Annotated in this window: 70 protein-coding genes and 4 pseudogenes (1 of these 74 running past the window's edge); 47 read left to right on the forward strand and 27 right to left on the reverse strand. The window is 40.9% G+C overall.

Annotated elements, in window-relative coordinates:
* Positions 1-164: 164 nt before the first annotated feature.
* The 4 genes from RMY64_RS13620 to RMY64_RS13635 form a co-directional block, all read right to left on the reverse strand.
* Positions 165-3,455 (reverse strand): filamentous hemagglutinin N-terminal domain-containing protein, encoded by a 3,291-nt coding sequence (locus RMY64_RS13620; RefSeq protein WP_322700289.1) that lies wholly within the window; start codon positions 3,453-3,455, stop codon positions 165-167.
* Positions 3,456-3,900: 445 nt separating this feature from the next.
* Positions 3,901-4,557: a DUF928 domain-containing protein gene (locus RMY64_RS13625; RefSeq protein WP_322700290.1), complete on the reverse strand. Its 657-nt coding sequence runs from the start codon at positions 4,555-4,557 to the stop codon at positions 3,901-3,903.
* Between the two features lie 302 nt (positions 4,558-4,859).
* Positions 4,860-6,740, reverse strand: a complete 1,881-nt coding sequence (locus tag RMY64_RS13630) for a CHASE2 domain-containing protein (protein ID WP_322700291.1) — start codon at positions 6,738-6,740, stop codon at positions 4,860-4,862.
* 27 nt (positions 6,741-6,767) lie between these two features.
* On the reverse strand, positions 6,768-7,496 hold the full coding sequence (locus RMY64_RS13635; protein ID WP_322672392.1) for a response regulator transcription factor: 729 nt from the start codon (positions 7,494-7,496) through the stop codon (positions 6,768-6,770).
* A 404-nt stretch (positions 7,497-7,900) separates the two neighbouring features.
* Here RMY64_RS13635 and RMY64_RS13640 point away from each other — a divergent pair.
* From RMY64_RS13640 to RMY64_RS13660, 5 genes and pseudogenes are all read left to right on the forward strand, one after another.
* Positions 7,901-8,101 (forward strand): annotated as a pseudogene (locus tag RMY64_RS13640) (IS4 family transposase); the annotation flags it as partial.
* A gap of 194 nt (positions 8,102-8,295) precedes the next feature.
* Positions 8,296-9,717: a Rieske 2Fe-2S domain-containing protein gene (locus RMY64_RS13645; protein WP_322672391.1), complete on the forward strand. Its 1,422-nt coding sequence runs from the start codon at positions 8,296-8,298 to the stop codon at positions 9,715-9,717.
* Between the two features lies 1 nt (position 9,718).
* Entirely contained in the window at positions 9,719-10,399 is a 681-nt protein-coding gene (locus RMY64_RS13650) for an SDR family oxidoreductase (RefSeq protein WP_322672390.1), read from the forward strand.
* Between the two features lie 390 nt (positions 10,400-10,789).
* Positions 10,790-11,113 (forward strand): helix-turn-helix transcriptional regulator, encoded by a 324-nt coding sequence (locus RMY64_RS13655; protein WP_322672389.1) that lies wholly within the window; start codon positions 10,790-10,792, stop codon positions 11,111-11,113.
* Positions 11,114-11,223: 110 nt separating this feature from the next.
* A complete protein-coding gene (locus RMY64_RS13660) occupies positions 11,224-11,388 on the forward strand; it encodes a hypothetical protein (protein WP_322672388.1) in 165 nt (54 codons plus the stop codon).
* A gap of 225 nt (positions 11,389-11,613) precedes the next feature.
* Here the strand turns inward: RMY64_RS13660 and RMY64_RS13665 are convergent, their stop codons facing one another.
* The 5 genes from RMY64_RS13665 to RMY64_RS13685 all read right to left on the reverse strand — a co-directional run bounded on the left by RMY64_RS13665 (position 11,614) and on the right by RMY64_RS13685 (position 26,646).
* On the reverse strand, positions 11,614-12,279 hold the full coding sequence (locus tag RMY64_RS13665) for a glutathione S-transferase family protein (RefSeq protein WP_322700292.1): 666 nt from the start codon (positions 12,277-12,279) through the stop codon (positions 11,614-11,616).
* 638 nt (positions 12,280-12,917) lie between these two features.
* Positions 12,918-13,580, reverse strand: coding sequence for a CatB-related O-acetyltransferase (locus tag RMY64_RS13670; RefSeq protein ID WP_322672386.1), 663 nt, complete (start codon positions 13,578-13,580; stop codon positions 12,918-12,920).
* Positions 13,581-13,684: 104 nt separating this feature from the next.
* The gene (locus RMY64_RS13675) at positions 13,685-14,728 is read right to left on the reverse strand and encodes an inosamine-phosphate amidinotransferase 1 (protein ID WP_322685937.1); all 1,044 of its coding nucleotides are present in this window, start codon (positions 14,726-14,728) and stop codon (positions 13,685-13,687) included.
* Positions 14,729-14,905: 177 nt separating this feature from the next.
* Complete coding sequence (locus RMY64_RS13680) at positions 14,906-18,742, reverse strand: amino acid adenylation domain-containing protein (RefSeq protein WP_322700293.1); 3,837 nt, start codon at positions 18,740-18,742, stop codon at positions 14,906-14,908.
* Positions 18,739-26,646 carry a non-ribosomal peptide synthetase gene (locus tag RMY64_RS13685; RefSeq protein ID WP_322700294.1) on the reverse strand — a complete coding sequence of 2,636 codons (7,908 nt, stop codon included), beginning with the start codon at positions 26,644-26,646 and terminating at the stop codon, positions 18,739-18,741. Before RMY64_RS13685 ends, RMY64_RS13680 begins: the two co-directional genes overlap by 4 nt.
* Before the next feature lie 1,319 nt (positions 26,647-27,965).
* On the opposite strand from RMY64_RS13685, the gene RMY64_RS13690 reads away from it, so the two are divergent.
* The 9 genes and pseudogenes from RMY64_RS13690 (at position 27,966) to RMY64_RS13730 (ending at position 68,874) form a co-directional block, all read left to right on the forward strand.
* Complete coding sequence (locus tag RMY64_RS13690; protein ID WP_322700295.1) at positions 27,966-35,900, forward strand: type I polyketide synthase; 7,935 nt, start codon at positions 27,966-27,968, stop codon at positions 35,898-35,900.
* 23 nt (positions 35,901-35,923) lie between these two features.
* Positions 35,924-47,596, forward strand: a complete 11,673-nt coding sequence (locus tag RMY64_RS13695) for an SDR family NAD(P)-dependent oxidoreductase (protein WP_322700296.1) — start codon at positions 35,924-35,926, stop codon at positions 47,594-47,596.
* 70 nt (positions 47,597-47,666) lie between these two features.
* On the forward strand, positions 47,667-58,115 hold the full coding sequence (locus tag RMY64_RS13700) for a non-ribosomal peptide synthetase/type I polyketide synthase (protein ID WP_322700297.1): 10,449 nt from the start codon (positions 47,667-47,669) through the stop codon (positions 58,113-58,115).
* A gap of 47 nt (positions 58,116-58,162) precedes the next feature.
* Complete coding sequence (locus RMY64_RS13705; protein WP_322700298.1) at positions 58,163-58,948, forward strand: aspartate/glutamate racemase family protein; 786 nt, start codon at positions 58,163-58,165, stop codon at positions 58,946-58,948.
* A gap of 25 nt (positions 58,949-58,973) precedes the next feature.
* Positions 58,974-59,996, forward strand: coding sequence for a hydroxyacid dehydrogenase (locus tag RMY64_RS13710; RefSeq protein WP_322700299.1), 1,023 nt, complete (start codon positions 58,974-58,976; stop codon positions 59,994-59,996).
* 268 nt (positions 59,997-60,264) lie between these two features.
* On the forward strand, positions 60,265-62,097 hold the full coding sequence (locus RMY64_RS13715; RefSeq protein ID WP_322672377.1) for an ABC transporter ATP-binding protein/permease: 1,833 nt from the start codon (positions 60,265-60,267) through the stop codon (positions 62,095-62,097).
* A 476-nt stretch (positions 62,098-62,573) separates the two neighbouring features.
* On the forward strand, positions 62,574-63,917 hold the full coding sequence (locus tag RMY64_RS13720) for a glutamate-cysteine ligase family protein (RefSeq protein ID WP_322700300.1): 1,344 nt from the start codon (positions 62,574-62,576) through the stop codon (positions 63,915-63,917).
* Between the two features lie 5 nt (positions 63,918-63,922).
* Positions 63,923-64,309: pseudogene (locus RMY64_RS13725) on the forward strand (transposase); the annotation flags it as partial.
* A gap of 314 nt (positions 64,310-64,623) precedes the next feature.
* Positions 64,624-68,874 carry a CheR family methyltransferase gene (locus RMY64_RS13730; RefSeq protein WP_322700301.1) on the forward strand — a complete coding sequence of 1,417 codons (4,251 nt, stop codon included), beginning with the start codon at positions 64,624-64,626 and terminating at the stop codon, positions 68,872-68,874.
* Here the strand turns inward: RMY64_RS13730 and RMY64_RS36815 are convergent.
* Positions 68,813-69,088: a hypothetical protein gene (locus tag RMY64_RS36815; RefSeq protein ID WP_416212145.1), complete on the reverse strand. Its 276-nt coding sequence runs from the start codon at positions 69,086-69,088 to the stop codon at positions 68,813-68,815. The genes RMY64_RS13730 and RMY64_RS36815 overlap by 62 nt on opposite strands.
* Positions 69,089-69,313: 225 nt before the next feature.
* Here RMY64_RS36815 and RMY64_RS36820 point away from each other — a divergent pair.
* Positions 69,314-69,435: pseudogene (locus tag RMY64_RS36820) on the forward strand (IS630 family transposase); the annotation flags it as partial.
* 204 nt (positions 69,436-69,639) lie between these two features.
* Here the strand turns inward: RMY64_RS36820 and RMY64_RS13735 are convergent.
* The gene (locus RMY64_RS13735; RefSeq protein WP_322700302.1) at positions 69,640-70,824 is read right to left on the reverse strand and encodes an ARPP-2 domain-containing protein; all 1,185 of its coding nucleotides are present in this window, start codon (positions 70,822-70,824) and stop codon (positions 69,640-69,642) included.
* 104 nt (positions 70,825-70,928) lie between these two features.
* On the opposite strand from RMY64_RS13735, the gene RMY64_RS13740 reads away from it, so the two are divergent.
* A complete protein-coding gene (locus tag RMY64_RS13740; protein ID WP_322672371.1) occupies positions 70,929-71,300 on the forward strand; it encodes a four helix bundle protein in 372 nt (123 codons plus the stop codon).
* A 129-nt stretch (positions 71,301-71,429) separates the two neighbouring features.
* Here RMY64_RS13740 and RMY64_RS13745 read toward each other — a convergent pair whose 3' ends face one another.
* The 3 genes from RMY64_RS13745 to RMY64_RS13755 all read right to left on the reverse strand — a co-directional run bounded on the left by RMY64_RS13745 (position 71,430) and on the right by RMY64_RS13755 (position 74,319).
* Positions 71,430-72,854, reverse strand: coding sequence for a hypothetical protein (locus tag RMY64_RS13745; protein ID WP_322700303.1), 1,425 nt, complete (start codon positions 72,852-72,854; stop codon positions 71,430-71,432).
* Positions 72,855-73,443: 589 nt separating this feature from the next.
* The gene (locus RMY64_RS13750; protein ID WP_322700304.1) at positions 73,444-73,638 is read right to left on the reverse strand and encodes a hypothetical protein; all 195 of its coding nucleotides are present in this window, start codon (positions 73,636-73,638) and stop codon (positions 73,444-73,446) included.
* Between the two features lie 177 nt (positions 73,639-73,815).
* Positions 73,816-74,319, reverse strand: a complete 504-nt coding sequence (locus RMY64_RS13755) for an ATP-binding cassette domain-containing protein (RefSeq protein ID WP_322700305.1) — start codon at positions 74,317-74,319, stop codon at positions 73,816-73,818.
* A 116-nt stretch (positions 74,320-74,435) separates the two neighbouring features.
* Between RMY64_RS13755 and RMY64_RS13760 the strand changes: the two genes are divergently transcribed.
* From RMY64_RS13760 to RMY64_RS13800, 10 genes are all read left to right on the forward strand, one after another.
* A complete protein-coding gene (locus tag RMY64_RS13760) occupies positions 74,436-74,735 on the forward strand; it encodes a metalloregulator ArsR/SmtB family transcription factor (RefSeq protein ID WP_322672366.1) in 300 nt (99 codons plus the stop codon).
* A gap of 25 nt (positions 74,736-74,760) precedes the next feature.
* Positions 74,761-75,612, forward strand: a complete 852-nt coding sequence (locus tag RMY64_RS13765; protein ID WP_322700306.1) for a phosphate ABC transporter substrate-binding protein — start codon at positions 74,761-74,763, stop codon at positions 75,610-75,612.
* Positions 75,569-76,441: a phosphate ABC transporter permease subunit PstC gene (pstC, locus tag RMY64_RS13770; protein WP_322700307.1), complete on the forward strand. Its 873-nt coding sequence runs from the start codon at positions 75,569-75,571 to the stop codon at positions 76,439-76,441. The genes RMY64_RS13765 and pstC overlap by 44 nt, the downstream gene beginning before the upstream one ends.
* Positions 76,435-77,307 (forward strand): phosphate ABC transporter permease PstA, encoded by an 873-nt coding sequence (gene pstA, locus RMY64_RS13775; protein ID WP_322700308.1) that lies wholly within the window; start codon positions 76,435-76,437, stop codon positions 77,305-77,307. The genes pstC and pstA overlap by 7 nt, the downstream gene beginning before the upstream one ends.
* Before the next feature lie 27 nt (positions 77,308-77,334).
* Positions 77,335-78,111, forward strand: coding sequence for a phosphate ABC transporter ATP-binding protein (locus RMY64_RS13780; protein ID WP_322700309.1), 777 nt, complete (start codon positions 77,335-77,337; stop codon positions 78,109-78,111).
* Between the two features lie 41 nt (positions 78,112-78,152).
* Positions 78,153-78,230, forward strand: coding sequence for a hypothetical protein (locus RMY64_RS36825; protein ID WP_416212146.1), 78 nt, complete (start codon positions 78,153-78,155; stop codon positions 78,228-78,230).
* Between the two features lie 654 nt (positions 78,231-78,884).
* Positions 78,885-79,964: a sulfonate ABC transporter substrate-binding protein gene (locus RMY64_RS13785; RefSeq protein ID WP_322700310.1), complete on the forward strand. Its 1,080-nt coding sequence runs from the start codon at positions 78,885-78,887 to the stop codon at positions 79,962-79,964.
* A 98-nt stretch (positions 79,965-80,062) separates the two neighbouring features.
* Entirely contained in the window at positions 80,063-81,217 is a 1,155-nt protein-coding gene (ssuD, locus tag RMY64_RS13790) for an FMNH2-dependent alkanesulfonate monooxygenase (protein WP_322700311.1), read from the forward strand.
* A complete protein-coding gene (ssuC, locus tag RMY64_RS13795) occupies positions 81,214-81,999 on the forward strand; it encodes an aliphatic sulfonate ABC transporter permease SsuC (protein ID WP_322700312.1) in 786 nt (261 codons plus the stop codon). Before ssuD ends, ssuC begins: the two co-directional genes overlap by 4 nt.
* 54 nt (positions 82,000-82,053) lie before the next feature.
* Positions 82,054-82,842, forward strand: coding sequence for an ATP-binding cassette domain-containing protein (locus RMY64_RS13800; protein WP_322672358.1), 789 nt, complete (start codon positions 82,054-82,056; stop codon positions 82,840-82,842).
* 318 nt (positions 82,843-83,160) lie between these two features.
* Here RMY64_RS13800 and RMY64_RS13805 read toward each other — a convergent pair whose 3' ends face one another.
* Together RMY64_RS13805 and RMY64_RS13810 are read right to left on the reverse strand one after the other, a co-directional pair.
* On the reverse strand, positions 83,161-83,325 hold the full coding sequence (locus RMY64_RS13805) for a hypothetical protein (RefSeq protein WP_322672357.1): 165 nt from the start codon (positions 83,323-83,325) through the stop codon (positions 83,161-83,163).
* Positions 83,326-83,561: 236 nt separating this feature from the next.
* Positions 83,562-84,524: a TauD/TfdA dioxygenase family protein gene (locus RMY64_RS13810; RefSeq protein WP_322700313.1), complete on the reverse strand. Its 963-nt coding sequence runs from the start codon at positions 84,522-84,524 to the stop codon at positions 83,562-83,564.
* A gap of 334 nt (positions 84,525-84,858) precedes the next feature.
* Here RMY64_RS13810 and RMY64_RS13815 point away from each other — a divergent pair, with 334 nt between their 5' ends.
* Positions 84,859-86,130 (forward strand): MFS transporter, encoded by a 1,272-nt coding sequence (locus RMY64_RS13815; RefSeq protein WP_322672355.1) that lies wholly within the window; start codon positions 84,859-84,861, stop codon positions 86,128-86,130.
* 119 nt (positions 86,131-86,249) lie between these two features.
* Here the strand turns inward: RMY64_RS13815 and nifE are convergent, their stop codons facing one another.
* The gene (nifE, locus tag RMY64_RS13820) at positions 86,250-87,662 is read right to left on the reverse strand and encodes a nitrogenase iron-molybdenum cofactor biosynthesis protein NifE (protein WP_322700314.1); all 1,413 of its coding nucleotides are present in this window, start codon (positions 87,660-87,662) and stop codon (positions 86,250-86,252) included.
* 670 nt (positions 87,663-88,332) lie between these two features.
* On the opposite strand from nifE, the gene RMY64_RS13825 reads away from it, so the two are divergent.
* The 3 genes from RMY64_RS13825 (at position 88,333) to RMY64_RS13835 (ending at position 90,384) form a co-directional block, all read left to right on the forward strand.
* Complete coding sequence (locus tag RMY64_RS13825; RefSeq protein WP_322700315.1) at positions 88,333-88,509, forward strand: hypothetical protein; 177 nt, start codon at positions 88,333-88,335, stop codon at positions 88,507-88,509.
* A gap of 128 nt (positions 88,510-88,637) precedes the next feature.
* Positions 88,638-89,642 carry an aldo/keto reductase gene (locus RMY64_RS13830; RefSeq protein ID WP_322672352.1) on the forward strand — a complete coding sequence of 335 codons (1,005 nt, stop codon included), beginning with the start codon at positions 88,638-88,640 and terminating at the stop codon, positions 89,640-89,642.
* A 7-nt stretch (positions 89,643-89,649) separates the two neighbouring features.
* Complete coding sequence (locus RMY64_RS13835) at positions 89,650-90,384, forward strand: CatB-related O-acetyltransferase (RefSeq protein ID WP_322672351.1); 735 nt, start codon at positions 89,650-89,652, stop codon at positions 90,382-90,384.
* Positions 90,385-90,455: 71 nt separating this feature from the next.
* Here the strand turns inward: RMY64_RS13835 and RMY64_RS13840 are convergent, their stop codons facing one another.
* Positions 90,456-90,830 carry a ferredoxin family protein gene (locus RMY64_RS13840; RefSeq protein ID WP_322672350.1) on the reverse strand — a complete coding sequence of 125 codons (375 nt, stop codon included), beginning with the start codon at positions 90,828-90,830 and terminating at the stop codon, positions 90,456-90,458.
* Positions 90,831-90,873: 43 nt separating this feature from the next.
* Positions 90,874-91,140 (reverse strand): annotated as a pseudogene (locus RMY64_RS13845) (hypothetical protein); the annotation flags it as partial.
* 357 nt (positions 91,141-91,497) lie between these two features.
* Here RMY64_RS13845 and RMY64_RS13850 point away from each other — a divergent pair.
* The 4 genes from RMY64_RS13850 (at position 91,498) to RMY64_RS13865 (ending at position 94,407) form a co-directional block, all read left to right on the forward strand.
* The gene (locus RMY64_RS13850; RefSeq protein ID WP_322672349.1) at positions 91,498-91,779 is read left to right on the forward strand and encodes a hypothetical protein; all 282 of its coding nucleotides are present in this window, start codon (positions 91,498-91,500) and stop codon (positions 91,777-91,779) included.
* A 182-nt stretch (positions 91,780-91,961) separates the two neighbouring features.
* Positions 91,962-92,261, forward strand: a complete 300-nt coding sequence (locus RMY64_RS13855; RefSeq protein ID WP_322672348.1) for a hypothetical protein — start codon at positions 91,962-91,964, stop codon at positions 92,259-92,261.
* A 114-nt stretch (positions 92,262-92,375) separates the two neighbouring features.
* The gene (locus RMY64_RS13860) at positions 92,376-93,950 is read left to right on the forward strand and encodes a group II intron reverse transcriptase/maturase (protein ID WP_322672347.1); all 1,575 of its coding nucleotides are present in this window, start codon (positions 92,376-92,378) and stop codon (positions 93,948-93,950) included.
* A 67-nt stretch (positions 93,951-94,017) separates the two neighbouring features.
* Entirely contained in the window at positions 94,018-94,407 is a 390-nt protein-coding gene (locus RMY64_RS13865) for a PadR family transcriptional regulator (protein ID WP_322700344.1), read from the forward strand.
* A 556-nt stretch (positions 94,408-94,963) separates the two neighbouring features.
* Here the strand turns inward: RMY64_RS13865 and RMY64_RS13870 are convergent.
* Entirely contained in the window at positions 94,964-95,695 is a 732-nt protein-coding gene (locus tag RMY64_RS13870) for an SDR family oxidoreductase (RefSeq protein WP_322672346.1), read from the reverse strand.
* 207 nt (positions 95,696-95,902) lie between these two features.
* Between RMY64_RS13870 and RMY64_RS13875 the strand changes: the two genes are divergently transcribed.
* Positions 95,903-96,832 (forward strand): AraC family transcriptional regulator, encoded by a 930-nt coding sequence (locus tag RMY64_RS13875; protein ID WP_322700316.1) that lies wholly within the window; start codon positions 95,903-95,905, stop codon positions 96,830-96,832.
* A 57-nt stretch (positions 96,833-96,889) separates the two neighbouring features.
* On the opposite strand, the gene RMY64_RS13880 is transcribed toward RMY64_RS13875, so the two are convergent.
* On the reverse strand, positions 96,890-97,576 hold the full coding sequence (locus RMY64_RS13880) for an HAD-IA family hydrolase (protein ID WP_322672344.1): 687 nt from the start codon (positions 97,574-97,576) through the stop codon (positions 96,890-96,892).
* A gap of 236 nt (positions 97,577-97,812) precedes the next feature.
* Between RMY64_RS13880 and RMY64_RS13885 the strand changes: the two genes are divergently transcribed.
* Together RMY64_RS13885 and RMY64_RS13890 are read left to right on the forward strand one after the other, a co-directional pair.
* Positions 97,813-98,586 (forward strand): glucosamine-6-phosphate deaminase, encoded by a 774-nt coding sequence (locus tag RMY64_RS13885; protein WP_322700317.1) that lies wholly within the window; start codon positions 97,813-97,815, stop codon positions 98,584-98,586.
* 70 nt (positions 98,587-98,656) lie between these two features.
* Complete coding sequence (locus tag RMY64_RS13890; protein WP_322672342.1) at positions 98,657-98,899, forward strand: hypothetical protein; 243 nt, start codon at positions 98,657-98,659, stop codon at positions 98,897-98,899.
* Between the two features lie 33 nt (positions 98,900-98,932).
* Here RMY64_RS13890 and RMY64_RS13895 read toward each other — a convergent pair whose 3' ends face one another.
* On the reverse strand, positions 98,933-99,247 hold the full coding sequence (locus RMY64_RS13895; RefSeq protein ID WP_104907687.1) for a hypothetical protein: 315 nt from the start codon (positions 99,245-99,247) through the stop codon (positions 98,933-98,935).
* A gap of 365 nt (positions 99,248-99,612) precedes the next feature.
* Between RMY64_RS13895 and RMY64_RS13900 the strand changes: the two genes are divergently transcribed.
* Positions 99,613-100,695 (forward strand): class I fructose-bisphosphate aldolase, encoded by a 1,083-nt coding sequence (locus tag RMY64_RS13900; RefSeq protein ID WP_322700318.1) that lies wholly within the window; start codon positions 99,613-99,615, stop codon positions 100,693-100,695.
* A gap of 119 nt (positions 100,696-100,814) precedes the next feature.
* On the opposite strand, the gene RMY64_RS13905 is transcribed toward RMY64_RS13900, so the two are convergent.
* Positions 100,815-101,483: a ribonuclease T2 family protein gene (locus tag RMY64_RS13905; protein WP_322700319.1), complete on the reverse strand. Its 669-nt coding sequence runs from the start codon at positions 101,481-101,483 to the stop codon at positions 100,815-100,817.
* Positions 101,484-101,782: 299 nt separating this feature from the next.
* Here RMY64_RS13905 and RMY64_RS13910 point away from each other — a divergent pair, with 299 nt between their 5' ends.
* The gene (locus RMY64_RS13910; RefSeq protein ID WP_322700320.1) at positions 101,783-102,949 is read left to right on the forward strand and encodes a pyridoxal phosphate-dependent aminotransferase; all 1,167 of its coding nucleotides are present in this window, start codon (positions 101,783-101,785) and stop codon (positions 102,947-102,949) included.
* Between the two features lie 255 nt (positions 102,950-103,204).
* Here the strand turns inward: RMY64_RS13910 and RMY64_RS13915 are convergent, their stop codons facing one another.
* From RMY64_RS13915 to RMY64_RS13925, 3 genes are all read right to left on the reverse strand, one after another.
* A complete protein-coding gene (locus RMY64_RS13915) occupies positions 103,205-103,462 on the reverse strand; it encodes a transcriptional regulator (RefSeq protein ID WP_322672338.1) in 258 nt (85 codons plus the stop codon).
* A 337-nt stretch (positions 103,463-103,799) separates the two neighbouring features.
* On the reverse strand, positions 103,800-104,366 hold the full coding sequence (locus RMY64_RS13920) for a Uma2 family endonuclease (protein ID WP_322700345.1): 567 nt from the start codon (positions 104,364-104,366) through the stop codon (positions 103,800-103,802).
* 428 nt (positions 104,367-104,794) lie between these two features.
* Positions 104,795-105,964, reverse strand: a complete 1,170-nt coding sequence (locus RMY64_RS13925; RefSeq protein WP_322700321.1) for a tetratricopeptide repeat protein — start codon at positions 105,962-105,964, stop codon at positions 104,795-104,797.
* A gap of 420 nt (positions 105,965-106,384) precedes the next feature.
* Between RMY64_RS13925 and RMY64_RS13930 the strand changes: the two genes are divergently transcribed.
* From RMY64_RS13930 to cbiE, 8 genes are all read left to right on the forward strand, one after another.
* Positions 106,385-107,647, forward strand: a complete 1,263-nt coding sequence (locus tag RMY64_RS13930) for a proton extrusion protein PcxA (RefSeq protein ID WP_322700322.1) — start codon at positions 106,385-106,387, stop codon at positions 107,645-107,647.
* Positions 107,648-107,856: 209 nt separating this feature from the next.
* Positions 107,857-108,333: a hypothetical protein gene (locus RMY64_RS13935; protein WP_322684132.1), complete on the forward strand. Its 477-nt coding sequence runs from the start codon at positions 107,857-107,859 to the stop codon at positions 108,331-108,333.
* 378 nt (positions 108,334-108,711) lie between these two features.
* Complete coding sequence (locus RMY64_RS13940) at positions 108,712-109,581, forward strand: polyphosphate kinase 2 family protein (RefSeq protein ID WP_322672334.1); 870 nt, start codon at positions 108,712-108,714, stop codon at positions 109,579-109,581.
* Positions 109,582-109,727: 146 nt separating this feature from the next.
* The gene (locus tag RMY64_RS13945; protein ID WP_322700323.1) at positions 109,728-110,354 is read left to right on the forward strand and encodes a chemotaxis protein CheB; all 627 of its coding nucleotides are present in this window, start codon (positions 109,728-109,730) and stop codon (positions 110,352-110,354) included.
* Positions 110,355-110,691: 337 nt separating this feature from the next.
* Positions 110,692-112,587: a CheR family methyltransferase gene (locus RMY64_RS13950; protein ID WP_322700324.1), complete on the forward strand. Its 1,896-nt coding sequence runs from the start codon at positions 110,692-110,694 to the stop codon at positions 112,585-112,587.
* A 184-nt stretch (positions 112,588-112,771) separates the two neighbouring features.
* Positions 112,772-113,368 (forward strand): tRNA-(ms[2]io[6]A)-hydroxylase, encoded by a 597-nt coding sequence (locus RMY64_RS13955; protein ID WP_322668290.1) that lies wholly within the window; start codon positions 112,772-112,774, stop codon positions 113,366-113,368.
* Between the two features lie 18 nt (positions 113,369-113,386).
* Complete coding sequence (locus RMY64_RS13960; RefSeq protein WP_322672331.1) at positions 113,387-113,791, forward strand: VOC family protein; 405 nt, start codon at positions 113,387-113,389, stop codon at positions 113,789-113,791.
* Positions 113,792-113,836: 45 nt separating this feature from the next.
* Positions 113,837-115,063, forward strand: coding sequence for a precorrin-6y C5,15-methyltransferase (decarboxylating) subunit CbiE (cbiE, locus tag RMY64_RS13965; protein ID WP_322700325.1), 1,227 nt, complete (start codon positions 113,837-113,839; stop codon positions 115,061-115,063).
* On the opposite strand, the gene RMY64_RS13970 is transcribed toward cbiE, so the two are convergent.
* On the reverse strand, positions 115,053-115,343 hold the end of the coding sequence (locus tag RMY64_RS13970) for an NAD(P)/FAD-dependent oxidoreductase (RefSeq protein WP_322700326.1). The gene runs 1,290 nt beyond the window's last position; only the last 291 of its 1,581 coding nucleotides appear in the window; its start codon lies off the right edge, out of view — the gene reads right to left on this strand; it ends in the stop codon at positions 115,053-115,055. The two genes, cbiE and RMY64_RS13970, sit on opposite strands and share 11 nt — an antisense overlap.

Below are 115,343 nucleotides of genomic sequence, written 5' to 3' on the forward strand. Positions count from 1 at the left end.
AACAAATGAGTACTCCGAAATAACAAATGAGTACTCCGAAATAACAAATGAGTACTCCGAAATAACAAATGAGTACTCCGAAATAACAAATGAGTACTCAGAAATAACAAATGAGTACTGTTCTTGTTAGGTCTGTATTGAACTCAACCCAGAAGCGCTATACTTTAATGGCATTCTCGACTGAGTACCAACTGTCCATCAGCAAGTCGATAAACTCCTTGTGCTTCAATAATCGGGTCGCCTTTTTTCCAAAGGCGGGATGTTGGTTCAACATTACGCACCTCACCAGTGGAATATACCGAAATTAATTGATCCCCTGGAGTATTACGTAAAGCGCCAGAACCAGTAATGAAGAATGTACCCCCTTGCTTGGAACTGCGTGAAATGCAACTATTGGCGATGAGTGCATTAGTGTCGATGACGTTTGGAGATGCTTCAGTAAAGCTGTTTTGAATGGAACTGGTATCGGGTGCGTTAATATTTGTTATACCTGAAATGCCTAATTGCGAACTTGCAGTAATATCACTTTTCTCAGTTGGTTTTGGACGCGACTCGATACCGAAGATACCTTGCGAATTGATTTGGACTCTTCCACCGGAACCAGTGTATGCATCGGCGCTGATGTCGCTGTTTTCTTCAGGGCTGGCGACGATGAATTTTGAGTCTATATTGATGTTACCGCCATCGCCACCTGATTTGGCTAACCCCGCAGTTGTAGTGATATTGCTGTTACGACGCAATAGTAATAAATCTGTAGCGGTTAAGTTAATATTTCCACCATCACTAGAGTTAGTCACAGCAGTAATAGCGGCTTTATTATCTAGTCTTACAGCACTTGAATTAATATTAATATTCCCGGCAATTCCATTTCCCAGACTACTAGCAGATAAAGCTGCACCATTAAGAGATAAATCACGGGCTGTAACGTTAATATTACCGCCTTTACCTTTACCTTTACCTGTGAATCCTGCATCTACTCCGACTATACTAAAGATGCCAGTGTCAAAGTTAGAACCATCAAGAGTTGTCCCCTGAAGAGAGAATTTACCCCCAGCATTAACGGTGACGTTACCTGCATTTCCTTGCCCAAATGTCGCAGCATAGATGCTAGCACCATTTGTTAAAGAAATGTTGCCAGTGGCATTAACTAGCACATTTCCAGCATCGCCTTTGCCAACAGTAGTAGAATTTAAAACAGCACCGTCGGTTAAAGAAAAATTACGCCCCTGAATTTCAATATCTCCACCCTTACCTACTGCATTTCGGTAAAGAAAAGAGGACAAATCGCTTTTTCCCGAAATTAAGACATCACCACCTGCTCGAATTGCAATTTTACCAGCATTTCCCTCTGTGGTAAGAAATGTTGCTATAGTACTACTATCTTTAATTGTTGTGTCACTTAATGTAGTTATCAAGACATTACCCGCGTTGCCTTTACCATTAGACAATGTAGACAAATCAGCATCATCAGATAGCTCAAAACTACGGGCTACAATCTCAATATCACCACTGTTACCTACACCAGTTTTCAACACGCCGCTAAATATTCCGCTACCAAGTCTTTCACTACGTCCAGAAAATTTCACAGCACCATCTGCTTGAATTTTGATATTCCCGCCATTACCTTCACCTAATGTACTAGCACTCAAAAAAGAACCACCTGTGAAAGAAACATTCTTTTTTGTATTGATTGAGATATCGCCAGCATTCCCTTTCCCACCAATATTGCTGTTGAAAACAGAAGATTCTCCACTTGCAGAAAAAGACTTTGCAAGAATACGAATATTCCCGGCATTACCTACACCTGTGTTAGAAACGACACTGAAAATACTACTTTTGTTTGCAATCGAAATAGTGTCTGCTGCTTGAATAATAATATTGCCACCATTCCCTTGTCCATTGGTGCTAGCAGTGAAATAAGAGTTATTATCTAAAAAGAGTTTTCCTGTTTGGATATTAATATCTCCACCATTACCTACCGTTTCCGGTACCGTAAAATTGGATAATCGACTGCCGTTAGTTAGAGATAAAGTATCTTGAACTTTAATAGAGATACTACCAGCATTTCCCTGCCCACTCTTGACAGAGCTAATAGTTCCTTGGTTACTTAAGTTAATTGTTTGAGCATTAACTGTAATATCTCCAGCATTTCCTTCTCCAGGGCTACTGGCAAAAAGTAGCGCACCTCCACTAATAGCCAAACTTCTAGCTTCGACACTCAAATTTCCAGCATTTCCACTACTGCTAGTACTTGTTCCTGTATAAAAGCCACTTAAAAATATACCCCTGCCAAACAATTCTACAGAGTCAGAAGCTTTGACATTCAAATTTCCTCCATTACCGGAAGATACAATATAAGTTGAAATATAAGCTCCATCTGTAGCGATTAATTTTCCTGTATTAACGTTTAACTCTCCAGAGGAACCAGCACCTTGAGACTCTGTATATAAGCTGCTGGCATAATTTTTGTCTGCTGATTCTCCAATTAGTTCTATTGACTCGGTAGCGTTGACATTAAACTCTCCCCCAGGTTTTGAACCAGTGGTGATAGACAAAAGCGATGCACCATCACGCACTGATAGTTTCTCTGCTTGTACTTGAATAGAACCTCCACCCTCTCCACTGACATCAACTGAGGCTTTTTGAGATAGCTGGATATTTCCAAAAGCATTTACACCTGAATATTCTAAAAATAAACCTGAATCATTTTGCGTCAAGCTAACTAAACTCGGTGATACGATGCTTCCTAATTCAATTCGTCCAGACTCAGCCCTCAGATTTCCACCTTCCAAATTTATATCACCGCCAACAAGTGCAAGGGTTTTCCCTGGTTGTACTTGCAATCCAGGAACATCAGTTCTAATGGTTCCAGCAGTGGATGGATTGTACGTTAAATTATGACCTGATCCTTGTACTGTGATTTTTCCAGGATTCACCCCGAATTGTAAGCCCACAGGAACGCTAATAGTTAGCAAAGGTGTATTTTGAGGGGTAGTTGCACTAAACTCTCTACCATCAGCGAATTTTACACTACTTGCCGTTGTCCCCACAAATGATCCCTGCATATCTAACTGGGCATTTTTCCCAAACACAATTCCATTGGGATTTAGGAAAAACAAATTTGCATTACCTAATACTCCCAATTTCCCGAAAATATTTGATGAGTTACCACCAGTAACGCGAGAAAAGATATTTGTTATCCCTTCTGGATTGGCAAAATAAACGCCTCGACCCTCACCCACGTTAAAATCTTGAAAACTGTGAAATAGGTTAGCACCACGAGCCGCACCGCCCTCGATGCGGTCATTGTTTGTATTAAGAGGAATGACTTGCGATCGCTCTTTTCCCAGGCTGTTATCGGGAGTTAACTGAGCAAAAGTAGGATTAATAGAAACTGCAATACCTATCACGCATCCCAGCCATCCTGTGACAGCAATCGGCCAAATTTTTACCATTTCTATTCTGCCTACTATTTTTATAGTGGTTCTTAGTTGTTTAATAAAGACCTCACCCTAACCCTCTCCTCTTAAGAGCTACCGTGTACACACAAGTTATCGAATTACTACCAGTTCTCGAATTACCCCACCCTAACCCTCCCCTTGTAAAGGGGAGGGAACCGGATTTTTCTTGTTTCCCCCCTTGTAAAGGGGGGACTAAGGGGGGTAATTCGACTTGTGTGTACACCGTAGCCTTTCTAAGGGGAGGGTTAGGGTGGGGTAAAACTGACATGAAAAACCAAGTGAGTAAACTATTTCAGACTTGTGTGTACACCGTAGCCTCTTAGGAGAGGGGATCGGAAAAACTTTTATTGCTGGAAGCGGAGTAAGATTCAAAGCCTCTCTCCTAAAAGGAGAGAGGTTTGGAGTGAGGTCAGAGTGTGTTGCATCAAAATGAAAACTGCTATATTTTTTCGCTGCCAATTTTCTGGAGGTATTCAATTCGTTGCTGAATATTTTTTTTATCTACGTCATTACCGATAAGCATTTCTGACTGTGCAAGTTCTTTAACTAAAGTTGCCCCAGTTTGACCCAGTTTAGCATTACCAGTTGCTTTTAATGCTTCTTCTAATGCTTCGTACCACAGTTCATTTTCAGTATAATAATTTATACTTTCTGGAATGCTAGTAAATCGATTTTTAGCAAGTGATTGAGGATTGATAACGGTAAATTCTGCACGTCTAATAATCGTGTCGTTTTCGCAGTCAATTGCAATTTGCCATAAATATGTTTTACCGACTGTGAGTTCGGGGTAATCAACGGGAAGTTTTAGTTTGTTAATCCCAACTGTTGTGGGTATTTCTTTAACTTGCCCAATTTTTTTAACTGTCTTGGGTGAATCAAATTCATACAGTTGGAATCGCGCATTTTGAGAACTTGACATATACCAAGCTAAGGTTGGACGTGTGGAAGCAGTTTTACCGATAAATGTCTGAGGTGCAAGCTGCGTCAGTGGTATGCTGCTAGCTGAACATCCACGCGAACCACCTGCACGGGTATTGTCGCTGGCTGGTTTGCGATCGCGTGGTTTAAACTCGGCAAATGCTGGGACTGCGGTCATAAGAAAAACTACTCCTACAACCAAGCTTGTAAATCTGCCCTTATTTTCCCAAAATACGAAATGTTGATGACTCATGGTAAATGCTGTTGATTGTGTGGTTATCTAAAACTTTTTAAGAATTAAGAATTCTGGCGACTAATATCATGTCCGTATAATTAGTTATGATTTCCACAGTCATTGCACCCCACCCCCAGCCTCTCCCTGCAAGCCGGAGAGGGGAGACAAAGCATAGCTTTGGCGGGGTGGGGTTCTTCAGGTTTAATAAGTAATCTAGCAGACATGATATAACGCCTTATTCCTTCTTAAAATTCCTTTGTAGGTTTCCAACGAAGTTCACATATAGTCCCACGTGGAGAAAGCGATTCACGGCGAAACTCTCCTCCTAATTGTTTAGCAAGCATTTTAAAATGTTTTGTGCCTTTATTCTCTAGTTTTGATTTAATACCTGAACCGTTATCTCTTACAGATAAATTGTATTTATTTGCACTATAAACACCCGATGCTTGAACTCGCTTGACTCCTTGGGCGTGTTTACCAATATTACATAAAGCTTCTTCTAAAAACAGACATATTCCCCGTTTTTGTTCTATAGTTAAATATTTATCATCAATCGGTTCAAAATTCCGAATTTTAACTTTTAATGTTTTAAAATGTTCAAAATCTTTACGTTCTAATGTACTTGAGTAAACCTCATATAATAAATCATGCAAAGGTCGTTTCAATTCAAGTATTAATCCGCTACCTAAACGTAAGCTCTCTTCTGTGGTTAATGCTTCGAGTTTGAGAAAATCGCCAAGTTCACGAATTTCGCGATCGAGTTTTTCAAATTGCTCAACCAGTTGTTCGTAAGGAATATCTTTAGCACGCAGATGCTTTAATCCATAAGCAAGAATTTGCAAAGGGCCATTATGAATTACAGTAAATGTGTGTTGAATTGTGTTTTGACGTTCCTTAATTTGCGATCGCAAAAATTTATCATGCTGGTAAAAAGCACCTAAACCTAACCCATTCACGGCTAATATCAGAAAACTAGGTGCTACAGGAATCCATACACCCCACACCCACAGCATCATATACCCGCAGCTAAACAAACAAAATGCTGCTACAGTTACAGTCAGTAAATTTGCTTGAGCAGATTCGGTAAACCGTCCGATAACGATCGACAAAATCCCCCAAACAAATATCCATGTGTACTCTCCAAACTCTCCCCAACTATGCAACATTGTCCGGCTATCTATTACGCTACTAAGAATTTGACTGATAACATGAGCGTGATAGTCAATGCCATAAATTTGACCGCTTAAATTTAAATTAGATAAAGCTGAAGTATAAAAAATATCACCCGCGCTCATATTGCGATTGCCAACTAAGACAATGCGATCGCGCAGCAATTCTGCATCAACTCGATCGTTGAGAATATCGCGCAGCGAAACAATATTAAAAGGTCGATCGCTGTTGCGAAAGTTCATCAAAATTGACAACCCCCCATCATCAGCCCTGACATATCCGCCAAAATTATGGGTAATTCGGGGTAATTCAATCCCACGGAATCTTATTGTATTCGGGTCATTTTTTCCAGTTTGCGGCTCAATTCCTTTCGCATTTAAATACTTAGTAACTAACCGCAGTGCTAAAGAATATTTATCTTCATTGATATTCTTAGGATTTGGCGTATACAACAAATAGCGTCGATTTTTGCTATCTTCATCATTAGGTAAATCGACAAACCCAACTCGTTCGGATGGCAAGCTCTGGGGTGGTGAAGTTTCTCCAGGCGGTAAAATTTTTTCAATACCAATAATATTAGAATTTGCTCGTAATATCTGCGCTAGTTGTTCGCCACCAGGTTCTACAGGAACATTTTTGAAGATATCCAACCCAATGGCTAGCGGTTTATAAGTTTCCAGCTTGGTGAGTAACTCTGCAATCTTCTGATCTGGGATTGGATATTGTTTAACCCATTCAATATCTTTTTCGTCGATACCCACAATTACTACACGTTCATCAGGGTTTTCTATCGGACGCAGACGTAGCATCGTATCAAGCAGCATCCATTCCCAAGATTGTATTCCTCCAGTTATTCGGATTAACATTACCAACAACAGCACTACGATCCCTGGACGTATAGCCAGCGACCATAACCTGAATTCTTTCCAAATGCGATTCCTGATTCTCCTTTTCATCTAGCTTCCAGCTTAATTTTTTGCGTATTAATCAATTAAGCCTTCTTCACGGGAACGAACTTCGGTTTGGATTCGCATATTCTTACCGCTTTGCTTGCAGTCTTCAGGATATACACCCAAAACATCCTGAATCTTTGTCCAGTAAGTCCGCACTGCTCGTTCTGATTTATACATTCGATCGGCGATCGCTTTATCTGTTAAACTCTCTTCAAAAGCTAACCGCAACACATCCAACCATTCTGGTTTGAGTTCGATTCCCGTTTTGATGTCTTTGGTGTGAGTTGCACCCTGAAGTGCCAAATTAACCCGCATCAGCATTTCATTTTCGGGTAATCCTTTGTCTGCGATCGCAAACCCACCTTGATGATTATCAATCTCGTGTTTGATCCGGATCAAGGCTTTCACATAACTAGTTTGCACGATAAAATTTTGATGGGGATATTCTTTGAGCAAATTTTGCAACAGCTTAATTCCGGTATCAATTTCTGCTATCTTCCCTTGCCGATCGGGAATTGATAAATCCATCACAATCAAGTCAAACTGATGAAGTTGAAGTTGATAAAGTGTCTCTTCTCTAGTCTGAGCTTTAACAATAGCAGCTTCGGGATACTCTCGATTTAATACATCAAGAGTACCAGTTAAAATTAATTGATGGTCATCGACAACAAGAATACCCAGTTTTTTCTCCACTGGTAAATGTCCATAAGTGCGATCTTTTTTCAAACTTACTTCTACCGGATTTTTACTTATGTTCATTTAAACTAAAAGTTTCCTTAAGCTTTACAAAAAATCTTTTACTCTACAGTGTTTATTTTGCTTACTTTTCACGGTAAGTCCTCAATCCTCGAAAAAGCTTGGCTTTTTTTACAGCTTAATTATCAATAGCTTTAAGTTAATGAAAATAGCTAACGGAAAATCAGGGTTAGGAAACCGCTAAAATGAGCTTTTCCACATGGCCTGAATTGTCAGGTTTATCTTGAGATTCATATTTTGTAATTTTTATCCCTAACTCTACTCGTTAAAGTATGCACCTATTTTAATTGGAGATCAATTTTCAAGCTATGCACAAAAGTGCAAACCTAGACAGCAAGTCTAAATTCAAACGGCAATGAGAGCAACACGATTTTATAACATTAGTGCGATTACTTCGCCAGAAAGCTCATCTTCTAGCTAATTTCCGTCACAGTAACCCCGAATGCGGCATTGTTGACCTCAAGCCTCACTGTCACGACTTTCAATATGTCCGTGAAACCATAAAAATGCTTCCTCAAAAACCTGAGCCTATTTTATTGACTCAGATTTTCCGCAAGCTCACAGGTTTGGGTCGTATTCTCCCTGTTCCAGTCAGTGTTCAAGCCTGATAATGGGGTAAGAGTTCTCGGCGTAGGGAAGGATTGAGAAACTTGTCTTGTCAGTGTTTACTAATAGCATATTATCTGCCATTTTAGTGGCTATTCATAAAATCAAAAATGGAAATGCGATCGCCATACAGCCAATGTTCATACTAGTTAAAATAAATCTTAGAGTAGGCAATAAAAGTTAATAAACATCAAAAATGCTTGAGAAAGAAGTTAACGTCAGAGATAGTTTGCACTCAAAACAGCCTGGGGGCGGCAGCGATCCGAATAGTTTTGATTGTAAAGAAACATGGTATCCCATCCATTACCTAGAGGACTTAGACAAATCAAAACCAACGCCTTTTACAGTGCTGGGAAGAGATATTGTAATTTGGTGGGATAGACTTGCCCAATCTTGGAGAAGCTTTGAAGACCAGTGTCCTCATCGTTTAGCACCGTTGTCTGAAGGCAGAATTAGTGACGATGGGCTTTTGGAATGTCCCTATCACGGTTGGGGTTTTTCTGGAGATGGAAATTGTCAAAGGATTCCTCAACAAGTCGAAGGTGGAACAGCAGAGACATCAAAACGAGCTTGTGTGGCATCATTACCAACTATCGAGAAGCAAGGACTACTGTTTGTATACGTTGGTGAATATGAAAATGCTGCCAAAACCGAAGTCCCAATAATTGAACCATTAGAAGAATCTCCAGAAGGATGGGTTGTAATTAATACATTTAGAGATGTACCTTATGATGCATTAACCCTATTAGAAAATATACTAGACCCTAGCCACATATCGTTTACACACCATAAAACGGTAGGAAATAGGGCAAATGCAGCACCTCTAGAACTTGAAGTGATTGAATCTGGGAAACATGGATTCAAAGGGATTTGGAAACAAGGTTTGAAACCAGGGCAATCAGGAGAGTTATCTACAACCTTCGTCGCTCCAAGTTTAATGTGGCACGACATCAACTCCCAGCGCGGCAGAATTCTAACCGTTGTTTATGCTACACCTATACGTAAAGGAGAATGTCGTGTATTTGCACGTTTTCCTTTTAAGTTTCCTGATAAACTTCCAGGTTGGTTTATTAAGCTCAGACCGCGTTGGTATTACCACATTGGACAAAATGGCGTTTTAGAAGACGATCAAATTTTTCTCCACTATCAGGAAAGGTATCTTGAAGCTAAAGGAGGTAGCCCGAACTTTACTAAAGCCTTTTACCTTCCAACCAAAGCAGATAGTTTTGTATTTGAACTGCGTCAGTGGGTAAACCAATATAACGCTGAACCATTTGGCAAAGAGACTTTTTCTCCCCCATTGGCAAAGTCCGTGCTGCTGGAGAGGTATCATTCTCATACGGAAAAATGTGCTAGTTGTAGCTCGGCACTTTCTATTATTGAGCGATTGAGATTTGGGAGTGGAGTTGCAGCAGTACTTACTTTGGCTTGGACTCCAATGCTTTTATTTTTTCAGACAACATCAGTTGTAGTAGTTGTGATTGAAACTCTAGCTCCCTTAATCTTTGCACTAGCATGGATCGGACTAAGTAAGTTAGTTATTCAGTTTTATGATGGACGAACCTTACCCCCACGAAACCGACCGGAAAAAAACCGAAATCTAATAATAACAGAATAATATGACTAAGCTGATCTTAATTACGGGCATAAGCAAAGGTTTAGGTTATGCGATGACCGAGGGTTTTATTCAACAGGGACATACTGTTATTGGTTGCGCTCGTTCATCAGATGCTATCGATAAAATACGCCAAAAGTTTAGTGCTAACAACGATTTCACATCTGTAGATGTGGCAAATGAACAACTTGTAAAAAAATGGGCCCAAGACGTACTTCAAAAATATTCACCGCCAGATATAGTGATAAATAATGCAGCAATTACTAATTACCTAGCACCTTTGTGGGAAATACCATCTGAAGAATTTTCTGAGCTTATAGATATCAATATCAAAGGAGTAGCGAATATAATTCGCCATTTCGTACCAGCAATGGTGAAAAACAAACGGGGTATTATTGTTAACTTTAGTTCTGGCTGGGGACGTTCGACTTCAGCCCAAGTAGCACCATACTGTGCTTCTAAGTGGGCAATAGAAGGATTAACTCGTTCTTTGGCACAAGAATTGCCAACTGGTATGGCAGCTATACCCCTCAATCCAGGTATCATTCATACAGATATGCTTTCTATTAGCTTTGGAGAAGAAGCTGCTAATTATACACCCGTGTCCGATTGGGTATTGAAAGCTGTTCCGTTTATTCTCAATTTAAAACCCAAAGATAACGGGATTCCCTTGACTATACATTAAAGAGTGAATCTCAATTGCGTAGGCGTAGCCCGTCGTAGACATCGTTGCAATTAGGAGCCGACAGTTGAATTATCGAAGAATTACGTGAATACTGATATCAATTTACATTGAAGCTGCACAGAAAAGAGCTTCAAGAATAAAGTCATAGGAAGTTAAAGAAATAACACGCTCTGTTGTCAGATTACTGGTAACCTCGTGGAGGCGATCGCCTTCAATAGTACAGAAGTATTACTTTGATCCAGTTCTGAAAGCTTTGTATTCGGAATAGAAATGGTATTAGTGAAGTACTACAGGACTTACGCAACTGGCACAGTGCGATCGCAATGACTAAATTTATGCTACAAATAGTTGCAACAAATTATTTTGATTGTAAACTAGAAGTTGCATAATATGGCAAGTAGAGAAGATATGGAAGAGGTCGTGATGTTACCACTGACAGAAGTAGGTTCTATAAAATGGACAGCTGCGCGTGGGCAAAAAATGCGTGAGTTGCGTGGCGATATACCGTTGTTGAATTTATCCAAAAGGCTTACTGAATTTGAAGTAGATATTTCTCGCCAGTACTTGAACAGGATGGAGACAAATACAGATGTCAAAAACGCTTCTCCAGAAGTCCTTACTGCTTTGTGTAAAATATTTGGCTGTACATTAGCTGAGTTACTGTGCTTGAAATCAACCAAAATTGTGCAATTAGGGGTTGATATTTACAACTAAAAGTTGCATAAAAAGCATCAAGGAGAGCAACCTACTTTCCTCAAACACGAAATCCGAGAGCAACTAAATTAAAACTTCAGTGCGGCAAAAGTAGCCAAAGCTAACCCGGAGTGGCCGGAAGTAAACTTCTAACGATCGCTAATAGTGTACTGGGTAAGTTCGACCCATCGCTGTTGCAGAATGATAGCTACATTCTCCGGTTAGAAGTTGCTGATAATGGTGGCCACATCAGTTATGTAGAGAATGGCACGCTTGTAAAGCTGAAATGCTTATAGTTAAACAGTTTGCAATTGTTTGCGTAATTCATGCCGGGGTTTGGTCATCAAGGGATAAATTTTTGGGCAAACCTACATCATCTTCCTATCTGCGATCGCCGCTTCTGATACCATTAATGCTCAATGGGCATTACATGTAATACCGTTTCACTTTAAAGTTGATACAAATAGGAGGCAGGGGGCAGGGGGCAGGAGCAATAGTGTCAAATCTCTCTTTTGCGCTAGTCAGCCAGTCGGTTGCTGAAGAGTGAAAACCGCTAATTGAGCGGCGAAAGCACGCTTGAAGGCGGGCCGCGCTTCACCACGGGCGACATAGGTAGAGAGATTTGGATAGTCGTCCAGCATACCCGAGTCTTTCAACCTGAGCAGCACTTCCACCATCATCAGGTCGCCTGCGCTGAATGCACCATCGAGCCAGTCGGCATCTCCAAGGTGACTGGAAAGTTCTAAGAGCCGGTTACGGATGCGGCCTTCGACGACACGCAGGCGCTGCTCGTACCAGGCCTCATCACGCTCTAAGTACGTGGCCATTTCCCGATCAACGATTGGCGGCTCCATCGTGTTAAGTGCGGCAAACATCCATGCGATCGCTCGCGTTCGACTATTGGCATCGTCTGGCAACAGCCCTGTATGGCGCTCCGCGATATGGAACACGATCGCCCCCGACTCGAACAGGGCGAGATCGCCATCCTCATAGGTTGGAATTTGCCCGAAAGGATGAAGCGCACGGTGCGCGGGTTGCTTCATCTCACTGAACGAAACAAGACGAACGTTGTAAGGTTGGCCCACTTCTTCGAGCGCCCAGCGAACGCGCATGTCACGCGCCAGTCCCTTGCCGCCATCAGGCGACCGTTCAAAGGCAGTAATAGTGGGTGTCATTGTCAGGGTCATGGTGATTTCTCTTTTCGGTTCAATTTTCTGCTTTGGGTGTGTGTGAATGGCACGCTTGTAAAGCTGAAAGCTCGTCTGGGTAGGGTGTTGGGTGTAGGGTGTAGGGTGTAGGGTGTAGGGTGTAGGGTGTAGGGTGTAGGGTGTAGGTTTAAAGCCTCGCCCCACGCGCGCGAAAAATCCTTATTTCGCAAGGCAGGTAAAAGCCCCACCCGGAGTGTCTGTCTTAATTTCCCTACACCCCACACCCAATACAACCTGCACCCTGTTCACTTTTCTTGATTTTTCCCTACACCCAACACCCTACCCCCAACACCCTACACCCCACACCCCACACCCTGTTTCTAGTAAATATGAGTGGGGATACAAATAAATTTCTGACTGACTACACCCACTCAGCCACACCCCACACCCAAAAGCCTTATATATAATGGGTTTGCCGTTAACAAGCGTGCCATTCGGGTGTGTGTTTTGTCCGACAACAACAGCAACTCTAGATATCAGCGTCAAAGCTGGTATTAAAAGCACCGACGGAACTATCGCAAAAAAACAGATGTAACACTATTATTAATAGTGTTACATTTTGCGCGGCTTGCATTGCGTCCTCATTTCAAATCTCACGTCTTAAAATGTGGATTCCCTTACCCTTTGCTGATGTTTTTAATGTCTTCCTCTAGAAGTTCAGGTGCAGGAAAATCTGGCAGACCTTCTGTAGATTCATTAAACTGGATATCTTCTGGCCAATCGTCAGGATTTTGGTAAAGCCATTCTAGGTTTGCAATAACTTTCTTAGTATCCCAGTCCCACCAACGCAGTTTCAGCAGACGTTCAACTGTTTCAGGTCTGAATCGAGAGCGGATAACCTTAGCTGGGTTGCCTACAGCAACCGTATAATCAGGGATATCACTGGCAACAACTGCCTGAGAGCCGATGACTGCTCCGTTGCCAATCTTAACTCCTGACAAAATGGTTGCACCGTAGCCAATCCATACATCATTTCCAATTGAAGTAGTACCTTTGTGGCGTACTTCGTCACGCCGTTCTGCAAACTGGGTTTGAGAGAGAGGGAAGAACAGGCGAAATGGATAAGTAGTCGCCCTAGTAATGTGATGCTCTCCGCCACCGAAGATAGTAATATCTTTTGCTAGAGAGCAATATTTACCAATCTCAATTCTCTCATCAGGAAACCACAACGCAAAGGTAATGGAGTTGTCACAGGCGGTATATTCTCCAACACTCACTCGGCTGTCTTTGACTATCGATGCTAACCATAGAAGCGGAGATTTGTAGGTGTGATAAGCCATAGCTAAACTCCTTTATTTAGACTTACGCATTCTATAGATATATCTATTGTTTAAGGTATGTTTTTTACTAACAATTGCATTAGATCGGGTTCATAATGCAATTTTTAAGCATTACAATAGCTTTCCAATGAGCCTTTTCGTCGCACATCCAACGTTACACAATGAAACCCTCCTCCCAAGGTTCTTGCGTGTCTGAGTTGGAGCTGTACAACATCAACACCGCGTTTCTCAAGCTGTTCGATCAGTGGAGTTTGTGATTTATCAACGATCGCCAGATTTGGATTTACCATCAGGAGGTTGATACCAATCCATTTAGAAGCATAGGATGTTGTTGTATAACCAATATCAACGACTTCTGTCAGGTAGATTACATCCCAACTCTTGAACAGTTCGGGCAGATTTTGTTCGCCAACTCGTTCAGCATTCACTACAACTAAACCAGGCCGAATTACAGCGATGGTGGTGTCTACATGACTGCCACTATAAACGTTGTCATAAGTATGCACCCTATACTCTTCGCCTAATATAGTTTGCAGCCAGAATGCTCCAGAACGGTTCCCCGTATCTGAAATTAGATAGAAAATATCTTTCCCTAACCGTAATATGTTTGCTGCATCGAATAGAGGCTCATGGTCTTTGATTGCTGAACAGTTAGGATCGTGAATATTATAAATTTCATCAGCGAGTCTGGGCTTTGGGGCTGATATCCATCTAGCTCCGCTCTGCAAATAATCCATCAAGATAGATTTAAATGAAAGAGTTTCAAAAAATCTTGCTCGTAGCGTCATTGGCGCTTCGATAATCCATGTTCCTACTGTAACAAATAGGTCTCTGGGACAGTAATTGTATTGACCGTCTGATTCCCAATCGGGGGTACGAAATTTAATAGAATGATCTACTACATCAGGACGCTGAACAACTACATTGAGGGTTTGAAGTGTACGCACGAGTTCGTCAAGGTCTTCTTCAGTTTCTTCGATGATGCGATCGCTATACTGACCAGAGGGAATGTTTTCAATGCTGCCATAATCTCTATATTCGACTGCAAACAAACCTCGATCTCGACAGGCAATACGTGCATTGGTGGCACGCCCAACGATAATTTCTTCGAGAGCGTCCCATTCGTTATTAACTCTTACTTTACTCATCTGTTGTTTTAGTCCTAAATTTTATAGTTGGAAAAACTCTTTCAATAAACTGCATATATGCAGTGAGGTGATTGAAATAGGTGCAAAGTCTGATTAAAACCTAATTCAGGCGTTAAGGTTTTTGCTTAAAACACCACTCCAGAATCACTGAATCTTGTAAATTCCAAATTCTCAATTCTAAGTGAGAATCGCATTAATAATAGTGGCGTTTTGATTGAGATAAGGAGGATCGATCATCTCTCGATGAACCCCATAGGCATAATGATTGATTCGTTCTCCTCTTGTAGCTTGTATCCAATCATCTTCGTAATCGTAGTTTCCCTCAGCACGTATAAGATGAATATTTCCGTCAATTTGCAAATTTTTTAGGTCTGAATGCCAGAGAAAATTAAAGTATTCCCAAACTTGATTGTAGGTGCGATCGCGTAACTTTTGGTTATCCATAAAGTAACGTCTTAATTCCTGACGTTTGGGATTTAATAAGAAACCATCAACACCTTCTATGATTTCTGACATTTGGGCTTGTTTAGCTTCACGACCGTCTCTGTAAGTATCTAATAAAATCACATCAGAAACTATACGATCGCGACTTTCTAACTTTTGAGCCATCAACATTGCCAAAAAACCACCTGCTGAATGTCCCATCAATTTTATATCTTGATTTGGTGCTAGGCTATCTATTAATTCTGCATATTTTTCTAAAGTTGCTTCATCGGCAATATATCTGAAAGTATAGATAGCATAATTTGTTAAATAATCAGCTAAATTCGCGTAAGCTGCTGCAAAACCAAGGGCTGGGGGAAATATAAAAATCGCTTTTTCTCGTGCTTTATTGAAAACTACATAAGGACGTTCTTTAGGTTGGATATTCATCTCTTTGAGGTAGATGATATACTCGCTCAATTCTGCTACCGTAGGTTTTTCATAAATTATTGACAAAGGAATGTCAATTTCCAGTTCTTGATAAATTAGTGCCATCAGATTCATGGCTTGTAATGAATGACCACCTATATCAAAGAAGTTATCATTTACTCCTACCTTTGATACTTGCAGAACTTGTTGCCAAATGTTTGCTAAAATGCTTTCTGAGCGATTGCGTGGAGCTAAATATGGTGATTCTACTATCGATGTTTCATCGGGTTTTGGTAATTTTTTACGGTCTATCTTGCCATTCGGGTTTAATGGCATAGCTGACAACATTACAAAAGCTGAAGGTATCATGTAAGCTGGCAATTTATGCTGTAAGAAACGACGCAGATCGCTAGGGGTTAATGACTGGTCTTTTCTAACTACATAAGCTACTAACCATTGGTTTTCATGCAGAATGACGACTGTTTGTTCTACTTGGGAATTAGTTTCTAAAACCGATTCTATTTCTCCTAATTCAATACGTAAGCCGCGCAGCTTGACCTGGTTATCGATCCGACCAAGATATTCAATATTTCCATCTGGTAAATAACGAGCTAAATCTCCAGTTTTATACAATTTGCCATTACCAAAGGGATTAGAAATAAATTTTTGGGTAGTTAATTCTGGTCGGTTGAGATAGCCTCTAGCTAAAGAAGCGCCTCCAATATGCAATTCTCCAGGAATGCCAACAGGAATTAGTTGGAGATGAGAATCGAGGATATAAATTTGGGTATTGGCAATGGGGCGACCAATAGGAAGTATTTGATAATTAGACTGTGGCGTACACTGCCAGAAAGTGGCATCAACTGCTGTTTCTGTTGGCCCGTAAAAATTGTACAATTCACAATCAAACTGCTCAAAAAAGCGTTGAGTTAGTTCATAAGATAGTGCTTCTCCGCCACAAAATACTCGCTTTAAACAACGGCAATTTTCTAAATTTGATTCTTGAATAAAAACCCGCAGCATTGAGGGAACAAAATTGATTTGACTAACTTGTTCTTGGGCAATTAAGTTAATCAAATAAGTAGTATCTTTATGACCTTCAGGTTTAGCTACTACTAAAGTAGCCCCAGCTATTAAAGACCAGAAGATTTCCCAGACTGAAACATCAAAACTAAAGGGAGTTATTTGTAAGATGCGATCGCTTGTTGTGAGTGGATAAGCATTAATCGTCCGCAATAAATTATTACAAATGCCTTGATGGATATTCATTACTCCCTTTGGCTTACCTGTCGAGCCAGAGGTATAAATGACATAAACTAAATTTTCCCATGTCACTTGACTGATGGGATTCTGCTGACTATAGTTAGCAATTACCTGCCAATCACTATCTAAACACAGCACCTCGGCTTGATTTTCTGGTAAAGAATCTATTAAGGACTGCTGGGTAAGCAATATAGAAACTGCCGAATCTGAGAGCATATAAGCTAAACGTTCGGCTGGATAGCTAGGATCTAGAGGTACATAAGCTCCTCCTGCTTTTAAAATCCCTAATATTCCTATTACCATCTCCAGGGAACGCTCAACAAAAATTCCAACCAATACTTCTGGTTCTACGCCTTTTTCTCGCAAATAATGAGCTAATTTATTTGCTCGCTCATTCAACTGTTGGTAGGTTAATTTTTGACCTTCAAATATTACCGCAACTGCATCAGGGTTAAGTTTTACTTGTTCTTCAAATAGCTGATGGATACATTTATCTTGAGGATATGCAACTTCTGTGTTATTCCATTGAGTTAGTAATTCATAGCGTTCTTCAGGAGTTAGTAAATTAATATGTGACAATTGGCAATCAGGATTCTCAACGACTGCCTGAATTATTTGTAAAAAGTGACCGCTCATTCTGGCGATCGTCTCTTCTCGAAACAGATCGGCTTCGTATTCTATGACCAATCTTAAATCGTTGGCATCTTCAAACAGACTCCAACTCAAATCGAATTGAGCCGTTCGTGGTTTTAGGGGGTATGCTTGATGTTCAATTCCCGGAATTTTCATCACTGCTTTACTATCTTTACTAAGCAGTGAAAACATCACATCGAATAAAGGATTTCGTGATAAATCTCGTTCTAAATCCAGGGCAGATACTAATTTATTAAAAGGATAATCACTATATTCATAAGCATCGAGGCAAGTATTTGTTACTTCTGCCAATGCTTGTTTAAAAGTTCCCGCTTCTGGGAGTGAAGTTCTTAAAGCTAGGGTGTTAACATAAAATCCGATTTGGTTTTCTAGGTCTGGATGATTGCGTCCAGAAATAGGTATACCAATGACTAAATCATGCTGCCCTGTGTAACGGTAGAGTAATATTTTAAATAAAGTTAAGAGAGTTATAAATAGAGTTGTATTATTCCCAGCAGCAAAAGAGCGTAATTTATCGCCGATATTTTGACTGAAATTATAAGTATATACACCAGCTTGAGAAGATTTAAATTGCGGTCTAGGAAAGTCGGGAGATAAGTTAAGTATAGGTGGTTGTTCGGCAAAGCGATCGCACCAATAACTATGTTGTTCTTTTACCTCCTCACTTTCTAACCACTGATTTTGCCATGCAGCATAATCCTTATATTGCAATGGTAATGGAGGTAAGACGGGAGTTTTTTGCTGCGTGTAAGCAGAGTATAAAGTAACAAACTCTTGGAAAAGGATATCGAGCGATCGCGCATCCCCAATAATATGATGTATGGTCAAACCAAACAAAAATTCCTCTGACTCGATCTGCACTAATAAAACTCGCATCAGAGGTAACTTCTCTAAATCAAAGCGCGAGTTAGCTGATTCTTGAATTAAGGTATCAGCTACGGCTTCAACATCTTTTTGCCCTCTTAAATCTTGAAAATTTATTAATTTTTCTGTAGGCAATTTTTCATGCAAAATTTGCTGAATGTCACCTGCGACACTTGTAAAACTAGTTCGCAAAATTTCGTGACGACTCACAAGTTGTTGAAAAGCTTCTGTAAATGCCGAAATATCTAAGCTGCCATTGATTCTCATTGCCAGCCTAATATTGTAAGCGCTGGAATATTCATCTATATGGTGCAGAATCCACATCCGCCTTTGAGCGTGGGATACTTCGTAATATTGTTGATTCGGTAGTGACTTTATCATTTTTTTTGTCGTGATTGAATCAAATCAGCTTGAGCTTTTAAAGTATTTTGAGTAAATATTTCTCGTAATCGCAGTGCAACTCCAAAGCGATTGCGGATATGCGACACTAAGCGCATTGCTTTTAAACTATTTCCTCCTAATTCAAAAAATGACTGATTCGCGTCACTCACCTCTACCTCTAATAATTCACTCCAAATTGAAGCTAATAAAGCCTCTTGTTGATTAAGGTTAGTAATTTGATTGTTTGTTTGAAGAATATTTACTTCTGTTTTTAGTAGTGCTAGGCGATTGATTTTGCCATTTGGCAATAATGGAAAGTCAGCCAACTGCATCAAATAAGTTGGCTGCATATAAATCGGTAACACTTGTTTCAATTGGCTGCCGATCTGTTGATGATTTACAGCGTTTTTTGCTTGATAAAATGCAATGACTGTCACCGATTCTTCTTTTTTCTCTGCAATTACCAGTGCTTTTTCTACACCATCAATAGCAGCCAGTGCATCTTCAATTTCTCCCAACTCAATCCGTACTCCATTCAACTTCACTTGGTTATCGCTGCGTCCTATCACCTCCACCGTCAAATCGGGTAGCAGTCGTCCCAAGTCTCCTGTGCGGTAAACTACATCAACGCCGTTATTCAAAGGATTGGGTACAAAAACAGAATTGGTTAAACTTTCATCTTGGTAATAGCCTTTTGTTAAATAAGGCGACTTGACAAAGATTTCTCCTACTTCTCCGACAGCACAGGGACGAGTTCCATCAATGATTGAAAACGCCGCCTCTGGCAATGTTTTCCCTCCAGGAACTCTGGCATAAGTGATTTTATTCGGGTCGGGAATTCGATAAAAATGTTTGACAAAAGTGGTTTCACTTGCCCCATAAATATTTACAAATTCTGTCTGAGAACCAAAAACTTGATGCCATTCGCACAATTCTTTGACAAATAAAGGTTCTCCTCCCAACACCAAAACTCGTAAATTCTTAAGCAATTGGTTAGCATTAGCTAAATTGCGACCAATATTTAAAAATAGGCGCATTACTGAAGGTACAGTATGTAGTAAGTTAATTTGCCATTCTCCCAATCTCAGTAATAAACGCTCCGAATCTTCGCGGTCTATGCTATCTGGAATATAGAGAGTACCTCCAGAACATAAAGTGACAAGAGTTTCTCTAAGGTAAGCATCAAAGTTAATTTTTGCAATTTGCAGACAGCGCCAATTTTGATTAATTCCAAATTCTAGTTTTTCCCAGTTTATGAAATGGCGTAAACTGCCATGACTACCAAGTATAGCTTTGGGTTCACCGGTTGACCCGGAAGTGAACATAATATAGTTAGAATCATCAGCATCAGGTATAACTAAAGCTTTTCGATCGTTACTTGCAACTACAGGCAAGCATTGATAAATTGTGCCATTCCACTGATAGTATTGCTGAATTTCATGGGCAGTTGCGACTAATATATGAGGGGGTTTTGGTAATACTGCTAGTCGAAGTTTGATAGTCTCTAAATTTTCGCGATCGACCACTATCATGGTGGGGGATGTTTTAACCATCATACGTGAATAACGTTCTTCTGGTTCATCCAAACGCAGAGGTAAATAAATTCCCCCAGCTTTAAATACTGCTAGCATTGCTAATACTTGACGGTAATCTCCTTCAAGCATTACGCCACAAATAATATCCTTTTGAATGCCTAAATCTTTAAAGATGTTAGCCCAAGAGTTAGTAAGTATATCTAATTCTAGATAACTAAATTCTCCACCCGGATAAATAATTGATGTTTTATCTGGCAAGGCTTTTACTTGGTCGATAAAATCATGGATAACTGTGCGTGTTTCTAAACGAGTAATTGGTTTGATAAAGTTTTCGATAAAAGATGTTTCTGCAGCTGACAAAAGAGGAATTTTACAAACTGTTTGGCTGGGATTCACTACCATTTCTAGAAGTAGTTTATCCAAATGTCTTAGGGCTTGTTGTATTCTCTCAGCTTGGAATATATCTGTGTTGTAAATTAGAGCTAAACTGAGTTCGTTGTTCTGTTCAAGAAAAACAAAAGAGAGGTCAAATTTGCTTGGAGAATTTAACGAATCCAGGGATTGTATCTCTACTTCTTCTACAGGTTGATTAATGTTTTGCAGAAGTACCAACACATCGAACAATGGTGTGCGGTTAATTTCACTGGAATTTGCCAGTTTTTTTACCAAAATATCAAACGGATAAGCAGAATGTTCAAATGCCTCGGTAACAGTTTGACGAACTTTAATTAGCAGATTTTGATATCCTCGATCTGGTTCGATTTCGTCACGGATAACAACTGTATTCAAAAATTGGCTGGGAGATGCAAGTTGATAATTATTGCGAGTGGTAATTTCTGTACCAATAGCAATATCGTGCTGACCACTGTAGCGATAAAGTAATATTTTTACTGCTGCCACAAGTCCCATAAATAAAGTAGTTTCTGTTTGATTGCAAATCATTCGTAAACCAGAGACAATTTCTGGTTGGAATGTCCAGTTTAAACGAGAAACATTCAATGTTTTTATAGAAGGACGGCGGAAATCTGTAGGTAAGTGAACGCGGGGTAGTTGTCCATCGTTAAGTTGCTGTCGCCAGTAATCTAGATGTTTTTTATGCTCTTGACTTGCTAAAATATTGCTTTGCAAAGCTGCATTAGTATTCAACTCAATTTGTTGTAGTGGAATCTGGCTTGGTTGAGCATGAAATATTGCAGTTTTGTCTTGTTCTAGAAGATGTAAAGTGAAAGATTCATAGGGTTGTGAAGGGTCACTAGCTATTGCCGCCAGGGTGCTAGTGTAATAATTGCCAATGGCGATCGCCTGTTCTTGGCACAACTCGCTGGCATTGTATTTTAGGGTTAAATGTATCTGGGACGAGACGAGATCCAAAGTAAAGTGGACTCCCAGAGTGAAGTTTGTTTTTCCGAGAAATTTGCTATCTAATACCTGTAGACCTGGCAGCCCTAAGATACTTTGGTAAACGTGAAAATGGGTAAAGTTAAACGATGTTTCAAATAAAGGCTGACCGCCCAAATTCCACTGCAAATCAGCTAAGGGATATCGTCGGAAAGGTAGGGATTCTCGTTCAGCCTTGAATGTCTCTTGCATCAAGTCTATCCAAGTGCCTCCCAAGAGTTGTAAACGCAATGGCAAAGTATTCAGAAAAAGTCCCAATACTCGCTCTCCATCAGCTTCCTCTGGTCTACCATTAGATACCATACCTGTTAAGACATCAGACCGATCGAAAAGCACACTTAACACTTTCAGATGTGCGGCTAAAAGTACGCTTTTGAGGGTAACTTTTGCTTTATTTGCTACCTGTTTTAAAGCTTGAGAATCTGTTAGAGATAAGGTTACTTCTTGAGTACCCAATGTACCTAATTCAGGTTCATGTGAGTGGTAAGATTGAGGCCAACGAGGTAACTGTGTAATAGTAATACCGTTAAGTTTTTCCAACCAATGTTGTCGGCACTCTGGGGAATTGAGAGCTTTTTGCTCCAAAGCAATAAAGTCTCGGAATGCGATCGCTCTTGGTGGATTGAGAGGTAAAATTTCTTCACCTAATAAGGATAAATATCTTTGCAGTAACTCAGTGAATAGTAAGCCTACACTCCATCCGTCGAGAATGGCGTGGTGTTCGATCAAAGTTAGCTGAAATGTCTCATCGCTGCGGCGATGAATATGAAAGCGTAATAGAGGAGGACTATCTAAACGAAAATTTTGTTTTCTTTCGGCTGCAAACCAAGCATTCAAAATACTTTCTTGGTCAGGGGCAGATAAATGGCGCAGATCCTCTACTACCAAAGGAACACGAACTATGCGCCTAACTAACTGCAACGGTTCACTGAAGTTGCTGACATCGAAGAAAGTCCGCAGTACAGAATGATTAGCAACAAGTTCTTGTACAGCTATCCGCCATTTTGATTCGTCGAAAACAACTCGCAGATGAAAACTGTTGACGTTGTGATAGACAGCAGAACCAGGACTGTACTCGCTGTGAAACAACATCCCCATCTGAAGTCTAGCAAGCGGATAAGCATCTTCAATATTGTCGGGTAACTTGAGGCGGTCTTGTTCAGAGACCAGAGCCAACGGCTGGACTTTTTCTGTGATTCTATTACTAGTCTTTGCTGTGGCGAGGTTTTGCGTCAGTTCGTAAATCGTCTGATGTAAAAACATCTGTTGAACTGAGAAGTGCAAACCTCTTTCTTTTGCTAGGGCTAAAACTTGAATACTGCGGATGGAATCGCCGCCTAAGACAAAGAAGTTGTCGTGGATACCAACTCGTTCCAGACCGAGAATCTCAGCCCAAATGTCGGCTAGTACCTGCTCTTCTAGAGTTCGAGGTGCGACAAAAGCTTTTTCCAAGTCGGCTCTAGTTGTTTGGGGTGCTGGTAGAGCGCGGCGGTCAACTTTGCCGTTGGATGTTAGGGGTAGTGCCTCCAACGTTACAAAGGCGGAGGGAATCATGTAGTCGGGAAGAGACTGTTTGAGGAAACTGCGTAGCCGTGGGACTAGCTGGCGAGTTAATTTACCCTGCAAAGGATTATTAGCATAGTGATTCCAGGGTTTGAGTTGGGGCGTTTCCTTAAGTAGAGGTAGTATTCCATGAGATATTAGCCCTAGCGATCGCCTGCTAAACACAACATCATAACAATCATTTGTCCCCGTATCCGACCAGCTAATGTCGATGCTGTAAGGTAACTCCTCACTCAAGCTCCAAAAGTCTTCAGGTTCTATCCCTTCTTGCTGGGTGAGAGCTTCTAAGTTTTGGAGTAGACCGCCGACTGTGGCTGGTTTCTCATCCCTTGCCAGTAGTTCTAAGAGCTTGACTTGTTGCCAAAGACGTGCATTGGGAACATTTTTGACGATCGCAATCTCTGGTGTCTCTAGTAAAAGTTGGCGAACCGAGGATAATGTCAACTCATCTTGCTGCCAGTCCCAACACTGAGGCTCGATTGAGGGAGAAACCCTGTCTCCTACATGGAGAATAACATCATAGCGGAACCGTGTTAGCTCATTGCGATCGCGACCTCGTTTGAGCTGAATTTGGACTTGGCTGATTTGCGGCAGATGTTGCACCAGAACATTAAAGAAGACCGGGTCAATTACCAGTTCTTGGTCTTCTTGGAGATTTTTTTGTACGCGCTGCCACCAATCTTCTGTAGGTAGCTCTTGGGATGTCTGGTACAGGATGACATCGGCATGGAAAGCTGACAGTAAGGGTAGACTACGCACATCCCCCACAAAGATAAAGCCCCCTGGCGCTACCATTTTCACTGCACCTTCTAAGACACTTACCAGATAATCAATGCTGGGAAAATACTGAACAACTGAGTTGAGGATAACTGCATCAAATGTTTTGGCTTCAAAACCCTCAAAGTCGTGGGCTGGTTTGTTGATTAGCTGCACCTGCGACCAAGGGCTGCCAGTTTTCTGCATTTCCATCTGCACATAACGGATAGCATTGTCGGAAATGTCAGTGCCACAGTAGCGCGAACATTGGGGAGCAATCCTAAACAGCAGCATCCCCGTACCGCTACCAATTTCCAGCACCCGCTTGGGCTGCAAAGCCAGAATCCGCTCAACAGTAGAGTCCAACCATTGACCCATTTGTTCTTGAGGAATGGGTAGACCTGTGTAGCTGTCGTTCCAGCCGATAATATTGAACGTTGAGTCTTGACTGGGAGCATTTTGGCGATAAGTATCGTTAAATACTTGTTGCCATTGTGATATTTGTTCGCTATGGGATTGGTTCTCAAATGCTTGATTTGAGGGTTTGGCAACTATATAAGCTACTAGGCGCTTGTCTCCTGGTTGGTCAGTTCGGGCGATCGCCACTGCCTCCCGCACCTCTGGATGTTTTAGCAGTGCAGCTTCAATTTCTCCCAATTCGATGCGGAAACCGCGAATTTTAACTTGATTATCGATGCGATCGAGATATTCAATGTCTCCATTTTCTAAATAGCGGGCTAGGTCGCCGGTTTTGTATAACCTTGCCTCTGGTTCGTCGCTAAACGGATTAGTAATGAACCGCTCTGCTGTCAGTTCTGGACGATTTAGATAGCCGCGAGCCAACCCACCACCACCAACATACATCTCACCTGCGATCCCGATAGGTACAGGTTTTAGCTGTTCATCTAGAATGTACAATTGCAAATCGGGAATCGGGGAACCAATCAGGCTCTTGCTATTGTTAACATCTGCTATTGTCAGTGGTCGATAGGTAACATGGACGGTTGTTTCGGTGATCCCGTACATATTTACTAATTGGGGAGAGCGATCGCCATATCGCTCAAACCAGGGCTTTAAGCTTTGCGGCTCCAGAGCTTCGCCACCGAAGATCGCTAGGCGTAAACTGAGTTTCGATTCTTGATTTTCTGCCAGTTCTTCCACCCGGATCAGTTGGCGAAAAGCAGATGGCGTTTGGTTGAGAACCGTGACTTGCTCTTGGCGCAGCAAGTTGTGAAAAGCTGAGGAATCGCGGCTTACCCAGTAGGGGACGATCGCCAAACGTCCACCATACAGCAAAGCACTCCAGAGCTCCCAAACCGAAAAGTCGAAGGCAATTGAATGGAATAGTGTAAACACATCACTTGCACAAAAGTGATACCAAGACTGAGTAGCGGCAAATAAACGAGTCACATTTTGGTGATTAACTAATACACCCTTAGGTTTTCCTGTAGACCCAGAAGTGTAAATTACATAAGCCAAGTTATTTGGCTGGACACCACTAACTAGATTCTCCCGACTGCAAGAATTAATTACTTCCCAATCTGTGTCTAAACACACCACAATTGCCTGATTTTTTGGTATCGCCGTTAACAGCGACTTCTGAGCGAGCAACACTGGCACTGCTGCATCTTGAAGCGTGTAAGCCAGACGTTCTGCTGGATAGCTAGGGTCTAATGGCACATATGCTCCCCCAGCTTTTAAAATCCCCAACAGTCCTACTACCATTTCTAGGGAACGCTCTATGCAAATACCTACCAGTACCTCTGGTTTTACGCCTAGTGTTTGCAAGTAGCGTGCTAACTGATTAGCTTGCTCATTTAACTGCCGATAGGTCAATTGCTGATTTTCAAATACTAGCGCTACTGCATCGGGATTTTGCTCTACTTGCTCTTCAAATAGCTGATGGATACATTTATCTTGAGGATATTGAATTTCTGTATGATTCCATGTCAGTAATTGACTGCGTTCTTGTGTTGTTAGTATGTCAATTTCTGATAATTTCCGATCGGGATTTGCCGTAACAACTGTTAGAATTTGGAGAAAATGTCCCAGCATTCTCTGCACAAAATCTCCACCGAAAGCATCTTTTGGAAAAGTTACAGAAATAGAAGTATCTTGAGCATCAATTTCAAAAACTAATTGAAAGTTGTTTAACAAAGAACTGCGGCTACACAATCCCTCTTGAATCAGAGCAATATCAAAAATCGCTGCTGGATTTCCGCCTCTGGCAATAAATGTTTCGACAAGAGCGTTTACATCATAGTTTTGATGATGGTATCCTTCTTGTAGATTACTACGAGTTATTTTGAGTAAATCCTTAAATGAAATAAATTGTTGTCTGGAAAATCGGGAGAATATCAAGCTATCAGACTTGTCTAGGTTCAAAGCCCCCGTTGCCACAACAAACTCTTCTTGAGCAGTATATTTAAATATTAAAATTTTAATAGCTGATAGATATAAAGCCAGCTTGTTAACCGGAGAATTAGTAGTTAAATTGTAGATTTTATCGCGTAAATCTCTATATATAAAAGCAGTTTTCTTGTCTCTAGATTCTATTGTATTATGAATTACCCCATTAACTAAAGGTGTTACTGGCTGGATTTCTCGCAGTTGTCTAATTTGGTAATCTATTGAAACAAGATGTGATTCCATCACTTCCATAAACTTCTCCGTACATTTGTGTTGCGCATTTAGAGCATATTTATAAAGGAAATATTGTCGGTATTACTTCATTATTGTTTATATCTAGTTTATATGGGTGGTTAAGAATATTAACTTCTAGTTTGAATACAGAAGGTGTCATTGTTTTACTGGAATTAATAAAAGGAAAAATCATTATTTTTTTTCGATTATTATTAATTTTATTAATATCAAAAAAATATTTATACGTTAAACAATCTGTAATAATATTTCGATCCTAAACTGGCTTTAAGTCTTAATAACGCAAAAATTACTCAACTTATTCTTTGGTCGAGTAGAATTTACCTATTAATTAAATTCTTAATTAACTATTGTGTTTGAAGAACTAGCTAGTAAATACTAGAACCATAGAGATTAAATTTACACCATAAGCGTTTGGGAAACAATAAGTAATTTAGAAAAATTTCATCTATTTTTGACACTAGGATTCAGCTGAGAGCCAAAATGCTTGTATGAATAGAATTGTATACAGTTCGCTTAGTTGTAAACTTTTTTTGAGTAGCGAGCGATCGCAAATTTATGCATACTCTATCTACTAAAGCTTACATAGCCACTAACACCAGGTTAATTAAATTGCTGGCGATCGCTCTAGGATATATAGTTATGTTGTTTTTCCTTTTGAGTCTAACTATGCTTCTACTCAAGCTAAGTTTAACACAACAGTTATTTTAACTACGATAATTGCGATCGATATTTCTGTATCGATTGCCTGCGAACTATTTAAGACAGTTAAGACAGTTAAGACATTTAAGACAGTTAAGACAGTTAAGACAGTTAAGGAAAAATAATTGATTGGTATTGCATATTTATCTTGGTAATGAGATTATATTTAAACTTAAATAGCAAAAAAATCCCAAATCATATATAGTATTTATGTACTGCTAAGTTACATAAGTTGTAAAATGAGAAGTTAGCCTGTGTAGATAAATCTCTAAAAAATTTAATGATAAAAGTTATAAAGTTTTTTTGTATCAAACGGCTAATTCTGTAAGTTAATTCATAGATTTTATGTTGTTCGGATGAATGCGCCTTTGTTTTGGTTAATAAGTAATTTTGCCATAAACAATTTTTTGTAACATAACTTAAATAACTATGATGATTTCCATAACTGCCTACAAATTATTTATAAACCTATAAAAACAAACTTCTATAGATAAAATCAGATAAAATCTAGTTTCAAGTAATGAGAATGCAAGCTTTACAAAAATATAAAGTAGTAAGACACAAATATTGAGTCAAGTAATTACCTACCACTTGCCAAAATAAAGTATATGCATATCCCTCAAACCAAGAAACTCATCGAAACTCATTTGCATGAAAAATCGCCTCAGAAACCTGAGCAAGAAGGAATATTGAAAAATTCAATCAGTTTTGGTGGGCAATTAGAAGATAGCTGGCGGACTCTTTCAGAAGTATTGAATGATGCTGCCAAGTGTGAAAATCAAGGAATCACATATATTAGAAATGACGAAACCGAATATTTTCAGAGTTATAAAGATTTATATAACGATGCCCTCACTATTTTAGATGGACTTTATCAGCACGGACTGACATTAGGGGATAAAGTTATATTGCAAATTGGTAGAAGTCAAGATTTTATTCCCGCACTCTGGGCTTGTTTTTTAGGTGGAATTATTCCTGCACCTCTGAGCATTGCTCCCAATTACGATATAAAAAATGCCGCAGTTAAAAAACTTGAGAATGTCTGGCAGATTTTAGATCGGCCTATTATATTATCCGATTGTGAATTAATTAGCGAAATAGAAAAACTAACTACTCAATCTAATTTAGAAGGATTGCAAGTAGTATCGATAGATGATTTACGAAGTCATCAATCTCCATCAAACCAACATTCGGCTGATGAATTACCTCATCTTGCACCACTAGATCCGGCATTATTACTATTTACTTCTGGTAGTACAGGTCTACCCAAGGGTGTGATGTTGCACCATCGTAACCTTTTATCCATGTCCGCTGGTACAGTGCGGATGAATAATTTTACACAACAAGAAGTTACGTTAAATTGGATGCCCTTAGACCATGTGGGGGCGATAGTATTCTTAGGAATTATGGCTGTGGATTTGGCTTGTCATCAAATCCATGTGCCAATTGAATTGATTCTGCGTCAACCACTCAAATGGTTAGACTTGATTCAAAAGCATCAAGTCAGTATCTCTTGGGCCCCTAACTTTGCATTCTCCTTAATTAATCAGTACGCCCAAGAACTTAACCAGTCTTGCTATGACCTCTCCTCAATCAAATTTTTAGTGAATGCAGGAGAGCAAGTTTCGGTCAAAACTATTCGCTTGTTTTTAGAACTTCTAGAAAAACATCAATTGCGAGATAGAGTAATTAAACCAGCATTTGGGATGACTGAATCTTGTTCTGGAATTACTTGGTCAGCAGGTTTAAGCAAAGATGAACTGATAGAAGAGAACAGTTTTGTATCTTTAGGACAGCCGATTCCTGGAGCTATTATTCGGATTATTGACCAAGAGAAGAATGTTTTGCCAGAAGGTGAAATTGGACGACTTCAGATTAAAGGCCCTTCTGTGACTGAAGGATATTATAATAACCCCGAATTAAATCAAGAAGTTTTTCAAGATAGAGGTTGGTTTACTACGGGTGATTTAGGTTATCTGCACAATGGTGAGTTAGTTATTACTGGTAGAGAAAAACAAGAAATTATTATTAACGGCATTAACTATTTTGCCCATGAAATTGAAACAACGATAGAAGAATTAGATGGTGTAGCTATTTCATATACGGCTGCTTTTGCAGTTTTCGACCAAAATAGAGAAACAGATTTATTAGTTATTACTTTTAGTCCAGAATCAAATAATCTTGAGCATTCAGTAAAATTAGTCAGACAAATTCGCAGCCATTTAACCCAGAAAGTAGGAATTGCGCCTGCTTATGTCATACCCTTGGAGGCTGAGTTAGTTCCAAAAACATCTATTGGTAAAGTTCAAAAAGCTAAATTAAAAAAAGATTTTGAACAGGGATTATTTGCCGATCGCATCCAAGCAATCAATGAATCTTTAGCTAGCGATCGCCAAAACAACCCCAGTTTACCACAGTCTGAAAATGAATGCCAAATTGCAGCTGTTTGGTGTGAAGTTTTGCAACTTTTTTCAGTCGGGTTACACGATAACTTCTTTGAATTGGGAGGTCATTCTCTACACCTAATTCGCGTCCAAAATCAATTAGAAAAACTTTTTGGTCGCCAGCTACCTCTAGCTGAAATGTTTAAAAATTCTACAGTTGCCACATTAGCTCATTTCTTAACTGAAGAATCTAATTCCACAACAGCTATAGAAGAAACAAGTCGCAAACGTGCCGAAAACCGTTCGCGTCATCATGACACTCATGATATTGCCATTATTGGCATGGCTGGTCGATTTCCTGGAGCTAACAACATTGATAGTTTCTGGGAAAATCTCAAAAACGGTGTCGAAACAATATCTTTCTTTTCAGAAGAAGAATTACTAGAGTCGGGAGTTTCTCCTGAACTTTTTCAGCAGCCTAATTATGTCAAAGCCAGACCAATTGTTGATAAAGCAGAGTGTTTTGATAGCGACTTCTTTGGATACACAGACAGAGAAGCAGAATTGCTCGACCCACAGCAACGTTTACTGCTCCAATCTAGCTGGGAGTGTTTAGAAAACGCCGGTTACAATCCTATCTCATATCAGGGAGCGATCGGAATGTTTGCTGGAGCAAGCATGAACACTTATTTTATCAATAACTGTTATCCAAATCGCGGTCAATTAGATAGCAATGACAAATTACAACCCTTCACATTAGATTCGATGGGAGGGTTCCAAACAATGGTGGCTAACGATAAAGACTATGTGACGACGCGGATTTCTTATAAATTAAATCTGCGTGGCCCTAGCGTCAACGTCCAAACAGCCTGTTCCACCGGACTAGTAGTTGTGCATCTGGCTTGTCAAAGTTTGCTCAATGGTGAAAGTGACATGGCTTTAGCTGGAGCTGCTTCTGTCAACTCTCCCCAAAAGATCGGTTATTTGTATCAAGAAGGTTTGATTGTTTCTCCAGATGGGCATTGTCGCGCCTTTGATGCCCAAGCCAATGGTACTATTTTTGGCAGTGGCGTTGGGGTAGTTTTACTCAAGAGATTAACAGATGCTCTAGCAGATAGCGATCGCATCTACGCTGTGATTAAAGGATCTGCTATCAATAACGATGGTGGCACAAAACTGGGATTTGCAGCTCCAGGAGGAGAAGGTCAGACTTCAGTCGCAGCCGAAGCACTAGCCTTTGCCGGAGTCGAGGCTGATACTATTGGCTTTGTAGAAGCTCATGGCACAGGTACAAAACTCGGAGACCCCATTGAAATCGATGCCTTGGCTAGAGCATACAGCGCCGCACATCAGGGTGAGTGTGCTTTGGGGTCTGTGAAGACAAATATCGGACACATGCAAATTGCTTCTGGTATTGTTGGTCTTATCAAAGCTGCTCTAGCTCTCAAACATCAAATTATTCCCCCGACTCTACACTTCAATACTCCCAACCCCCAAATTGATTTTTCCAAGACTCCTTTTTATGTCAATACCGCAGCCATCCCCTGGACTGCAAAGCAACAAGATGGTAAAGAATTGCCTCGACGCGCTGGGGTTAACTCTTTAGGAATTGGTGGCGTAAATGCTCATATCGTGTTGGAAGAAGCTCCCGCCATTAATCTCCAGCCCAATGACATCAAACGTCCCCAGCATTTACTCACACTCTCTGCCAGAACCGAACAAGCTTTGGGAGATTTAGCAAAAAGCTATGCAGAATTTCTCGAAAATCATCCCGAAAGCGATATCTGTGATGTCGCATTCACAGCCAATACTAGCCGAGTTAAATTCAGGAATCGTTTGGCGGTAACTGGTTCTGAAATTGATGATTTTGTCACTAAATTGCATCAGTTTGGACAACAAGATATAGAGTCGGTAATTCACGCTCAAGTTGATGAAAAGCAGCCTCCCAAAATTGCCTTCTTGTTTACAGGACAAGGTTCTCAATATCCGGGAATGGCTCATCAACTCTATCAAACTCAACCAACTTTCCGGCGAACTTTAGACCAATGTGAAACGATATATCAAGAACTCACTGGTAAATCTTTACTGCAAGTTATATTTGCTAATTCCGATGCAGCTTTAAATCGTACATCTTATACCCAACCAGCTTTATTTGTTGTTGAAGTAGCACTGGCTCAATTATGGCGTTCTTGGGGCATTCAGCCGACTGCTGTTTTAGGACACAGTTTGGGTGAATATGCTGCTGCTTGTTTTGCAGGAGTTTTTGATATTGAAAGTGGTTTAAAACTAATCGTACATCGAGCAAATTTAATTGGGGAATTACCCGCAGAGCAAGGAGCAATGGCAGCCATTTTTCTTGATGAAAAATCTGTGCGCCAATTGTGCAGAAATCAGGGAATAAAAATTGCGATCGCAGCCATCAACGCCGAACAACATACAGTGATTTCCGGCGAACAAAAAATTATTCAACACCTTTGCGAACACTTTAGCAACGAAGGAATTAAAGTTCGCCAAATCAAAGTTTCTCATGCTTTTCACTCACCACTAATCGCACCCGTATGCGAAGAATTTAAAAATACTCTGCAAGAAATTGACTTTGCCAAACCTCAAATTACCATCATCTCTAACTTGACAGGAGAAATTGCAGATGACAGCATTGTTACTCCTGAGTATTGGATTCAGCATTTGTTGCATACTGTGCAATTTCATCAAGGAGTTTTGTCTCTGCAATCTTTAGGTTGTGATACTTTTATTGAAATTGGCCCGCAACCTATTTTATTAGGAATTATCCAGTCATCAATATCTTTATCTGACCCCCTAATATTACCGAGTTTACGCTCAGTATTTTCTAATTGGGAAGTTCTACTAGAAAGCCTTGGCAAACTTTATGTACGTGGTGCAGATATCGATTGGTTTGGTATTGATAAAGATTACCAACCTCGAAGATGCGCTTTACCAACTTATCCTTTCCAGCAACGCCGACATTGGATTCCTTTAAAGACTCAAGTGTCAATTTCAGAAGAATCTGCTGTTGTCAAGATGCTGTCTCAAAAAGATACAAAAAGCTTGATGCAGACTTTACTAGAAACTGGCAATTATTCTGAAGGTGAAAAACAAACTTTATCAACAATTGTTCAACAATTAATTCAGCTACATCATCAAGACACTGGTAATTCTAATTTTGAAAACTTACTTTACCAGTTGGAATGGTTGCCTTATGCTTTATCAGCTAGCAAATTACAAAATCTAGAAACAATTCAAACTGCTTTAGATTCTTATTTGGGAGAACAAATAAAATTCGCACAATTTACAGGAGTTTCTCTAGCTTTTTCAGAGATGGAAAAACTCAGTGCAGACTTTATTGTGCAAGCTTTAAAAGATTTGCAACTATTTCAAATCAATACTATCTTCTCTTCAGAAAACAGTTTCCGTCAAGCTGGTATTAAAGAGGAGCATAGATTGCTGTGGCAACATTGCCTGAATATATTGGCAGAAACAGGCATTTTAGAAAAACAGGGTTCTAACTGGAAAATCATCAGTGAACCGCGACAATCCGCTCCCGCTCTAACAGTAGAAGATTTGATTGTTCAGTACCCAAATGCTCGTGTAGAATTAACACTGTTTAGGCGAGTTGCTGGCAATCTTGCAGCCATACTTACAGGTAAAATTTCTCCTTTATCCATTTTATTTTCTCAAGATGGGCAAATTGGAGCCGCAGAGTTTTATAAAGATACATCTTGGGCAGAAGTTATCAACCTTGGTATCTCTAAAACTGTTGAACTTTTATTAGCCAAGTATTCTCAACTTGAACCAATCAGAATTCTAGAAATTGGTGCGGGAACTGGAGCCACTACCCATCAAATCCTCCCAGCTTGCGCTTCTGGTAAAATCACTTACACATTTACTGATATCTCGCCATTCTTTTTAGAAACTGCTAGAGATACTTTTGCTCAATTTTCCTTCATCGAATACAAAGTTTTGGATATAGAAAAAGACCCCGAACTTCAAGGTTTTTCATCCAATTCTTACGATTTGATTATTGCGGCAAATGTATTGCATTCTACGCAGGATTTACAAAGAGAAACCTTACCCCACATTCGAGGTTTGCTGCGTCCTGGAGGACATTTATTACTCCTAGAACTTACCAATCAGTCGCGGTGGATTGATTTGATATTTGGTGTGGCTCAAGGTTGGTGGCGGTTTAGCGATGCCTACGGCGGCAAGCTACGCAATTTACGCCCAGACCATCCCATCATTACAGCATCTACTTGGCAATCTATCCTCTTAGAATCTGGCTTTGCTCAAGCTAAATTTATTTCTCCTGACGAAAAAATTGGCAGTCCTTTATTTCAGCAAAGTATTATTGTTGCCCAAAATACCGATCGAACTAGCGATATTTCGGGTAATTGGCTAATTTTTACCGATGAAAGCGATAATCTAGCTGTAGCAATTCAACAGCAACTAATAAAAGATTGTGGTGATTGTGCGATCGCTAATTCTAAAAATAGCTCTGAGCTAGAAACATGGTTAGCTTCATCTCCATCTTTGCGTGGGATTATTTATCTTGTAAATGCTGATGAAAGCCAGCAATATGAGTCTACTTTATTTCATCGCTGTAGCAATTTCTTAAATCTTCTCCAGGCGATTAAAAAAATACCATTACCGCCTAAATTATTCCTCGTCACCCAAGGCGGTCAACCTTTTAAATTAGATCGGCCATCTTTTGTTACTCAATCTCCCCTTTGGGCTTTGGGGCGCGTGATGGCGCTAGAAGAACCAGAATTATGGGGGGGAATGATAGACCTCGACCCCCACGCCGATATTGCTCAAAATCTTGCCGCTTTACTCTCAGGATTGACAAATGTCACGGAAGATCATCTTCTCTTCCGCAACAGTCAAGCTTACGTTGCGCGTCTTTCTCCCCAAGAATCTCTACCGACAAAACCAGTCACTATCCAAGCTCAAGCAACCTATTTGATTACAGGAGGTATTGGTCATCTAGGGTTGCAACTTGCCCAGCATCTAGTTGATTTGGGTGCGAAAAATTTGATTTTGACTACGCGCCGCCAATTTCCATCACGATCTGAGTGGGAGTCACAAACCGAATTTGCAGAAATTATTCAAAATCTCAGAACTTTAGAACAAAGAGGAGCATCTGTAGAAGTTTGTCAGGCAGATGTTGGAGATTTTGAGCAAATGTCCCGCATCTTTGCTAATATCCAAAAAACATCTCATCCACTACGAGGTATTTTCCATCTCGCCGGAGTATCAGGACGCAAAGTTAGATTAAGCGAATGTACATTAGACGATCTCGCAGAGGTTTTTCAGGCTAAAGTTCGCGGTTCTTGGAATTTACACGAGTTATCTTTAGCAACGCAATTAGACTACTTTGTATTTTTCTCTTCCGCAGGTGCAATTTGGGGAGCCAAAGAGCAAGGTTTATACGATGCTGCTAATCATCTAATGGATGCATTAGCTCATTTACGTCATCTTCAAGGATTACCTGCTACTAGTTTGAATTGGGCATTATTAGCTGGAAATGGCATAGTTTCTCAAGAATATGAAGATTGGCTCAAACAAATTGGTATGAAAGAAATTCCTCTGAATAAAGCTTTGGCAGCGATGACCGCGATAATGGGGTCTGGAAAAACGCAAATTTTACTAGCTGATGTAGATTGGGTACAGTTCAAAAACATTTACCAATTTCATGGTAATAAACCTCTTTTAAATAAATTAGGACAAACCCAACTTGATGTTAAATCAATTAAAGAATCAAGTAGTTCGCGCCGTTTGATAGAAGAGATTCCCCCAGGAGAACGTCGAGAACATTTATTTACATACGTTGGGAAACAAGTAGCTACTATTTTAGGGATAAAGGAGATACCTAATCCAGATCGAGGATTCTTAGAAATGGGAATTGATTCTTTACTTTCTATAGAATTAAAGAATCGTTTAGAAAAAGGATTGGAGGTTTCTTTACCTACTTCTCTAATATTTGATTTTCCCAATATTACAAAATTGGTTGATTATTTAATGGAACAGGTTTTTGGTTGGCAGGTTAATGTATCTGCAAATGTTGCTCCTATTCAGCAGGAGGTTGATGAGGATTTAATTTTACAAGAGCTTGCAGATTTAGAGGCTTTTTTGGGTAATTCGTAATTATTCGTAATTAATTCAGGTTTATGGATATATCAGATAACGACAAGTCTATCCAAGCGAGAGTGTTTAAGGCACTGAATGAAGCGAAGGAGAAATTAAAGGCTGTTGAAGCTCAACAAAGCGAACCGATCGCAGTTGTTGGTTTGGGTTGTCGTTTTGGTAAAAATATTTCTACTCCTGAAGGATTTTGGTCTTTTCTGAAAGCTGGTGGTAATACACTCAGAGATATCCCTGGCGATCGCTGGAATATATCTGATTTTTATGACTCAGACCGTGGTAAACCTGGCAGAATTTATGTATCTCAAGGCGGTTTTCTCGATGATGTCTCGATGTTCGATCCGCACTTTTTCGGGATTGCACCGCGAGAAGCTTTGCATATCGATCCTCAGCAAAGATTACTCTTAGAAGTTGCCTATGAGGCGTTAGAAGATGCTGCTATGGCTGCGCCTAACGCCAGAATCGGCAAAACTGGCGTTTTTATTGGCATCACAAACAACGATTATGCTCGTCTGATTGCACCAGGAGGAGATTATAACACAGTTGGTGCTTATCATATCTCTGGCAACCATCTAAATGCTGCTGCCGGACGCATTTCTTATCTTTTGAATCTCAATGGCCCCAGTCTGGCGATCGATACGGCGTGTTCTTCTTCGTTGGTAGCAGTTCATTTGGCGTGCCGTTCTTTACGGGCGCAGGAATGCCGGCAAGCGTTGGTGGGGGGAGTGAACTTAATTCTCACGCCGGAAGTGCCGATCGCATTGTGCAAAAATCAGATGTTAGCTGCTGACGGTAGGTGTAAAACCTTTGACGAAAGCGCTGATGGGTTTGGGATTGGTGAGGGTTGCGGAGTTGTCGTTTTAAAAAGATTGAGTGAAGCTTTAGCAGATGGCGATCGCATTTGGGCGTTAATTCGGGGAACAGCCGTAAATAACGATGGTGCGAGTGGCGGCTTTACAGTTCCTAACGGCCCGATGCAGACAGATTTAATTCGTGAGGCTCTCGCTGACGCTCGTTTAAGCGCCGATGCTATTGATTATGTCGAGGCTCACGGTACTGGTACATCTTTGGGAGATCCCATTGAAATTAAAGCGATGGCTGATGCTTTGTGCATCAATCGCTCTCCATCTCAACCTTTGTTAGTCGGTTCGCTCAAAACAAATCTCGGTCATCTGGCGGCGGCGGCAGGAATTTCTGGTTTGATCAAGACTGTATTATCTATCTACCATGCTGAAATTCCGGCTCATCTCAATTTGCAAAAACCAAATCCTCATATTAATTGGGATAGCTTACCGTTAGATGTGGTGACACAAACTCGTCCTTGGACTGTTAACAATGGCAAGATGAAAGCAGCCGGAGTCAGTTCATTTGGAGCATCGGGAACTAATGCTCATGTTATCTTGAGCGAACCTCCACAAGTACAATCTGCGACTACAAATACATTTCCTGTACTGGTTACTCTGTCTGCTAAAGATGATGAACGTTTGCGTTTGTTGGCTACTAACTTCGTTAATTATATTGACCAAAAAGGTGATGTCAACTTAACTGATATCGCTTTTTCTCTAAATACAGGTCGTTTTCACCATCAACAAAGATTATCTTTATTAGTTTCCAACACTGCCAATTTTCGAGAACAGCTTCAGGCTTTTGCTAGCAATAATAGTCGAGAAACTAATATTATTCACAACGAGGTACAAGCAAATCCCAAAATCGCTTTTGTTTGCAATGATGTCAAGATATTCTCTGGGATTGGGAAAGAAGTTTTTGTCAATGAACCTGTATTTCGTGATGCTTTGATTCGATGCGATCGCCTATTCCAAAATTATTTAAATTTCTCTCTAGAAGACTTACTCGATAAAAATCAAGATATAGACGATTCTTTATATGTTCAACCAGCAGTATTCACTCTGCAATATGCTCTTTGTGAACTCTGGAAATCTTGGGGAATTCGCCCTTCGGCAATTTTCGGTTATGGTTGGGGCGAGTATATTGCTGCTCAACAAGCTGGAGTTTTTTCGCTGGAGGATGCAGTTAAGTTAGTTGCAACTCGCGCTCAATTATCTGGAGAAAGCAAATTTTTAGCTTTTAAAAAAGTAGCTGAAGAAGTTTTTTATAGCAATCCGCAACTCACTTTAATTTCCAGTTTGAATGGTGAAGTTGTGAGTAATTATATTAAAACTGCGGCTTACTGGGTGCAACAGCTACGTCAATCAGGCAATATTGATAAAGGAATTGCCACTCTGCATCAGATGGGTTATAAAATATTTCTAGAAATTGGAAATCAGCCTACTTTAGCTAATATAGAGCGTAGTAATTTACCTACGAATGAAATTCTTTGCTTATGTAGTTTAGCGAAAGATTGCAGTAATTATCAGCAAATACAAACAGTCTTAGCCGAACTGTATGTACGAGGTGTAAATATTAATTGGAAAGAATTTTATCGTTCTCGCTCAGGGCAGAAAATTAGTTTACCCAATTCTCCTTTTCTTCGCAAACGCTACTGGATAGACTCTGCTACTAAATCTCATCGCCCTCATTCTGGACATCCTTTACTAGGCGATCGCTTCTCCTCTCCTCTATCTTCTATTCAATATCGAGCTAGTATTAGTCAAAATAGCCCTGCATTTTTAGCAGAACATCAAGTTTTTGAGAAACCGATATTTCCCGGTGCAGCATTTATCGAAATGGCGTTAGCGGCGACAGAAAGTCAAGCAGTAATTTTAGAAAATACTGAATTTAAAAAAGCATTATTACTGCAACAACAAGAAGATACACTACAACTAATTATTGACCGAAATAACTTTCAGATATATCATCAAAGTAATAATAGCTGGGATGAACTTGTTAGCGGAAAAATTGAGGATTTAAAGTCACTAAATGTAAATCGCCAAAATTTAGCACAATTAGCTGCTAATTATCCAGAACAGCTTGATATTAATTCATTTTATGAAACCTACCAAAAATCGGGAGTCAATTACGGTAGAAGCTTTCAAATAATCAATCAGCTTAAATCTGGTAAAAATAGTGCATTTGCTGAAATAAAACTAACAAATACTCAGAGTTTAGAAGCGAAAAATTATCGTTTTTATCCGGCGATGTTGGATGCTTGTTTTCAGGCGATCGCTGCGATTTTATTTCAGCAAGAATCATCTGTAACTTATGTACCAGTCCGCATTGCTAAATTTCAATTCTTCAACTCTCCAAGCGATCGTGTTATCAGTGCAGCTAGACTAACTAAAAGTTCTGATAATTTTATTATCTCTGATATTGATATATATTCAGAACAAGGCGATTTACTAGTAGCAATTACAGGATTTGAACTCAAATCTGTTCAGCGCCAAGAACTTATCCACCATCAAAACGAACCACAATCTTACCTAGAAGAGTGGATTAGTTTAGCACCATTATTACCTGATGGTAGAGAATCTCTAATAACTCCTGATGTCATTAAAACTCAAGTCCAACCACAGGAATTAGAACAGCAATTGGCAAATAAATTGTCCCAATACGAACGCTTGCTTGAAGAGATGGAAGGTTTAAGCGTAAGTTATATATGGGAAGGTTTAAAAGAGCTTAATTGGCAACCAGAATTAGGTCAAATTTATCAAGAAGAACAAATTGCTGTTCGAGGTGGAGTAGTTGATTTTTATCGCCCTTTATTATCGCGGTGTTTAGATATTCTAGCGGAGGAGGGTATTCTTAATCTGCAAAAAAATGACTGGTTATTCACCAAAGAACCAGAGATACTTGCATCTCAATTGCAAGTCCAAAACCTCCGCAGCGAATTTTCTGATTATCTGGCAGAAATTAATTTAATAGAACGTTGTGGTTCGGCTTTAGCTACGGTAATGCGTCGCCAAATTGAGCCGTTAGAATTATTATTTCCTCAAGGCGATTTGAATGCGATCGCATCTGTATATTCTGATGCGGCTGGTGCTAAGTTGATGAATGAACTAGTTGCAGCCACAATTAAATGTGCAGTAGCAAATTTACCAATAAGTCGTCAGCTACGAATCCTCGAAATTGGAGGCGGAACGGGTTCTGCTACCGCAGCAATTTTACCACATTTACCTCCACAAATTGAATATATATTTACCGATATTTCTTCTAGTTTTTTAACCAGAGCCAAAGAAAGTTTTAGTGATTATCCCTTTATTCAATATCAAACTTTAGATATTGAAAAAAATCCCCTGACTCAAGGTTTTCTCCCAGGAAGTTTTGATATTATTATCGCTGCTAACGTTCTTCATGCCACAACAGATATTAACAAAACACTTGAAAATGTCCGTTCTCTAATAGCTCCTGATGCTCTACTAATACTATTAGAAAGTACTGGGGCACGTCGTTGGGTAGATTTAACCTTTGGTTTAACAGAGGGATGGTGGTTATGTAGTCAAGATCCCCTCCGAAATGGTTATCCTTTAGTAGATACAGAAAATTGGCAAAATTTACTCGCTAATCATGGATTTGTAGAAGTTAACGTCATCGAACCAACCAAACCAGAGACACGCAATCTATTACGACAAAGCGTCATCATTGCTAAAGAAAATGGCGATCCTAAGTCTGTTTCTCATGAATTAATCTTTGCCGATAATAAAGAAATTGGTCGCAGTTTAATCACCCCATTCCAACAAAGGGGAGTTGCTTGTTCTCTCATTTTGCCTGAAGAAATCGATCCCGATCACGCCGACGATTATTTATCACTATTACAAAACCTTTTAACGCCAGAAACTCGTGAAATAATCTACCTCTGGCCCTTACAAGAAATAGAAGGCAAAATTTATCAAGCAGTAGAGATTCATTGTAGACGTTTCCTATTTTTACTTCAGGCATTATTACAACAAGAAAATCCACCTGCACTTATTCTTATCACTCAAGGTTCTGTCCCAGCCAAAGAAATCACCACCTTAACTTCTCCAGCCCAATCTTCGTTATTGGGAATCGCTTTGAGCTTAGTTCTAGAACATCCCAAACTAAATTTTAGAGCAATTGATTTAGATCCTCACGCCCAAGATTTAGGAGAAAAATTATTTAGAGAAATTTACAGCAACACCCAAGAAAACCGCATCGCTTTGCGGGGCGAACAACGCTTTTCTCCGCGTTTGGTAGAGCGCAAACTAGCAGATGGTAACATCAATTTCCGTCAAGATGGCTTTTATCTAATTTCTGGTGGTACAGGCGGGTTGGGTTTAGCCACAACCCGATGGATGATAGAACGTGGCGCTCGTCATTTAGTATTATGCAGTCGCAGTGGTGCAAAAGCTCTCACTCCTGAAATTCTGGAAAGCCTGCAATCAACTAACACAGATATCCAAATTAAAGATGTTGATGTCACAGATGCAAAGAAACTGCACGCCCTACTAGAAGAATGCCGATCGCAATATCCAGTGCGGGGAATTTTCCACATTGCAGGCACTTTAGACGATACAACATTACTGCGACTGACACCAGAACGTTTTAACCATGTTCTCGCACCCAAGGTGAAAGGAACTTGGCTATTGCATCAACTGACTCTGAACGATCCTTTAGATTTCTTTGTTTGTTATACCTCTGCGGTGTCGCTAATTGGCTCGGCGGGACAAGCTAATGCTGCGGCTGCCAATGCTTTTGAGGATGCCTTTACCTATTATCGTCATGCACGCAATCTGCCTGCAACAGTCGTCAATTGGGGGCCGTGGAGCGAAATTGGTGCAGCAGTCGATCGCAATGTTCTAGAAAGATTAGCAGCCAAAGGTTATGATGCGATCGCACCCGATTTAGCACTCAATACTTTAGAAAAAATCTTGTTAAACAAGATTGTGCGTGCTGGTGTTATTTCTATTGACTGGAAGCGTTTTCCATACATTAATCAAAGCTTTTATCAAAACTTCTTACCCCAAGGAAAAGCTAAATCTCAAACTGCATCAAATATTTTAGAGCAATGGCAAACCGTACCTGTAAAACAGCGCCGCGATTTACTTATCCGCCAGATTAGTTTGCGAGTTTCCACTGTATTAGGATTGTCAACTAAGGAAATATCTCCCCAACAAGGCTTTTTTGATATGGGGATGGACTCACTCACCTCTACAGAACTTCGCAATCTTCTACAAATAGATTTCAACTGCTCTTTACCCACAACAATTACTTTTCGGTTTCCCAATGTGGAAACTTTAGCAGATTATCTCCTGCGAGAAGTTTTAAATATTTCGGAAATACAAACTCCTGTACAAAAACTCAATCCTAATCAACCTAACCCCCCTTTCCTTGTAGAGAATGGCAGTTTCAAAGCCTCTCTCCCAGTGGGGGAGAGGTTTGGAGAGGGGTTATACGGTAAACTTGATGATTTTTCAAACATCCTCTCAGAAAAACCACAGCAAGCAGAAGATCCAATTGTGATTGTGGGGATGGCTTGCCGATTTCCTGGGGGTGCAGATGATTTGGAATCATTCTGGCAACTTTTAGAACAAGGGAAAGATGCAGTCAGAAAAGTTCCAGGCGATCGCTGGGACATTCAAGAGTGGTATCATCCAGAACCAGATACACCAGGAAAAATATATTCTCCTTACGGAGCATTTCTAGAACAAATAGATCGATTTGATGCGGAATTTTTTGGTATTATCCCCCGCGAGGCTGTCGCTATAGATCCTCAGCAACGCTTGCTATTAGAAACTACTTGGCAAGCTTTAGAATCAGCCGGACAAAATCCGCAGCAGTTACGCAACAGTCAAACTGGTGTTTTTGTGGGGGCGATGACTCAAGACTATGCCCAGTTGAGTTATGCACCAGAAGCAATCAACGCCTATACCGGTTCTGGAACTTCTGTAAGTGTAGCCGCCGGTCGTCTTTCTTATGTACTGGGCTTGCAAGGGCCATCAATGACGGTTGATACTGCTTGTTCTTCTTCTTTAGTAGCAGTACATTTAGCTTGCAATGCGTTGCGTAATGGTGAGTGCGATATTGCCTTAGCGGGTGGTGTCAACATCATGTTAACCCCGGTAATTTCCTTAATTGAAAGTCGCGCCCAGATGCTTGCACCCGATGGACGTTGCAAGACTTTTGATGCGAGTGCCAATGGTATGGTGCGCGGCGAAGGTTGCGGGATGATTGTTTTGAAGCGGTTAAGTCAAGCAATTAAAAATGGCGATCGCATTTTAGCTAGAGTTCATGCTACAGCCGTGAATCATGATGGGCCGAGTAGTGGGCTGACTGTGCCTAATGGCGATGCTCAAGAAAAATTATTACAGCAAGCACTGAAGACAGCGAAACTCAAACCAGAGCAAATAGATTTTATCGAAGCTCATGGTACTGGGACTGCGATCGGCGATCCGATAGAATTAGAAAGTATGGCTGCGGTATTTGGCGATCGTCCTCAAAATCGACCTTTAATTATTGGTTCTGTCAAAACTAATTTAGGACATTTAGAAGGAGCAGCCGGAATTGCTGGGTTAATTAAAACTGTTTTAGCCTTACAACACCATAAAATTCCTCCCCATCTTCACTTTCAACAACCCAACCCCCGTTTTGATTGGAGTTCTCATATTTTTGAAGTTCCAGTACATGGAAAAGACTGGCATTTTAGCGAACGAGAACGCATCGCGGGAGTAAGTTCTTTTGGATTTAGTGGTACTAATGCTCATATTATTGTTGGAGAAATTGCATCTAACTCTCCGCAAAAATCCGAGAATAAATTTTACCTACTGCCGCTTTCGGCTCGTTCTGAAAAATCTCTCAAAGAGTTAGCCAAAAATTATCAGTACGCTTTGAATGAGTCTGTTAATTTAGCAGATGCTTGTTTTACTGCCAGTACAGGGCGGGCTGTTTTCCAACATCGATTGTGTGTTTTAGCCGACTCAATTACTACAGCACAAACAGCACTTGCTGATTTCCAAACCGGTGAAGATTCTCATAATGTAATTACGCCAATTTCATCAGAAACTCAACCAAATGTAGCTTTTCTATTTTCAGGACAAGGTTCTCAATATTCAGGGATGGGACAAACTCTTTACAACCAAGAACCTGTCTTTAGAAATACTTTGGATCTTTGTAACAAAATCTTAGAACCTATTTTAGGAAAATCGCTGTTAGATTTAATCTTTCAATTGCCAAATAGCGAGTTGCTCGAACAGACTCAAATCACACAGCCAGCACTTTTTGCAGTTGAATATGCACTTGCTAAATTATGGCAATCTTGGGGAATACAACCTTCTGCACTTTTAGGACACAGCATTGGTGAATATGTCGCCGCTTGTTTAGCAGGAGTCTTTTCTTTAGAAGATGCCTTGCAATTAGTCGTCCAACGCGGTCGCTTGATGGGAGAATTACCGCACAATGGGGCAATGGCAGCAATTTATGCTGATTATCAAACAGTAGCAAATTATCTTACTCCATACAAAAATCAAGTAAATATTGCCGCAGATAATGGTGCAATTAATGTCATTTCTGGCTTGAGTGAAATTGTTGATCGACTAGAGAAAACTTTTATAGAACAGGGTTATAAAACTAAACGCTTGGCAGTATCTCATGCTTTTCATTCTCTGTTAATGGAGCCAATTCTTGATGAATTCGCTAAGGTTTTAGATAAAATTTCTTTCCATGAACCAAGCTTGACTATTATTAGCAATATCACAGGTAAACCAATTGGTCAAGAAATTACTACTCCTGATTATTGGCTGCGCCATCTTCGCAACACTGTGCATTTTGGTCAAGGATTTAAATTCTTAATTGACAGTGGTTATCGCCATTTTTTAGAGTTAGGCCCGAAGCCTGTGTTACTGGGTATAGCACGACTAACTTATCAAATCCAAGAAATATCATGGCTACCCAGTATCGTACCTGGACAAGATGAACAAACTCAGATGTACAGAAGTTTAGCGACACTTTTTGTTAATGGTTATTCTGTAGAATGGACAGAGGTATTTAAGCAAGGAAAGCGGATTCCTTTACCTACTTATCCATTTCAGCGAGAACGTTACTGGCTAAAAAATTCACAATTTTCTGTAGCCGATATCAAAACTAAGTTGCATCCTTTTATTAGCGATGTGAAAAAACTAGCTACGGGAGAATTTATTTTTGAAGGAGAGATAAGTGCTGATAATCCAGAATATCTGGAAGAACACAAGGTATTTGGAAAAATATTATTTCCGGCTACGGGTTTTATTGAAGCAATTTTAGTAGCTAGCCAGAAAATATTTACTGATAATTTGGCGATTATTCAAAATGTGTCTATTCATCAGGGATTACTTTTATCTCAATCTCCAACCAGATTACAAATGATTTTTAAGCCTAATAAGCCATTTGGCTATGGTTTTGAAATATTTAGTAGTGATTCGGCAAAAGATAACTGGATTCTCCATGTAACTGGTGAAATTAAACCCAACAATCAAAAAATACCCACATCTGTTAGTAATTGGTCTGATAAAAAAGGAGAATCTGTTGAGATTTCCAAATTTTATCAGCTTTATCAGCAGATGGGAATTAGCTATGGTAAGCGTTTTCAAGCTATTCAAGAACTAAATTATTTAAGCAATGGTTCTCAAGCTAAGATTAGTATCGATCGCAGTTTGACAGATCGGCGATATTGTCTGCATCCCGTGCTTTTAGATGCTTGCTTGCAAAGTGTTGGTGCGGCTTTCCCAGAAATTCACGGCCAAGAATTACATTTACCTTATGGTTTCTCTTCATTAGAATTATTTGGCAATCCTGGTACTCAAGCTTGGACGCACATTGATGTTAAATCTAATCCTAACGGTGAAATATGCGTAAACGTAGATGTTTACGATGAGCAAGAACAGCTTTGCGCTCGGTTTACAGACTTAACAGCACGGCGTACTAATCCGGCGATTTTACAACGTTTATGGCAGGAAACTGAAAATAATTGGTTTTATCAGGTTCAATGGCAAAAGCTTGATACACTTCCAATTCTTACAGGAAACTCTCAAAATTCTTGGTTAGTGTTTGTCCATCCTGGAACAGCATTGAATCAGTCGAGCAATTTATTGAAAAAAGCTGGAGAACGAGTCATCACTGTAGAATTTGGTGATGAATATAAATGCCATTCTCAAAATGAATTTATCATCAATCCATCTCAAAAATCTGATTTTCAACGCTTATATCAAGAAGCATATCCATCGGGAGAATTTCCTACGGGTGTGATTTATGCTTGGGAAAATGTACCTGATGAAGAATGTGCAGATACAGTTTACAAGAGTTGTCATGCTGCATTGCACTTAATTCAAACTCTTACTACTAGTTGGAAAAAACTACCTGATTTATGGTTAATAACTCGCGGTGCAAATCGAGTGCTAGCTGAGACTGATTTGCAACCTCAACAATCTTACCTTTGGGGATTAGGCGCAGTAATTAATAATGAATACCCGCAAATTCGTTGTGTATGTTTAGATTTATCGCCCACGGTAGAACTGAATGAAGCTGAATTTTTATTCAACGAATTCCACGCTTCTAGCAGCGAGTCACGCCTAGCTTTACGCCAAGGAAACCGCTATGGAGCAAGGTTAGTATCTGCAACAATTCCTACAGCCCAAAAACAGCAGCTAGTTACCAAAGAAGGAACTTATTTAATTACTGGTGGTTTAGGTAAACTGGGCTTGCTAATGGCTGAGTGGTTATCAGAAATAGGAGCTAAACATTTAGTTTTGTGTAGCCGCAATGTTAAATCTCAACCAGAAGCGATCGCCTCGTTAACTAAAAATGGTACACAGATTACAATTATCAGCGCTGATATTACCTCAGCAGCAGATATGGAACAACTTTTCTCCCGTTTTGGCACAGATTTACCTTCTTTACGTGGAGTAATTCACGCGGCGGCTGTCTTAGATGATGGGCTTTTGAGCAATCAAAATTGGCAAAGATATCAAAATGTCATGCGTCCCAAAGTAGAAGGTACTTTATTATTAGACCGCTACACCCGCAATCTATCTTTAGACTTTTTTGTTGCCTTTTCTTCTGCTGCTGTAATTCTCGGTTCGCCCGGTCAAAGTAGTTACGCTGCTGCGAATGCTTTTATGGATGCTTTAATGCAGCAACGACAAAGTTTAGGATTACCAAGTATCAGTATCAATTGGGGAGCATGGGATACAGGAAATGAAATTGACAAACAACGTTTTGCTAATTGGGGTATTCAAAGTATGTCTTCTGATACCGCCCTCAAATATCTCAGCCAGTTGATTCTGGCTAACGTTTCTCAAGGAGCTATTATTGATATTGATTGGTCTACTTTTTATCAAGCTTTTCAGATTAATCAACCATTCTTTGCTGAAGCGATCGCAATCAAAGAAAATAGCAAAGAAGCAAAATTGTTAAAACAATTAAAATCTGTAGCTGTAGATGAGCGAACAACAACTTTAGCTCAAGGAATTGAGCAAGTTTTACGCGAAGTTACCGGATTAGCCCCAAGTACTGTTATTCCTCAAAAAACCTCATTTTTAGAGTTAGGTTTAAATTCGTTAATGGTACTAGAATTTAAAAATCGGCTAGAAATTAACTTAGCTTGCACTTTACCATCATCTGTAATATTTGATTACCCTAATATCACAAGTATTAGTAATTATCTGAAAGAAGAAGTCTTAGCTGATAGTATCGAATTTGAGGTAGAAATAAACTCACAAACATCTGCTCCAAATCCTTATGACAGCCTTGATGAAGACGAACTAGCAACACTACTTAATCAAAAGCTAGCAGAACTCGAACAATATGATGAATAAAGCACCTTTAACTAACACTTTGCGAACCTTAGCGTAAACCTCCGCGTCACTCTGCATTAAAAAAAATTATATGGCTCAAACTACAGATTATAAAAAACTCATAGCATCAACCTTAACAAAAATGGAGGCAATGCAAGCTCGCATTACCGAATTAGAAACCAGACAAAGCGAGTCAATTGCTGTTATTGGGATGGGTTGTCGTTTCCCTGGAGGCATAAATTCCCCTGAAGGTTATTGGAATTCCTGTAAAGCCGGACTTGACGCAATTGTAGAAGTTCCTAAAAACCGTTGGGATATCTCAAAATTTTATGCTCCAGAACCTACTCCCGGCAAAATGAACACTCGTTATGGAGGATTTTTACAACAGGATATTACAGAATTTGATGCCCGTTTCTTCTCCATATCTTCCCGCGAAGCAACCTCAATGGACCCTCAACAAAGGTTACTCCTGGAAGTGACATGGGAAGCTTTAGAAAACGCCAATTTACCACCAACCAATTTAGTAAGCGATCGCGTGGGTGTGTTTGTCGGTATAACTAGTGTTGACCACGCGATGACAGTCTACAAAAGCAACTATGATGAAATCGATTCTTTTTTTGGTACAGGAAACGCCCTGAGTGCCGCAGCAGGACGGCTATCTTATTTTTTAAACCTCCGCGGCCCTTGTATGTCTATTGATGCAGCCTGTGCTTCTTCACTGGTTGCCATTCACCAAGCTATTCGCAGCTTAAGAAATCATGAATGCGAACTAGCTTTAGTAGCTGGAGTAAATCTGATCTTAAATCCGGCAATTACGATTAACCTTTCCCAGTCGGGGATGATGTCTCCCGATGGTCGCTGCAAGACTTTTGATGCAGCTGCAAACGGTTATGTACGGGGAGAAGGGTGTGGGGTTTTAGTCTTGAAACGCTTGTCTGTCGCCCAGAAAAATGGCGATCGCATTCTCGCCCTCCTCCGAGGATCTGCGGTCAATCATAACGGTGCAGCCGCCGGGTTGACAGTTCCTAGCGGCCCCGCCCAACAAGATTTACTCCGCCAAGCCTTAGCTGATGCCAGAGTCAAACCCCAGGAGGTAGGGTATATAGAAGCACATGGCACGGGAACTTCTTTAGGCGATCCTATTGAGATGAACGCCATCGCTGCTGTTTATGGAGAGCGATCGCAACCTCTTTACGTCGGTTCAGTTAAGACTAATATCGGACATCTCGAAGCCGCCGCAGGGATAGCAGGCACGATCAAGACAATTCTCGCCCTCCAGCATGGTGAAATTCCGCCTCATCTTCACTTTCAAGAACCTAATCCCCTGATTAATTGGCAAGGGTATCCAATTAAAATTCCCGGTCAAACAATACCCTGGTCTAACAATGGTGAAGTCCGCATTGCCGGGGTGAGTTCCTTCGGTTTTTCTGGAACAAATGCTCATGTAATTGTCGAACAAGCGCCTGTTGGCAACACACCAGAAATTAAGCTGCAACGTCCTAGTCATCTGTTGACGATTTCCGCTCATAACGAAACAGCTTTAAAAGAACTAGCGCGACGTTTTTACACCCACTTAGAATCTCATCTAGAAATCGGAGATATCTGCCATAGTGCGGCAATGGGTAGATCGCCTCTAGCTGAACGATTGGCGATCGTTGCAGATACATTACCAAAATTGCAACAAAAATTAGCGAATTTTGCTGACGAAAAAACTATTGATAATTTTACTTTTTATCAACGTTTCGCAGGAGAAAAACAGCCGAAAATTGTCTTTCTCTTCACTGGTCAAGGAGCTTGTTATGCAGGTATGGGTCATCAACTTTACCAAACCCAACCTACATTCCGTAAATATATTGACAAATGTGCAGATATTTTAGCGAATTATTTAGAGTATCCACTACAAGATATATTATTTGGCGATCGCACAGATTTACTCAATCAAACTGCATACGCTCAACCAGCTATATTTGCTCTAGAATATTCAGTTGCCATGCTGTGGCAATCTTGGGGAATCACACCAAGTTTACTAATTGGTCATAGCGTTGGTGAATATGTCGCAGCTTGTATTGCAAAAGTATTTAGTTTAGAAGCAGGTTTAGAATTAATTGTTAAACGTGGGCAATTAATGCAAACTGCGCCTACAGGAAAAATGGCTTCAATTTTTGCAGATGAAGCTACGGTACTTTATCTAATTCAAAACTATAGTAATACAGTTTCAATTGCGGCTATTAACCATCCTCAACAAATTGTAATTTCTGGAGAAAGTAATAGCGTTGATGAAATTGTAGCCAACTGCAAAAACCAAAAAATAGCTGTTCAATTACTATCAGTTGACGGTGCTTTTCACTCTCCATTAATAGAGTCAATTTTAGATGATTTTGAAACTGCTGCTCGTAGTATTTCTTACGATCAGCCCCAAATTCCAATACTTTCAGGAATTAACGGACAAACTATAGCAAATACGCCCGATGCAAGTTACTGGAGACAACAATGCCGTCAAACCGTGCAATTTTTGCAAAGTCTGATTACGGCGTTAAACAAAGGATATAACCTGTTTTTAGAAGTCGGCCCAAGACCAATACTTGCAGAACAAGGTCGCCGTTATAACGATGAAGTTATCTGGCTGAGTTCTCTCAATAGAGGTTTGGATAACTGGCAGACTATGTTATCAACACTAGCCCAACTCTACATTCATGGAGTAAATTTTAACGCCGAAAAATTCAATGAAGATTACGGTTACAGAAATATTCAATTACCAAACTATCCTTTTCAACGAAAAAGGTTTCAATTTAAATCTGCTATTTCAGTCGAATCAAGTTCAATTAAAGAAGTGTCTGTAGAAAACGAGCTAATGGAGACCAAGATGACTGTAGCAAAAGTTTCAAATATCCAAAAACATCAGCAAGAAATCGGCAATCAGTTAAAGTCTATCTTGGCTCTGCTTCTAAAAGAAGATGAAAATGACATTAGAGATGATGAAACTTTATTAAATCTAGGAGCAGATTCAATTATTTTGACTGACTTTGCTCGTAAAATTGAAGAGAATTTTGGCGTTAAAGTTAAGATAGATCGATTATTTACCGATTTGCAAACAATTGCTGATATAGCTAATTATCTTTCTGATTATATTGAACAAAAACCATTAGAAATATCTTCAGTAGCTACTATATTAAATGAAACGTCTAATAAAGTATCTAATTCTGAGTCAGAATTAAATAATTATCTCTGGGTAATTTCACAATTACAACCGATTAGTATTGCCTATATCTTGAAAGCTTTAAAAGTATTAGGTAAAAAACTAAAGATAGCAGAAAGTTGGACAACAGAAAACTTATTACAAACTTTGCCTATTGCCCCAAAATATCATGTTTTAATTACTCGTTATTTAAAAACTTTAGAGCAAGCTGGAATTATTCAAAATCAAGGTAACATCTGGATAGTACAAAACCTACCTACGCCTTTTTCTTTACCAGAAGCTATAGAAAATCTGCAAACTACTTGTCCAGCAGCAAAACCTGAGTTAGAAATGCTGCAACGCTGTGGAGAAAATCTAGCAGAAGTATTGAAAGGAAATATAGATCCTCTAGAGTTAATTTTCCCAGCAGGTTCAGTGATTCATGCGGAAAGCATATATGGTAATTCTCCAGTATCTCGTTTAATGAATCAACGAGTAGCTCAAGAAATTAACTTCATTTTAAAGAGTTTTTCTAGTAGCGATCGCCCTTACCAAATTATTGAAGTAGGAGGTGGTACAGGTGCGACTTCAGAAGCAATTCTTAATGATTTAAATCTCAATTATACAACTTATTCTTTTACCGAACTTTCTCCTGTTCTCCTGAATAAAGCGCGACAAAAGTTTAAACACAGAGATAATCTCAACTTCCATCAATTAGATATTGAAAAATCACCAGTTTCTCAAGGACTAATAGCACATTCTTATCACATAGCTGTCGCTGCTAATGTGCTTCATAGTACCCGAAATATTACAGAAACACTAAATAATATTCGAGAATTACTACTACCTGGTGGTTATTTAGTACTACTAGAAACAGTAGAAAATAATTCCTGGCTTGATTTAACCTTTGGACTTACGCCCGGATGGTGGCGCTTTCAAGACAAAGAGTTACGTATAGATACTCCATTATTAAGTGGAGAAAGTTGGTGTGCTGTTTTAAAACGTTGCGGTTTTGCCACTGCGGATAGTTTTTCTCAACAGAATAATACCAGCATCTACAATGGACAAGAGTTAATTATTGCTTCTACCTCTGCTGAAAGCGCTATTGTTAGCCAAGTTAAAACAGTACCATTATCAACACAAACCTCTGGCAAAGAAGCTTTGATGATGGCTCAACTACAATCTTTAAAAGACCTCAAAGATGTATATGAAAAAACCATTCTCAAGCAATTAGAAATACTCCAATCGGGATCTGTCGCACCAAGCAATACATCAGAAGTTTTAATTAACCAAACAGTTTCTAAAACAAGCAAAATAGAAACTACACCTTTGCCTCAACAAATTAAAACTGGTTCGCCTCAAAAAACTAGTTCTCCTAGTTTAAACCCATTAGCCTTAAAGCTGACTGAGAAGAAATCTTTAACAGAACAACAGCAAGCTTTTATCCAAAAACTAGAGATTATTTATAATCAAAAAACAGCAAAATCTAAGGCATATTCGCAAAACAGCCGAAAGACAATGGTTGATGTTAAACCTACCATTGATTTCCGCATGGCTTTAAAAGAATTTCAGTATCCCATTGTCTCAGAATCAGCCCAAGGTGCATATTTTCGTGATATCGATGGCAATGATTACATCGACTTAGCAATGGGGTTTGGTGTTAACTTTTTTGGGCACAGTCCTGATTTCGTTATAGAAGCAGTTCAGCAGCAAATGCAACACGGAATCGGATTAGGAATGCAGTCTAATATTGCAGCAGAAACGGCTGCTTTAATTTGTGAAATGACAGGTGTGGAGCGAGTCGCTTTTAGTAATACTGGTACAGAAGCAATTATGGCAGCAGTTCGTATTGCTCGTTCGCGGACAAAACGCCAAAAAATTGCTTTATTTTCTGGTTCTTATCACGGTACTTTTGATGGCATTTTAGCAAGAGTTGGAGAGGAGCTAGGAACCGCTCAACCATTAAGTCTCGGTACACCATCAGGAATGGTTGAAGACGTAATAGTTCTTACTTACGGAGCCGAAGAAAGTCTAGAAATAATTGCTGCTCAAGCTGATAATTTAGCAGCAGTTTTAGTAGAACCTGTTCAAAGCCGTAAACCCGATTTGCAACCTAAAGAGTTTCTACAAAAATTACGAAAATTGACTCATGAAAAAGATATTGCGCTAATTTTTGATGAAATTATTACTGGATTTAGGATAGCTCTAGGAGGAGCGCAAGAATGGTTTGATATTGACGCAGATATCGTAGTTTACGGTAAGGCTATTGGTGGTGGTTTGCCTATCAGCACGATCTGTGGCAAAGCAGATTTTTTAGATACAATTGATGGCGGTTTCTGGAGTTATGGAGATAATTCCCATCCGCAAACAGAATTAACCGCTTATGGTGGAACTTTCTGTCGTCATCCTTTAGCTTTGGCAGCTTGTCGTGCAGTAATGCTACATTTACGCGAACAAGGTGCAACGCTTCAAGAAAGGGTAAACCAATTAACTAATCGATTAGCTACTGAAGTTAATCAGTTCTTTCAAGAAATAGGAATTCCTATCCGCATTGTTAATTTCGGCTCTTTATTTCGCTTTGAACCTTTTGGAGCTTATAGTCTTTTCTTACAACCTATTGAATTACCACTCTTTTACTACTTACTGAATGTCAAAGGTATTTATACATGGGAAAAACGAGTTTGTTTTCTATCGATTTACCATACCAATAAAGATATAGATAAAGTAGTAACTGCTGTCAAAGAAGCAATTATAGAACTGCGACAAGCGGGTTTTTTTGAAAATGCTAAACCACCACAAGCAAAGAAAAGAGAAGAAAGCGATCGCTCTGACGATGAAGATGGTAGGAATAATTTAAACCAGAAATTTTCTACCAATGAAGCGCAACGTCAGCTTTGGTTATTGGCAGAATTAGACACAACCGCTTCAGCATCATATAACGTTACTACTTCTTTAGAATTGCGTGGTTCTTTAAATATTTCATCTTTGCAGCAAGCGATTAATGAAGTAGTCAACCGCCACGAGGCATTGCGAACCCAAATCTTAGAACAAGGCGAACTCCAAGAAGTTATCAATAGTGTCAAAATTGACCTACCGTTAATTAATTTAATAGATGAAGATAACCCTGAAGCAAGTGCTTTAGAATTAAGAACTCAGTTGTCTCAAAAACCTTTTGATTTGAGTATCGCTCCTTTATTTGCAGCTGTACTGATGCGTTTAGCACCCGAACATTATCTGCTATCTTTAAAAACTCATCATATCGTTGCAGATGGTTGGTCATTAGGGCTAATTTTGAATGAAATTGGCAAACTTTATTCAGCAAAAATTGGTGTTGTTACAGACTCTTTAGCGCCACCAATGCAGTTTCGCCAATATTTAGCTTTGCGACAGCAAGAAGCACAAAGTTCACAAATGCAAGAGCATCGTGATTTTTGGTTAAAAACTTATGAGGGAGAAATCCCTGTATTTGAGCTGACTACTGACTTTCCTCGTCCTGCTGTCAAAACTTATACAGGGGGTAGAGAAAGTAAAATTATTGCTCCTCAACTGTGGCAAAATTTGCAAATTGTAGGACGCAAAAATCAAGCGACATTATTTATGACAATGTTCGCTGCTTACACAGCTTTTCTGCGTCGAATTTCCGGTCATGATGATTTAGTAATTGGTATTCCCATTTCTGGACGACAATTTGAAGGCAGCGAAACATTAGTTGGCTTTTGTTCGCAATTTTTACCAGTTCGTATTCAGACAGATATTACTACTTCTTTTGTTGCACATCTTCGTCATACAAAAGAAACACTCATAGCCGCTTTTAAACACCAAAGTCACGCTTTAGAAGAGTTATTAGCAGCCTTGCAATTACAACGGGATTTTTCTCGTTCTCCTCTGATTTCAGTCTCTTTCAATATGGATCCTAGTTTAACTCTACCTGAGTTTGAGGGATTAAAAGTATCGCTCCCACCAGAGCCAATTGGCTACACTCCTTTTGATTTAGGCTTTAATTTCATTGAAGTCAATGATGCACTCATTATCTACTGCAACTATAATACAGAACTTTTTAAACCGGAAACTATCAAACAGTTTCTAGAAAGTTTTGAAATTTTAATGGAGGGGATAATTAAAAATGCCAATGGTTTGCTTTCTGAGTTGCCTTTATTAACACAAGTGCAACAGAAACAATTATTGGCAGAATTAATCGGCCCAACAATAGAATTACCTGAAAATTATACCATCGTTGATGACTTCATTGCTCAAGTCAAATTTACGCCAAATGCACCAGCATTAATCGTTGGACAAACGACTCTTACATATCGAGAATTGAATGATAAAATAAATCGTTTGTCTAATTATTTACATGAGATATATCACATTACTTCTGGGAAGGCGATCGCACTAGCACTCGGACGCAATCAAAACTTAATTATCGGCATTCTGGCTACTTTTAAAACTGGGGCAACTTATGTGCCGATAGACCCCCAATATCCTAGTAGTCGCATCGATTTTATTTTAAAAGATAGCGGCTGTGATATTTGTCTCACGGAGAGTAATTTTGTCTCTCAATTACCTCAAGAAATCGAAGCAATTTGTTTGGATCGAATCGATAATATTTTGGCAGATTTTGATAAAACTGAGCCGAAACTCAAACCAGACACTAGCCAAATTGCTTATATTTTATACACTTCTGGCTCAACAGGAAATCCTAAAGGAGTTATGGGTCGTCACATCTCTATTTTGAATGTAATTCGGAGTTTACGACTCACATTTGACTTAGATAAACATCCTGAATGGCGCTATATCTTCACTGCACCTGTCACCCACGATCCATCTTTTCGTAATATCTTTTTACCTTTGACAATAGGTGCTGCTTTATATATGTACGAAGTACAGCATATAGGGCATTTAGTTTCCTTTTTACAAGAAAACCAAATTAATGCACTGCACACAACGCCATCTATCTATCGAGAAATCTTAAATGTACTCGAACCTGAAGAAACTATCCCTAGCTTAAAATATATCTCTTCAGGGGGAGAGAAATTAGATAAAGCAACTGCGATCGCTTTACGAAAACGCTTCCCAGCGAAAATTATCAGCAATGTCTACGGTTCCACAGAAACTTGTGTTGGCGTATCTCAATATACAATCGATGAAAATTTAAATACAGACGTACCTCTTGGTCAGGTTTTCCATAACAATCGATTATTTGTCCTGGATGAATTCAATAACACCGTACCTCTGCATATAGTAGGTGAAATTTGCGTAGAAGGTGCAGCATTAGCCGCTGGTTATCGCAATCTTCTCCAAATCACCAAGGAAAAATTTCAATCCAGCTTTCTTAGTTCAGAAAAAATTATCTTTAGAACAGGAGATTTAGGTAAACAAATTGCCCCAGGTGTGATTGAATTTATGGGGCGAAAAGATAATCAAGTTAAGGTAAATGGCTATCGTATAGATCCAGGTGAAATTGAATACCAACTTAGCCGTTATGCCCAGATTGAGAGAGCAATTGTGTTACCGACATTAAATAATCAAACTCAGTTATCTGCCTATTGTCAAACTGATAAACAGATAGAAATTTCAGAAATCAGAGAATTCCTCTCGAATTTTCTGCCAGTTTACATGATTCCTACTTCCTTTGTCTTTTTAAAGCAATTTCCTTTAACTAGACATGGCAAAATTGACTTGCGATCGCTTCTCGAAATCAAGGAAGCAGGTAAATTAACCCAAATAGCTTACGCCGCACCGCGTAATACTTTAGAGTCAAAGCTAGTCAATATCTGGGAAAAGATTCTTACTAAATATCCCATCGGTATTTTTGATAACTTCTTTGAAATTGGTGGACACTCTCTGTTACTTTCGAGAGTAGTAAATCACGTTCATAAAGAATTAAATGTGTTAATCAAATTGGCTGACTTCTTTAAAGTTCCCACAATCGTCGGATTAGCAGATTTAATCTCTAAAACCCAATACAATTATCAAAAACCCATACCAGCAATAACTCAGCAAACATCTTATCCTATGTCTTATGGGCAACGCCGCCTTTGGGCTTTAGAATTTATCGATCGCAACCATAATGCCTACGGAATGCCTAGTGCTTATCAATTCAAAGGAAATTTAAATATTGCTGCTTTTGAAAATGCTTTTCAACATTTGATTCAACGCTATGAAATTTTGCGTACTATGTTTACCTTAATAAATAATGAACCGCGTCAAGTAGTACATGAGCAAATGGATTTTGCAATTAAACAGATAGACTTAATGGAATATGAAAAACCAGAAAATATCATTGTTGAAGCTATTTGCAACAACGCCAAAACTACTTTTAATTTGGAAACAGGGCCTTTACTTAAGGTTAACTTACTAAAACTCAGTGAAGAGAGTTATATAGTTCTGTTTAATATGCACCACATCATTTCAGATGGGTGGTCAGCAGGCGTTTTAATTAAAGATTTCCTCGCACATTATCATGCCTACGGACAACAAAATGTAGAATTACCGCCACCTTTGAGGATTCATTATAAAGACTATAGCTACTGGCAAGACCAGCAGTTGCAAACGTCAAAACTACAAGCACAACGCGATTACTGGTTAGCTAAATTAACTCCTACTCCGGCGCGTCTTGACTTACCTTTAGATCGTATTCGGCCAGCAGTGCAAAGTTTCTCAGGAACTGCGACGATTTGGAAGCCAAAGCCAGAATTAATCAAGGATTTTGAGTTATTAATCAAAACTCAAGAAGCCAGTTTATTTATGGGCTTACTGACTTTAGTCAAAAGTTTTCTCTTTCGCTATACCGAACAAAATGAGATTACAATCGGCTCTCCCATCGCTGGACGAAATCATCCCGATTTAGAAGAACAAATAGGCTTTTATGTTAATACTTTAGTTTTACGCGACCAAATAGCAGCAGACGAGAGTTTTGCTACTTTACTTGCAAAAGTGAAAATAACAACAATAGAGGCGTATGATAACCAAGAATATCCCTTTGACAAACTAGTATCAGATTTAAATTTCAAACGCGATCCTAGCCGTAATCCCCTATTTGATATTGCAGTTGTACTGCAAAACAATCAAAATGTAGATTTAGCTTTAGATGGAATTACTGTTAACTCTATTACTCAAGAAATTGTCACTGCTAAATTTGATTTAGAATTCACTTTTGTAGACGAAGGAGAACTATATCTGAAATTAATTTACAACACAGATATATTTGCCAGCGAACGTATTTCCTTGATTCTCAAGTTGTTAGAAGGTCTTCTAGAAGAAGTAGTAAAATTTCCTGACACACCATTATTAAAGCTATGCGATCGCACAGAGAACCCCGAACGTGAAGATAACAACCTTTTCGCTACCAATTTTAATTTTTAGTCATCTACACAGTTCAACCATAGTAATCACAAATTTTGAGGATATTTATGAATAAACTACCAGTTCTTGGAGTTTTAGGCGGAATGGGGCCTGTAATTACTGTTGAATTTCTTAAAACCATTTATGAATACAACCAGTATATCGACAACGAACAAGAAGCACCCAACGTTATTGTTTTCTCACTTCCCTCTGCACCAGATCGCACGACTTCAGTTCATAGCGGAAATGAAAGAGAATTCATTGATTTTGTGCAAATACATTTAGAAAAACTTAATCAATTAGTCGATCGCATAGTGATTGGTTGTTGTACTGCTCATTATGCTTTGGCTCATCTTCCAGAGCATCAGACTAATAAAGTAATCTCCTTAATTAAAATTGCAGACCAACAACTGCAAGAACATGATGAGCCTGCCCTTTTACTTGCAGGTACAGGTACTTACAAAAAAAAATTGTTTGAACGAGGTTGTACTGCTGCGAATAAAATTATTTCTCCAGATGAAAAAGATTATCGCTTGATTCATGAGATGATTTTTAAAGTATTAAAACGAGGACAAAACCCACTAGCAATTCTTGAAGACGTTCAAAACTTGTTAAATAAATATAAGACTCGTTCCTTTATTTCTGGTTGTACAGAATTTCATATTCTAGCCAAATATCTCAAGTTAAATGGCATTGATTCTATTCAAGCGATCGACCCTTTAATTACCATTGCTCAAAACTTGTCTCAGCTATTAGAGCCAACCGTATCTAATTCTAATAATTCTAATTTAATTCTAGAAAGTATGAAACTACCTCAACAATTATATCCATCGCCCATAAACTCTTTTGTGTGAAATAATTTAATCTAGGAGAAATTGTATGACAGCTATTTTCCCCCAAATTTCAGCAACGAATACTAAAACTCACAAAGTTCTTTTAATCGGGAGAATGTATGACGAAACAGGCGAAAAACTCCTTGAGGAACACACTAATATCGAAATTATCAAAGAACCGACTAAGAATAAAATCAATGATGCTATTCAAGACGCATCTGGCGTATTTGTCCGTTATCCTACTAAATTAGATGCCCAATCAATTCAATTGGCAAAAAAATTAAAAGTCATCAGTACATCTGGATTTGGAACTGATGCCATCGATATTGCTGCTGCAACAGAACAGGGAATTGTCGTAGTCAATAACCCAGGGTTGTCAACAACTGCTGTTACAGAACACACGATTTGCATGATTTTATCTCTTGCAAAAAATTTGAGTTTCCTCAATCAGTGTGTGAAAACAGGAAACTATTTAATTCGTAATCAGATACAACCAATTCAAGTAGAAGGAAAAACACTTGGTATTGTTGGTTTGGGAAGAATTGGTAGTGCTGTTGCTAAAATTTGTAGTACAGCATTTCAAATGCGAGTTTTAGCCTACGATCCTTATGTTCCATCCAATAAAGCCGAAACAGTAGGTGCAACTCTAGTCAAAGATTTAGATTATCTTCTGGCTGAATCTGATTTTGTATCTTTACATCCTGAGCTAACCGATGAAACTCATGAAATGTTTGCTCTGGAAGCTTTTAAGAAGATGAAATCTACTGCTTTTTTGATCAATACCTCTCGTGGGAAGATAGTTCGTGAAAAAGATTTGGTTGTAGCTCTACGCGAAAAATGGATAGCTGGAGCTGCACTAGATGTGTTTGAGCCTGAACCCCCATCTATAGATAATCCTTTATATAACTTTGACAATGTAATTTACTCACCTCATCTAGCTGGAGTTACACCTGAAGCTGGTATGGCTGCTGCGCTTTCCGCAGCTAATCAAATACTTCAAGTGCTTCAAGGTGAAAAGCCGCTTCACATCGTCAATCCTGAAGTTTGGAACAAGTTTCAAAACTTGTAATGGTATTACTTGCAAACTGCCGTAATCTAAATGGAAAAATAGTTCCAAGTGCTGAGTCATGAGTGATAAACTTCACTTATTACTCAGCACTAAAAATTACTAAGTTTAACAAGGAAGGCAGAAGGAATACTGTCCTTGTATAGCTTGCCACGATCGCTTGCAAGCAAGGATTTAAGCCCCATCTGCAATCAATGTAAGTTTAGAGCCTACACTGATTGCAGCCTCCTGCCTTATTCACTCAAACAAGATTTCCGTTTATTGATAAAACATGTCAACCCAAGTTATTCAAAATCAATCATTAACAAATACTTCTTCCGGTTTTACTCGATTTTGGGAAAATGTCAAAGCGATCGCCGGGCCTTACTGGTATCCCACAAATCTCAACGGAAGAGCATTTTCAGATGTGATTCAGGCATGGGGAATGCTCGTTCTCCTAATCTTATTAATAATTGGACTTGTGGGCGTAACTGCCTTTAATAGCTTCGTCGATCGCTATTTAATCGATGTCATTATTCAAGATAAAGATACTTCTAAGTTTTTTAGTACGTTATCACTTTACGGTCTTGGGCTGCTCTTAATCACGTTCTTGACAGGATTGACTAAATTTGTCAGAAAAAAAATTGCCCTTGATTGGTATCAATGGCTGAATCAGCAGATTTTAGAAAAATATTTTAGCGATCGCGCTTATTATAAAATCAATTTTAGCTCCGATATCGATAACCCAGATCAACGTCTATCCCAAGAAATCGAACCTATTGCCAGGACTGCTCTAAATTTTTCAGCTACTTTGTTTGAAAAAATCCTGGAAATGACGACTTTTTTAATAATTCTTTGGTCAATTTCCCAATTTGCTGTAGCATTTCTGCTTACTTATACGATTATAGGCAATTTGATTGCTGTTTATTTGAGTCAAGAATTAGATAAGATTACTCAAGAAGAACTTGAATCTAAAGCTGATTATACATATAGCTTAACTCATGTTCGTAACCATGCTGAATCGATAGCTTTTTTCCGGGGAGAAAACCAAGAATTAAATATCATTCAGCGGAGATTTAATCATCTTTTTAAAAATTCTGAAAGTAAGATTGATTGGGAAAGAAATAAAGACATTTTTAACAGAGGATATCGGTCTATTATCCAAATATTTCCTTATTTAATATTTGCACCTGTATATATTCGAGGTGAAATTGATTTCGGACAAGTTAGCCAAGCAGTTGTAGCTTGCAGTATGTTTGCTAATGGGCTGGCAACATTAATAGATGAATTTGGAACTTCTGGACGATTTTCCAGTTATGTTGAGCGTTTAGCTGATTTTTCAGATGCTTTAGAAACAGTAACTAAACAACCAGAAAATGTCAGTACCATCAAAACAATCGAAGAAAATCATCTCGCTTTTGATGATGTCACTTTACAAACACCGGATTACGAACAGGTGATTGTCGAAGATTTGTCGCTGACTGTTCAAGCAGGAGAAGGTTTATTAATTGTTGGCCCTAGTGGTCGAGGTAAAAGTTCTCTGTTAAGAGCGATCGCTGGTTTGTGGAACGCAGGAACCGGTCGTCTGGTGCGACCTCCCCTAAAAGAATTGTTGTTTTTGCCTCAACGTCCTTACATCATCTTGGGAACTTTGCGCGAACAGTTACTCTATCCGAATACAAACCACCAGATGACCGACGCAGAACTCAAAGAAGTATTGCAACAAGTTAACTTGCAAAACTTGCTTAGTCGAGTGGACAACTTTGATACAGAAGTTCCTTGGGAAAATATCTTATCGCTGGGAGAACAACAACGCCTAGCTTTTGCAAGACTATTAGTTACCCGTCCTAGCTTTACTATATTAGACGAAGCAACCAGCGCTTTAGATTTGAAAAACGAAGGAAACTTGTATCAACAGTTACAAGAGACAAAAACAACGTTTATCAGTGTTGGGCATAGAGAAAGTCTATATGATTATCATCAATGGGTTTTGGAACTTTCACAAGATTCTAGTTGGCAACTTCTAACCGTGCAAGATTATCGAAATCAAAAAGCAAGCATTACTAAACCCGCCACAAATACTCAAATCAAAATAAATGAGTCTTCTAAGGATAAACCCCAATAGCAGTAAGCGGTCAGAAGGTATAAGCTTTACGGTCAATTGTGCCAATTAGTGAAAAATTAAAAGCGATCGCTGGGAAAAAAGCGATCGCTTGACTATCTCAACCGAACAGAATGGTTAGTTGCTTGTTATTAGCATACTATCTTTTGCTTACACAACTCAAAAAACTTGCACAGAAACATCGTTCCAATGTTTCTAGAATATAGAGGGAATATGGCTACAATTAGTTCATAAAACCAGCATTTAACTGAATGGCAAGGCAGTGGCGTTGACGAAGAAATCTTTCACCTCAATGTGCGATCGCCGCTTTTGTTCAGTATCCTTTGCGATCGCGTAATCGCCATCGCTGCGCCTGCTAGTGACAGTACTGCTTAATCCTCTTGTGTTTCAGCTTTACAAACGTACTATTCGTCACTTTATCCTTTAAGCTACATATAAAGTATTGGGGCTGTGGCGGGATTACTCTTACGGAGGTCTAAATGGATCTAGTAAAGCGTCGTATTGGTCTTGAGCAAGAATTTTTTCTGGTAGATGAAGCTGGTCATTTGAGCGATCGCGCCGATGAGTTTTTAACAAGTTGCCAGTTAATGGCTCAAGCACAAGGTTTAAACCCAAAATACTTTGTGGCAGAGTTCGTCAAAAGTATGGTAGAAATTAACACGCCGCCTGCGGACACTGCCAAAGAATTAGGAAGAGTTTATCTTACAAATCTCAAATTAGCACTCTGTGCAGCGCAACAGATTGGTTTACGCCTTTATCCTTTGTCTAGCTATCCTTTGCATACTATGCCAGTTATGCGGGATCAGCCTAATTACCATATCCAAGCGCGGACTGTAGGCTATGAACAATTTTTACACGCCGGAAAATGTACAGGTACGCATCTGCATTTAGAAGTTCCGCCTGGGGTAATTGACCCTCGTGTTGCAATATCCTACAACTCAACATTGGCAGAGCGAGAAGAACTATTAAATATCTTTAATTTAGCTACAGCTTGTGACTCTGCACTGATTTCCCTGACGCGGGCGTGTCCCTTTTATGAGGGACAAGCGATTGGTCTAGCCGCGCACACAATTCGTTATCGGGGTAGCGAAATCTTTGGTTGGGAAGGAGTTTACACTCATTTACAGCCTGTTGGCTCCCTTATGTCTTATGCCGAAAGTGTCGAAGGTTTAGTTGAACAGCAATTTGCTCGTTACTATGCTTGGTTACAAGCAATGCAAAAAGCCTCAATTGAACCGAATCTGTTCAAAGAAGCCGGAGGGGACTTACTCAAGTCAGCTTGGAATCCAGTTAGACTCAACAAACTCGGCACGGTAGAAATAAGATGTATAGATAGTAACTATCCATCAATAATATTAGCAGTGATTACATTGCTTGAAAAAGCGGCTCATCGAGTCAGGTGCGAAAAGTTAACAGTCAGACCAGCTCAAGGGATGCAGATATTTGAACTAGTTGGCGATCGCCTGTATGTACCAGATTTTGAATATCTTAATGGGGAATTGCTCTATACATCAGCTACCGAGGGAATTAAAAACCCCAAAGTTAGAGCTTACGTCGATTCCATTTTGCAGTTTGCTATCAAAGATGGTGGTGAAGGAGCAAATTTTCTCCTAAAACTCAGCAGGCACCTCGATCGGTATCAGACGATAGAAGCCAGCATCTTGCAAGAGTTTACCCCAACAAATACTCAACTTTCGTTAGATGTCGGTTTGCGTTTAGTACGTTCTTGTTGTGACAAGCTAGAAGAACAGGTTTCATGGATAGATATAGAAAATCCCCTAGCAACCTTGGATACTGATGAACGATTGTTGCTACAGAATTAAGGGACTTGTTATGGGGAGACGTAAACGGTTATGTTTGGGGCAAAACGAGCGAACGAGTATCAGTTGCTGTAGCCAACACTCGTTGTAAACAAACTTATTTCGGGGCATTAGACTATAAAACAAAAGAATTTTTGATTTCCAAAGCAAAAAAAGCTAATTCTCAGACGACAATAGGTTTTTTAGAATATCTTCAGTCACAACGAAGAGGTGCAAAAATTTTAATTATTTGGGACGGTGCTAGTTACCACCGTTCCGGGCAAATTAAAGAGTATTTAGACTCGCTCAATGCAGAATTAGAAACAGAACAATGGTTGATAACTTGTGAGCGTTTTGCCCCGAATGCTCCACAACAGAATCCTGTAGAAGACATTTGGTTACAAGCAAAAAGATTAGACTTCTTGCATAAGTCGGGATAAGGGGCGGGGGGAAGGGGAAAAAGTTCTGTATCGTCCCCTTCCCCTTTACCCTTTTCCCTCTCTTGCAAAAAGCACTTTTGCAAGAGTCCTAAGGAATAGTCTCACTGGACTAGAATTGCAGTGCTATTGTGTGTTATTTGTATTTTCGACAATTGAAAAATCAGGTAATTAAACGTGCAATTGGCTCTTGATTGCCTACTTTGGGGGGAAGATTATGACTGACCCAGTGCGATAGGATGAGGCTGACTTAGCACATTGCCCTGAGTTTGCGCCAATTATTTTGGCAAAAAATGCTCAAAACCCCGTTAATAAAAGGATCTCTGCTTTCTATCCATGAATTTCCCCCCCCCAGAGAAAATTCATTTGCACTGCCTCCAGGTGAACCGATCGATCCAGAGCAATTCCCTAAAACCGATGCTCCCTTTCCGATTGTTGGCATCGCTGCTTCTGCTGGGGGATTAGAGGCATTTACAGAACTCATTGCTCACTTGCCCACGGATACGGGCATGGCGTTTGTGCTAATTCAGCACTTATCTCCTGACCACAAAAGCTTGCTGTCTGAAATTCTAGGCAAAGTCACTACCATGCCAGTGCAGCAGGTGCAAGACCGAATGATGGTCGAGCCAAACGAAGTGTATGTGATTCCACCTAATACTGAGATGACGATTGTCGATGGTATGCTGCACTTGGCTTCGCGTCAGAAGATTGACGGCAAATATCTGCCGGGGGATGCGTTTTTTAAATCATTGGCAGCCAATTGCGGCAGCAAAGCGATCGCCATCGTGCTATCGGGTATGGATGGAGACGGTTCTCAGGGGTTGAAAGCGATCAAAGTAGCTGGTGGGGTGACGTTTGCTCAGTGTGAAGACACGGCAAGATTTGACAGTATGCCGAGTACTGCTGTGGCAACTGGGAACGTTGATTTTGTGCTGCCGCCAAAAGCGATCGCTAAACAAATAGCTGCCCTCAGTCGCAGCCTCTTTTTGTTATACTCAGAGCCACTGCAAGTTATAGAGAAGTTGTCCGAACCAGGCAATGCGCTGACCCGAATTTTTGCCCTGCTGCGAACAACGACGGGCGTTGACTTCACCGCTTATAAGCCCAGTACGATCGATCGTCGAATGCAGCGACGGATGCTGCTCTATAAGCTAGAAACCTTAGAAGACTACGCTTGGTATCTACAAGCACATCCGGCTGAAGTGCAAGCACTGTATGAAGAAATTCTGATTCACGTCACTAGTTTCTTTCGTGACCCGGAAACGTTTGAGCAGTTAAAAGCGCAGGTTTTTCCGGCGATTAGCCAAAACAAAACCGCAGCAAGACCGATTCGGGTTTGGGTGGCAGGCTGCTCAACCGGAGAAGAAGTTTACTCCCTCGGCATCTGCCTGTTAGAGTTTTTTAGCGATCGCGCCACCGTGCCGCCGATTCAGATTTTTGCTACCGATATTAGCAAAGCCGCCATCAACAAAGCTAGAGCCGGCTTCTACTTAGACAGCCAAATGGAGGGCGTTTCCCTAGAGCGCCGCGATCGCTTCTTTGTACCCCTGGAAAGCGGGGGCTATCAAATCAGCAGCGCGATTCGCGAACTGTGTGTGTTTGCTCGTCACAACTTAGGCGGCGACCCGCCTTTCTCGAATCTCGATCTGATTAGCTGCCGGAACGTGCTGATCTATCTATCCGATCCCTTGCAAGAGCGAATCATGTCGCTGTTTCACTACAGCCTCAACCCAACGGGCTTTCTGGTCTTGGGTACTTCAGAGAGCGTCAAAACTTCCTCAGAATTGTTTACTTCTGTAGATGAAGCGGCGAAGATTTATGGAAAGAAGCTGACTTCGACGCGATCGCTGTTTTCGTTTACGACTCCTCCTTTGCCGTTTGTCAGCGTCGCTCATCAGGATCGCGTCACTGAAACCATCGCCAGTACGTTGGATCTGGCACGAGAAATCGATCGGCTGATTTCAAATCGCTATGCGCCTGTCTCTGTTGTTGTTAACGACCAAATGCAGATTTTGTCTATGCGTGGAGACACCGATCGCTACCTGAAACTGACCCCTGGCAGTATCGACTTAAACTTGCTGCTGATGGCGCGAGAAGGATTGGCGATCGCGCTGCGGACGGCAATTTATCAAGCTCAAACGCAAAACGTTTCGGTTCGACAAGAACGAATTGAGATTAAATCAGGTGAGCAATCCACGTTTCTCAATCTGGAAGTGATGCCGTTTCAGCCGACAACGGCAAACGCGGCTTATTTTCTAGTGATTTTTGAAGCGGTTTTACCTTTGGCTACTCCCCTCACTTCCACCCTCACTGAGGGGCGAGAGCTAGAAGACTTAGAGCGTGAAGTGATGCAGCTTAGGCAGTCGCTAGCCGCCGCAACGCAACGCGAACTTTCGGCGCAAGCCCATCTGCAAGCGGTCATTCAAGAACAGAACTATCTCAACCAAAGCCTGCGCGTAGCGAACGAAGAAATCCTGTCGAGCAACGAGGAGTTGCAAAGCACGAACGAAGAACTTCAAACGGCGAAAGAAGAAATTCAAGCCACTAACGAAGAACTTTCCACAACAAACGACGAACTTCGTAGCCGCAATCTGCAACAAAACCGAGACAATAGCGACCTGAACAACTTCATTGAGAGCATCAACGTCCCCATTTTAATGCTGACCAATGATTTGAGAATTCGCCGCTTTACACCTGCCGCACAGCGTTTGTTCAATTTCATTGTTGCCGATGTCGGCCGACCGTTTCACGACCTCCGCACTGATTTTGACGTTTCTCATTTAGAAGCGATGACCTTAGAGGTACTGGAGACGCTCAACACCAAAGAACAGGATATCCAAACTCAAGCAGGCTACTGGTATGCACTCCGCATTCGCCCTTATCGCACGACGGAAAATCAAATTGACGGGGTAACTATGGTTTTCCTCGACATCAACGCGCTCAAATGCCATGCCGAAGTGTTAGAAATTGCTCGTAACTATGCAGAAGCGATCGTCGAAACCGTGCAGATCCCGCTACTCGTGTTACACTCCGATCTGCGGGTGAACACGGCCAATCAAGCGTTCTACAAAATGTTTCAGGTTACTCAAGCTGAAACCGAGCGAGCCTTCTTGTTTGAGCTAGGCAATCAGCAGTGGAATATTCCCGAACTGCGATCGATTCTAGAAGACGTGTTAATCAACGATCATCAAGTTCAAAATTTTGAGATAGAGCATTATTTTGAACGGATTGGGCAAAAAACCATGCTGCTCAATGCCTGCAAGCTGCAACGAGACGACCAGACGGACATGATTTTGCTGGCGATCTCAGACATCACCAATCGCAAGCAGTTTGAACTGGAGCGAGCGCAGCTATTACAAGAGCAAGTCGCCCGTCAGCAGGCAGAAGCCGCCAACCGAGCCAAAGATGAATTTGTCTCGAACCTCTCCCATGAACTCCGAAACCCGCTCAACACCATGCTGGGTTGGGCAAAAATGCTTCGCACGCGCAGCCTGAATGCAGCGATGGTCACTCATGCCCTAGAAGTCATCGAGCGCAGTGCAAAATTGCAATCTCAACTGATTGAAGATATTCTCGACATTTCCCGCATCACCAGCGGTAAGCTGCTTCTCAACAGCCGTCTGATTGATTTAGGCGTGGTGATTCGATCGTCGCTCGAATCTATTCAACTCTCAGCCGAAGCCAAGAACATTCAACTTGTTTCACACTTGAATCCTGCAATGGTCATTGGGGATATCGATCGTTTACAGCAAGTCTTGTATAATCTGCTCTCCAACGCCATCAAGTTCACGCCGTCAGGTGGACGAGTCGAAATTGTGCTTGAGTCGATCGGGACTCAGGCTCAAATTCAAGTCAGTGACACCGGACAAGGAATTAAGGCGGACTTGTTGCCGCACATTTTCGAGCGGTTTCGTCAAGGAGACTCCAGCACCACCAAGGCAAAAGCTGGGCTGGGATTGGGGCTAGCGATCGTGCGTCATCTGATCGAACTGCACGGCGGCACGGTGCAGGCGGAAAGTCTAGGTGAGGGGCAAGGCGCGACATTCACCGTTCGGCTGCCGCTACGGAATCTGACCTCAGAGGTGACATCAGCGAGTGATGTAGAGCCGATGACATTGATAGAAGCGGTCAATACTTCGGCTGCACCTGTGCCTGTTTTAACAGGATTGTGCGTTTTAGCCGTAGACGATGAAGTTGATACCTGCGATCTGTTCAGATTTGTGCTGGAAAGCTATGGGGCCCAAGTGCTAACCGCCGCATCGGCTAGAGCAGCCTTATCCGCTCTTTGCGAAAACCCCAATCGATTCAATGTGCTGATTAGCGATATTGGGATGCCCGAAGACGACGGTTACTGGCTGATTCGGCAAGTGCGATCGCTCAGTGCCGAAGCAGGCGGGCAAATTCCAGCCGTTGCCCTTACTGCCTACGCAAGTGAGGCACAACGACACAAAGCGATCGAAGCTGGCTTTCAAGTACACGTTGCTAAACCCGTTGAACCTGTTCAATTGGCATGGATCGTGGCAAACTTGGCGAGACGAGCTTAGGGACTTTTGAAGGGGGCAGGTGGTCACTGAGCGTAGCCGAAGTGAGGCAGGGGGCAGGAGGCAGGTGGTCACTGAGCGTAGCCGAAGTGAGGCAGGGGGCAGGGGGCAGTAGTTCTGACTTTTCACGGTATCTGGAAAACCTCTCTCTAAATCTCTCTCCTTTTAGGCTTATATAAAAGTAGGTACGGTACTCTCTCCAGTATTCCAATGTCATCAACAATTGGTCTTCTAAGCTTAATTTACCCGACCGCCCTGTTTTCTGTTTTGGCTGGCTGTGCGATCGCACTACCTCTACCATCTCGTTAAAAGTATCTGGACGTACACCACACAAGCGTTTAAAGTCCTCTGACTTCAGGCTCTTTACTTGTTCGTAGGTCATAGATGCTACCCAACTCTAACCTACTTGTCCCACGCATTTAGGACTTTTGCAAGAGGTCTATTGATTCGAGAAGTTTACTTTTTTGCCATTCGTTCTCTGTGGTCAAAGGGTTATTTGAGTTAGCGATTGATTGTCAAATTTTTGACTTTCCAAAGCTGCATGAATATAGTGTTTTCTCATGAATCATTTAGGATTTGTATTCACCCTGTTTGACTCAGTGTTATAAGCTGTCGCATCTGTAATTTTCCAGAGCATTACAGAGTTACCAATGGTGGCAGACCCGAAAAAGTCCAAATTATACGCACAACAGCTTACTTTTTCGGAAATTGACGAATGTATTGAAATTAATTTGTAAAAAAATAATGCTGAATTTTAGCAAGACAATATCACCTTTTACCCTTAACTTTTTTCAATGCCGCTTGTCGTACTTCTGCATTAAGCAAATAACCAAAACCCACCTTCTCTAAACGCAGCACAAGTTCCTCTCGTGTATTGCCCAATTTACTAGCTGTAGCATCCAAATTCCAATTATGGTTCGCTAACTGACTCAGCAAATAAACTCGGCGAGTCTGCATACCTGATAAGCGATAAGTCTTCAAATACTCCAATTCACCATTCTCTCGAATAATCGCTTCCCCAATATGATTTTCTTCGCTGGGGTTGAGGTCAGTAATAAATCGTTGTAACATGAACGAACCAGCAGTATAGACTTTTTGGGAAATTAACTTGCGTCTTAACAGTCCCTCTGCCATGAAACCCTGAAACGATGCCCAATCTGAACGCATATTTTGTACTGCTGCTCTCAAGGCTGTTAAATCATTAATTTTTGACTCATCTAAAGATACACTCATGGGAAAAGTTGTATCGTGCAGCAACGCGTATTGGTACAATAACTCACCATAGAAATCTTCTAACAAGCTATTGTGCAGAAGTCGATAGTCCTCTGGTGTAGGTACTACAAAAGCTGATGCTAATGCTTCGGCAACAAATACCAATACCCCAACCTGTCGAGAGTGAATTTCAAATACCCGCAAAGCATCTTCTAGTCCAGCAATGTAACGTCCACTAAAAGAGCTTTCCATTCGGCTACCCAGCCCATGAGAAAGGGCATACTTAGAATATTCACTCCAGGCAATATCAGGGCCAGAAAAGAACATTGATAAAAAGCCTTCCATTGCCAGGTGCAGTGGCAAAAATCTCAGTTGATTAGTAGATTCCCGCTTCACCATCCGGTGCATTAACCGGACACTGGCGCAACCATAGTTTAGCTGTTTACCATCTGTTTTAAAAAGCTGTCCCCCAAAAGCCCCCACAGGACTGCCGTCATTAGTCCAGGACAACACTAGCCCGTGAGGAACATAGGAAAAATATTTCATTCCTGGTGCTGTCATTTCTCCTGCTAAAGAAACAACTGCTAAATCTTCATCGTAGCTACGACACAGCAAGCGCAAGTCGTTACGTACTTGATGGCGCAATAATGGCACAATCCGCACTGCTCCCCGTATTTGAGAAGGAGCAATTTCTAATCCTTTGAGTGATATGTCTGTTAACAGATTGCTTTTGGATGCCATAGGATAGGGTGTGGGGTGTAGGGTGTGGGGTGTAGGGTGTGGGGTGTAGGGTGTGGGGTGTGGGGTGTAGGGTGTGGGGTGTAGGGTAAGTTAATATATAAGTTATGGGAAATTCCAAAATTCAATCTTACCAAGACTTAAAAGTTTGGCAGGAGGCGGTAAATCTAGCTGAAATTTGCTATCGTCTTACCAAAACTTTTCCCAAAGAAGAACTTTATGGAATGACTTCACAGATTCGTCGAGCTTCTGTGTCTATAGCAGCGAATATTGCTGAAGGGTATGGACGCAAATCCAGGGGAGAATATATCCATTTTTTATATATATCGCAAGGTTCTCTCAAAGAGTTAGAGACTCATTGGTTAATCTCTCAAAGAATTGAACTAGCTTCTTCTGAGACTACCAATAGTATTCTTAATCAATGTGAATTAGTTGGTAAACTCTTACTAGGTTTAATTCATGCTCTTGAAAGTAAATAAATTTTCTTGCTAGCAGGGTGTTGGGGGTAGGGTGTTGGGTGTGGGGGGAATTAAAAATGTGTTGAACTGCTTGACGTACTCGCATTCAATTGTCTTAAACACTACACCCAACACCCAACACCCCACACCCTACACCCTTAACATTTGCTTAACTCGCTCTGCTAAATATGATTCTAGTTCGGCTAAAGATGCAGAACCTTCAGCAAACCGGGCAAAGCCCAACATCGTAGGTAAATCTTCTGCATCTCGTAATCCTACTGTGGGAATTGCGGGACTCAGGGGGTGTAAAGAAAAGTCATCGGCGTTGTAAACAGGGTTGCAATGAATAATGGAAGTTTTTTGTTTTGGGTCTAAATGATGACGATATACACGTAGAATTTCTGATGCTCCACTGGGGGGATCGTTTTCCCAACCATCGGTTACAATTACTACTAGATCTGCGCCCCAGTCCAAAGCATCCAGTAAGGGAGTAGCGAGGTCTGTTTGTCCACGAGGTAGAATCAGCAGTGGATCGTTGGTTGATGCTGTCCAAAAAGCTTGATATTCCTGGGATGCTGCTTTTAGTAAGTAATGAGTAGCTAAGGCTACCCCTAGAGGACGACGATGTTTTTCGGCTGAACCGGAACTGGAGTAGCTGCAATCTAGAACTGCGGCTACTCGTCCTAGTTTTAGAGGTGATTTTCTTAATGTGAAGGCAGCAGATTTCTCTAATGCTTGGTTTAAGATATCCCACTGCTGTTTGCGAGTCTCCAATGGCAAAGATAAGATATACAGCGCCAAACGAGTTAGGGGGAGACGACCTAAATTAATGTCGATTTCTACTTCTGTGCGGTTGGCTGAACTTTGAAATCGCAATTTTTCATTCAAGGTCATTTGTTCTTGAATACGGGATAAAAAGACCTCTCGTTTAATTCCATGTTTTGCTGCTAAACCTTCGGCAACTGTAAAGGGTAGTTGATAAACTGCTTGAGCGCTATAGTGTGCTTGGCGAAATGTCTCGAATAGCTCTGTTTGATAAACTTGCTGTTTCCATTTACCAAAGAGAAAATTACCTAATTCCCCTGGTAAGGTGAGGTGAGCATGGGAGGCGATCGCTCGAAATTTGGAGCGATACTTCACAGCATCAAAGTTGATGTCACGTTTTTGCTGGAGATAATCACGAGCGATCGCTCTGCTACGACGATTATTAATACTTCTTTTCCGTAATTGTTGCAATACTTCCCAACCTCGTTGTGGTGGTAAGGCTGTTAATGCTGCGGCAATTAATGCACCTTCTTCTTGTCGATGTTCAGGGGGTGTGTGTTTTCCTGTTGCTAGTAATTTGAGGATAATCTGCGCTTGGTTGAAGTGGTTAATCCCTGCTGCCAATGTCCGGGTATAGAGTAAGCGGTAATTACCTAAAATATAGTCGTGCAAAAAGTCAATAGATACGCGCTGCCCGTAACCATCACCATAGAACTCACGCTGTCCTGTGCAGGAGAGGCAGGCATTAATAAACATGACTAAATCTTCCCTTGCCACCTGCTGATGTTGGTTAGCCCGATTAATGTCCATTGTTGATCGAAAACAGGGTGTAGGGGGTTGGGTGTAGGGTGTAGGGTGTAGGGTGTAGGGTATGGGGGGTTGGGTGTAGGGTTTAAGACAATTGAATGCAAGTACGTCAAGCAGTTCAACACATTCTTACTTCCCCACACCCTACACCCTTTTATCCAGTAATACCAGGAATTTACGCTTATCAAGCGTGCCATTCGTGAAGAATATTGCATCACTTCTTCCCCTACACCCTACCCCCTATCCCCAACACCCTTTTCTTTGGGGGTACTGTTCGGGGAATGACGACACGACAAGCTAGGATAGCTTCAGATGCTAGGTTCGGAAGTCGCACCAAAGTCCCGCAAACAGTATTAACGACTATTTTAAGTTCTAGATTAGAAAATAGCTAGAGGAATCCAACTTAAATATTACTAAGTATACTGAGGTTTTAATCTCTATTATGCAAGGCTTCGATTTTCTCAGTTTTTCAAAAATTAAATAGGAATTCTATAGTAGTTAAAGTAAGTCTGCAAATTCATGAGATACGTCCTGATTTTCCCCATATACAACTTGCATAGGTAACTTTGACGGCGCTAATAGACAGCAAGTGCTATTTCTCAACATTATTTTGCCATACCTCTTTAAGAAACTTTTTGAACTTTTCTAGAATCAGAGGTAAATCACTATCAATTTCTTGGGTTTGTTGCCCATTTGTACTTGAACGAAAGAGACGACGACCTCGACTATCAAAACCAATTTTATCTGCAACTGCCATAAAGATTGAGTAATCTTCTGGTATTGGCAAATCCCCACCTTTGCGCTGAAAAGGCTGTAAAACTTAGAACAAGCCTGGAATAACACAGATGCTAAAAACCAGATTATTCAAGAGCTTGGCAATGCCGTCTTCCCTACACCCGACACCCTACCCCCCACACCCTTTTTTCTGAGAATGCTCTTGTCAAACATCAAGTGTAGCGGTGGGCTACGCCTCGGTGGAGGCGATGATCTCTGACCGACCGGAGGCGATCGCATCTAACAACACTAATCCCATTAGTATCAGTCCCTCTGTGGATTGTCTGGACTGAAGGTGAAGTGCTTGGATGGCAGCTTCAGTTTCTGGGTCAATACTGGCAGTGGCTTCATCCAAAATCAAGATTTCGGGGTTCAAGGCAATGACACGCATAAACGCTAACAACTGGCGTTGACCTTGCGATAGATTTTGGCCGCGGTCTTCCAGTACCGTATCAAAGCCTAGTGGCAAGCTCTCGATGAAATCTAGGGTCTGTATCAGTTCGGCGGCATGTCGGGCATCTTCTGGCGTGATGGTCGAGTTACCCAATGCAATGTTGTCATAGACGGTACCAGGGAACAGATGAAAGTCTTGAAAGATTAAACCTACACGCTTACGGATCTGTGCAGAACAAGAGTAAAAAGCAAGTATAGAACTGTTGAACCGGAGAGTTACCAAATATGAGACACTAAGCATGAATACAATTTCATATGAACACTCGTTTATTAAAAAGTGCAAATAAATTTTAATTGTCAACTCTGTAATTGTTGCTATTTATACCATGATCGGGAAAACTTATCGTTTTCAGGGCAATGCAAAATAATACAAATTTAAGCATCGATTGTGTAGACAAGCTTAAGGTACTGGCAGATGAAACCCGTTTAGGAGTTTTACAACTATTGATTGACAGTCCGAAGCGAGTCGGAGAGATGAATGCGATTTTGCATTTGGAGCAAAGTCTCCTCTCTCATCATTTGCAGGTTTTGCGTCGAGCCAAATTAGTTGTGCGAGAGCGAGATGGCAAAGCATTTCTCTATCGTCTTGCCCCTCAAGTCGAAGTAGCTACAGGCAAGGCTTTAAACTTTGGTTGTTGTGTTCTCTCGTTCAACTAAAACCTGGAATATCTAAAGGTAGAAGATGAAACATTCCCAAATTTCGGCGATCGCAATAGGATTAGTGACGAGCATTTGGTTGCAAGGTTGTTCTCAACCTCCGCAAGCAGTCACAAACGATCCAAATAAGCTACAAGGAAAATTGGTACTTACTGGTTCAAGTACAGTTGCACCATTAGCAGCAGAAATTGGCAAAAAGTTTGAATCGCAACATTCCGGTGTGCGAGTTGATGTGCAATCAGGGGGTTCTTCTCGCGGTATTGCAGATGCTCGTCAAGGTGTAGCCAATGTTGGCATGGTTTCCCGTGCCTTAAAGCCCGACGAAAAAGATTTAAAAGCCTTTTCCATCGCTCGTGATGGAGTAACTATGATTATCCATCAGGAAAATCCCGTGCCATCCCTAACTGACAAGCAAATTGTAGATATTTACACAGGCAAGGTGAATAACTGGAAACAGGTAGGGGGTAAAGATGGGGCAATTACAGTTGTTAATAAAGCCGAAGGACGTTCTACCCTGGAATTGTTTACCCACTACTTCAAGCTAAAAAATACTGACATCAAAGCACAAGTAGTGATTGGTGATAATGAGCAAGGAATTAAGACTGTAGCCGGAAACCCGAATGCTATTGGCTATGTTTCCATTGGCTCGGCAGAAAATAGCGCCGCCAATAAAGTACCAATCAAATTGCTAGCTGTAAACGGTGTAGCAGCAACAACAGCTAATGTACAAAACGGGAGCTTTCCTATTTCTCGACCGCTTAACTTGGTTACAAAAACCGAACCCCAAGGACTGGCTAAAGAATTTATTGATTTTGCACAATCGCAGCAGGTAAGTGACATTGTTAAAAAGCAGAACTTTGTCTCCATCGCCAAATGATTTTTGGTTAATTTGGATACTACGAGGGTTAGCAACAATCGCCGGAGCAATCGCACTTTTAATTGTTGTTTTTCTACTTTCCGAATCCTTACCAATCTTCAGTCATATAGAGATATCCCGCTTTTTTACCGACTCTTCTTGGAACCCCACAGCAGGTTTATATAATCTCTCACCCATGTTGCTGGGTTCCCTCTTGGCAATGGTCGGTGCAGTGCTAATTGCTACTCCTATAGGCATTTTATCTGCTGTCTTTTGCCAATTCTATGCGCCGCCAATGGTAGCCCAACTCTATCGCCGCCTGATTGAATTATTAGCGGGGATTCCTTCTGTAGTGTATGGCTTTTGGGGATTAGTCGTGCTGGTTCCTTTGATTGGAAAAATTCATCCACCAGGGCCAAGCCTATTAGCAGGAATAGCAATTCTGGCGGTGATGATTCTGCCAACAGTCGCCCTTATAGCCGATGCTAGCCTAGAAAAAGTTCCCACCGCTTACATTCAAGGTGCTGCTGCACTGGGGTTATCACGTTGGACAACAATCTGCACAGTAGTTTTTGCATCAGCCAAATCAGGGTTATTTACAGGCTTAATTTTAGGGACAGGTCGTGCCATTGGTGAAACAATGGCAATTTTGATGGTATGCGGCAATGTGGTACAGACCCCAAAAAGCTTATTTGACCCCATCCGCACACTCACAGCCAATATTGCTTTAGAAATGGCGTATGCCACAGAGGATCACCGTAGTGCGCTCTTTGTCAGTGGTTTGATATTGATGGGAATGATTGTGGTCTTAGTGGCGATCGCTGAAGTTATCAGTCAGGGCAAATGGTAGAGATACAACAAAGCAAAGACAATCGTCTCGCTCCTAGAGAGTGGCTAGCAACAAGCTTAGTTTGGGCAACAGCCGCCCTCGTTACCGCCATCTTTTTATGGATAGTCAGCGATATCCTCTGGCACGGTATGGGATATTTATCTTGGGAATTTCTGATTAGTGAACCAGAAAATGCGGGTAGAGAAGGTGGAATTGCCAGTATTCTCGTTTCCACCGTTTTAATTATTGGTGTATGTATGACGGTTTGCCTACCCGTTGGTGTTGGTACAGCAGTTTTACTAGCAGAATTTACTCCTAGTGATAGTTGGTTTGCTAGATTAGTGCGCCGTAGTTTAGATGTACTTGCTGGTGTACCTTCGATTGTCTTCGGGTTGTTTGGTAACGTCTTGTTTTGCAAAGTTTTAGGATTGGGGTTTTCCATTCTTTCAGGCGGACTCACACTGGCGTGTATGGTGCTACCAATTTTGATTCGTTCTACAGAGGAAGGATTTTTAGCGGTTCCCAATGAATACAGATTAGGAGCCGCCGCCCTTGGCTTTTCACGCACAACGACAATATTTCAAATATTATTACCTGCTGCTGTTCCTGGTTTAATAGTGGGATTTGTGCTTGGTGTTGGTCGGGCTATCGCCGAAACTGCGGCTTTAATTTTCACTAGCGGTTACGTAGACAGAATGCCACAATCACTCCTCGACTCTGGGCGTACCCTTTCGGTTCATATTTTTGATCTATCAATGAACGTTTCAGGAGGAGATAAGAGTGCTTATGCTAGTGCATCGGTTTTGCTATTACTACTGTTGTTGATTAATGGCACAGCAGCTTGGATTGCACGACGTTGGTTACACAGCAGAGTTATTTCGGGATGAGGATTGGTGGATATAGAGGAGAACATCTTGGCAGTTACTGAACCGTTGATTCAAATTGAGAACTTAACTCTGCAATACGCACAAAAAACTGCACTTGCTAATGTCAACTTAGCTGTCAATGCGGGAGAAATTTTGGCTTTGGTTGGGCCTTCTGGTTGTGGAAAAACTAGCTTACTCAGTTGTCTCAACCGCCTCAGCGATATGATTCCCAAGTGTCGAGTTCAGGGAAGAATCCGCATTGGTAGTTTAGAGGTGCTAAATCCCAAAATTAATGTCATCGCCTTACGGCGTCAAGTCGGCATGATTTTTCAAAAACCCAATCCCTTTCCTTTCTCAATATGCCAGAATCTGGAATTGCCTTTGCGAGAGCATGGTATCCGCGATCGCCACCAAATTGATACAATTATCGAAACCAGCCTCGAGGATGTAGGGCTATGGCAAGAAGTAAAAGACCGACTGCAATCTTCAGCTTTGGCTCTTTCTGGTGGACAGCAGCAACGTTTGTGCATAGCTAGAGCTTTGGCTTTGCAGCCAGAAGTCTTACTACTGGATGAACCTTGTAGTGCCCTCGACCCTATTTCCAGTAACGTTGTTGAAGATTTAATTATTAGTTTGCGCCAGCGCTATACTCTGTTAATTGTTACTCACAATCTGGCTCAAGCCAAGAGAATTGCAGATCGAGTCGCTCTATTTTGGGTACAAGACGGCATTGGGCAACTGATTGAATCAGGTACTGTAGAGCAAGTTTTTAATCATCCTCAACATCCTTTAACAGTTGCTTATGTAACTGGTGCCAGGGGTTGAGTAAGATTGCGGTCTTTGGGGATCAAATTAATAACATCAAAATGCTCAAAATTGCTAACCATGCCATTGTAGTTGTTAACGCAGATGTGGAAGTCAAGCGTTATATCATGTCCGGTTAATTAGTTATAATTTCCGTCATCTATGCAGAAACCGGAAAACCCTCTTTCCCCCTGCCCCCTGCGTTCTTAATGATAAGTCTTTCACCGGACATGATATTACGCGTCATTGGTAATTGATTCAAATACAGAGGATAGCTTTGTCAACTAAATTCGTCAGGATTGATCGAACAGACTACTAGACGGCAATCATTTAAAAGTACGTTAAGTTCCTGTACAGCTTTCAAGGGATTTTTAAAAGTAAACATAGTGAGCTGGTTTCGTTATGTATCTATGTGTTGTTTGATACTTAAAACTTTTATTAAGTATAAATACGGTATTTTGCGCAATCTACTGTAGTTTAAAGGTATATAAGGTAGTTGCTGAAATTACATAACCTTTTATTAACCTAAATTTAAACAAGTTGTAGATTATGTACTGAAAGAGGCTTACTGTTACCAAAATGAAAGCCTTATTCGTACTTATTTACGATTTGCGTATTGTCTCCTAGTCTTATTCAAAAATCAAATAAGAGTTTTATATCATTCTTTAGCTAGATACTACATTAACTTGCTAGCTTTACTGTAGTTTAAAATCCTCCAAAGATTTTAATGAAAGTTTGTTAAGCTTTTAATATTTTTTTAGGAGAAAATTTTTATACTTGAAACTGAGGGCGCAATGCTTATAAATCGGGATAATTTTTCTGCATTTATATTAAAATGTCACAAAGCTGTAAAGGTATTCAAAGAATATTCAAGCAAAAAATTTACCTTCTTATTTGCTGTTAGTTTCTGCTTAAGTTTGATAATTTCTGGTTGTTCTCTAAATACTTCGGTAATTTCTGCATCTATGCCGTCGTTTAGTATAGGTCAAGATCCAGAAAAAGTAGTTCATATTGGTCATCAGAAGTTTGGCTCTCTTAGCCTTTTAAGAGCAAAGGGAGATTTGGAGAAAAAGTTTAACTCAATGGGTTTATCAGTGCGATGGAATCAATTTCCAGCTGGGCCGCAACTATTAGAAGCTTTGAATGCTGGTCGCCTAGACTTTGGACATGCAGGAGAAACCCCTCCTATATCTGCTCAAGCAGCTGGCGCACCTCTGCTTTATGTTGCCAGTTCACCTCCTAATCCCAAAGGTGAAGCAATTTTAGTCCCAAAAGATTCTCAAATTCGCAATCTTGCTGACTTAAAAGGCAAAAAAATTGCTTTAAATAAAGGCTCAAATGTCCATCATTTAGTTGTACAAGCATTGGCAAAAGCTAATTTGAAATATACTGATATTCAACCAATATTTATTCCTCCAGCGGATGCTAGAGCAGCATTTGAACAAAAAAAGGTAGATGCCTGGGCAATTTGGGATCCATACTTTGCTGCTGCCGAACAAGCTACAGGGGCGCGAATACTTACAGATGCGACAAATATAGTCGAAAATCGAGAGTTCCTTTTTGCTTCTCAAAGCTTTGCTAAAAAGCATTCTGATCGCCTGAAAATCGTTTTAGAGGAAATCGAAAAAGTAGATGAATGGGCAAAATCTAGACCAAAAGAAGTTGCACAACTCCTTTCACCTTTAATTGGGATTGATGCAGGTGTTTTAGAGCAAGTAGCAAAAAGAAGAGCTTATGGTTTAGAACCAATTACTAAGGAAGTTGTTGCTTATCAACAAAGGCTTGCTGATACTTTTTACCGTCTAAAATTAGTTCCTAAAAAAATTGATGTCAATCAAGTAGCGATGGTGTCCGATCGCAAACAGCTTAATTAAAACTGTTTGTAAGCTACATCAGCGATAGACTATGCCCCACCTTCTGGCGATCGCATTCTTGACAGCTACATCTGAAACACTTAAGGAGTCTATTATCGATGGAACTATTTTGGTTTATTCCCACCTACAGTGACGGACGCTATCTGGGAACAGCAACGGGAGGACGTGCTGCTACCTATCCATACTTGCGTCAAATTGCTCAAGCTGTAGACGATCTAGGCTACAGGGGTGCTTTACTTCCTACAGGACGTTCATGTGAAGACGCTTGGATAATAGCTTCATCCTTAGTTGCAGCAACTCAACAGATGCGTTTTTTAGTAGCAGTTCGTCCAGGGTTGTCATCTCCTGGGATGGCAGCACGGATGGCGGCTACACTTGACCGCATATCCAATGGCCGCTTGCTGATTAACGTCGTCACAGGAGGCGATCCGGTGGAATTGGCTGGAGATGGAGTTCATCTCAACCACACAGCACGGTATGAGTTGACAGATGAGTTCTTGTCGATTTGGCGAGCAACTATGACTGGTGAAGAAGCTAACTTCAGCGGTGAATATTTTCAAGTCAAAGGCAGTAAGCTACTTTTTCCTCCTGTGCAAACACCTTATCCTCCTTTATGGTTTGGTGGTTCATCAGCCATTGCCCAACAAATTGCCGCTAAACACATTGATGTGTATCTGACTTGGGGAGAACCACCACAGCAAGTAGCCGAGAAAATTAATGCAGTTCGGAAGTTAGCTGCTGAAGAAGGTAGAACTTTGCGTTTTGGGATTCGTTTACATGTAATTGTGCGGGAAACCGAGAGCGAAGCTTGGGATGCTGCCAATGACTTAATTAAGTATGTTGATGAAGAAGCGATCGCCAAAGCTCAAAAAGTTTATGCTCGTTTAGATTCCGTTGGGCAACGTCGGATGACGCAACTGCACAGTGGTAATCGTGAAGCACTAGAAGTCAGCCCTAATCTTTGGGCAGGAGTGGGACTGGTGCGGGGTGGCGCAGGTACGGCTTTAGTAGGAGATGCCGATACTGTCACTGCCAGGATGATGGAATACGCCGAATTGGGAATTGAAACTTTCATTCTTTCAGGATATCCCCATTTAGAAGAAGCTTATCGAGTAGCTGAATTACTCTTTCCCCGCTTACCACTTCAGGATTTACCCGCTACAGCACAACAACAGGTATTAAGTCCTTTTGGTGAAATTGTCGCCAACCAAGATTTTCCTAAGCAACGTACAACAGAAGGAGCTTCAAGATGAAAAAAAGCAAATTTCCTCAACTGGGGTTTCGGCAACTGAAACCTTGGATTTTGCCGATTGTTCTAATTATTCTTTGGCAAATATTGGTAAAATCTGGCTGGCTTTCTACAAGGGTATTGCCTGCTCCTTCAGATGTAATTCTGGCAGGAGTTCGTTTATCCCGTTCTGGAGAACTGTGGCGAAATTTGATTATCAGTACGATTCGGGCTGTGATTGGGTTCTTGCTAGGAGGTAGTATTGGTTTTGGGTTGGGATTACTTAATGGATTGGCTCGTCCAGCAGAAGAGTATTTGGACACCTCAGTACAGATGATTCGGAATATTCCTCACTTAGCGTTAATCCCACTTGTAATTTTGTGGTTTGGCATTGGCGAAGAAGCTAAGGTTTTTCTTGTAGCATTAGGAGTGTTCTTTCCCATTTATCTTAATACCTTTCACGGAGTTCGTACTGTCGATCCAGAATTAATTGAAATGGCAAAATCCTACGGCTTGCATGGCTGGTCTTTATTTAAGCGAGTCATCTTTCCAGGCGCATTGGGTTCGATTATCGTTGGTCTGCGTTATGCTTTGGGAATTATGTGGCTAACCTTGATTGTCGCTGAAACAATTACACTTGATTCTGGCATTGGGTATATGGCAATGAACGCTCGTGAGTTTATGCAAACTGATGTTGTTGTCTTGAGCATTTTGCTTTATGCCTTGTTGGGCAAGTTAGCAGATGTCGCTGCCAAAGCTTTAGAACAAAAATGGTTAAGGTGGGATACTAACTACCAACCTGCCTAAAGTTTATCTAGTTATTATTCAAAATTTTGTTGCAATTTAGAGAGGTTTGTGAAGATGGCATCCCTACAAGGCGCAGAGGTAAAAGTTATGGGTCTGACAAAGACCTATGGTAGTAATCAAGTGTTGCAGAATCTCGATTTAGAGATAGCATCAGGAGAATTTATTGCAGTTGTTGGGCGCAGTGGTGGCGGTAAAAGTACACTCCTGCGGATGATAGCTGGGTTTGAACATCCCAGTGACGGCGGAGTTTTAATTGACGGGGAACCACTGCGTGGGCGTAATCGCAGTGCGCGAACAATGTTCCAGAATGCCCGCCTCTTACCGTGGGAGAATGTTTTAGGAAATGTGGGATTAGGATTGAACAAAAAAGACTGGCGGCAAAAGGCAGAGAAGGCGCTTGAGCAAGTAGGTTTAATACAACGAGCAAAAGATTGGCCTTCTGTGCTTTCTGGAGGACAAAAACAACGGGTAGCACTTGCTAGGGCTTTAGTCAGAGAGCCGCGCTTACTAATGTTAGATGAACCGCTTGGTGCTTTGGATGCCATGACTCGTATTGAGATGCAGAGACTAATTGAAAAAATCTGGCACGAACAAAAATTTTCGGCGTTCTTGATTACTCATGATGTAGATGAAGCAGTAACGCTAGCCGATCGCATCATACTAATTGAAGATGGCCGAGTTTCAATGGATCGGCGTATCTCGCTACCACGTCCTCGCAAACGCAAAGATGCAGAATTCCTTACTTTAGCAGAAGAAATCTTAGAGCGCGTTATGGGTGATGAAGCAGGTCTAATTAATGGGGAAGATAAAAAAGTTCAACAGCTAGCAAACACTAAACGTTAAATTTTGAAAAAACGGGCATTTTCTCCTAATCTTTTTCAAAAATAAAATCGGATTTCTTTAGTAATTTTATTGCTAATAAATCAGCATTTTAGGCTACTCAATTTTTTTTGATAGCTTTTTAGGAAAAATGTCAAAATAATTCGTAATTGCTAATTTGTAATTATTACCTGAGATTTAATCGTGGGGCTTGAATAATGAATAAATTTATTTTCTTTAATTAATAAATTAAGGGGCTTGTACTCTCAAATAATTAATTATTAATTCGTAATTAATAAATTTTGAATTACGAATTACGAATTACGAATTATTCGGTCAAGTTTACACCTCTACCTGTTTGATCTCTGTATCTGTTGCTTGGTCTATTTCTATAAACTTTGGCCCAGCAATGAGAACTATCACCATCATTAATAGACTCGTCACAATGATGATGCACAAGAGCCGAATGGCACGCTTGTTAAGGGCAAAGCCATGATCTAGCTGCATGAGAGGGTGTGGGGAATTAAGAAGATGTTGAACTCCTTGAGGCAAGTAAAATTTAATTGTCTTACAGCAGGATGGCTAAAAATCATCGCTCAAATTAGATAGATAATTAATCTCTTGGCTTTGCTGCGATCGGTCATGCAAAAGTTACCTTTGTAGAGCAACAAGGTGTAATGTCTGCGTTCATAAGTACTGAGTAGTTTTTAATTTACTCAGTACTCATAACTTATAATTCAGTTTTACGAAAGGACTGGTTGTGCTTCCTTAGACTCAGCTTTCTGCTTGAAGACGCTTGGTACTTTAGCGCTGAAAGCTTCACCTTGAACCACTTCAGAACGGGAACCATCAACTCCTACTGGAACATCGCCTGTGATAGTAGTGCGATAGAGGAGACGTTCGACATCTAAATGATCCAAATCTTGAGGAGCCAAATGCACGGTGGCACGGTTGTCCCAGAAGGCGATATCACCGTTGTTCCAACGGAAACGGGTGGTATAGGCAGGTTTGGTGACTTGGTTGAAGAACAACTCTAGTAACAGTCTGCTCTCTTCTGGTGACACATCAACAATGCGAGAGACGAAGCCAGGGTTTACGAACAAGGCACGCTCACCAGTCTCAGGATGAACTCTGACGACTGGGTGAATAGAAACTAGGGGATTGACAGCAATGCGCTCGTCAAATTTGTTGTTGCGGGGTTGATAACCGCCCCCATTAAAGCGATGTTCTGCTTTTAATGTATCAGCTAGCGATCGCAGGGGTGCTGAGAGTCCCTCATAAGCTGCCACAAGGTTACTCCACTGGGTATCACCACCGAAACTAGGAACATTAACTGCGCGTAAAATTGACGCTGCTGGTGGGTTGATCGCCGCCGTTACATCTGTGTGCCAAGGGCCGCCAGTGCGAAAACCATACTGCTGCTCATAAAGCTTACGGTCTACGGGTTTGATCTGGGGAAATCCCGGAACTGGTTCCGGCTCTCCTAAGGGATGGGCGAAAGTCACTTCGCCAAAACGAGATGTGAACTCGACCTGGGCAGCATGATCGATGTTCTGGCCACGAAAAAACACAACTTTCCACTTCAATAGCGCTTTGCGAATTTCTTGGACTTGATCCTCGGAAAGAGAGCGGGAAAGGTCTACGCCGCCGATTTCTGCACCGATGAAACCAGCTACCTGTTTAACTTCTATATGTTTGTAGCCCATTAGGATTCTCCAGAGTTTTATCTGTCGGGAGGTGTTCACACTCGCCTATTTCCTTGGGAATTTTGCCGATACCCAATATCTGCTAGCAACATTCCCATGCTGGGAGCATAACTGAAATTATTATACACTATTCCGATAGAATTAAAGTAGTATACAGTTACTAAATAGTAATTTCCTACGTTTTTGTAGACCAATCCCCTTCTATAGCGATCCGATGTCAATGTGCAAAAGCCTTAGCTCAGACAGATTAGCGATGTCTGGGCAGCAAACTACGCGATTATTTAACAGTTCTTAGTTAATCTAATTATTAGTAAACCATAATAAAATTTTACTCATGAAAATTTGGCATAGACAACTAGGGGAAAGCATCAGTAATATCACTTACCACTATTTACCCGCTTTGCGCTGGCGTAATTTTCGCCTGTTTTTCGGGGGACAGTTACTATCAATGTCTGGAACATTTATGACCCAGCAGTTAACTATTCCTTGGCTGGTATACGATTTGACTCAATCGCCTTGGTTGTTGGGAGTTGCAGGGTTTGTACAATTTTTACCTACGTTATTACTGATTCCCTTTTCGGGCATATTGTCCGATCGCTGGAGTCGTCGTGACTTGTTAATGGTGGTGCAGATATTGGGAATTAGCGTATCCTTGGCTTTAACGATTCTCACCTTTACCAATTGGATTACCTTTCCTATCCTCTTGGTACTGAGTGCTTTCAATGGTTTGCTCAAGGGATTAGATATGCCCGTGCGCCATACAATCGTTACCGAAACCGTAGACGATCGCGCCGATTGGAGTAATGCCATCGCCTTGAATTCAGTAATGTTAAGTTCCTCTCTTGTCGTGGGGCCTGCTATGGGCGGGATTTTGATTGCAACACTAGGGGTAAAATATTGTTTTCTTTACGATACCCTCAGCTATATTCCTGCGATATTTACCTTGCTAGCGATGCGGCTGCCAGCCAGACAGATGCAACCCCTTACGGGCATTAGCGATACTTTGGAGAAATTGCGGGAAGGCTTTGAATATGTCTCGAAATTCCAGCCGATTAGAGTAATTTTATTAATGCTAGCGTTACATGGTTTCGTCGGGATGTCTCATGTCGCGCTGATGCCTGTTTTTGCAGCAAAGATTCTCAATGGAAACGCAACAACGATGGCTCACCTCAGCACTTCAGCACCGATTGGCTCGTTGTTTGCTTGTTTGTATCTAAGTGTCAGACGAGGGATTGTAGGCTTAGAGCGTTTGATTGTAGTCGCTCAAGTTTTCATTGGGATGAGTTTGATATTTTTTTCACTCTCGCGTCAAGTTTGGCTATCTATAATCATTCTGGTATTTGTAGGCTGCTTTTCTATCCTCAACATTACCAGTAGTAATATGATTATTCAAACCCTAGTTACCGAGGATAAGCGCGGACGGGTAATGAGTTTTTATGCCCTAGCAATGGTGGGTACAATGCCCTTTGGAAATTTGTTAGCGGGGACTTTGGCAGATAATTTTGGTGCGACTAATGCCTTGATTGTCTGTGGTAGTCTGATTATTTTAGGTGCGCTCTGGTTCTCTGCACAATTGCCAGCAGTAAGCCGTTGGATTGCTCGGTGAACAAGTCGCTTCTCTTTGTACAACAAAGCAAATATTTGGAAAACAAGCATCTTCCGCCACACCTTAAAAGTGTAGTGGAAGACGATCAACTATATCAGCTTGGCAGAAGAAAGTTGCGCCTATAGCTGATAGCTGATTTTTTCATCCCAAGGAGCAGGTTTGCTAATTTGCTTCCATATAGGACTATACAAGGCTTCATGTAGTTCGCGTGCTAGTACCACCAAACCTGCATAACCTGCATAAGCATGGTGACGTTCATGGTTAATGTCTAAAAAAGGAATTCCCGTTTTGAGTGCTGTATATTTATTGCCAGCCCCAGTAATCAACACATCAGCTTTTGTTTGGTGTAATACCTTTAATAATGCCTGGGGAGTTGTGTCAGACAAAAGCATTGCATCTGCACCAAGATATTGTTTAATTTTAGCTTTCTCCTCTTCTGTTGTTTTGCCATCCGTAGCTGCAATAACTTCCATTCCCAAATCTTGGGCTGCTAAAATAAGTGACCAACTTTTCACACCACCAGTAGAAAGAATAATCCGTTTACCTTTTAAATCAGCAAGGTAAGGAGCTAAAGCGATATCTAGAGCAGCATTTTCTTCGACAATTAACTTTTCTGTACGTTCTTGCAGTTCCCAGGCAATAACACTATCTCCCAAGGATATACTTAATTTGGTCGCAACATTCCGCAAGCAATCGTTTAAGTTGGTCGCACCATAGAACGATTCTTCAATATAAGGAATTCCATAGCGTTCCGCCATAGTTTGCGCCATTTGTATAGCTACATTTGAGCAAAGCACTACATTTAATTTGGCGCGATGAGCATAGCAAACTTCTTGATAACGAGCATCACCTGTAATTTTAGAAAGAACGCGAATTCCCATTTTTTGGAATAATGGTAAGATATTCCACGTTTCACCTGCAACATTATAGTCACCAACAATATTAATATCGAATGGTGTGGTAAATTCCGGTTCGGCTGTACCAATGACAGCATTCAATAAAGTTTCGTTACCAATGCGATTACCTAAATTTTTACTACCAAGAAATCCAGGCGCATTTACATAGATAACTGGGATATTAACTTGTTGTGTAGCAAGTTGGCAAACACTATCAATATCATCACCAATCAAAGCAGACAGACAAGTAGCATAAACAAAAATAGCGGCAGGATGATAGCGTTGAGCAACATTCACAATCGCTTTGTACAGTTTCTTTTCTCCACCAAAAACGATATTACCCTCACTAAAGTCAGTAGTAAAAGCAGTTTGGTATAATTGTGAGCCTGATGATAGGCTACCATGAGTTGCCCAAGGATTGTGAGTACAAGAAACAGCACCATGTACTAAATGAACAGCATCAGTAATAGCTCCGACAGAAACCATCGCTCCATCAAAAGGGCAATTTCCTTGGGTTGCACCTGGTTGTGGTGGTTTTGTGCAAGTGAGTTTTTTATTACCAGTCAGTTTTTTCTGGTTAGATTTGCAAGGTGTTTCACTAATGGGTTCGTTAATTGTTACTTGAGTGTTTTTCATGCTTTTCCTCGTGCTAAAAATAAATACAAAACAGCCAAGAATGAGGAGTTAAGAGTATTATTTTCTCTCTATCTCCTATTTTTCTTACTTACCAATTTTGCTGCCTAGTCCCCACTCATCTTTATAGATGCTGGTAGACAAAGTTGATTGAGACTGATTTCTGAGAAATTACAAAAAACAGCAATTGATGCACTAGCATTTCAGATAAAACAAGCAACTCCTCTGATGCATCCTGTATTTTTAGAAAGGCTTGTTATGGTAGCCCTCGCATAAGTTACATCTTCGCCTGTAGCCCCTCACCGCAACGAGATGTAACTCACTCAGACGATAAACACTATAATTCTTTGGCTAGTGTTAGCTTATCTAAATATTAGTATAACTAATAATATCTGAAATCAAGTATTGTTTTGAGATTTTTAGAATATAAATTATTAGATAATAAAATAGGATAATTTATACATATATTTTCTATGTACATTATGTTATTTTTTATTATCTCAGCAATAAATTTATTGTTTACTAATAGTAGTTCAAGTATTTTATTTAACTAAAATAACAATCTATCCAGGTAATTGTAGCCTTAACTATTTTAAAAGGCTCTAAAACTATCGATAAGTATAACTATATTAAAAATTTTCTTGAAATTTTAAAACTATACACTATTTGAACTATGAGCTTTAGCCGCAGCCCTGGTTGGATTCACGGTGGCGATCGCTTTGTAGATCCGAGAGATTTTACCAACAGCCCCCTCTCCACACCATTTCCTGATTTCCTGTTCCATATTTATCATTTATATGCAATTCTTAATATTATAGCTAATAACTCCGGTAAATCGATTGATATATAGTATTTTGTATCCTGGCTTTTGCAAAGCAATGCTCATAGCTCTGCAATACTCTAGGCAAATCACTGTCAAAAGGCTATATAAATATCACAACCTTATTAAGCATCCCAACAAAAAGTAGAGCAAACCGTATGACAAAATATGTAAATCTTGGCAAAACTGGACTCAAAGTATCCCGGATTACACTAGGCACGATGACTTATGGCTCGCGTAAATTGCGCGAATGGGTATTAGAAGAAGAAGAAAGTCGTCCATTTATCAAACTGGCTTTGGAATTGGGGATTAATTTCTTTGATACCGCCGATGTCTATTCCTTGGGTGCTAGTGAAGAAATTGTCGGACGAGCGCTGAAAGACTTTGCTAAACGAGATCAAGTTGTGATTGCTACTAAAGTACATGGCAAAGTCGGCGATGGGCCTAACGATCGAGGACTATCTCGCAAACATATTTTTGACAGCATTGATGCTTCTTTGCGGCGGCTACAAACTGATTATGTAGACTTGTACCAAATTCACCGTTGGGACTATGAAACACCCATTGAAGAAACCCTAGAAGCACTGCATGATATTGTCAAAGCAGGTAAAGTCCGTTACTTAGGAATTTCTAGTGTTTACGCATGGCAGTTTGCTAAAGCTCTTTATACAGCAGATATTCACGGCTGGACTCGTTTTGTATCAATTCAAAATCACTACAACTTAGTTTATCGGGAAGAAGAACGAGAAGTGATACCCTTAGCCCTAGATCAAGGGATTGGTATTATTCCTTGGAGTCCCTTGGCGCGGGGCTTTTTAGCAGGGAATCGCAGTAAGTCAGACCATGGCCAAACATTGCGGGCAAAAACTGACGAATTTGCTCACAATCTCTACTATCAAGATTCAGATTTTAAAGTAGTCGATCGCGTAGTTGAATTAGCCGGAAAACGGGGTGTGAAACCCACACAAATTGCCCTAGCTTGGCTATTGCATCAACCAGGTGTGACATCTCCGATAATTGGCGCTAGTAAGATAGAACATCTTAAAGAGGCTGTGGAGGCAGTGGATTTAGAGCTTTCTGATCAAGAGCGCAAATTCTTAGAAGAACCTTACACACCCCATCCTATACTAGGGCATCAGCATCCATCTGGAAATCGCCCATAGAGTAATCTTGCACCAGGCGACTGAAAGTCACGGCTACACAGGTAAAACCCGCCTACGCGGGTTAAAAACCTTGATTTTACCTTTTATGACTATGCTTGAATACGCGCCTCCTCCGATTTGGCTAAATGCTCACATTCAAGACCCGCGTATCAAGGTTGGAGATTACACCTACTTCGATCGGCACATCAGTTTAGCAATATTTACCCCTGACGACCGGATTGAGATCGGAAAGTTTTGTTCTCTGGCTAAGGATATCATCATTTTTGCTGGAGGAAACCATATTATGACAAGAGTAACGACATTTCCTTTCAAGTGGTTATCCGCAGAAGCTGTGCCAGAAGAACGTTACACCGATGCGGCTTCTAAGGGGGCAACGATTATTGGTCATGATGTTTGGATTGGGTATGGGGCAACGATTTTATCAGGGGTGAAAATTGGCAACGGTGCAGTTGTAGGCGCACAGGCTGTTATTGCTTCCGATGTTCCTGCCTATGCAATTGTGGTGGGTAATCCAGCTAAGATAATTCGGTATCGGTTTAAACCTGAAACGGTAGAACGGTTGCTAGAACTATCTTGGTGGGATTGGGAGTCAGCGAAGATTGCGGCTAATTTAGATTTGCTATATACCAACCCGGATGAGTGGCTACCAGAGATCCAGTGGAAAGAGCCACAAGGAGATGTATTGAAATTTATCGGGATGCCACCAGCAGAACAACACGATGGAGCGGATGTTTCTGTTTAATTACTTGTCGATGGCATCCATTCAAAATCGCTCCGCCTCCGTTAAGATATCTGCGAGCCTATCGGCGAAATTTATTCAGCCAGGGGAGTGTCAATCAATCTTGCATTATCCTGCCTTACCCTATTCAAAATTCTAAGTTGTTGAGTTGGATCTTTGTCAGTCCCTCCCATTTTGCCATGATGCCAACCCATGTTACGGGTGTAACTACCAAGCAAGTTTTGGGTAATTAACTGTTCTGTATCAACCTTATCGTCCAGCTCGGCATAAGGCGACACATAAAGCGCATCAACAGGGCAATACAACTCGCACAAAAAACAAGTCTGACAATCTGATTTACGAGCAATTACGGCTATTCCATCGTCTCCAGAATCAAAGACATCGCGCGGACAAACTTTCACGCAGATATCACAGCCGATACAGCGATCGCTATCAACAATTTCAATCATTACGCTACCTCTTGCAACTGATTTTCTGCGGCGACAACCATAACATCATCGATACCACTTCATGCACTACCTCACAACCTGAACCTATCAAAATGATGACTCGTTCTGCATCAATTGCGCCATGATAATCAAGCAAGTGATAGTGTCTGGTTGTCTGTGCGGCAAACTTATCCATATAAGATTGCATGATATTGGGACAAGCAGCGTAGTAGGGATTTACTGTTTCCCTTGCTTGGAAATAAACGTCGGGATTTTGGGCAGTTTTGCGCAATACTGGGCGATCGGGGGATAGCGCCCTTGCCCGAATGGCACTAAGAAAAGCTGAAACCTCCTTGCTGGCAGGGTGTAGGGTGTAGGGTGTAGTTTTAAGACAATTAAATTTTACTTGCCTCAAGGAGTTCAACATCTTATTAATTCCCCACACCCTCTCATGCAGCTAGATCATGGGTTTGCCCTTAACAAGCCTGCCATTCCGCCCTTGCCCGATGTTCCAGAATGAATTGGCAGTCAGGCCCCATTTTATACGTATTTCGTCATGACCCCAAGTGCAGACTCTTGGCTAGTGGAAGCTGCTTTCGTTACAAATCTTCATCAAAATCCTATTCCGATATATCGCGATATATTCTGATATATCGTATATTAGAGAAAGTTGATTTGAGATTTACTTATGTTTAGACATTTTCGGTCACGTTTTGGCGCACCTGCATGGGCAGGAGTTAACGAAGAGGATTCATTGCTTGTCAGGTCTTGGTTTGGACATGGCAACCATCATGACAAGCATCATGGTAGACATCATGACAAACGCTTTGATAATGAAATGTTTGGTCGTGGTTGGGGAGATGAATACCGGACTCGTCGGGGTGACATCAAGTTCATTCTGCTGGAACTCTTATCCGAGCATCCTAGTCATGGTTACGACCTGATTAAAGAGATGGGTGCGATTCGTTGATTAGTGAATCACGGTAATCAGTCCGCAAATAACTAATCCAGCCCGACAGCAGATTACTGTCACTAAAGGGCTGAACTCTCGGTCAGATGCAAGTGCAAGTCTTGCCATTCAGACTCAGAATTGACTCCTTATCTGCCCACACCGAACAAGCTCGGTTCTTGTAGAGTGAAGCTGGGAACAGGGTGCAATCAGACAGCCGTTACGGGCTGACACTGGCGCTAACAGGGAGTTCCTACGGTGAAACCGGGTCTAGAAAAGCAACCTATTTGAGAGCAGGGCGTAACATAAAAAACCTTGACTTCACTGGAGAATTAATTCCCGCCGCATCTCCATTTTATAGCGGTAAGAGTCCTGGGAATCCAGTGGTTGAATTGACCACACCTAACGGAACAACGCCACATGCTACAACGGGGGGAACCCCCGCAACGCAGTGGCTCATCAATCTCTCCGAGGGAACGAATAAAAACGAGTTGTGGGTCTAGGGGCGGATTCGTTCCCCAAAGTAGACCAGACGAGCGGATTAACCCCCACAATTCGGGTAGGACAGACCGTAATTGGTCTGAGGTGTTCAGAAAATACAAACTCTAGAAGAGAAAATGATTAGACACAGTAAACATACTAGTGAATCTTGGAGAGCTTTACCGTGGAAGAAATTCCGCCGAAATCTTTTCCGCCTTCAAAAGCGCGTATTTAAAGCGGTTCAAGTTGGAGACAAGCGGAAGGCTAGGTCACTCCAAAAGCTTATTCTTAAATCCACCTCGGCTCGATTTCTTGCAATTAGACTTGTATCTCAGCTAAATACTGGCAAAAAGACGGCGGGTATTGATGGTAAGAAATCCCTCTCATTTGAAGAACGCTTCAACCTTGAAGAACTACTGAAAATGAATAGTGGAAATTGGAAGCATCAAGGACTACGGGAAATCCCCATCCCCAAGAAGGACGGGACTACCAGAATGCTAAAGATACCAACCATCGCGGATAGAGCTTGGCAATGCCTAGCAAAATATGCACTCGAACCAGCACATGAAGCCACTTTCCACGCCAGGAGTTACGGGTTTAGAACTGGGCGCTCTGCCCACGATGCACAAAAATACATCTTTAATAACCTCCGTTCTGCTTGCAATGGAATAGAAAAACGAGTTATAGAACTCGATATCGAGAAGTGCTTCGACAGGATTAATCACTCAGCAATAATGGAAGAACTCATTGCTCCAAAAGGCTTAAAACTCGGAATATACCGATGCCTCAAGGCAGGTGTAAATCCAGAATTCCCTGAACTTGGAACACCCCAAGGGGGAGTGGTCAGTCCGTTACTAGCTAATATCGCGCTCAACGGCATTGAAAGTATACACAGATACAACAAGGATCAAGGGTATATAATCACTAATAAAACCCCATCCAGTAGGATCGTCGAACCATCAGTCCGATACGCGGATGATATGGTCATTATACTTCAACCCAAAGATGACGCGACAGAAATACTTGAAAGAATCAGCGAGTTCCTCCGCAAACGCGGAATGAATGTAAGCCAAAAGAAAACCAAAGTTACCGCCGCGACAGATGGGTTTGATTTCCTCGGCTGGCACTTCAAAGTCCAGAAAAACGGAAAGTTTAGATGTATTCCCTCAGTGGATAACTACAAAGCATTTCGTAAGAAAGTAAAACACATCGTCAACAACTCGAATTATGGTGCTACCACAAAGGCTGAGAAATTAGCTCCGGTAGTTAGAGGTTGGAGAAATTACCATAAGTTCTGCAAGATGGACGGGTCGAGAAACTCGCTATACCACATCGAAACAAGAGCTTACAAGGTATTCAACAAGGAAGCCAAGCAAAACCGCTACTCTAGCAAGAAACTACTAGACAAAGCATTCCCAGCAGTTTCCCACTCCGAAAACAAACACGTCTCAGTCAAAGGAACAAAATCCCCCTATGACGGAGACACAGCCTACTGGAGCGAACGTAAAAGCAAGCTCTACGACGGCGAGACCTCTAAAGCCCTTAAGAAGCAAAACCATAGATGTGCTTCCTGTGGTCTGAAATTTATCGATGAGGAACGGGTACACCTGCATCACATCGACGGAAATCACGCTAACTGGAAGAAAAATAATCTCGAAGCAACTCATGAGAGTTGCCACGATTATAAACACATGAGCAAAAGCAAAAGCTGAGAACATCGGAAGCTGGGTGCGGTGAAAGTCGCACGCCCAGATTTAACTGAGAGGTGCGGGGAATAATATCCCCCATCGACTCAACCAAACTCGTTACGGTGGTTTCCGTCGCCTCAGTCCTGGCTCAGTGTATCCAACACTCCAATTGTTGGAAGAAGGAGGTTATCTCAAGAGCGCACAGGAAGGGGGCAAGCGGATTTATACGATTACGGATGAGGGTAAACAATTATTGGCAGAACGTTCCCAACAAGAACCTTCAGACACTCCTTGGGATACCTTCAAAAGTTTTGTTACAGGTAAGCCCCAAGAGTTTATTGAGTTGCGGAATGCCGCCACAGAGTTAGCTGCTGCAGTGGTGCAGGTTGCTCGTAGTGGTAATATGGAGCGGATAAATCGGGTACGGGAGCTTTTAGAGCAAGTTAAACGGGAAATTTACGCGATTCTGGCTGAAAAATAAGTAGAGGCTCGTAGTAAGACCTTAGTCGAATGGCACGCTTGTAAAGCTGAAAGCTCGTCTGGGCTGGGTGTTGGGGGTAGGGTGTCGGGTGTCGGGAAAAATCAAGAAAAGTAAATATGAGTGGGGATACAAATAAATTTCTGACTCACTACACCCAACACCCGACACCCCACACCCAAAAGCCTGATATATAATGGGTTTCCCGTTATCTTAGTGCCATTCGACCTTAGTCCTTATTTTCTAAGCAGCAAATTGCTTACTACAAACCCTCTAGTACTTTGCTCACGCTGTCGATCGCATTAGCGTTCGCTGTCCAACATCTGCATTTAATGTTCAGGGTAACTGAAACTTTTGGGTAGTCATATCATGTCCGGTTAAAGACTTATCATTAAGACGGCAGGGGAACAGTTCTTGCTGGGGGCAGGGGGAAAGAGGGTTTCCTGGTTTTTGCACAGATGCGGGAATTATAACTAATTAGGCGGACATGATATCACATAGCGGTTCTCAGTTGTTTTACTGCTAGCTTAGGTTGAAAATTCTCTGCATCTTTGCGTAACTATACGCTGGCTGTAGGACGCACGATAATCTCATTCACATCAACGTCATCCGGTTGTTCGATTGCAAAGGCGATCGCTCTGGCGATCGCTTCAGCCGGAAGCGCAATCTTGCGGAATTCCTGCATACCTTTGACAGCTTCGGCGTCAGTAATGCTATCGGCAAGTTCTGACTCCGTTACGCCTGGCGAAATAACTGTAACGCGAATGTCAGTATTTTCCTGACGCAGCCCCTCCGAAATTGCCAACACCGCGAACTTAGTGGCTGAGTAAACGGCGCAGGTTGGCCAGACAGCGTGTCCGCCGATGGAGGACAGGTTGACGAACTGGCCAAATCCTTGGCGTTTCATCAACGGTAGCCCAGCAGCAATGCCATTGAGTACGCCACGGATGTTCACGTCAATCATCAAGTCCCATTCATCAACTTTCAGCGCTTCTAGCTTCGAGAGCGGCATAACACCTGCATTGTTGACGATGACATCAATGCGGCCAAATTTGCTCTGAGCAAATTCTACAAAGGCTTGGAAGTCGGCGCGATGAGTAACATCAAGGGTCTGATACTCCGCCGAGCCTCCCTCAGAGCGGATTGTAGCCACGAGGGTTTCTAGGCGCTCCGTGCGTCGTGCGCCCAGGATGACGTGGATGCCCTTACGAGCGAGTAGACGTGCTGTTGCCTCACCGATACCGCTACTTGCGCCCGTAATCAGTACTACTTTCTGTTGGTTGGTAGTCATAAAACTGGATCTCCAAGTTGTTGTATTTTATAGCACACTCTTAATTTAAGAGAGTCAAAGCTTGATGCGGTAATCTGAACCTACGAAATTCTTGCCTAATCCTGCATTTTTTTTCATTGTTTATCATAAAAAAATAAGCTAACATCAGCGGTCAAATAGATTGTGGCTCCCTGAATGTTAGTTTCATAAAGGATTTCAAACGAAATTATGGAACAGACTGTTAGAAAGCAGCAGTCCGAGCTAGCTGCTCTGATTGCACAAAACAGTAATGGAGATGGTGTCCATCCCACAGCGATCGAGCGGTTATTCCTGATCCGTTCCTTACAACCAACTGCACCTCTCCATGCCCTGCATGAGCCTGCTTTGTGCATTGTCGCTCAGGGCAAGAAACAGGTAATGTTGGCAGACAATCTGTATGTTTATGGTCAAGACCAATATTTGGTGGTGTCCATCGATCTGCCTGTTGTCGGTCAAGTGATTGAAGCAACGCCAAGCGTTCCGTATCTGTGTCTTCGGCTCGATTTAGATATGGGAGAACTCAGTACACTGATGATGGAGGCAAAACTAGACGCTCCAGCGAACGAACCACTGGAACCGGGCTTGTCTATTAATCCTGTTAGTCCGCAACTGCTTGATGCTGCAATCCGACTTGTACGATTGTTGGAAACGCCTCAAGATATTGCCATCCTTGCACCTTTGATTGTCCGAGAAATTCTCTATCGTTTGTTATCTGGCGAACACAGTGCTAGATTGCGACAGATTGCTTTAGTCGATAAACAATTCCAAGCAATTAGCAGAGCGATCAACTGGCTGAAATGGAACTACGAAAAACCATTTCGGATCGATACGATCGCTCGTGAAGCGCGCATGAGTCCCTCGTCACTTCATCATCACTTCAAGTCTGTCACCACCATGAGTCCTTTGCAATATCAAAAACAACTTAGGCTTCAACAAGCCCGTCGTCTGATGCTGGGGCAAGGTATGGATGCGGCAACAGCTAGTCATTATGTGGGTTATGAAAGCCCGTCACAGTTCAGCCGTGAATACAGTCGCTTGTTCGGCGCACCACCGTTGCGTGATATGGCTCGGTTAAAAAGTGGAGTTTTTGGGGATGGGGAGAAATCAATTAAAAATTAAAAATTAAAAATTAAAAATTAAAGAATTTCTGCCTTCTGCCTCCTCTGCCCCATGTCCTCAAAAATTAGAAGCGATCGCATTTAAATCTGGCTCGATGAGTGAGTTTAGCAATGTCCACAACTGCAAATCAGTAAAGTCTGGAATTGCCATAAATGCACCGACTGATTGCAAAATTTGCGGATCGTGGGTGGAGGCGATGCCAATGGTGCGAATATCTGCGCCCACTGCGGAACGAATACCAGAGGGAGAGTCTTCTAAAGCGATCGCTTCTTCTGCTGTAATCCCCAATTTATTCAGGGCAACTTGGTAGGGCACAGGATCGGGTTTACCTGCAATACAATCATCCGCTAAAACAACTGTATGGAAAGCTTCTTTTATCCCCAAAACCTCTAGCATAAATTCTGCATTTAATCTAGGAGCATTAGTTACTAATGCTCGTTTTAATTGATGTGTTTCTGTCCATGCTAGTAGTTCAGAAAATCCATTTAGCGGTTTGAGATGTGGGGCGAGTTTGCGGAAGAACGCTTCTTTTTCGTCTGCAAATTGTTGCCCTTCTGCTGCTGATAATTGTGGCAGAATGTCTTTAACAATTTCTGGATTTAGCCTTCCACTAATTCGGGATTTATAAAATGTTTCGTCTATTTCTATGTTGTAATTTAACAGCATTTCCCGCCAAGCTCGGTAGTGTATGGGGTCAGTGTTGACAATAGTGCCGTCTAGGTCAAAAAGAATTGCAGCCAGCATGATTTTTCGGTAAAATGTAAATAATTGTTAACTTAATTTAAATAGTTTACATTGTTTTTTGTCTTTAGTGATTGTTCCTGCGCTAATACGGGGATTGGGGACTGGAGAATAAAATTTCAAGAGTTAGTAATTAATCTGCTAAATCCTAAAATCTATACTGGATAGGGCATATAAGAGCAGACAGGTAAAACCTCTGGGCAAACTGCTGTATAATTGATAACCTTCTTCGTAAGCAAATGGTAGCCGCCACAAACTTTTTTCGTGTTGACGATTTACTAGTACAGATTTACAACTCTGAAGTCGAAATGGCTGAGGATGTTGCCGAAATCGTGCAAAAATATTTACAGCAAGTTCTTAATCTTCAGGATACAGCTGCTGTATTGTTAGCTACAGGTAACTCCCAACTCAAATTTCTTGATGCTTTGATTGCATTGGGTGGTGTAGATTGGTCGCGGATTATTCTGTTCCATCTAGATGAATATTTGGGAATTACTGCCGATCATTCTGCTAGTTTTCGGCGTTATATGCGAGAACGTGTAGAGAATCGGATTAATCCTAAGCAATTTCACTATATAGAAGGTGATACATTACAACCAGTAGCAGAGTGCGATCGCTACACCAAATTATTGCAAGCACAACCGATTGACTTATGCTGTCTTGGTGTTGGCGAAAATGGACATTTAGCTTTTAACGATCCGGCTGTAGCAAATTTTCAAGATCCTTACAGCGTGAAACTGGTAAAATTGGATACTATGAACCGTCAGCAACAAGTAAGTACAGGTCACTTTCCGAATTTAGAAAATGTTCCACAGTATGCTTTTACTGTCACCATCCCAACAATTTGTTCGGCTAAAAAAATTATCTGTCTTGCTCCAGAAAAACGTAAAGCGAATGTGGTAAAAGATATGCTGCAAAGCTATATCGGTACAGACTGTCCAGCTTCTATTCTTCGTCAACAACCACAAGCGACGTTGTTTTTAGATGTTAATTCTGCTAGTAGACTAGAATAAATTTAAACTTATTAACACATCAATCTTCCAAGCTAATTATTGCACTAATGCACGAGCGCATTCAGAAGCTTTGCAAAGTGGCGGATTTTTCTTTGCTGACATTCAAAACAACCAAGTAGATGCTACTGGACAAGCTATTCTACGTTTTATCGCCGCTCAAGGGGAACGGGCTATAGTCAGCTGCCAAACTCTATTGCAACAGTTCCCCGATGCTGATATTACTTTCAACTTGCTGTTGCAACGGGAGTTAATTGAGGAAGTTGACGACGGCTATCGCTTTCAAGTGGAGTTTATTCGTCGCTGGCTTATTTGAATCATGTCTGATAATGTTAACTTCTGACAAATATTACTTGTGCTGGCGTAATTGCTCTACTATATATTCTTCTAGTTCTTGTTTTTCTCTGTTACTAGCATTTCGTTGATAAGTTCTTCCAGTTTCTTGAATAAACCTACGTTTCTCGCTGGGAGAAGATTTGAGTTTACCTCCAGTTCCTTGCAGCTTTTGCTGTAATTCTTCCCAAGTTTTTTCACCCACACTTTCACCTAGTTTGACCAGTGCCTTTGGGAGTAACATTTTTGCTTCTCTTTGAAAATCTTCTTCTGTCTCAAGAGAAGCTAAATCTATATTGCTAAAGTCGATATCGATTTGAAACTTACTCATACAATTGTATTTATTTTGTTCAAAATTATTACCCAAATCCGGGAAAGATGGGTTTTCAATTTTCAGTTACGATCGCAAGATAGTATAATTGTACTGTTTGATGTTGGTAACTGAAGTTGAAAATATCAATTCCGAAAGTTGATTTAATACTTCCGGTAGTATAGCCTTACTTATTCATTCATCACAAGATTCTCGGCTTATTGAAACAAGTGGGAAATCTCAGCCTTTTGGTTTTCATTTATAAAAGAAGATTGCTATATATTCAAAAAGAATACACATAACTAATGACCGTACAAGCAAGTTAGCAATATTGGAAATGCTATCTTAAAAACAAGGTCATTTGCTCAGTTTTTGAGGATAATACTATGACTACAACGCTCAAAGAGCCTAATTTTATTGAATCATTGCTAGGTAAAGAGGCTGAAGACCTGCTTACTTACAAAGCAAAAGTTTCTCGTGATTTAATACATTTACCGGGCCCAGACTTTGTAGATCGCATCTGGCTCAATAGCGATCGCAATCCTCAAGTATTGCGTAATATCCATTTACTTTACTCTACTGGTCGTCTGGCAAACACAGGTTATCTCTCGATTTTACCAGTAGACCAAGGGATTGAACACTCAGCTGGTGCGTCTTTTGCGCCCAATCCGATTTACTTCGACCCAGAAAATATTCTCAAGCTAGCGATCGCCGCAGGTTGCAATGCGGTTGCTACCACTTTGGGAACATTAGGCATTGTATCACGGAAATATGCCCACAAAATCCCCTTTATTGCCAAAATCAATCACAACGAATTGCTGACTTTCCCCAATCAATTTGACCAGGTATTGTTTGCGGATGTAGAACAAGCTTGGAATTTAGGGGCGGCTGCCGTTGGTGCAACAATTTACTTTGGTTCCGAGAATTCTACCAGACAAATTCAGGAAATCAGCAAAGCTTTTAAACGCGCCCATGAACTGGGTTTGGCGACTATTCTCTGGTGCTATCTGCGGAATAACGCTTTTAAACAAGATAAAGATTACCACCTTGCGGCTGACCTCACCGGACAAGCGAATCATTTGGGTGTAACCATTGAAGCTGACATTATCAAACAAAAGTTACCCGAAAATAACAATGGTTACGGTGCAATTGTCAAAGCCACTGGTAAGAGTTACGGCAAAACCGATGAGCGGGTTTACACAGAGTTGACAACCGATCACCCAATTGATTTAGCTCGTTACCAAGTACTGAATTGCTACTCTGGGCGTGTTGGGTTGATTAATTCTGGTGGCGCGACTGGTAAAAATGATTTCGCCGAAGCAATACGCACCGCCGTAATCAACAAACGCGCTGGTGGTTCAGGATTAATTTCTGGGCGAAAAACCTTCCAACGTCCCTTTGAGGATGGTGTAAAACTGTTTCATACGATTCAAGATGTTTATTTGTCGCCAGATGTGACGATCGCTTAGGGAACGGGGAGTGGGGAGCAGGGGAAGACAAGGGGACAAGGAGATAAACAAAACTCTTAACTCTTAACTCAGCACTCCTAACGCCCAATGCCCAATGCCCTATTCCCTATTCCCCATTTTTATCTAACGTTTCTCAATAAGAAATCTGGCTGGCCACAACTTTTTTGCGATCGCTTCAAAATTTCGGCGCTACAAATACCAGGTTCGCCGTTTTTGGAATAACAAAAGAAGACTTCTTGCAAAAATCTTCCCGAACCAGAACAAAAAGGTGCTATACCATCAGCAGTAATTTGATTATTCGCACTCAAAAATGAATTTTTAAAATTTGTAATTGTGGTACGCACGGGTTTATTAGGACGATTATAAGCTGCGGGAATAGCGATCGCATCTTTTAATTTTTTACTCAATCCCAAGTACTCCACAGGAGTTTTACCCGAACAAGTACCATGTTTTTCCCATTCATGATCGGGAAGTTTAGGGCTAGGAAACAAATCGGGAAACCGCCGCTTTACTTCTGACGGTAATTTTTGCGTGGAACAATTAGCAGGATAACCAGTTTGGTACTGCGGCCACAAACCATGTAGTACAAAACCAAGTTTCCTTCCAGAACCACACTGCTGCTTGTCACGGCTACCATTTGCCGCACAATAATCCGGCGACCAAGAGAGTGTTAGTACATAAAAATCAAATTTCCCCGGAGTACCGCGATTTTGAGCAATGGCAGCATTAGGTATAAAAAGACCAGTAATTAGCAGAGAAGATGCAATTAAAAGTTTCTTAATCTGCATATAAACAATTAGTTTTCACTAAAAATCAAGTTATATACAATACATCCTTAAGAGTCAATAATCAAACTGCTTTGCGGAGTCATTTGTCATTGGTCATTTGTCATTTGTCATTGGGCGTTAGGAGTGCTGAGTTAAGAGTTAAGAGTTTTGTTTATCTCCTTGTCCCCTTGTCTCCCCCTGCTCCCTGCTCCCCTGCTCCCTCATCTCGCCAATCCTCAACGAATTTAGAAAAAGCAAATCTTGGTAGGAATTCTGGGATATCCTTAGATAAGTGAAAGATTTGCCAAAAAATAGTAAGAATGAAGCTGGCAGCAAGAGTAAGTCAGGTAACACCTTCATTAACCTTAGCGATCGCAGCCAAGGCTAAGGCACTGAAGGCGGAAGGAATAGATGTTTGTAGTTTTAGCGCTGGAGAACCAGATTTTGATACTCCAGCACATATTAAAGCCGCAGCAGTCAAAGCTTTGGATGAAGGCAAAACCAAATATGGTGCAGCAGCCGGAGAACCAAAGTTAAGGGAAGCGATCGCCCACAAGCTTAAAACCGACAACGGTCTTGATTACAAGTCTGAGAATGTCATCGTCACCAATGGCGGTAAGCATTCTCTGTACAACTTAATGGTGGCATTGATCGATCCAGGTGATGAGGTAATTATCCCTGCACCCTACTGGCTAAGTTATCCCGAAATGGTGACTTTGGTCGGTGGAGTCCCGGTGATTGTGCCTACAGATGCGACGACGGGTTATAAAATTACTCCCGAACAACTCCGTAAAGCAATTACGCCGAAGACGAAGTTATTTATCCTCAACTCTCCATCTAATCCCACTGGGATGGTGTACACGCCAGATGAAATCAAAGCACTGGCGCAGGTAATAGTTGATGCAGATATCTTTGTTGTCTCTGATGAGATTTACGAAAAGATTCTCTACGACGGTGCAGAACACATCAGCATCGGTTCTCTGGGGAAGGAAATTTTTGACCGCACTTTGATTAGTAATGGGTTTGCGAAAGCTTATTCTATGACTGGGTGGCGTCTGGGCTATTTAGCGGGGCCTGTGGAAATCATTAAAGCAGCCAGTACCATCCAAGGGCATAGTACATCTAACGTGTGTACCTTTGCCCAATATGGTGCGATCGCGGCGCTACAAAGTTCTCAAGATTGTGTCGAAGAAATGCGTCAAGCCTTCGCCAAACGGCGACAGGTAATGCTAGACAGACTCAACGCTATTCCCGGATTGAGTACTGCAAAACCAGATGGCGCTTTTTATCTGTTTCCTGATATCAGCAAAACCGGTCTAAAATCTTTAGAATTTTGTGACGCTTTGTTGGAAGAACATCAAGTTGCAGTCATTCCCGGAATTGCTTTTGGCGCTGATGACAACATTCGCCTTTCCTACGCCACAGATATGGCGACGATTGAAAAGGGAATGGATAGATTAGAGAAATTTGTCAAGTCGCGTATTTAGTTGGTTGTCATTTGTCAGTTGTCACTTGTCATTTGTGAGGAGCATTTCTCTACTCTTCGACTTTTTAACTCCACCTTTTCGACTCAGAACTGGTGGAGTTCATTTTGAAATCTCAAGTTTCGTGTTCTGAAGTTCAAGTTTCGTGTTCCGAAGCTCAAGTTTCGTGTTCCGAAGCTCAAGTTTCGTGTTCCGAAGTTCAAGTTTCGTGTTCTGATGCTCAAGTTTCGTGTTCCGAAGCTCAAGTTCCAGGGATTTTTAGTAAAACATCGCTTGTTTCATTGGCTCTATGTCATTTAAAAACAACTCACGGGATTCAAGATAATATAAGATTGCTTCAATAGGATCTCGTGCTTCGATTGGATAATACCTTTGTTCGTATGCTTTCACAAGCGTAGTTAAAACTTCCAAGCGGTCAAACTCTGGTGTATTTAGTTCTGCATCAAACAATCTTTCAATTTCATCAAGTGCAGCACGATAATCAGCTTCGGTGTGGATAAGATAGGTTTCAAGCATAGGTATTACTTCCTCAGATACTTATTGCATCTACGTTGTTGTATTATTTAAAAAATTATGCCCGTGAAGGCAATTATGCTGCCAACATCACCGAATATGAACAAAATATACGAAATAACTTTATTTCTTTATTCATAAAATAATGGAAAGTTTGATACTGCCAAAAGTTTTGATTTTAACTTTTGGGTTGGTATTTTTAGATTAGGTAACAATCGGGGAGAACTAGGGGAGGCAAGTCTTGAGACTATAAGTCAATACAGTTAAGTTAACTGTATTGAAGTATACTTCAGTCTGATGTTTTGTGTTTCCAGCTTCAAGTTTTTGAAGTTCTGGATATTCACACAAACAACCGCGCTACAGTGCAAACAAAATTTGGTAACAGAGGTGAAGAGAGGTCATCTGTTGCGAATAATGTTGCTATTAATTTCAGAACTGCTTTTTCTCGGCGATACACTTCAACCTGTTGTAATTGCCAGTTTAAAATCCAATATTCTTGAACTCCTCTAGAAGCATATAATTTTAGCTTGACTTCGCGGTCGCGTCGCTCGTTTTGGACTCCAGGGGAAAGTACTTCTACAACTAGTTCTGGCGCTCCCGTTAAATGTCCTTCTTGGTCAAGTAAAATGGCAAGGCGTTCTTTACTTACCCAAACCACATCGGGAATAACATTATCTGCATCAGTAAAAATAATTCCTGGTGTTGGGACAGCCTCACCAAGACCTGTTGAGAGTGACCAAGTTCTTAATTCTGCATAAATATTACCAGTAGCTTTTTGATGTCCCCAATGCGCTGCCCTAGTCACAAATAATTCCCCATCGATAATTTCGTAGCGATTACCGTTATCTGGCAATAACTCTAAGTCTGCACTTGTCCAACGTATCCGTTCATCAATGGTTTGGCTCATCGAAACCTCTGAATTTGTCATTTGTCATTTGTCACTTGTACTGAGCGAAGTCGAAGTATTTGTCATTTGTCACTTGTACTGAGCGAAGTCGAAGTATTTGTCATTTGTCACTTGTACTGAGCGAAGTCGAAGTATTTGTTATTTGTTATTCTCCTCCATACCCTATGCCCAATGCCCCATGCCCGAATGTCACTAAGAAAACGTGAAACCTCGTGTTTGGCAGGGTGTTGGGGGTAGGGTGTTGGGTGTAGTGTTTAAGACAATTAACCTTTAGTTGCGTCAAGGAGTTCAACATTTTCTTGATTCCCTACACCCTACACCCTACCCCCCACACCCTCTCATCCGGTTAGATCAGGGGTTTGTGCTTAACAAGCGTGCCATTCGCCCCATGCCCCATGCCCCATGCCCCATGCCCCATGCCCAATGCCCTACATCAACTGCATCTCCTGCAATCCCTGGCGTAGTCTCTTCGCTTCTTCGGGATTATACCTTTCGTGAAGGGCGATCGCTTTTTTAAAAGCTGCTAAACTATCTTGATGATTGCCAACTTTCAGCAACACTACCCCCAAATTTTGATATGCTTCGGCATAGTTGGGATTTAAGGTAATTGCATGTTGATAATATACGATCGCATCTGCAAATAAACCCAAAGCCTTAAATGTCATCGCCAAATTATAATGTCCAAAAACAAAAGTGGGATCGATTTTCAAAGCTGTGATATAAGCAGTTTTCGCACCGTTGAAATCTCCTGCTGCTTTGAGTAAGTTACCCAAGTTGTTGTATGCTCCTAGTTTGAGCATGGGATAAATTGGCAATTTGATGGCAGCTTGATAGTGATAAATCGCCTGTGGGGATTTTTGCAAGCGACTGTAGGCAATGCCTAAATGATAGTGGAGTTCATATAAAATATCGTAGTTGTCTTCAGCAACGGTGATTCCATGTCTTAGCAAATCCATACCTTGAGAAATTTTCCCAGTTTGCACATACAACGCTCCTAATTTACTGCAAACATAAGGATCGTTGGGATGAGTTGCGAGAAACCCTTCCATCGCTATAGCAGCTTTGGCATATTTGTTATTTTGAGCGATCGCACTTTTTTGATATCCTGTGTGTACAAGGGCAACCCCAGGTAAATAACCTATTTGCCAATGGGGTTCTTTGGTTAAAATTTCTGACACACTATCATCTACCAAGGCATGGTAAGGACGGTCAAAACGAATATCTGGATGATTGCGAAATAGCCTGGAAACCAGAGAATAAGGAGATTGTTCTGCACCAACTTCTTGGCGGACGAGGTTGAGGAGCAAATATTCATCTCTTGCGATCGCCTCTCGTAACTGCGGTACAATTGTTGGAGTTAGAGTTTCATCAGCATCTAATACCAAAATCCAATCACCAGTGACATATTTGAGAGCTGCATTCCGGGCAGCACTGAAGTCATTACACCATTTAAAATGATGAACTTTTGCACCGAGTTGTTGGGCAATATTGGGAGTGCGATCGATTGAGCCTGTATCCAAGACTATCATTTCATCCACTACTTTTCTCACACTGCTCAGGCATTTAGGCAGTGTTGCTGCTTCGTTTTTCACAATCATGCATAGACTCAAACTCATAATTTAAAACTTGGGAGTGGCGAGTAGTGAATAGAAGGATAAGGGAGATGAGAAAGCAACATCTTTACTTCCTATTCCCTTTAACAGTGATAGACTCTGCATAGTGAAAAATTTGCTTTGATTGTGAAATGTTACAATCAAGGCTTTTATATAGAGCATAAATACTGACCTCTAGTGTCAATAATGACAGTGTAATGGATAAACTGCCAATATAAATAACCAGTGCCAATCTATGCCGCATCTGATACAGGTAATATAAAATTGCTAGCGTAGACGTAGCCCTTCCTAGACATCGCATCAGGGAGTATTACCTGAATCTGGATGGACTAACTATTTAGCTGTATTACCCATTTTTTATGATTATATAACTATAATACACATTATCTAAAAGTCATATATGTAATGAAAAACTCACTTACCAGAACATTCCAAAAATATTTGCGATCGCTTAAGCGTTGGTTTTCAGATACGCCAGAAAGGGCACTTTTAGAAGCTTACCAAGCAGCTCAGAGAATTAAAAACGTTGAGAACGAACATTTTGATAACAAAAAAATATCTTTACAATCAGTAAATTATACTGAAAATGTCATGTCTTATTGGCAAGTATATCTTAATAAGAACCTAACTATTATTAAGTTCAGGCTTGCAGAATTTCAGCTTAGTCGGGGAATTGTCAATATTTCTAATTCGGTTTTATTAGAGAAATTGAAGATTATTGATGAAGTAGTAGAGAAATATGCTATCAAAGATGAAGTAATTAACAATACTTCTTTAGTGTCAACTTATCAGCCTTTAAACATTAATGATAACGAAATAAAAAAACAGCTAAATTCATCTAATATAAACGATTCTCAAATTAACCCTCCAATTCCAAAACCTAGATTGCCTAAGAATTCTATCGGCAGAAGGATTAATAAAATTCAAGCAGATTTTGCACCGCAGACAGAAGAAGAATTTATCAGGAATTATCGTCTTTCTAAAGGTAGAACAATAATTGCCCTGCGATTTTTGATAGTTCTCATTCTTGTACCGCTTTTAACTCAATATTTTTCTAAAGAATATATTGTAAGTCCAATACTAGAAAGGGTTAGAGGAGATAATGCAACTACAATATTCATCAATTCTGATATGGAAAAAGAAGCTCTCCATGAATTTCATAATTTTCAAGAAGAATTGAGATTTGAATATTTTATTAATCAAGCACCAGCACTTTCTTCAGAGTTAACACAAGAAAAAATTAAGAGTAAAGCACTTGAAATCTCGGAAGAATTTAGCAGAAAAAGTAATAGTAGTATTAGTAATGTTTTTGCAGATTTAATATCACTTTTTTCTTTTGGCATAGTTATCGCCATGAGCAAAAGAGAAATTGCGATCCTTAAGTCTTTTATGGATACCATTGTCTCTGGTCTGAGCGATAGTGCCAAAGCTTTTTTAATTATTCTGTTTACAGATATATTTGTCGGATTTCACTCACCAGATGGGTGGGAAGTCCTGCTTGCAGGATTGGCAGAACATTTAGGTCTACCACCCACTAGAAATGTAATCTTTTTCTTTATTGCTACATTTCCTGTGATTTTAAATACTATCTTTAAATATTGGATATTCCGCTATCTCAGTCGTTTATCTCCATCGGCATTAGCTACATTAAAAGAAATGGACGAGTAATTGGTAATTATCCAACACCTAAATTCACTTACTTTGAGTAAAAAATATGTTTTTCCCTATAAATCAATTAATTACGAATTACATTAGCGTTGCGCTAACGAGTCCACGAACGTTATTACGAATTACGAATTACGAATTACGAATTATTTTCACGCATTTGTCTTTTGATTCGCTAGGCTATGTATATCCTGGTTTTTCCGAAGTATACTATGGATTTTGAAAGCAAAGCTAATGCCTCAACTCCTACAGACAACATAGAGTTTGCTCAACCAACTACTACCCGTAAGCCACTGGAACTGCTGCGAGATACTGAGGCTTTACTTCGTCGCCCAACTGTAGCGAAACTGTCGCCGATTTTGCCATCAAAACTGAGTAATAGATTCCAAGCAGCCTCATCTTTGGCGGATGACTCCTTTAAGGAACTGGCAGAAATTGACCTAAATACTATTAATGATTTTGAACTGCGTTCTGCACGAATTTTTATTGGCTTGAGCCTTGTTGGTTTTGGGGCACTGATGATATTGATGCTGCTGCTATACTTAAATACATTGCATCCAAAAACCAGTACAGTTGTACAAATTCGGCAATATTGGTATCAATATATTTGGTTTGTCTGTTTAGGTATTACGGGGATGTTTATCTTGGGACGTGAAGCAATGCGTCCTATGCCAAAGCGACGGAAGTAAGTAGATGAGAATAAATCGAAGTAAATTAAGTAATGTAAGAAATCTGGTTTTTACCCCACCCTAACCCTCCCCTTTCCAAGGGGAGGGAACTAGATTTTCCAGTTTCCCCCCTTTACAAGGGGGGATTAAGGGGGGTAATTCAACTTATGTGTACACCGTAGCCAATGCATCGGGGGAATTAAGGGGGGTAATTCAACTTGTGTGTACACCGTAGCCTTTATAAGGGGAGGGCTGGGGAGGGGTGATTCAAGGATTTTTGCAAGAGGACTAAAGTCCTCACTACAAACTTTTAATTATTTACGTTGCTTTATTTAACTTTCAGGGATTAACGCTTCAAAATGTGCTTGGGTATTAAATAGCTGTTAGGAGATTTTATAGATGAATCATGATGCTTTCATTGTTCCACCTGGTTCAAAGATTTCTCTGAAAAAAAACTATGACCCAGCTTATAAAACTGATTTTCATCAAAAAGCTGATGCTGCAACCAAATTACAGGTAGATATTGAACGACTAGCTAATTACCAAAATATTCTCTATGCTCAAAACACCTATGCTCTGTTGATTATTTTTCAGGCAATGGATGCTGCTGGCAAAGATAGCACTATTAAACACGTAACTTCTGGTGTTAATCCACAGGGATTTCAGGTGTTTAGTTTTAAGGGACCCAGTGCGGAAGAATTAGACCATGACTACTTGTGGCGCTCAATGAAAGCTCTGCCAGAAAGAGGAAGAATTGGCATATTTAACCGCTCATACTATGAAGAAGCGCTAGTGGTTCGCGTCCATCCAGAAATGCTTCAAAAACAACAACTTCCTTACATTCCTAATGGCAATAAGATATGGAAACAGCGTTTTGAAGAAATCAATAACTTTGAAAAATATTTGGTTGATAATGGTGTAATCATTTTGAAGTTTTTTCTAAATGTCTCTAAGTCAGAGCAGAAAAAACGCTTTTTAGCACGGATTGACTCTCCTAATAAAAATTGGAAGTTTTCAGATAATGATGTCCGAGAACGAGCTTTTTGGGATGATTATATGAATGCTTATGAAGAAGTTTTTAATAATACTAGTACTAAATCGGCACCGTGGTATATTATCCCTGCCGATCGCAAATGGTTTACACGGCTAACCGTTGCCAATATTATCTGCACAAAATTAGAAGAACTAAATCTGCAATACCCAACAGTTAGTGAGGAACATAAGCAGCAACTTTTGGAAGCGAAACGTATTCTAGAGCAGGAAGATTAACCTGTGAATTCGATCGCTAAAGGTAAAAAAATGCTGAAGTAGTTCAAATATCCTGTATAATATTATATGTAAATAATAAAAAATTGTAACTTAATTAATGCTATTTGTAACTAAAAAGTTACGCAAATAGTCATAGGCGCAAAATCATGATTGAAATGGCAGAAAATGCCAAAAATCATCCACCTCACTTTACTAATGCTGCCTTTGATATAGTGGCGATCGCAGCCTCCGCAGGCGGATTGACTGCTATAATTCAGGTGCTATCGACTTTAAAAGCAGAATTTCCCGCCGCGATCGCCATTGTGCAACACTTGGCTCCCGAACATCCGTCGTTTATGGCAGAAATTCTCAGTCGGCGCACAGATATTACTGTCAAACAGGCACAAGAAGGAGATTCCCTTACCCCAGGAACGGCTTACATTGCTCCACCCGATCGTCACTTGTTGGTTAATGGTGACGGTACACTTTCTTTATCAGAGTCGGAATTAGTACATTTTTTACGTCCTTCGGCTGACTTATTATTTGAATCAGTTGCAGCCACTTACAAAGACAGAGCGATCGCCCTTGTGCTAAGTGGAACGGGTAGCGATGGCACAATCGGAATAGAAGCAATTAAAAAAATGGGCGGTACTGTCATTGTCCAAGACGTAAAAACCGCCGAATTTGCGGGGATGCCCTCCGCCGCAATTAATACTGGTAATGTAGATTTTATTCTACCTCTTGATGAAATTTCTACCACCCTGGTAAGTTTAATCATGGGAAAATTTAACTAAACTCAGAGGCATAGGGACAGAGGAGTAGAGGAAATATGTATTAAAGTGCAACTAACTTAGTGTCAACATAGTTTAATGAGGCTTTGAACTCCATTAATGAGTCTTTGAACTCCGTTAATGAAGCTTAGAACTCCATTAATGAAGCTTAGAACTCCATTAATGAGTCTTTGAACTCCATTAATGAGGCTTTGAACTCCATTAATGAGGCTCAGAACTCCATTAATGAGGCTTTGAACTCCGTTAATGAAGCTTTGAACTCCATTAATGAGTCTTTGATACTTGTGGAAGCATAATCAAAACTCCACTCCTTTGTTCCTGCCCCCTGCCCCCTTAAACTATGACTTCCGCAGAAAAAGATCCTAAATTTGAAAATTTACTGGTTTATCTCAGACAAAGCCGGGGATTTGATTTTACAGGCTATAAGCGCTCGACTTTGATACGTCGAGTATTCAAGCGGATGCAGTCATTAAACATAGAAAATTTTGAAGAGTATCAAGACTATCTAGAAGTTTATCCTGAAGAATTTAATCATCTTTTCAATACGATTTTAATTAACGTCACCGCTTTTTTTCGAGATTCATCAGCTTGGGAAGAAATAGCAGAGCAAATACTGCCTAATCTGATTAACAATAAAAAAGCATCCGAGCAAATCCGTATCTGGAGCGCTGGCTGTGCTTCTGGAGAAGAAGCTTATACCCTAGCAATGTTGATGGCCCAAATATTGGGAGCAGAGGAATTTCGTCAACGAGTAAAAATCTACGCCACAGATGTAGATGAAGATGCTCTCAACCAGGCTAGGCAAGCCGTGTATTCAGAAAAAGATGTCCAATCTATACCAGATGAACTGCGGCATAAATACTTTGAATTTGTCGGGAACCGCCATGTTTTCCGCCAAGACTTGCGCCGCTCAGTGATTTTTGGTCGCCACGATTTGCTTCAAGATGCACCCATTTCGCGCTTAGATTTATTAGTCAGCCGCAATACATTAATGTATTTTAATTCTGAGACTCAAGGGCGAATTCTAGCCCGGTTTCATTTTGCACTAAATGAGAATGCCTATTTGTTTTTAGGAAAAGCAGAGATGCTATTGATGCATTCTAACTTGTTTACGCCGCTGGACTTGAAAAACCGAATATTTACTAAAGTATCGACAGTGAATTTACGCGATCGCCTTTTAGTTATGGCAAATCCCGCAGATGACGAATCTAGCAACCGTTTGGCTCGAAATGTCCGATTGCGAGATATGGGTTTTGACACAACTCCAATCGCCCAAATAGTCATTGATACCAATGGCACTCTGGTAATGGTGAACGAGCAAGCGCGAATTTTGTTCGCCCTTTTCCCCAAAGATTTAACTCGTCCCTTCCAGGATCTAGAACTTTCCTATCGGCCTGTTGAATTGCGCTCGCTAATTGAACGGGCTTATACCGAACGCCGCCCTGTGATCCTAACAAATGTAGAACGCTATATATCTAATACAGAAATTCAATATCTAGATGTACAAATTACGCCTTTACAAGAAACAGATAACAGCTTATTAGGAGTCAGTATTTCCTTTCATGATGTCAGCCGTTATATTAAACTTCAAGATGCGTTGAAACGTTCCCAACAAGAATTAGAAACTACCAACGAAGAATTACAATCTACCAATGAAGAATTAGAAACTACCAACGAAGAATTACAATCTACCAATGAAGAGTTAGAAACTACTAACGAAGAACTCCAATCTACCAATGAAGAATTGGAGACAATGAATGAAGAACTCCAATCTACTAATGAAGAATTACAGACAATTAATAGCGAACTGAACCAGCGCACCACAGAACTTAATCACACAAATATTAGTCTAATTTCTATTCTCAGAAGTCTGCAAACGGGAATAGTGGTAATTGACAGCAGCTTTAATATCTCTATTTGGAATTATATGGTAGAAGATTTATGGGGCTTGCGAACTGATGAAGTGATCGGCAAGTCTATTTTCAGCTTAGATATTGGGCTACCCGTCGAGCAGTTGCGATCGCCTATTCGTGAATCCCTATCCGGGAGAAAGCAGTTTCAAGAAACGATCCTCGATGCTACCAATCGTCGAGGTAGGCAAATAAAATGTTACCTGGCAATTACTCCGCTGTTTGGTGCTGAAATGCAAGGAGCAGTTTTGATGATGGTAGATGTAGAGAAAGTCAGCAGTATGATTTCTACTCAAGACATAGAGAAACGGCAGCAGCAGGAATGAGGGAGGCAGGGGGGCAGCACTTCGGCTACGCTCAGTGACCGGGGGGCAGGGGAGCAGGGAAGGTAGGGAGAAAAGAACTTGATTTTCTGACGATAAATCCCGCAAAGTTTCTTTGGTGGACTAATAGTTTAAACTATTGAAAAATCCAAAATCCAAAATCCAAAATCCAAAATTGATTAACTCTGTGCTTACTCAGTTATCCACTATCAACGCCCTGAAACAGCCTACTAGTTCTGCTTGGTTAGAACAAGCGATCGCTAATTTAGATATCATCTTACTCGACCACTCCCACTGCGAACGCAAAGCAGCAGGCGTAGCCTTAAACATGATGTTTCGCTACCCTTCCAATACTAAAATGGTTCGGGAGTTAACTGCGATCGCCCGCGAAGAACTAGAACATTTTGAGCTAGTCAACCAATGGTTAGAACGCCGAAATATTCCCCTAGCTCCCCTACCACCGCCTCCTTATGGCGCTGGTTTAAAAGCTCAAGTACGCCCCAAAGAACCTGAGCGATTTCTGGATTCCTTACTAGTCACTGGTTTAATTGAAGCTCGCTCTCACGAACGCCTGGGACTATTAGCTGCTCACTGTCCAGAGCCAGAGTTAGCAAAATTTTATCGTGGGCTAATGGCATCCGAAGCGCGTCACTACGGTATATATTGGGTTTTAGCTGCTACTTATTTCGACAAAGAAATTGTTATGCAGCGGCTTGATGAATTAGCAATTGTCGAAAGCGAGTTGCTGGCGACTTTGCACCCAGAACCTAGAATTCACAGTTAGTAGACTAACCCAACAGATATGAAGCTTCAGCTAACACACCTGAGACTGCTTGTCTCCAACTACAAAGATTCTTTTCTGTTCTACCGGGATCTGCTGAAATTTGATGTCGATTGGGGCGATGAAAATAGCGGATATGCTGAGTTTAATACCGGATATCTCAAGCTGGGTTTACTCAAACAAGAATTAATGGCTGAAGTAGTCCCAAGAATTGAACAACCTTCATACGTTGTCAATCGAGATAAAATAGTCTTGATTTTGGCAGTGGATAACGTGGATGAGGTCTATGAGCAAGTAAAGGCTCAAAATGCGCTCGTTGTGACTCAACCACAAGATCGCCCAAGCTGGGGAATCCGCACAGCTCATTTGCGCGATCCCGATGGCAATCTGATCGAAATCTACAACAATCTCGGAATTATCAGTTAAAAGTTCCTGCCAATAACGTTATGAAGTAATTAATCATGAATTAGCATGATACAAAAATGGCTTTCTATTGTTGGCATTGGGGAAGATGGATTACAGGGGTTAAGCGCGATCGCTCGTTCTTTAATCGATCGAGCTCAAGTAATTGTGGGAGGCGATCGCCATTTAGCAATGCTTCCTACAGACGCTCGACGTGAGAAACTAGTCTGGACATCTCCCATTAGTGCTTCAGTAGAGGAAATCATTCAGCGCCGGGGTCAGTCAATCTGCGTACTCGCAAGCGGCGATCCGATGTGTTACGGCATTGGTGTCACCTTAGCGCGGCGAATTCCCGTCTCTGAAATGACGATTATCCCCGCACCTTCAGCCTTCAGCCTCGCCTGTGCCAGGGTGGGATGGTCTTTGACTGAGGTAGAAACCTTGAGTTTGAATGGTCGTCCATCCTCCCTACTCCAGTCTTACATTTATCCGGGAGCGCGACTGTTGATTTTGAGTGAGGGTAAAGACACCCCAGCGCTGGTTGCTCAAATTTTGACAAATCGCGGCTATGGTGGCAGTAAGCTCACCGTATTGGAGCGTATGGGCGGCGCTCATGAAAGAATTGTAGAAGGTACGGCTGCATCCTGGAGTGAAACCGAAGTTGCGGCTTTGAATGCGATCGCAGTTAATTGTATTGCTGATACTGGGGTTATTTCATTACCAAGATTACCAGGATTGCCAGATAACGCCTACCACCACGATGGACAGTTAACGAAGCGTGAAGTTAGGGCAATCACCCTAACAGCTTTAGCACCTACACCAGGAGAGTTATTGTGGGATGTAGGCGCGGGTTGCGGCTCAATTTCAATTGAATGGATGCGGAGTAATGCGCAATGTCGAGCGATCGCGATCGAACAAAACTCCTCTAGACTACTGTATATTGCTGACAACGCCGCCACTCTCGGAACTCCAAATCTGCAAATCATTGAAGGCAAAGCGCCCCATGCCCTGAAAGATTTGCCAGCACCAAATGCCATTTTTATTGGTGGTGGGGTGACAGCAACAGGACTTTTTGATGTTTGCTGGGAAGCACTGCGGCCGGGTGGACGCTTAGTGGCCAATGTTGTCACAGTTGAGGGCGAGCAGACTTTATTTCAATGGCATGAACGAGTCGGTGGCAATTTAACTCGTATTGCCATCCAACGGGCGGAACCTATTGGTAAATTTTTAGGTTGGCGATCGATGGCGGCTGTGACGCAATGGGTAGTAGTGAAGTCTGAAAAATTTAATGGTTAATGTATGAGTGCGTAGACGTTTCGTCTTGTCGCAGACATCGCTTTTGTAATTTGGCGATCGCAGAATCATTAAGAGATGGCTGTTGTTTTGCCTGTAATTCCTGTCGGAGATTTTTATAGGCAGATGGGTCTGCTGGCATCATCAACTCTGCAAGCAGGTTTCCTGGTTTGCGGCGGGTGCTAAGACCCATATCCTGAAGCAATTCATCAATGTAATGGAATGTAAAAGGAGTTACACATGCTCCACTGACGAAAGAATAAGGTCTATCTTTCTTCCTCCA

It is taken from the genome of Nostoc sp. DedQUE08, assembly GCF_034530895.1.
Taxonomy (GTDB): Bacteria; Cyanobacteriota; Cyanobacteriia; order Cyanobacteriales; family Nostocaceae; genus Nostoc.

Bases quoted from the DNA above. Each gene is read 5' to 3' on its own strand.
- RMY64_RS13620 (WP_322700289.1), bottom strand. From the start codon at position 3,455: ATGGTAAAAATTTGGCCGATTGCTGTCACAGGATGGCTGGGATGCGTG.
- RMY64_RS13625 (WP_322700290.1), bottom strand. From the start codon at position 4,557: ATGACCGCAGTCCCAGCATTTGCCGAGTTTAAACCACGCGATCGCAAA.
- RMY64_RS13630 (WP_322700291.1), bottom strand. From the start codon at position 6,740: ATGAAAAGGAGAATCAGGAATCGCATTTGGAAAGAATTCAGGTTATGG.
- RMY64_RS13635 (WP_322672392.1), bottom strand. From the start codon at position 7,496: ATGAACATAAGTAAAAATCCGGTAGAAGTAAGTTTGAAAAAAGATCGC.
- RMY64_RS13645 (WP_322672391.1), top strand. From the start codon at position 8,296: ATGCTTGAGAAAGAAGTTAACGTCAGAGATAGTTTGCACTCAAAACAG.
- RMY64_RS13650 (WP_322672390.1), top strand. From the start codon at position 9,719: ATGACTAAGCTGATCTTAATTACGGGCATAAGCAAAGGTTTAGGTTAT.
- RMY64_RS13655 (WP_322672389.1), top strand. From the start codon at position 10,790: ATGGCAAGTAGAGAAGATATGGAAGAGGTCGTGATGTTACCACTGACA.
- RMY64_RS13665 (WP_322700292.1), bottom strand. From the start codon at position 12,279: ATGACCCTGACAATGACACCCACTATTACTGCCTTTGAACGGTCGCCT.
- RMY64_RS13670 (WP_322672386.1), bottom strand. From the start codon at position 13,580: ATGGCTTATCACACCTACAAATCTCCGCTTCTATGGTTAGCATCGATA.
- RMY64_RS13675 (WP_322685937.1), bottom strand. From the start codon at position 14,728: ATGAGTAAAGTAAGAGTTAATAACGAATGGGACGCTCTCGAAGAAATT.
- RMY64_RS13680 (WP_322700293.1), bottom strand. From the start codon at position 18,742: ATGATAAAGTCACTACCGAATCAACAATATTACGAAGTATCCCACGCT.
- RMY64_RS13685 (WP_322700294.1), bottom strand. From the start codon at position 26,646: ATGGAATCACATCTTGTTTCAATAGATTACCAAATTAGACAACTGCGA.
- RMY64_RS13690 (WP_322700295.1), top strand. From the start codon at position 27,966: ATGCATATCCCTCAAACCAAGAAACTCATCGAAACTCATTTGCATGAA.
- RMY64_RS13695 (WP_322700296.1), top strand. From the start codon at position 35,924: ATGGATATATCAGATAACGACAAGTCTATCCAAGCGAGAGTGTTTAAG.
- RMY64_RS13700 (WP_322700297.1), top strand. From the start codon at position 47,667: ATGGCTCAAACTACAGATTATAAAAAACTCATAGCATCAACCTTAACA.
- RMY64_RS13705 (WP_322700298.1), top strand. From the start codon at position 58,163: ATGAATAAACTACCAGTTCTTGGAGTTTTAGGCGGAATGGGGCCTGTA.
- RMY64_RS13710 (WP_322700299.1), top strand. From the start codon at position 58,974: ATGACAGCTATTTTCCCCCAAATTTCAGCAACGAATACTAAAACTCAC.
- RMY64_RS13715 (WP_322672377.1), top strand. From the start codon at position 60,265: ATGTCAACCCAAGTTATTCAAAATCAATCATTAACAAATACTTCTTCC.
- RMY64_RS13720 (WP_322700300.1), top strand. From the start codon at position 62,574: ATGGATCTAGTAAAGCGTCGTATTGGTCTTGAGCAAGAATTTTTTCTG.
- RMY64_RS13730 (WP_322700301.1), top strand. From the start codon at position 64,624: ATGCTCAAAACCCCGTTAATAAAAGGATCTCTGCTTTCTATCCATGAA.
- RMY64_RS36815 (WP_416212145.1), bottom strand. From the start codon at position 69,088: ATGACATTGGAATACTGGAGAGAGTACCGTACCTACTTTTATATAAGC.
- RMY64_RS13735 (WP_322700302.1), bottom strand. From the start codon at position 70,824: ATGGCATCCAAAAGCAATCTGTTAACAGACATATCACTCAAAGGATTA.
- RMY64_RS13740 (WP_322672371.1), top strand. From the start codon at position 70,929: ATGGGAAATTCCAAAATTCAATCTTACCAAGACTTAAAAGTTTGGCAG.
- RMY64_RS13745 (WP_322700303.1), bottom strand. From the start codon at position 72,854: ATGGACATTAATCGGGCTAACCAACATCAGCAGGTGGCAAGGGAAGAT.
- RMY64_RS13755 (WP_322700305.1), bottom strand. From the start codon at position 74,319: ATGCTTAGTGTCTCATATTTGGTAACTCTCCGGTTCAACAGTTCTATA.
- RMY64_RS13760 (WP_322672366.1), top strand. From the start codon at position 74,436: ATGCAAAATAATACAAATTTAAGCATCGATTGTGTAGACAAGCTTAAG.
- RMY64_RS13765 (WP_322700306.1), top strand. From the start codon at position 74,761: ATGAAACATTCCCAAATTTCGGCGATCGCAATAGGATTAGTGACGAGC.
- pstA (WP_322700308.1), top strand. From the start codon at position 76,435: ATGGTAGAGATACAACAAAGCAAAGACAATCGTCTCGCTCCTAGAGAG.
- RMY64_RS36825 (WP_416212146.1), top strand. From the start codon at position 78,153: ATGCTCAAAATTGCTAACCATGCCATTGTAGTTGTTAACGCAGATGTG.
- RMY64_RS13785 (WP_322700310.1), top strand. From the start codon at position 78,885: ATGCTTATAAATCGGGATAATTTTTCTGCATTTATATTAAAATGTCAC.
- ssuD (WP_322700311.1), top strand. From the start codon at position 80,063: ATGGAACTATTTTGGTTTATTCCCACCTACAGTGACGGACGCTATCTG.
- ssuC (WP_322700312.1), top strand. From the start codon at position 81,214: ATGAAAAAAAGCAAATTTCCTCAACTGGGGTTTCGGCAACTGAAACCT.
- RMY64_RS13800 (WP_322672358.1), top strand. From the start codon at position 82,054: ATGGCATCCCTACAAGGCGCAGAGGTAAAAGTTATGGGTCTGACAAAG.
- RMY64_RS13805 (WP_322672357.1), bottom strand. From the start codon at position 83,325: ATGCAGCTAGATCATGGCTTTGCCCTTAACAAGCGTGCCATTCGGCTC.
- RMY64_RS13810 (WP_322700313.1), bottom strand. From the start codon at position 84,524: ATGGGCTACAAACATATAGAAGTTAAACAGGTAGCTGGTTTCATCGGT.
- RMY64_RS13815 (WP_322672355.1), top strand. From the start codon at position 84,859: ATGAAAATTTGGCATAGACAACTAGGGGAAAGCATCAGTAATATCACT.
- nifE (WP_322700314.1), bottom strand. From the start codon at position 87,662: ATGAAAAACACTCAAGTAACAATTAACGAACCCATTAGTGAAACACCT.
- RMY64_RS13825 (WP_322700315.1), top strand. From the start codon at position 88,333: ATGAGCTTTAGCCGCAGCCCTGGTTGGATTCACGGTGGCGATCGCTTT.
- RMY64_RS13830 (WP_322672352.1), top strand. From the start codon at position 88,638: ATGACAAAATATGTAAATCTTGGCAAAACTGGACTCAAAGTATCCCGG.
- RMY64_RS13840 (WP_322672350.1), bottom strand. From the start codon at position 90,830: ATGATTGAAATTGTTGATAGCGATCGCTGTATCGGCTGTGATATCTGC.
- RMY64_RS13850 (WP_322672349.1), top strand. From the start codon at position 91,498: ATGTTTAGACATTTTCGGTCACGTTTTGGCGCACCTGCATGGGCAGGA.
- RMY64_RS13860 (WP_322672347.1), top strand. From the start codon at position 92,376: ATGATTAGACACAGTAAACATACTAGTGAATCTTGGAGAGCTTTACCG.
- RMY64_RS13870 (WP_322672346.1), bottom strand. From the start codon at position 95,695: ATGACTACCAACCAACAGAAAGTAGTACTGATTACGGGCGCAAGTAGC.
- RMY64_RS13875 (WP_322700316.1), top strand. From the start codon at position 95,903: ATGGAACAGACTGTTAGAAAGCAGCAGTCCGAGCTAGCTGCTCTGATT.
- RMY64_RS13880 (WP_322672344.1), bottom strand. From the start codon at position 97,576: ATGCTGGCTGCAATTCTTTTTGACCTAGACGGCACTATTGTCAACACT.
- RMY64_RS13885 (WP_322700317.1), top strand. From the start codon at position 97,813: ATGGTAGCCGCCACAAACTTTTTTCGTGTTGACGATTTACTAGTACAG.
- RMY64_RS13895 (WP_104907687.1), bottom strand. From the start codon at position 99,247: ATGAGTAAGTTTCAAATCGATATCGACTTTAGCAATATAGATTTAGCT.
- RMY64_RS13900 (WP_322700318.1), top strand. From the start codon at position 99,613: ATGACTACAACGCTCAAAGAGCCTAATTTTATTGAATCATTGCTAGGT.
- RMY64_RS13905 (WP_322700319.1), bottom strand. From the start codon at position 101,483: ATGCAGATTAAGAAACTTTTAATTGCATCTTCTCTGCTAATTACTGGT.
- RMY64_RS13910 (WP_322700320.1), top strand. From the start codon at position 101,783: ATGAAGCTGGCAGCAAGAGTAAGTCAGGTAACACCTTCATTAACCTTA.
- RMY64_RS13915 (WP_322672338.1), bottom strand. From the start codon at position 103,462: ATGCTTGAAACCTATCTTATCCACACCGAAGCTGATTATCGTGCTGCA.
- RMY64_RS13920 (WP_322700345.1), bottom strand. From the start codon at position 104,366: ATGAGCCAAACCATTGATGAACGGATACGTTGGACAAGTGCAGACTTA.
- RMY64_RS13925 (WP_322700321.1), bottom strand. From the start codon at position 105,964: ATGATTGTGAAAAACGAAGCAGCAACACTGCCTAAATGCCTGAGCAGT.
- RMY64_RS13930 (WP_322700322.1), top strand. From the start codon at position 106,385: ATGAAAAACTCACTTACCAGAACATTCCAAAAATATTTGCGATCGCTT.
- RMY64_RS13935 (WP_322684132.1), top strand. From the start codon at position 107,857: ATGGATTTTGAAAGCAAAGCTAATGCCTCAACTCCTACAGACAACATA.
- RMY64_RS13940 (WP_322672334.1), top strand. From the start codon at position 108,712: ATGAATCATGATGCTTTCATTGTTCCACCTGGTTCAAAGATTTCTCTG.
- RMY64_RS13945 (WP_322700323.1), top strand. From the start codon at position 109,728: ATGATTGAAATGGCAGAAAATGCCAAAAATCATCCACCTCACTTTACT.
- RMY64_RS13950 (WP_322700324.1), top strand. From the start codon at position 110,692: ATGACTTCCGCAGAAAAAGATCCTAAATTTGAAAATTTACTGGTTTAT.
- RMY64_RS13960 (WP_322672331.1), top strand. From the start codon at position 113,387: ATGAAGCTTCAGCTAACACACCTGAGACTGCTTGTCTCCAACTACAAA.
- cbiE (WP_322700325.1), top strand. From the start codon at position 113,837: ATGATACAAAAATGGCTTTCTATTGTTGGCATTGGGGAAGATGGATTA.